At 39.8% G+C, this 115,343-nt stretch carries 107 protein-coding genes and 9 pseudogenes (1 of these 116 running past the window's edge); 49 read left to right on the forward strand and 67 right to left on the reverse strand.

The features are described from left to right. The first annotated feature begins 351 nt into the window (after positions 1–351). The 5 genes from M5121_RS01420 to msrA all read left to right on the forward strand — a co-directional run bounded on the left by M5121_RS01420 (position 352) and on the right by msrA (position 3,486). Positions 352–591 carry a helix-turn-helix domain-containing protein gene (locus M5121_RS01420; protein WP_023188500.1) on the forward strand — a complete coding sequence of 80 codons (240 nt, stop codon included), beginning with the start codon at positions 352–354 and terminating at the stop codon, positions 589–591. Positions 592–704: 113 nt separating this feature from the next. Continuing rightward, positions 705–1,016 (forward strand): thymidylate synthase, encoded by a 312-nt coding sequence (gene thyA, locus M5121_RS01425; RefSeq protein ID WP_349628950.1) that lies wholly within the window; start codon positions 705–707, stop codon positions 1,014–1,016. A gap of 21 nt (positions 1,017–1,037) precedes the next feature. Continuing rightward, a complete protein-coding gene (locus M5121_RS01430) occupies positions 1,038–1,547 on the forward strand; it encodes a dihydrofolate reductase (RefSeq protein WP_249570075.1) in 510 nt (169 codons plus the stop codon). 20 nt (positions 1,548–1,567) lie between these two features. Continuing rightward, positions 1,568–2,623 carry an Lnb N-terminal periplasmic domain-containing protein gene (locus tag M5121_RS01435; RefSeq protein ID WP_241283362.1) on the forward strand — a complete coding sequence of 352 codons (1,056 nt, stop codon included), beginning with the start codon at positions 1,568–1,570 and terminating at the stop codon, positions 2,621–2,623. 338 nt (positions 2,624–2,961) lie between these two features. Further along, on the forward strand, positions 2,962–3,486 hold the full coding sequence (gene msrA / locus M5121_RS01440; protein ID WP_087537288.1) for a peptide-methionine (S)-S-oxide reductase MsrA: 525 nt from the start codon (positions 2,962–2,964) through the stop codon (positions 3,484–3,486). 47 nt (positions 3,487–3,533) lie between these two features. Here the strand turns inward: msrA and M5121_RS01445 are convergent, their stop codons facing one another. From M5121_RS01445 to M5121_RS01465, 5 genes are all read right to left on the reverse strand, one after another. After that, a complete protein-coding gene (locus tag M5121_RS01445) occupies positions 3,534–3,938 on the reverse strand; it encodes an ExbD/TolR family protein (RefSeq protein WP_005162434.1) in 405 nt (134 codons plus the stop codon). A 1-nt stretch (position 3,939) separates the two neighbouring features. Continuing rightward, the gene (locus M5121_RS01450; protein ID WP_005162437.1) at positions 3,940–4,560 is read right to left on the reverse strand and encodes a MotA/TolQ/ExbB proton channel family protein; all 621 of its coding nucleotides are present in this window, start codon (positions 4,558–4,560) and stop codon (positions 3,940–3,942) included. 42 nt (positions 4,561–4,602) lie between these two features. Beyond that, positions 4,603–5,367, reverse strand: a complete 765-nt coding sequence (locus M5121_RS01455; protein WP_249570076.1) for an energy transducer TonB — start codon at positions 5,365–5,367, stop codon at positions 4,603–4,605. Positions 5,368–5,612: 245 nt separating this feature from the next. Next, the gene (gene purU, locus M5121_RS01460) at positions 5,613–6,476 is read right to left on the reverse strand and encodes a formyltetrahydrofolate deformylase (protein WP_005218264.1); all 864 of its coding nucleotides are present in this window, start codon (positions 6,474–6,476) and stop codon (positions 5,613–5,615) included. Positions 6,477–6,559: 83 nt separating this feature from the next. Further along, positions 6,560–7,261, reverse strand: a complete 702-nt coding sequence (locus tag M5121_RS01465) for a TetR/AcrR family transcriptional regulator (protein WP_249570077.1) — start codon at positions 7,259–7,261, stop codon at positions 6,560–6,562. A 121-nt stretch (positions 7,262–7,382) separates the two neighbouring features. On the opposite strand from M5121_RS01465, the gene M5121_RS01470 reads away from it, so the two are divergent. The 4 genes from M5121_RS01470 (at position 7,383) to M5121_RS01485 (ending at position 11,348) form a co-directional block, all read left to right on the forward strand. Continuing rightward, on the forward strand, positions 7,383–8,837 hold the full coding sequence (locus M5121_RS01470; protein WP_249570078.1) for a coniferyl aldehyde dehydrogenase: 1,455 nt from the start codon (positions 7,383–7,385) through the stop codon (positions 8,835–8,837). A gap of 168 nt (positions 8,838–9,005) precedes the next feature. Continuing rightward, the gene (gene rpmB, locus M5121_RS01475) at positions 9,006–9,242 is read left to right on the forward strand and encodes a 50S ribosomal protein L28 (RefSeq protein ID WP_004649871.1); all 237 of its coding nucleotides are present in this window, start codon (positions 9,006–9,008) and stop codon (positions 9,240–9,242) included. Between the two features lie 12 nt (positions 9,243–9,254). Continuing rightward, entirely contained in the window at positions 9,255–9,410 is a 156-nt protein-coding gene (gene rpmG, locus M5121_RS01480) for a 50S ribosomal protein L33 (protein WP_003654787.1), read from the forward strand. Positions 9,411–9,632: 222 nt separating this feature from the next. Next, positions 9,633–11,348, forward strand: a complete 1,716-nt coding sequence (locus tag M5121_RS01485; RefSeq protein ID WP_249570079.1) for a cation:proton antiporter — start codon at positions 9,633–9,635, stop codon at positions 11,346–11,348. Between the two features lie 114 nt (positions 11,349–11,462). Here the strand turns inward: M5121_RS01485 and M5121_RS01490 are convergent, their stop codons facing one another. Together M5121_RS01490 and M5121_RS01495 are read right to left on the reverse strand one after the other, a co-directional pair. Beyond that, complete coding sequence (locus M5121_RS01490) at positions 11,463–11,642, reverse strand: zf-HC2 domain-containing protein (RefSeq protein WP_087548233.1); 180 nt, start codon at positions 11,640–11,642, stop codon at positions 11,463–11,465. After that, positions 11,636–11,736: pseudogene (locus M5121_RS01495) on the reverse strand (RNA polymerase subunit sigma); the annotation flags it as partial. The pseudogene M5121_RS01495 and the gene M5121_RS01490, both read right to left, overlap by 7 nt. Before the next feature lie 469 nt (positions 11,737–12,205). Between M5121_RS01495 and dusA the strand changes: the two are divergent. Then, positions 12,206–13,210 carry a tRNA dihydrouridine(20/20a) synthase DusA gene (dusA, locus tag M5121_RS01500; protein WP_249570080.1) on the forward strand — a complete coding sequence of 335 codons (1,005 nt, stop codon included), beginning with the start codon at positions 12,206–12,208 and terminating at the stop codon, positions 13,208–13,210. Between the two features lie 9 nt (positions 13,211–13,219). Here the strand turns inward: dusA and M5121_RS01505 are convergent. Further along, positions 13,220–13,605 (reverse strand): annotated as a pseudogene (locus tag M5121_RS01505) (GNAT family N-acetyltransferase). 383 nt (positions 13,606–13,988) lie between these two features. On the opposite strand from M5121_RS01505, the gene M5121_RS01510 reads away from it, so the two are divergent. After that, on the forward strand, positions 13,989–14,471 hold the full coding sequence (locus tag M5121_RS01510; protein WP_249570081.1) for a CHAP domain-containing protein: 483 nt from the start codon (positions 13,989–13,991) through the stop codon (positions 14,469–14,471). A 30-nt stretch (positions 14,472–14,501) separates the two neighbouring features. Here M5121_RS01510 and M5121_RS01515 read toward each other — a convergent pair whose 3' ends face one another. The 8 genes from M5121_RS01515 to M5121_RS01550 form a co-directional block, all read right to left on the reverse strand. Next, positions 14,502–15,272 carry a tRNA threonylcarbamoyladenosine dehydratase gene (locus M5121_RS01515; protein WP_249570082.1) on the reverse strand — a complete coding sequence of 257 codons (771 nt, stop codon included), beginning with the start codon at positions 15,270–15,272 and terminating at the stop codon, positions 14,502–14,504. Positions 15,273–15,333: 61 nt separating this feature from the next. After that, positions 15,334–16,521: an MFS transporter gene (locus M5121_RS01520; protein WP_249570083.1), complete on the reverse strand. Its 1,188-nt coding sequence runs from the start codon at positions 16,519–16,521 to the stop codon at positions 15,334–15,336. Between the two features lie 110 nt (positions 16,522–16,631). Then, a complete protein-coding gene (gene acnA, locus M5121_RS01525) occupies positions 16,632–19,388 on the reverse strand; it encodes an aconitate hydratase AcnA (RefSeq protein ID WP_249570084.1) in 2,757 nt (918 codons plus the stop codon). Positions 19,389–19,515: 127 nt separating this feature from the next. Next, positions 19,516–20,331: a TatD family hydrolase gene (locus tag M5121_RS01530; RefSeq protein WP_249570085.1), complete on the reverse strand. Its 816-nt coding sequence runs from the start codon at positions 20,329–20,331 to the stop codon at positions 19,516–19,518. Next, positions 20,331–21,245: an RsiV family protein gene (locus M5121_RS01535; RefSeq protein ID WP_249570086.1), complete on the reverse strand. Its 915-nt coding sequence runs from the start codon at positions 21,243–21,245 to the stop codon at positions 20,331–20,333. Before M5121_RS01535 ends, M5121_RS01530 begins: the two co-directional genes overlap by 1 nt. A 108-nt stretch (positions 21,246–21,353) precedes the next feature. Then, complete coding sequence (locus M5121_RS01540; RefSeq protein ID WP_249570087.1) at positions 21,354–22,181, reverse strand: hypothetical protein; 828 nt, start codon at positions 22,179–22,181, stop codon at positions 21,354–21,356. Between the two features lie 68 nt (positions 22,182–22,249). Then, positions 22,250–23,839 carry a peptide chain release factor 3 gene (locus M5121_RS01545; protein WP_087542862.1) on the reverse strand — a complete coding sequence of 530 codons (1,590 nt, stop codon included), beginning with the start codon at positions 23,837–23,839 and terminating at the stop codon, positions 22,250–22,252. 159 nt (positions 23,840–23,998) lie between these two features. Next, positions 23,999–25,003, reverse strand: a complete 1,005-nt coding sequence (locus M5121_RS01550) for a Fic family protein (RefSeq protein WP_249570088.1) — start codon at positions 25,001–25,003, stop codon at positions 23,999–24,001. A 375-nt stretch (positions 25,004–25,378) separates the two neighbouring features. On the opposite strand from M5121_RS01550, the gene M5121_RS01555 reads away from it, so the two are divergent. Beyond that, positions 25,379–26,299, forward strand: coding sequence for a chromate resistance protein ChrB domain-containing protein (locus tag M5121_RS01555; RefSeq protein WP_249570089.1), 921 nt, complete (start codon positions 25,379–25,381; stop codon positions 26,297–26,299). Positions 26,300–26,301: 2 nt separating this feature from the next. Next, positions 26,302–27,654, forward strand: a complete 1,353-nt coding sequence (gene chrA / locus M5121_RS01560) for a chromate efflux transporter (RefSeq protein ID WP_249570090.1) — start codon at positions 26,302–26,304, stop codon at positions 27,652–27,654. A gap of 49 nt (positions 27,655–27,703) precedes the next feature. Here the strand turns inward: chrA and M5121_RS01565 are convergent, their stop codons facing one another. The 13 genes from M5121_RS01565 to M5121_RS01625 form a co-directional block, all read right to left on the reverse strand. Continuing rightward, the gene (locus M5121_RS01565; protein ID WP_000733641.1) at positions 27,704–27,829 is read right to left on the reverse strand and encodes a YHYH domain-containing protein; all 126 of its coding nucleotides are present in this window, start codon (positions 27,827–27,829) and stop codon (positions 27,704–27,706) included. An 89-nt stretch (positions 27,830–27,918) separates the two neighbouring features. Beyond that, positions 27,919–29,226, reverse strand: coding sequence for an MFS transporter (locus tag M5121_RS01570; protein ID WP_249570091.1), 1,308 nt, complete (start codon positions 29,224–29,226; stop codon positions 27,919–27,921). A gap of 81 nt (positions 29,227–29,307) precedes the next feature. Then, positions 29,308–29,946, reverse strand: coding sequence for a transmembrane anchor protein (locus M5121_RS01575; RefSeq protein WP_249570092.1), 639 nt, complete (start codon positions 29,944–29,946; stop codon positions 29,308–29,310). Positions 29,947–29,957: 11 nt separating this feature from the next. After that, the gene (locus M5121_RS01580) at positions 29,958–30,671 is read right to left on the reverse strand and encodes a HupE/UreJ family protein (protein ID WP_249570093.1); all 714 of its coding nucleotides are present in this window, start codon (positions 30,669–30,671) and stop codon (positions 29,958–29,960) included. A 5-nt stretch (positions 30,672–30,676) separates the two neighbouring features. Beyond that, on the reverse strand, positions 30,677–31,048 hold the full coding sequence (locus M5121_RS01585; RefSeq protein ID WP_125299839.1) for a hypothetical protein: 372 nt from the start codon (positions 31,046–31,048) through the stop codon (positions 30,677–30,679). 11 nt (positions 31,049–31,059) lie between these two features. Further along, positions 31,060–34,188 (reverse strand): efflux RND transporter permease subunit, encoded by a 3,129-nt coding sequence (locus M5121_RS01590; RefSeq protein ID WP_249570094.1) that lies wholly within the window; start codon positions 34,186–34,188, stop codon positions 31,060–31,062. 11 nt (positions 34,189–34,199) lie between these two features. After that, a complete protein-coding gene (locus M5121_RS01595; protein WP_249570095.1) occupies positions 34,200–35,675 on the reverse strand; it encodes an efflux RND transporter periplasmic adaptor subunit in 1,476 nt (491 codons plus the stop codon). Between the two features lie 10 nt (positions 35,676–35,685). Then, positions 35,686–36,885, reverse strand: coding sequence for a TolC family protein (locus M5121_RS01600; protein WP_249570096.1), 1,200 nt, complete (start codon positions 36,883–36,885; stop codon positions 35,686–35,688). Positions 36,886–36,933: 48 nt separating this feature from the next. Continuing rightward, positions 36,934–37,386 carry a hypothetical protein gene (locus M5121_RS01605; RefSeq protein WP_249570213.1) on the reverse strand — a complete coding sequence of 151 codons (453 nt, stop codon included), beginning with the start codon at positions 37,384–37,386 and terminating at the stop codon, positions 36,934–36,936. 156 nt (positions 37,387–37,542) lie between these two features. Further along, positions 37,543–38,445, reverse strand: coding sequence for a recombination directionality factor (locus M5121_RS01610; RefSeq protein ID WP_249570097.1), 903 nt, complete (start codon positions 38,443–38,445; stop codon positions 37,543–37,545). Between the two features lie 233 nt (positions 38,446–38,678). Beyond that, on the reverse strand, positions 38,679–39,830 hold the full coding sequence (locus M5121_RS01615; RefSeq protein WP_249570098.1) for a YqaJ viral recombinase family nuclease: 1,152 nt from the start codon (positions 39,828–39,830) through the stop codon (positions 38,679–38,681). Positions 39,831–39,991: 161 nt separating this feature from the next. After that, positions 39,992–41,041 carry a DUF932 domain-containing protein gene (locus M5121_RS01620; RefSeq protein WP_249570099.1) on the reverse strand — a complete coding sequence of 350 codons (1,050 nt, stop codon included), beginning with the start codon at positions 41,039–41,041 and terminating at the stop codon, positions 39,992–39,994. A gap of 38 nt (positions 41,042–41,079) precedes the next feature. Further along, the gene (locus M5121_RS01625) at positions 41,080–41,313 is read right to left on the reverse strand and encodes a hypothetical protein (RefSeq protein ID WP_249570100.1); all 234 of its coding nucleotides are present in this window, start codon (positions 41,311–41,313) and stop codon (positions 41,080–41,082) included. 569 nt (positions 41,314–41,882) lie between these two features. On the opposite strand from M5121_RS01625, the gene M5121_RS15850 reads away from it, so the two are divergent. From M5121_RS15850 to M5121_RS01655, 7 genes are all read left to right on the forward strand, one after another. Then, positions 41,883–42,014 carry a hypothetical protein gene (locus M5121_RS15850; RefSeq protein ID WP_283772243.1) on the forward strand — a complete coding sequence of 44 codons (132 nt, stop codon included), beginning with the start codon at positions 41,883–41,885 and terminating at the stop codon, positions 42,012–42,014. A gap of 45 nt (positions 42,015–42,059) precedes the next feature. Beyond that, complete coding sequence (locus M5121_RS01630; protein ID WP_249570101.1) at positions 42,060–42,332, forward strand: hypothetical protein; 273 nt, start codon at positions 42,060–42,062, stop codon at positions 42,330–42,332. Positions 42,333–42,351: 19 nt separating this feature from the next. Beyond that, the gene (locus M5121_RS01635; RefSeq protein WP_171295134.1) at positions 42,352–42,501 is read left to right on the forward strand and encodes a hypothetical protein; all 150 of its coding nucleotides are present in this window, start codon (positions 42,352–42,354) and stop codon (positions 42,499–42,501) included. Between the two features lie 73 nt (positions 42,502–42,574). Then, positions 42,575–42,997 (forward strand): hypothetical protein, encoded by a 423-nt coding sequence (locus tag M5121_RS01640; protein ID WP_249570102.1) that lies wholly within the window; start codon positions 42,575–42,577, stop codon positions 42,995–42,997. Between the two features lie 19 nt (positions 42,998–43,016). Then, positions 43,017–43,436 (forward strand): hypothetical protein, encoded by a 420-nt coding sequence (locus M5121_RS01645; RefSeq protein ID WP_249570103.1) that lies wholly within the window; start codon positions 43,017–43,019, stop codon positions 43,434–43,436. A gap of 51 nt (positions 43,437–43,487) precedes the next feature. Continuing rightward, complete coding sequence (locus M5121_RS01650; RefSeq protein WP_249570104.1) at positions 43,488–44,093, forward strand: hypothetical protein; 606 nt, start codon at positions 43,488–43,490, stop codon at positions 44,091–44,093. 38 nt (positions 44,094–44,131) lie between these two features. Then, positions 44,132–44,764: a hypothetical protein gene (locus M5121_RS01655; protein WP_087547641.1), complete on the forward strand. Its 633-nt coding sequence runs from the start codon at positions 44,132–44,134 to the stop codon at positions 44,762–44,764. A 21-nt stretch (positions 44,765–44,785) separates the two neighbouring features. Here the strand turns inward: M5121_RS01655 and M5121_RS01660 are convergent, their stop codons facing one another. Then, the gene (locus tag M5121_RS01660; protein WP_249570105.1) at positions 44,786–45,724 is read right to left on the reverse strand and encodes a YagK/YfjJ domain-containing protein; all 939 of its coding nucleotides are present in this window, start codon (positions 45,722–45,724) and stop codon (positions 44,786–44,788) included. A 353-nt stretch (positions 45,725–46,077) separates the two neighbouring features. Beyond that, positions 46,078–48,420: a hypothetical protein gene (locus M5121_RS01665; RefSeq protein ID WP_249570106.1), complete on the reverse strand. Its 2,343-nt coding sequence runs from the start codon at positions 48,418–48,420 to the stop codon at positions 46,078–46,080. A 568-nt stretch (positions 48,421–48,988) separates the two neighbouring features. Between M5121_RS01665 and M5121_RS01670 the strand changes: the two genes are divergently transcribed. Continuing rightward, complete coding sequence (locus tag M5121_RS01670; protein WP_249570107.1) at positions 48,989–49,201, forward strand: helix-turn-helix transcriptional regulator; 213 nt, start codon at positions 48,989–48,991, stop codon at positions 49,199–49,201. Here M5121_RS01670 and M5121_RS01675 read toward each other — a convergent pair whose 3' ends face one another. Continuing rightward, positions 49,202–50,404: a tyrosine-type recombinase/integrase gene (locus tag M5121_RS01675; protein ID WP_249570108.1), complete on the reverse strand. Its 1,203-nt coding sequence runs from the start codon at positions 50,402–50,404 to the stop codon at positions 49,202–49,204. 216 nt (positions 50,405–50,620) lie between these two features. Next, positions 50,621–50,692: pseudogene (locus M5121_RS15945) on the reverse strand (hypothetical protein); the annotation flags it as partial. Positions 50,693–50,884: 192 nt separating this feature from the next. On the opposite strand from M5121_RS15945, the pseudogene M5121_RS01680 reads away from it, so the two are divergent. Together M5121_RS01680 and M5121_RS01685 are read left to right on the forward strand one after the other, a co-directional pair. Continuing rightward, positions 50,885–51,229 (forward strand): annotated as a pseudogene (locus M5121_RS01680) (transposase); the annotation flags it as partial. A gap of 143 nt (positions 51,230–51,372) precedes the next feature. After that, positions 51,373–53,712 (forward strand): TonB-dependent receptor, encoded by a 2,340-nt coding sequence (locus M5121_RS01685; RefSeq protein ID WP_249570109.1) that lies wholly within the window; start codon positions 51,373–51,375, stop codon positions 53,710–53,712. Positions 53,713–53,806: 94 nt separating this feature from the next. Here the strand turns inward: M5121_RS01685 and arsH are convergent, their stop codons facing one another. From arsH to arsC, 5 genes are read right to left on the reverse strand one after another with little or no spacing between them, the layout of a single operon-like run. Further along, the gene (arsH, locus tag M5121_RS01690) at positions 53,807–54,511 is read right to left on the reverse strand and encodes an arsenical resistance protein ArsH (RefSeq protein WP_249570110.1); all 705 of its coding nucleotides are present in this window, start codon (positions 54,509–54,511) and stop codon (positions 53,807–53,809) included. Between the two features lie 5 nt (positions 54,512–54,516). Next, entirely contained in the window at positions 54,517–55,557 is a 1,041-nt protein-coding gene (gene arsB, locus M5121_RS01695) for an ACR3 family arsenite efflux transporter (protein ID WP_249570111.1), read from the reverse strand. A gap of 7 nt (positions 55,558–55,564) precedes the next feature. After that, entirely contained in the window at positions 55,565–56,038 is a 474-nt protein-coding gene (locus tag M5121_RS01700) for an arsenate reductase ArsC (RefSeq protein WP_005162582.1), read from the reverse strand. Between the two features lie 6 nt (positions 56,039–56,044). Continuing rightward, on the reverse strand, positions 56,045–56,365 hold the full coding sequence (locus M5121_RS01705; protein ID WP_249570112.1) for a metalloregulator ArsR/SmtB family transcription factor: 321 nt from the start codon (positions 56,363–56,365) through the stop codon (positions 56,045–56,047). A 58-nt stretch (positions 56,366–56,423) separates the two neighbouring features. Continuing rightward, entirely contained in the window at positions 56,424–56,858 is a 435-nt protein-coding gene (gene arsC / locus M5121_RS01710) for an arsenate reductase (glutaredoxin) (protein WP_249570113.1), read from the reverse strand. A 266-nt stretch (positions 56,859–57,124) separates the two neighbouring features. Here arsC and M5121_RS01715 point away from each other — a divergent pair. The 3 pseudogenes from M5121_RS01715 to M5121_RS01725 all read left to right on the forward strand — a co-directional run. Next, positions 57,125–57,523 (forward strand): annotated as a pseudogene (locus M5121_RS01715) (alpha/beta fold hydrolase); the annotation flags it as partial. 71 nt (positions 57,524–57,594) lie between these two features. Then, positions 57,595–58,685 (forward strand): annotated as a pseudogene (locus M5121_RS01720) (IS4 family transposase). A gap of 18 nt (positions 58,686–58,703) precedes the next feature. After that, positions 58,704–59,462: pseudogene (locus M5121_RS01725) on the forward strand (alpha/beta fold hydrolase); the annotation flags it as partial. 109 nt (positions 59,463–59,571) lie between these two features. Here M5121_RS01725 and M5121_RS01730 read toward each other — a convergent pair. The 4 genes from M5121_RS01730 to M5121_RS01745 all read right to left on the reverse strand — a co-directional run bounded on the left by M5121_RS01730 (position 59,572) and on the right by M5121_RS01745 (position 65,550). Beyond that, positions 59,572–61,632 (reverse strand): putative bifunctional diguanylate cyclase/phosphodiesterase, encoded by a 2,061-nt coding sequence (locus tag M5121_RS01730; protein ID WP_249570114.1) that lies wholly within the window; start codon positions 61,630–61,632, stop codon positions 59,572–59,574. A 581-nt stretch (positions 61,633–62,213) separates the two neighbouring features. After that, positions 62,214–63,230, reverse strand: coding sequence for a ketol-acid reductoisomerase (gene ilvC, locus M5121_RS01735; RefSeq protein WP_004659026.1), 1,017 nt, complete (start codon positions 63,228–63,230; stop codon positions 62,214–62,216). 104 nt (positions 63,231–63,334) lie between these two features. Beyond that, entirely contained in the window at positions 63,335–63,826 is a 492-nt protein-coding gene (ilvN, locus tag M5121_RS01740) for an acetolactate synthase small subunit (RefSeq protein ID WP_005162601.1), read from the reverse strand. After that, positions 63,823–65,550, reverse strand: a complete 1,728-nt coding sequence (locus M5121_RS01745) for an acetolactate synthase 3 large subunit (protein ID WP_249570115.1) — start codon at positions 65,548–65,550, stop codon at positions 63,823–63,825. Before M5121_RS01745 ends, ilvN begins: the two co-directional genes overlap by 4 nt. A 506-nt stretch (positions 65,551–66,056) precedes the next feature. On the opposite strand from M5121_RS01745, the gene M5121_RS01750 reads away from it, so the two are divergent. The 10 genes from M5121_RS01750 to M5121_RS01795 all read left to right on the forward strand — a co-directional run bounded on the left by M5121_RS01750 (position 66,057) and on the right by M5121_RS01795 (position 78,208). Further along, on the forward strand, positions 66,057–66,428 hold the full coding sequence (locus M5121_RS01750; RefSeq protein ID WP_249570116.1) for a DUF4124 domain-containing protein: 372 nt from the start codon (positions 66,057–66,059) through the stop codon (positions 66,426–66,428). 76 nt (positions 66,429–66,504) lie between these two features. Continuing rightward, on the forward strand, positions 66,505–66,969 hold the full coding sequence (locus tag M5121_RS01755) for a DUF4124 domain-containing protein (RefSeq protein WP_249570117.1): 465 nt from the start codon (positions 66,505–66,507) through the stop codon (positions 66,967–66,969). Positions 66,970–67,105: 136 nt separating this feature from the next. Then, positions 67,106–69,730, forward strand: a complete 2,625-nt coding sequence (gene leuS, locus M5121_RS01760; protein WP_249570118.1) for a leucine--tRNA ligase — start codon at positions 67,106–67,108, stop codon at positions 69,728–69,730. Positions 69,731–69,818: 88 nt separating this feature from the next. After that, complete coding sequence (locus M5121_RS01765) at positions 69,819–70,328, forward strand: LPS-assembly lipoprotein LptE (RefSeq protein ID WP_005218406.1); 510 nt, start codon at positions 69,819–69,821, stop codon at positions 70,326–70,328. A gap of 9 nt (positions 70,329–70,337) precedes the next feature. After that, a complete protein-coding gene (holA, locus tag M5121_RS01770; protein WP_249570119.1) occupies positions 70,338–71,333 on the forward strand; it encodes a DNA polymerase III subunit delta in 996 nt (331 codons plus the stop codon). A gap of 24 nt (positions 71,334–71,357) precedes the next feature. After that, entirely contained in the window at positions 71,358–72,188 is an 831-nt protein-coding gene (locus tag M5121_RS01775; protein WP_249570120.1) for an SIR2 family NAD-dependent protein deacylase, read from the forward strand. Between the two features lie 108 nt (positions 72,189–72,296). After that, positions 72,297–73,631: a MacA family efflux pump subunit gene (locus tag M5121_RS01780; protein WP_249570121.1), complete on the forward strand. Its 1,335-nt coding sequence runs from the start codon at positions 72,297–72,299 to the stop codon at positions 73,629–73,631. Between the two features lies 1 nt (position 73,632). Continuing rightward, on the forward strand, positions 73,633–75,624 hold the full coding sequence (locus M5121_RS01785; protein ID WP_249570122.1) for a MacB family efflux pump subunit: 1,992 nt from the start codon (positions 73,633–73,635) through the stop codon (positions 75,622–75,624). Between the two features lie 11 nt (positions 75,625–75,635). Further along, complete coding sequence (locus M5121_RS01790) at positions 75,636–77,036, forward strand: efflux transporter outer membrane subunit (RefSeq protein ID WP_249570123.1); 1,401 nt, start codon at positions 75,636–75,638, stop codon at positions 77,034–77,036. 209 nt (positions 77,037–77,245) lie between these two features. Further along, positions 77,246–78,208 carry a HEPN domain-containing protein gene (locus tag M5121_RS01795; protein ID WP_249570124.1) on the forward strand — a complete coding sequence of 321 codons (963 nt, stop codon included), beginning with the start codon at positions 77,246–77,248 and terminating at the stop codon, positions 78,206–78,208. 85 nt (positions 78,209–78,293) lie between these two features. Here the strand turns inward: M5121_RS01795 and M5121_RS01800 are convergent, their stop codons facing one another. From M5121_RS01800 to M5121_RS01855, 12 genes and pseudogenes are all read right to left on the reverse strand, one after another. After that, on the reverse strand, positions 78,294–79,097 hold the full coding sequence (locus tag M5121_RS01800) for an enoyl-ACP reductase FabI (protein ID WP_249570125.1): 804 nt from the start codon (positions 79,095–79,097) through the stop codon (positions 78,294–78,296). A gap of 141 nt (positions 79,098–79,238) precedes the next feature. Beyond that, on the reverse strand, positions 79,239–79,973 hold the full coding sequence (locus tag M5121_RS01805) for a Bax inhibitor-1/YccA family protein (protein WP_249570126.1): 735 nt from the start codon (positions 79,971–79,973) through the stop codon (positions 79,239–79,241). 362 nt (positions 79,974–80,335) lie between these two features. After that, positions 80,336–80,614: a hypothetical protein gene (locus M5121_RS01810; RefSeq protein WP_249570127.1), complete on the reverse strand. Its 279-nt coding sequence runs from the start codon at positions 80,612–80,614 to the stop codon at positions 80,336–80,338. A 112-nt stretch (positions 80,615–80,726) separates the two neighbouring features. After that, the gene (locus M5121_RS01815; protein WP_004659066.1) at positions 80,727–81,230 is read right to left on the reverse strand and encodes a DUF6586 family protein; all 504 of its coding nucleotides are present in this window, start codon (positions 81,228–81,230) and stop codon (positions 80,727–80,729) included. 72 nt (positions 81,231–81,302) lie between these two features. Beyond that, positions 81,303–81,662 (reverse strand): annotated as a pseudogene (locus M5121_RS01820) (ASCH domain-containing protein). 6 nt (positions 81,663–81,668) lie between these two features. Further along, positions 81,669–81,914, reverse strand: coding sequence for an RNA recognition motif domain-containing protein (locus tag M5121_RS01825; RefSeq protein WP_004802550.1), 246 nt, complete (start codon positions 81,912–81,914; stop codon positions 81,669–81,671). Between the two features lie 56 nt (positions 81,915–81,970). Further along, entirely contained in the window at positions 81,971–83,950 is a 1,980-nt protein-coding gene (locus M5121_RS01830) for an ATP-dependent helicase (protein WP_249570128.1), read from the reverse strand. Positions 83,951–84,069: 119 nt separating this feature from the next. Continuing rightward, positions 84,070–84,642, reverse strand: a complete 573-nt coding sequence (locus M5121_RS01835; protein ID WP_249570129.1) for an HdeD family acid-resistance protein — start codon at positions 84,640–84,642, stop codon at positions 84,070–84,072. Positions 84,643–84,820: 178 nt separating this feature from the next. Continuing rightward, positions 84,821–85,579 (reverse strand): hypothetical protein, encoded by a 759-nt coding sequence (locus tag M5121_RS01840; protein ID WP_249570130.1) that lies wholly within the window; start codon positions 85,577–85,579, stop codon positions 84,821–84,823. Positions 85,580–85,667: 88 nt separating this feature from the next. Then, positions 85,668–88,307, reverse strand: coding sequence for a type I DNA topoisomerase (gene topA, locus M5121_RS01845; RefSeq protein ID WP_249570131.1), 2,640 nt, complete (start codon positions 88,305–88,307; stop codon positions 85,668–85,670). Positions 88,308–88,340: 33 nt separating this feature from the next. Beyond that, positions 88,341–88,790: a hypothetical protein gene (locus M5121_RS01850; RefSeq protein WP_004958841.1), complete on the reverse strand. Its 450-nt coding sequence runs from the start codon at positions 88,788–88,790 to the stop codon at positions 88,341–88,343. A 204-nt stretch (positions 88,791–88,994) separates the two neighbouring features. Next, positions 88,995–89,240, reverse strand: coding sequence for a SlyX family protein (locus M5121_RS01855; protein ID WP_087536336.1), 246 nt, complete (start codon positions 89,238–89,240; stop codon positions 88,995–88,997). 32 nt (positions 89,241–89,272) lie between these two features. Here M5121_RS01855 and abc-f point away from each other — a divergent pair, with 32 nt between their 5' ends. Beyond that, positions 89,273–91,180: a ribosomal protection-like ABC-F family protein gene (abc-f, locus tag M5121_RS01860; protein WP_249570132.1), complete on the forward strand. Its 1,908-nt coding sequence runs from the start codon at positions 89,273–89,275 to the stop codon at positions 91,178–91,180. A 59-nt stretch (positions 91,181–91,239) separates the two neighbouring features. Here abc-f and M5121_RS01865 read toward each other — a convergent pair whose 3' ends face one another. After that, the gene (locus tag M5121_RS01865) at positions 91,240–91,770 is read right to left on the reverse strand and encodes an O-acetyl-ADP-ribose deacetylase (RefSeq protein WP_249570133.1); all 531 of its coding nucleotides are present in this window, start codon (positions 91,768–91,770) and stop codon (positions 91,240–91,242) included. Positions 91,771–91,899: 129 nt separating this feature from the next. Between M5121_RS01865 and M5121_RS01870 the strand changes: the two genes are divergently transcribed. Beyond that, positions 91,900–92,835 carry an LpxL/LpxP family acyltransferase gene (locus M5121_RS01870; protein WP_249570134.1) on the forward strand — a complete coding sequence of 312 codons (936 nt, stop codon included), beginning with the start codon at positions 91,900–91,902 and terminating at the stop codon, positions 92,833–92,835. Positions 92,836–93,128: 293 nt separating this feature from the next. On the opposite strand, the gene M5121_RS01875 is transcribed toward M5121_RS01870, so the two are convergent. Next, positions 93,129–94,238, reverse strand: a complete 1,110-nt coding sequence (locus tag M5121_RS01875) for an endonuclease/exonuclease/phosphatase family protein (RefSeq protein ID WP_249570214.1) — start codon at positions 94,236–94,238, stop codon at positions 93,129–93,131. Positions 94,239–94,428: 190 nt separating this feature from the next. Here M5121_RS01875 and asd point away from each other — a divergent pair, with 190 nt between their 5' ends. From asd to truA, 5 genes are all read left to right on the forward strand, one after another. Beyond that, positions 94,429–95,547 carry an aspartate-semialdehyde dehydrogenase gene (gene asd / locus M5121_RS01880; RefSeq protein WP_004659097.1) on the forward strand — a complete coding sequence of 373 codons (1,119 nt, stop codon included), beginning with the start codon at positions 94,429–94,431 and terminating at the stop codon, positions 95,545–95,547. 141 nt (positions 95,548–95,688) lie between these two features. Next, entirely contained in the window at positions 95,689–97,191 is a 1,503-nt protein-coding gene (locus M5121_RS01885) for a type IV pilus assembly protein FimV (protein ID WP_249570135.1), read from the forward strand. A 61-nt stretch (positions 97,192–97,252) separates the two neighbouring features. Further along, positions 97,253–98,443, forward strand: coding sequence for a T4P machinery localization factor FimV (fimV, locus tag M5121_RS01890; RefSeq protein WP_249570136.1), 1,191 nt, complete (start codon positions 97,253–97,255; stop codon positions 98,441–98,443). A 44-nt stretch (positions 98,444–98,487) separates the two neighbouring features. Continuing rightward, a complete protein-coding gene (locus tag M5121_RS01895) occupies positions 98,488–99,456 on the forward strand; it encodes an asparaginase domain-containing protein (protein WP_249570137.1) in 969 nt (322 codons plus the stop codon). Between the two features lie 16 nt (positions 99,457–99,472). Continuing rightward, positions 99,473–100,270, forward strand: coding sequence for a tRNA pseudouridine(38-40) synthase TruA (truA, locus tag M5121_RS01900; protein ID WP_087542941.1), 798 nt, complete (start codon positions 99,473–99,475; stop codon positions 100,268–100,270). Between the two features lie 41 nt (positions 100,271–100,311). On the opposite strand, the gene M5121_RS01905 is transcribed toward truA, so the two are convergent. Further along, entirely contained in the window at positions 100,312–101,319 is a 1,008-nt protein-coding gene (locus M5121_RS01905) for an AraC family transcriptional regulator (RefSeq protein WP_249570138.1), read from the reverse strand. A gap of 229 nt (positions 101,320–101,548) precedes the next feature. On the opposite strand from M5121_RS01905, the gene infA reads away from it, so the two are divergent. After that, positions 101,549–101,770: a translation initiation factor IF-1 gene (gene infA / locus M5121_RS01910; RefSeq protein ID WP_001284370.1), complete on the forward strand. Its 222-nt coding sequence runs from the start codon at positions 101,549–101,551 to the stop codon at positions 101,768–101,770. Between the two features lie 61 nt (positions 101,771–101,831). Here infA and M5121_RS01915 read toward each other — a convergent pair whose 3' ends face one another. Next, complete coding sequence (locus M5121_RS01915) at positions 101,832–102,203, reverse strand: lysozyme inhibitor LprI family protein (protein ID WP_004659107.1); 372 nt, start codon at positions 102,201–102,203, stop codon at positions 101,832–101,834. Between the two features lie 189 nt (positions 102,204–102,392). Here M5121_RS01915 and M5121_RS15950 point away from each other — a divergent pair. After that, positions 102,393–102,772: pseudogene (locus M5121_RS15950) on the forward strand (hypothetical protein). A gap of 66 nt (positions 102,773–102,838) precedes the next feature. Here M5121_RS15950 and leuB read toward each other — a convergent pair. The 4 genes from leuB to leuC all read right to left on the reverse strand — a co-directional run bounded on the left by leuB (position 102,839) and on the right by leuC (position 106,759). Beyond that, positions 102,839–103,918 (reverse strand): 3-isopropylmalate dehydrogenase, encoded by a 1,080-nt coding sequence (gene leuB / locus M5121_RS01920; RefSeq protein ID WP_005162683.1) that lies wholly within the window; start codon positions 103,916–103,918, stop codon positions 102,839–102,841. 45 nt (positions 103,919–103,963) lie between these two features. Then, entirely contained in the window at positions 103,964–104,539 is a 576-nt protein-coding gene (locus tag M5121_RS01925) for a hypothetical protein (protein ID WP_249570139.1), read from the reverse strand. 138 nt (positions 104,540–104,677) lie between these two features. Further along, entirely contained in the window at positions 104,678–105,328 is a 651-nt protein-coding gene (leuD, locus tag M5121_RS01930) for a 3-isopropylmalate dehydratase small subunit (protein ID WP_178883313.1), read from the reverse strand. 12 nt (positions 105,329–105,340) lie between these two features. Beyond that, positions 105,341–106,759 (reverse strand): 3-isopropylmalate dehydratase large subunit, encoded by a 1,419-nt coding sequence (leuC, locus tag M5121_RS01935; RefSeq protein WP_249570140.1) that lies wholly within the window; start codon positions 106,757–106,759, stop codon positions 105,341–105,343. A 271-nt stretch (positions 106,760–107,030) separates the two neighbouring features. Here leuC and M5121_RS01940 point away from each other — a divergent pair, with 271 nt between their 5' ends. Further along, positions 107,031–107,237 carry a DUF2061 domain-containing protein gene (locus tag M5121_RS01940; protein ID WP_004674543.1) on the forward strand — a complete coding sequence of 69 codons (207 nt, stop codon included), beginning with the start codon at positions 107,031–107,033 and terminating at the stop codon, positions 107,235–107,237. Positions 107,238–107,290: 53 nt separating this feature from the next. Further along, positions 107,291–108,148 carry a LysR family transcriptional regulator gene (locus tag M5121_RS01945; RefSeq protein ID WP_249570141.1) on the forward strand — a complete coding sequence of 286 codons (858 nt, stop codon included), beginning with the start codon at positions 107,291–107,293 and terminating at the stop codon, positions 108,146–108,148. A gap of 11 nt (positions 108,149–108,159) precedes the next feature. Here M5121_RS01945 and M5121_RS01950 read toward each other — a convergent pair whose 3' ends face one another. The 5 genes from M5121_RS01950 to M5121_RS01970 form a co-directional block, all read right to left on the reverse strand. Beyond that, the gene (locus M5121_RS01950; RefSeq protein WP_249570142.1) at positions 108,160–108,915 is read right to left on the reverse strand and encodes a UCP032817 domain-containing protein; all 756 of its coding nucleotides are present in this window, start codon (positions 108,913–108,915) and stop codon (positions 108,160–108,162) included. Positions 108,916–108,996: 81 nt separating this feature from the next. After that, entirely contained in the window at positions 108,997–109,743 is a 747-nt protein-coding gene (locus tag M5121_RS01955) for a sporulation protein (RefSeq protein ID WP_249570143.1), read from the reverse strand. 55 nt (positions 109,744–109,798) lie between these two features. Continuing rightward, on the reverse strand, positions 109,799–111,235 hold the full coding sequence (locus M5121_RS01960) for a DUF2252 domain-containing protein (RefSeq protein ID WP_249570215.1): 1,437 nt from the start codon (positions 111,233–111,235) through the stop codon (positions 109,799–109,801). A 59-nt stretch (positions 111,236–111,294) separates the two neighbouring features. After that, on the reverse strand, positions 111,295–111,561 hold the full coding sequence (locus tag M5121_RS01965; RefSeq protein WP_249570144.1) for a hypothetical protein: 267 nt from the start codon (positions 111,559–111,561) through the stop codon (positions 111,295–111,297). A gap of 86 nt (positions 111,562–111,647) precedes the next feature. Further along, entirely contained in the window at positions 111,648–112,298 is a 651-nt protein-coding gene (locus M5121_RS01970; protein ID WP_249570145.1) for an HAD family hydrolase, read from the reverse strand. A gap of 183 nt (positions 112,299–112,481) precedes the next feature. Between M5121_RS01970 and M5121_RS01975 the strand changes: the two genes are divergently transcribed. Further along, positions 112,482–112,952 carry an RNA pyrophosphohydrolase gene (locus M5121_RS01975; protein ID WP_005162709.1) on the forward strand — a complete coding sequence of 157 codons (471 nt, stop codon included), beginning with the start codon at positions 112,482–112,484 and terminating at the stop codon, positions 112,950–112,952. Positions 112,953–113,050: 98 nt separating this feature from the next. Beyond that, a protein-coding gene (gene ptsP / locus M5121_RS01980; protein WP_249570146.1) for a phosphoenolpyruvate--protein phosphotransferase crosses the window boundary here: on the forward strand, positions 113,051–115,343 show its 5' portion. It continues 2 nt past the right edge of the window; the window shows 2,293 of its 2,295 coding nt (coding positions 1–2,293); its start codon is at positions 113,051–113,053; only part of the stop codon is in view: it crosses the right edge, with 1 base visible at position 115,343.

Raw genomic sequence — 115,343 nt, forward strand, 5'->3', positions numbered from 1 at the left:
ACATCAAGCTAACAAAGGAAAGCCACCTCTAATGGCTGCTTAACCTCTACTTTTAACTTCGGTTATTTATGGGAGGATTACCAACTATCTAATTCAATATATCCACTTTTTTGTAGACGTCTAAATATCTGATACGTTTTATGATAAAAACAGTTCGATCTAAATTCTGGATAGGCATTAACAAACATCTTCCTAACATCTTTGAATTCTTCTGATCTAAAGCTTGTATTTGTCAAGAATTCAACGAAACATTCATTAAGAGATTGAGTTAAACACATAAAAAGTATACCACTATAATATAAAAATATCCCATTTTGGGATATTAAACATAATAGTACAACATCTTGAGCTATGAGCTCAATACACGATCCTAGATACAGAAAGTTGATACATGACCTTATTGCTATACGTGAGTCAAAAAAAATAACTCAGGTAGAACTAGCTTCGTCTTTAAAGAAACCTCAATCTTACATAGCAAAAGTAGAAAATTTTGACAGAAGATTAGATGTACTAGAGCTGAATGATTGGCTAAATGCGTTAGGTTTATCTATAATTAGTTTTTTAGAAGATAGTTTATTAAGTGACACCTAGAACTAAGGTTAAAATTTAATTTACATTTTCTAGTTGATGGTTAAGGTTCCTAACTGTGCAAAATACAAAATGCACAGTCAAGTTTTTATACTAACCACCAACAAAGGAAGCATATTGTGCATAAGATTGGGGGTATAAATTTCTTAGGTGTGCCATTTAATATTGCCAGCTATGCCCTGCTTACACACATGATTGCACAGGTATGCGGTTTAGACGTTGGTGACTTTGTCTGGACAGGTGGCGACACACATCTATATGCCAATCATTTTGAGCAAGCACAATTGCAGCTTACGCGTGAGCCGCTACCGTTGTGTCAATTAAAACTCAATCCTGAGATCACTGATATTTTTGACTTCAAATTTGAGGATATTGAAATTATTGGCTATGAGTCACACCCTGCTATTAAAGCACCCGTCGCAGTTTAAATCGATCAGAGAGAATATAAAATGGCATGGCAAGGTATAGAAGTTGTCCACGTAGTCGCAATGGATAAAAACAACTGTATTGGCAAGGGCAATGCTTTACCCTGGCATATCTCAGCTGATCTTAAACACTTTAAAGCGATTACCCAAGGCGGTGTTGTCCTGATGGGGCGTAAAACCTTAGAGTCAATGGGACGCGCACTTCCAAATCGTGTGAATTGGGTCATCACGCGTGATGTTGAATGGCAATTTGAGGGCGTTAAAGTAGCACATAGCATTGAAGATGCTTTGACACATGCACTTACAGACCTACAACACGCTGAAAAAGCATCTTTATTTATTATTGGGGGTGGAGAGATTTTTACTCAAACCCTCGCAATTGCTGATCGTCTTGAATTAACCCATGTTGATTTAGATGTACAAGGTGATGCACATTACCCAAAAATCTCTGAGGATTTTCGCAAAGTAAACTCAGAACAACACATTGATGAAAAATCAAATATTGCTTTCGAGTTTGCGACCTACCAAAAATAAAAAATGGATCGCGCGTCATCATGCATAATATTGGATCACGTGAGTTTTTACTGGCGCTAGGCATTGGGCTATTACACAGTTTTTTTGCCTTATTTGTGATCCTCTCAAGTATTTGGTTATGTCTGGCATTCTGGATTCAACATCCTTTTGGAACTATCTTTAGCCGAATCATTATCATTCTTTGGGCACTGTTTGCACTTAGCCTACTTGGTGTTTATGTCAGTGGGCATATTTTTAGTCGCCGTACTGATATTTTAATTTACTGTGTTGCCTTCGCCTGTTCACTGGTCTGGTATTTTTCATTAGAGGCTCGACAAGATCGTGACTGGAATCCTGAAGTCGCTGAGCAGCTTACTTACCAAAAGCAAGGCAATCTAGTACAGCTGCATAATGTGCGTAATTTTAATTGGCATAAAGACGGCACTTATGACATTCGCTGGGAAAATCGTACAATTGACCTAGATAAAATTACAGGCGTCAATGTCATCACATCCTACTGGATGGGACCTCAAATCGCGCATACGTTAGTGAGTTTCGATTTCTCAGATCAAAAACCTTTGGTTTTTTCTATCGAGATTCGCAAAGAAAAAGGAGAAGAATTTTCCGCGATTGGTGGCTTCTTCCGTAAATATGAACTCAGTTTAGTGGCTTCTGATGAAAAAGATTTGATTTATACGCGAAGTAATATTCGTCATGAACAAGTTTATTTATTTCCAATAAGAATGCCTCAGACTGAACGTAAAGCGCTATTTATCGAATATCTACATAAAGCAGATGAGTTACGTGCTGAAGCAAAATGGTACAACACGCTCACAAGCAACTGTACAACACTCGTTTTTGACATGATCCAAGCGATCAACCCACAAACTTTACCTAAAGATTATCGTTTACTGGCTTCAGGCTATTTGCCCAATTATCTTTTTGATCTACAAGCACTTAATCAAAATTATAGTATGAAAGAATGGTATCAATTGGCATGGATCAATACACGTGCTGAAAAATATGAACAACAACCAGATCAATCCAGTGAATATTTTTCGAAAATCATTCGACATGGATTACCAAAAGCAAATTAGTCCATTTCGCTTTTTAACAAAACAATACTGAATCTCCTTCTATAGTCCATTTTGATTGATTTAAATCAATCAAGATGTATGCATTCACTTGATGATCGCGAATCCACAATCATCCTCGCAAATTATTGCAAGATCGTGGATAGAAATGCCACATCATGAATACATAGGAAAATATGCTCAGGCTTAGGTGAATTTTTATGAAATTTATAAGGGATACTGAATCAGTGATTTGATTTTGTGACATAAAAAGCTAAATCTCTGATTGATGATGGGCTTTTACTTTTCAGTGACTTCGTATACTTTATTAGTATTCTTAGAATTAAAAATTGGGAAAATTTATGCAACAAGCATTATTCGGTGGAGGTTGCTTTTGGTGTGTAGAAGCTGTTTTTCTACAACTAAAAGGCGTCGAAAAAGTTGTGAGTGGGTATGCAGGTGGTATCGTTCACAATCCAAGTTATGATCAAGTTTGCCAAGGTAATACTCAACATGCAGAAGTTGTATTGATTGACTTTGATGAACAGCAAATCAATTATACTCAACTCCTAAATGTTTTCTTTACCACCCATGATCCAACTACTTTAAATCGTCAAGGTAATGATGTTGGCACCCAATACCGTTCTGTTGTCTATTATTTTAATGATGAACAAAAGCAGCAAGCGGAGAAAATTATTCAAGATTTAGAAAATGATGGTCTCAATATCGTAACTGAACTTAGCCCAGCACCAACATTTTACCCTGCTGAAGAATACCATCAAAATTTTTATGCCCGTAATCCATCACAAGGTTACTGCAATTTTAGCATCCCACCAAAACTGTCAAAATTGCGTTCAAAATATCTCGAACTACTCAAAACAGAGTAAGCATAAAAAAAGCAACTCACTGAGTTGCTTTTTTTATGAAACAAATTTTAGTTTTCACTCACAAATGCAATATCACTCAGCCCTGCTTCACTCGCCCGCGACATGACTTGCGCTACTGTATCGTATTTTGATTCTTTATCAGCACGTAACTGTACTGTCGGTTTTGTTTCTGCTTTTGCTGCTTCTTGGAAACGCGTCTGTAACTCATCCAAACTAATAATTTGAGCATCCCATGCCACTTCACCTTTTTCATTAATACTGATGGTGATTGCTTTTGGTGGTGGGTCTACAATGTCAGCGGTCGTTTTTGGTAAAGCTAATGGAATTGATGGGTTAGCAACCGTTGCTGTGACTAAAAAGATAATCATCAATACCAACATAATGTCGATCAGAGGAATGAGATTCATCTCATTCATGCCACTGTCGTGGTCTTCACCCAATTGAAAGCCCATCTTAAGCTTGACCTCCAACTAAACTTTGTTGAGTCGCTTTAGTTTCTGTCTTTGCAGGTGTTTCTTGCTGCAACATCGTATCGATTAACAAGCTATGTGCTTGATCTTGTAAATCATGTGCTAAACCACGATTGAAACGTACACAAATGTTGTAAGCCAATACCGCAGGAATCGCCACAGATAAACCCAAGCCAGTCATGATCAATGCTTCACCAACAGGAGTTGCAACTTGGGCTAAACCCGCCTGACCGCTCGTACCTACAGCGACAAGTGCATGGAAAATACCCCAAACAGTCCCAAACAAACCCACAAATGGCGCAAGCGAAGCAATTGTTCCAAGAACAGAAACACCTTTTTCTGCCTGTGACTTTTCAGCAGAAATCTGGCGAAGCAATGCCTGTTCCGCAACCGCCTTACGCTGTTCAAAGGTCAAAGGTTGTAACTTAGATTTAAGCTGAGCCAAAGCTTGAACAAGTTGACTGTAAGCCTGTTGTTTTAATTGGCGTGTTCCTAATAGACGTAGAATGAAAATAGTCCATGTCGCAATCGACATTGCTAAAAGGATGAAATACAGGGTTTTACTCACTGCATCTGCATGTTGCCAATAAACTGAAAAGTTCATATACGAACTCCTGATTTAATCTGTCACTAGGACGCAAATTTATTAAGGATTAAATTCAAACGGTTGCTCTGTTTTGATTGGATAAGCAATACCATTTTCCATATACGGTTTAAACTTTGAACTTCTAACAGCGCGTAAAGCCTTTTCATCAAGACTCGGTAAACCACTACTACGAGTAATTCGAGCATTGGTTACTTTACCTTTTTCATCTGCCTCGATATAGATCGTAATTAAGCGTGTCTGATTTTCTAAATCTTTCGGAGTAAATGATACTCTTGGAGATCTACTCCATTGAATACCTGTCCCCCCTATAGAAACTCGTTTTGGTGAAGAATCAGCAGCTGGCTGTGCTTTAGGCGCCTCTGGTTGTACAACAGGCTGTGGTTTTTCCACTGGCTTTTCTGTCACAGTTGTACTAACAACCTTCGTTTCAACTTTGGATTCGACTTTAGGTTCAGTCTTTTGCACTATTTTTTTTGGTGTTTCTGCTTTGACCTGTTGTACTTTTTCAACTTTTTTCGGTGGTGGAGGTAAAGGCTTATCAATCACTTTTACTTCTTTCACTTCCTTTTTAGGTTCAGGTTTTGGCTTTTCTTTCGGCTTAGGTGGTTCTGGTTTAGGTGGTTCCGTAATTTTAACAAACTTAACCTTGAGTGGCTTTTTCTCAATTGGTTTTAACTCAATTGGCTTCATGTGGCTAACTGCCCACAGAACTCCTGCATGTCCAATCAGAACCGCTACAAGTGCAGTGATGATCTTCTTTTTCATCGAGTGTGGCATATTCAATATCGCAGGAGATTGACTCATAAGAATCTAAGTACCTAATAGATGGTGAAATCTTTACAAAGTGAAAAACGATTTCAGTCATCGGATAGAACAATTAAAGTGGCGCAATAATAAATGAGAAGTGTTTTCATTTGCAACTATTTTTTTGTGAACATCTTTTAATTGATTGATCAATTTACATTTATTAAAATAAAATGTTATAACATAGCATTGTTGGTTTTAAAAAAGCATGCTTTAAAGCATGCTTTTTTAAAAATCTATTTGGTTTAGAAAACAACCGTTTTATTACCATCTACAATAATACGATCTTCCAAATGCCATTTTACAGCGCGAGCCAATACATTACGCTCAACGTCTTCGCCTAACTCACGTAACTGTTCTACATTGTAATCGTGGCTAACACGTTCAACATCTTGTTCAATAATTGGACCTTGATCGAGATCAGCAGTCACGTAATGTGCTGTTGCACCAATCAACTTCACCCCTTTCTCATACGCTTGCTTATAAGGATTTGCACCTACGAAAGCAGGTAAGAATGAATGGTGAATATTGATAATCTTCATTTCCCACTTGGCAACAAAGTCTTCACTCAAAATCTGCATATAACGCGCCAAGATCAATAGATCATTGCCCTGCATCATTTCATCAATTTGCGCATAAGCTTCAGCTTTATTGTCTTTATTGACTGGTACAACATGGAATGGGATACCAAAGTTTTCAACCGATTCACGCAAATCTGGATGGTTTGAGATGACTTGGGTAATTTCACATGGCAATGAGCCACGTGCATGGCGCCATAACAATTCCAATAAAGCGTGGTCCACTTTAGAAACCAGAATACCCACTTTCTTTAACTCACCCACAAAAGTGAGTTTCCATTGCATTTCATAACGTTCAGCAACGTTGGCAGCAAAGGTTTGCATCAATGCTTCTTTACGAGAATGCAAATGATCAAGTTCAAACTCAACACGCATGAAATAACGTCCGCCTTGAGCTTCTGTAGCATACTGATCAAGTGCGGTAATATTTGCTCCCTGATGATACAAAAAGCTCGATACGGCTTGCACGATTCCCGGCTTGTCTTCGCAAGTAATCAATAATCGTGCAGTGTGGGCGGTCGTCGTGTTCATGTGGTTAATATCACTTATTGGAATCAAAATTAAAAATCAAGCCGAGCATTCTAGCTCTTTTTTGCCTATGACTAAATACCTACTTATTCATCATCATCATTTTTAAGATTAGATAAACTAGCAAATAAGTCCGATGGCCCCAAAGATTTCAATAATTGTTCATAAGTTTGACGACTTTCGCCCATTAAATAAGGACCTTCCAAAAATACCATTTGTCGTAAAGCTTGCCATACCCATTTTTCTTCTAAACGATTGTTATCACTAATATGACCCGACATGTACAGGAAATTAGTCCAGTTGGTCAACACGATCCACAAGTTGATAATCAAAGCTTCAATTTCTGAATCAGTCATCTTCATCAAACCGGCATCGACAAAGGCACGATAAATTTTTTGCCCTTGCTGCATCACCTGCCCTGCAAAACGAGGATATATTTTTCTGAAGTCTTCATTATTTTCAACAAGATGATAGACATCACGGTGAATAAAGCGATAAGCCCACAACTGATTACTCAAAACTTGGAAATAACTAATTTTATCATTGGCATTTAAAGGTCGATCCGTTGGCAAGGCCAACATCTCCAAGGTTTCAGCCTGATATTGCTGTGCTAATTCTTTAATAATTTCCTGTTTATTACGGAAGTGATAGTACAGATTGCCTGGGCTAATTCCGAGTTCAGCAGCAATATGATTGGTTGTGACCGAACGTTCTCCACGCTCATTAAACAACTGCAAACTGATATGCAGAATTCTATCTTTTGTTTTATTCGGTTTAGCGTGAGACATTGAGTTTAACCATCTATAACATTATCAATAGGTTATAAAACAAACCTATAAAGCGACTTGACACTTTAGAGTATTTACTCTAAAAATTAAAAAATAATAAGCTTTCTTTTGGTCCACTCCTATGAACAGTCAAACAAAAACAACCGCTATGACACCTTATGTTGATGTGAAACGGCTACATGATTTGCTTGAACAGCAAAAAGCAGCTTACCAACGCCATCCTGTGCCAAGCGCCAAAGAACGTATTGAACGCTTAGCTCGACTTAAAAATATCTTGGTAAAATATCAAGATCAATTTGCTAACGCAATTAGTCAAGATTATGGCAATCGTGCCATTATGGAAACCAAAATTGGCGAAGTTCTAACATGTTTAGAACATATCAAATACTATAGCAAGAACTTAACTGAGTGGATGAAGCCCTCTAAGCGCCATATCAGTATGTTACACCAACCTGCAAAAGGCTGGGTACAATATCAACCATTAGGTGTGATTGGTATTATTGCACCATGGAACTATCCATTATTACTTTCAGTTGGCCCATTGATCTGCGCAATCGCTGCAGGCAATCATGCCATGATCAAGATTTCGAGTGCATCTTCTCAGTTTGGTGCTGTATTAGAAAATGCACTTGCAGAAGTATTTCCTCAGGAACTTGTGAGTGTTATCAATGGTGGCGGTGCGATTTCAGATGCCTTTAGTCATTTAGCATTTGATAAATTAATTTTCACAGGTTCAACGTCTGTCGGTAAAACCGTGATGGCAGCAGCATCACAGAACTTAGTCCCTGTGATTTTAGAGCTAGGTGGAAAATCGCCTGCTCTTGTACATTCGGCAATGAATATTCGTGATGTGGCACAACGTATTGCGGTAGGTAAACTTTGGAATGCAGGTCAAACTTGCGTTGCACCTGATTACATGTTCCTACCTAAAGGCAAAACGGCAGAATTCACCAAGCACTATAACGACTTTGTGAATACGATGTACCCAACGCTACGTGACAATAAAGATTACACGTCAATTGTAAATGACAAACAATACAATCGTCTTCAAGGCTATTTAGAAGATGCACGTGATCAAGGTGCGACGATCATCGAGTTAAACAGCAAGAAAGAATCTTTAACTGAAGTTCGTAAAATTGCACCAACGTTACTCACAGGTGTAACCACAGAAATGGAAATTATGAAGAATGAGATCTTTGGTCCAATTCTTCCTATTCTAGAATATGAACATATTGAAGATGCACTTCAATTTATCAATAGTCGACCACGTCCACTCGCATTCTACTATTTTGATATTGATATGGCTCGTGCTGATTATGTTGCAGGACGTACCCATTCTGGACATTTTGGTATTAACCAAACCCTCACTCATGTAGCGCAAGATGATCTACCATTTGGTGGTATAGGTGCATCGGGTATGGGCAAATATCATGGTAAAGAAGGCTTCTTCAGCTTCTCTAACGAACGTTCAGTGATGTCTAACCCTGTTAACCCTAAACTTTATAGTTTAAAATTCATTCTGCCGCCGTACAACAAACCAACGCATAAACTGCTTTTGAAAACACTATTCCGTTAAGCTGATCAAGGCATGATCTATCACACTAGATCATGCCCTGTTTTTACCAAATTCGCTTGTCTTTTAATCGTATTTTTGGTATAAAACGCCCCTTGAATGATTTCATCCGTTTACTTGAATGGCTAGTTGCACGAAACGGTGCTATATAAACTAGCAATGGAGTTCACCATGTCTAAGGTTTGCCAAGTTACCGGCAAGCGTCCTATCGTTGGTAACAACGTATCGCACGCAAACAACAAAACCAAACGCCGGTTCGAGCCGAACCTGCACCACCACCGTTTTTGGTTAGAAAGCGAAAAGCGTTTTGTACGTCTTCGTTTAACCACTAAAGGTATGCGTATTATTGATAAATTGGGTATTGAGAAAGTTGTTGCTGATCTCCGTGCTCAAGGTCAAAAGATCTAAGGAGTCTGAACAATGCGTGATAAAATCCGCCTCGTTTCTACAGCTGGTACAGGTTATTTCTATACCACTACTAAGAACAAACGTACTATGCCGGAAAAAATGGAAATCAAAAAATTTGATCCAAAAATCCGTCAACACGTAATCTTCAAAGAAGCTAAAATTAAATAATTTTAGTTTTCTTAAAAAAACGACTTCAACTGAAGTCGTTTTTTTTGCAAAAAAAATGTTTTAGCTAAAATAAAATGAATCACTATTTCATAATTTTTTTTGATAAATAAAAAAATTGTCATCAACAAATCCGATTTTACTTGTTACAATTTATTCGCTGTTTTCTTGGCATGTTTTATGCTGAATTATTTGTACCTTAACCGCAATGATTAAGGAGTTTCAATGCCTCATGATGTTGATTTAATTATATTACTTGCCGTCGGTTTCGGTATAGCACTTATTTTTGGCTATATTGCCGCACGTTTACGTCTACCACCACTAATTGGTTATTTGGTAGCAGGTATTATTATAAGCCCTAACACCCCAGGTATCGTGGCAGATATACATCTCGCCAATCAACTTGCCGAACTCGGGGTAATGTTCTTAATGTTTGGCGTAGGGATGCATTTTTCCCTCAATGATTTATTACTTGTTCGTCGTATCGCCCTGCCCGGTGCGATTTTACAAATCGCTGTAGCAACACTCTTAGGTGCCGCTGTATCTATGTTTTGGGGCTGGAGTTTTGGTTCTGCACTGATTTTTGGTTTAAGTTTATCGTGTGCAAGTACCGTAGTATTACTCAAAGCACTGAGTGATCGTAGTTTACTCGATTCTGTCAATGGCAAAATTGCAGTGGGTTGGCTTTTGGTTGAAGATCTTGTTATGGTCTTGGTCTTAGTTTTATTACCTGCAACAGCTGTTCTACTTGGTGGACACCCATTAGCTGGAACGGATACCTCTCAAAATATTTGGATCACCATCGGCCTAACATTACTGAAAGTAACAGGTTTTATCGCCTTCATGCTGATTATTGGGAAGCGCTTAATCCCTAAAATTATGCAATTGGTTGCTCGTTTAGGTTCTCGTGAATTATTTACACTTACCGTCGTTGCTGCTGCCGTTTCGATTGCTTATGGTTCTTATGCGATCTTTGGTGTCTCAATGGCATTAGGTGCTTTCTTTGCGGGCATGGTCGTAAAAGAGTCTGATTTCAGCCATAGAGCAGAAGAAGAGACGCTTTCATTGCGTGAAATCTTTGCGATCTTATTTTTTGTTTCAGTGGGAATGTTATTCGACCCAAAAATTTTAATTGAACAACCTTTACATATTTTAGTTGTCGTTGCCATTATCATGATTGGTAAGACTTTAGCAGCAATGGCTTTAGTTTTATTCTTCCGCTACCCAATTAATACAGCTCTCACTGTAGGCGCTAGTTTGGCACAAATTGGGGAGTTTTCATTCATTTTAGCAACATTGGGCTTGTCACTTGGTCTACTCACCCCAGATGCACAAAACTTGATTCTTGCTGGTGCGTTATTTTCAATAACTTTAAATTCATTTGTATTTTCAGCGATTGAACCCGCTCAACGCTGGATACGAGAACGCTCACATTTAGCTCGCTTATTAGAACGCAGTGGCGACCCGCTTGCCATGCTTCCAGATGAAGTTGATCAAGCTTATTTACGCGATCAGGTGGTGATCATTGGCTATGGTGGCGTAGGACGCCGCATTAGTGAAAACCTGATGCAACAGAATATCAAGGTCGTGATTGCTGAGGAAAATCGTGAGATTGTTGAAAAACTGCGTGCCCAAGGAATGGCTGCCGTAAGCGGTGAAGCGACTGAACCTTATGTACTCATACAAGCCCATATTCAGCATGCTCGCTTATTGGTTATTTCCCCTATGGATATTTTAGACATTCATCGTATTGTCGATATTGCAAAGCAATTGAATCCTGAGATTCAGGTCTTGATCTGTGCTGAAAGCAAGGAAGAGGCTGCTGTTATTCGCGATGAAAATATTGGTGAAGTTTTCTATGCGAAAGAAGAAATGGCGAAGAATATGAGCCATCATATCCTGAACCAAATTGAGCTTGCTCATCAAAGTACGTTACATTAACAATCTATTTTCAAATTAAAGCATCTAATACCAATTATTCAGATAGTTGGTATTTTTTATCTTTTAAATTTCAGTCTTATGATTTAAAGCTAAAATCCAAATACTTAATAACATTTAACCCTCGTATTTGCTCAATGCTTTTGAAAGCTGACGAAGTGTTTTGATTTGTTTGCCATAACGGCGACAAGAACGACAAGCAAATAAATGTAATTTTAGATTGCTCTGCTCTATAAACTGAAGTGGTCTATCCTGTTTCTCGGAAATTAATTGTGTTGCTTGTCGGCAAGTTAGCATGCGCAATCCCCCTTAAGTAACCATTTATTTTCTAGACATTCACGTAATCTAGTTCGGCTTCTATACACACCAAGACATTAAAATTTGAGACAGTAATCTCAAAACACGAACTTAAACCCAATTAACTCTTATTAAATAGATGAAAATAGAGAATACGCCCACTGTAGACACAATGAACAGAATTAAAGTCATTCCAATGAGTTAACACCTGAACGATGCTAAATAGCATTTAAAGAAAACCCCAACGAGTGTGCAGCATCAATACCGTCCGAAATGTATAGATTAAATATTTGTGGTAGTATTGCGCGCAATTGGAAATCTCTTAATCAAGCTAGAAGAGTTTCGTTGTTTGATGCTCACGCTCAATGTATCCAAATATTTAGTCATAGCGTCTGTTCGATCAGATCAATGGGTTGAGCTTTGCCTAAAAATGTTTGGACATACATCAGTGATGAATTCTTACTTTAAGTTTATTTCCCACTATTTATCATAAATAGTCTATTTTCTAATCCGCTCAATCATTTTATTAGGTTGTTTAACACTGAATAAAGGCATGATTTTTTATGAATATTGAAAAAACTCAGACACCACGAATCAGTGTTGCACCCATGATGGATTGGACCACAAAAGACTATCGTTTCTTTGCTCGCTTATTTAATCCCAATGTCGTGCTGTATACCGAGATGGTCACTACAGGCGCGATTATTTACGGTGGTGCTAATCGGCATCTCGATTTCAATCAGCAAGAGCATCCGATTGTGCTACAACTCGGCGGCTCAAATCCACAAGAACTTGCTACCTGCACCAAAATGGCCGAAGACTGGGGTTATAACGAAGTTAATCTCAATGTCGGCTGTCCAAGTGATCGCGTGCAAAACAATAAAATTGGGGCTTGCTTAATGGCTGAACCCAATTTAGTTGCAGAATGTATTCATAGTATGCAAAAAGCAGTATCGATTCCTGTAACTGTAAAGCATCGTATCGGGATTGATGACATGCAATCTTACGAAGAAATGCTGCATTTTGTTGATACGGTGGCATCAACAGGCTGCACACATTTTATTGTACATGCACGTATTGCGATCTTGCAGGGCTTATCGCCGAAAGAGAATCGCGAAGTTCCACCATTACGCTATGAAGATGTCTATCGTTTAAAGCAAGAACGCCCACATCTAACCATTGAGATTAATGGCGGTATCAAGACCTTTGAAGAAACACAACAACATTTACAGCATGTTGATGGCGTCATGATTGGTCGTGAGGCATATCATAATCCGTACTTATTGGCGGAGATAGGTAAACTTTGGAATTTGGAAGCACCTAATCGTTTTGAGATCATGCAGCACATGATGCCTTATATTCATCAACGCGTTGCTGAAGGTGCTCCACTTTCGATTATCACTCGCCATATTCTAGGTTTATTTCAAAATCTACCAGGCGCACGTAAATGGCGTCAGGCTCTCAGTGGTGGAAATGCCAAAACCATTGCTGATATTGAAAATGCAATCATCAATATCCAAACAGCGATGCAACGTACTGAAGATTACGTTCGAGAACATCAAAGTTAATTTGATGTTCTACGCATAACGTTTACACATCGGAATATAGCGTAATCCGCCATTTTCAATCACTGTTGAAGTGACTGTAAATCCGAAATTTTCATAAACGGGCTGCGCATAACAACTAGAATTCACAGTAATTTTTGAATGTTGCTGAGAAAGTTTATCTTCTAAAAACATCCAAAGCTGACGACCGATTCCTTGCTGTTGTGAATTCTGATTAACAAAAAAAAATGAATCAAATGAGAAGGTTGTTTATAAGCAATCACACCAATAATGGACAACTCCTCCTCGAAAACAAAATATTCAACGCTTTGCATTTCAAGTAATTTCTTAATCATATCCTGACTGAATTTTGCTTCACCCTCTACATTCAGTGCAAAATCTTTTATATATGGCTGAATTAACTATACTATTTGCTTGATATCTGTTGCTTTTGCTGGACGTATCACTTGTTATTCTTTCCATTTTTCACTTTAATAAACAATAGTTTATTATTTTGCAAATCACAAAGCTTTGTTTCTTTGAATCAGTGCTTGCGTATATTTTCCAATCAAAAAAGAAATATAATCTTACAAATCATTTTATTCAAACTAATTAACAACTAAACTCATGATAATAAAAAGATTATTTATGTGATTTTTACGCCAAGTTCCTCACAACACCCTTAAAAAGTTACGTTATTACATTGCAAATAAATTTTTTTAAGATTTATCGCTTAATATCTGCGAGCCACGGAATTTGGCGACCGTTTCAAAGTTGTTTTAGGATTGGTTGAGATTGAACTATGATTTATGATGCACCCTCATTAGATTCGATGATGCATGCACAGACTCAAAATGCAGTCATTATGCTCAGAGAAACTCCCGCAGATACTACACCACCATACGCATTATCCAAGAATTCGCAGCAAATTAACTTACAGAAGTTTTCAGATAAACTTTCTCGTGTTTCCTCATTTCACAGTTCAGCAAAGTGCGCCAAATCAATTCGTATCGCATTACAAACAGCGGGCGCAAAAATTGCACAACATCCTATAGCTGCCTCAGATTGGGGTGGAACGCTACAAAAGATTGGCTATAAGCAAATTGACCCTGCTTTTGATAACCCAATGCCAGGTGATATTTATATTATTCATCGCACCAAAAAACATGTGTATGGTCATATTGCTGGTTTTACAGGCTCACAATGGGTTTCTGATTTTAAGCAGACTAGCTATGACGTTTATAAAGACAAAAACGTCACTTATACTTATTACCGTCTTGGTTAATAAAAGACTGAATGAAAGCCTAAACGAACATTATGTTTTAGGCTTTTTAGCATCTAGTTTTTTCAGCACTTCAGCCACCGCCACCATGGCAAAGCTTGAAGTCACCACCACCGCAGAACCATAGCCGCCACAACGTAAACCTGCACTTGGACAAACATCTGCACTGGAAAATGGATTATCAATCGAATACACGCAAGTGATTCCGAATTTCTCTTTTGGTTTTTTACAAATCCCTTTTGAACGCAGTTGCGTGCGTAACTTTGCCAACATAGGGTCTTGTTCGGTCTTGGACAAATCTGCGACACGAATCTTCAGTGGATCAAGTTTACCACCCGCTCCTCCCGAAACAATCAACGGGATTTTGTTAAAACGACAATGTAACATCAAAGCAAGTTTAGCTTTGACGTCATCAATACAATCTAAAACGATGGTTGGGACAGGGTTCAGGATTTCCTTGACATTCTCAGGTGTGAGATAGTCATCAATCACATTGACCTTCATTCGTGGATTGATCTGGCGACAACGTTCCGTCATCACCTCAATTTTTTCTTGTCCGAGTGTTGAGCTCATCGCTGGCAATTGACGGTTAATATTTGATGCTGCTACCACATCCATATCGACCAAAGTCAATTCACCAATCCCTGTACGTGCCAGTGCCTCAACCGCCCAACTGCCAACACCACCAATCCCAATCACCATGACATGACTGTGTTCATAATGCGAAAATGCATTTTCTCCATAAATTTTGGCGACACCAGCAAAACGGCGCTCATATTCATCATTTACAGGAACATCGGTCATAACAGTCGTGATCTATATTTTCAGTCAAAGTAGTATTTTACCGTGTTTAACTGGTTTTAGGTTAGTCCAGTGAAACTTTACTTGATGGTTGATCTCGACGAATTAAAATAACCAACAGGATAAAAACGATTAGGCTCATGCATAAAGCCAAAAGGTTTGCATTGATCCATCCGAGGCTACTCAAAATCGGTGCAGGTAAAAATGCTCCCAAAGTCGCAAACAAAGCAATTCCTGTTTCATTAATGCCTTGGACACGATGTTTTTGCTGTTCGTTAAGACCTGCTAACAAGGTTGATGCGCCTGAATAAGCAAAATTCCAACCCACGCCCAACACGATCAAGGCAGCATTAATATAGATACCGACCTGTCCAAACATTGGAATTAAGGAAGATAGCATCAGCAAAGTAAAACCAACATAAATCGTAGTATGCGTTCCCCATCGTTGAATCAGTTTAGAGACAAAGAAGGACGGGATAAACATCGCCAATACATGTAGCTGAATCGAGATCGAAGCATAATGAAATGAATGATGCTCCTTGAGATGTAAGGAGGACATAATCATCATCACATTCATAATATAGTAAGCAAAAGCACCGCTGATGACAGCAGCGATAATCAAAGTGCTTGGCAGTTTGCGACGTTGAGTTGGTTCAATCAGCACCTGCTGTATCTGTTGGCGTTGGAATTTTTTGTTCCATAGATACAAGATCGGAGAGAGCAACAAGGCTAAGACACTGAAAATGAAATAGATCGCAGTGAAATCGGGTAAGCCTGCTACCTGTTGAAACTGAATTGCCAACATCGGTGCAATAATTGCTGCAATCACCCCACCCGAAATCACCATCGCAGTAGCTTTTGGAATTAAATCTGTCACCAAACGATCAGAGGCAGCAAAGCGATAAAAATTCGCAGTGGAGATAAATAACCCCAGTGAAAAATGACTGAGGCACAATAAATAGAATTGTTGCTGCTGTAGGGCCAAATAACCGAGAACACCTGCCAAGAACAAGCAGACGCAACCAAACTGGAAAACCAAATGCCGCCCAAGCTTTTTCATTAGAAAAGAAAAAATAAAGGTGGTCAGTAACATCGCTAAAAACTGCAAACCATACGGAACCGTAGCCAAAGCCTGTGTCGGCGCTAATTTCAACCCCACAATTGCCGCTACAGTAACAGACAGAACAGCAGCAATTAAATTAAATGCCTGCGCAGCCAAGAGATAATAAACATAGCGTGGTAACTGATTCAAAGCCTTTATCCAATTTAATCTGGCCTGATTACCTTAACGCTGAATGCTTGAAATTCAAACAAAAAAAGATGAAAGACTAGCTTTCATCTTTGATTTAAGTGTGTGTTTCGTTATGCAGCGATCAAATTGCGTAATACATAATGCAGAATCCCACCTGCTTTAAAGTATTCCACCTCATTCAAGGTATCAATACGGCATAACACTTTGAATTGGTCTTGACTGCCGTCTTCTCGTACCACCTGAATATCTAGCGTTTGATGTGGTTGGATATCATCAGATAATCCATGAATCGACAGTACTTCACGGCCAGTGAGGTTCAAGGATTGACGGGTCTGTCCACCTATAAACTGCAATGGCAATACGCCCATGCCGACCAAATTAGAGCGGTGAATCCGTTCAAAACTTTCAGCAATGACCGCTTTAATGCCTAAGAGATTGGTCCCTTTTGCAGCCCAGTCTCGTGACGAACCCGTTCCATACTCCTTACCTGCAATAATCACCAACGGTGTTTTCTGTTGCTGGTACAGCATGGATGCATCATAGATCGCCAGCTTTTCACCCGTTGGAATAAAAATGGTATTGCCCCCTTCTTCACCACCCAGCATTTCATTCTTGATTCGGATATTGGCAAAGGTCCCGCGCATCATCACTTCATGATTACCGCGTCGAGAACCGTAGGAGTTGAAGTCTTTCGGCTCAATCCCCTGCTGCTGTAAATAGCGTCCTGCTGGGCTGTCTTTCTTGATATTTCCTGCGGGAGAAATATGATCGGTGGTGACTGAATCGCCCAATACCGCCAAGATGCGTGCCTGTTCAATATTGCAAATGGCTTTCGGAGGCTGATTAATTTCCTCAAAAAATGGCGGATGGCGAATATAAGTCGAGTTATCTTGCCACGCATAAGTTTGGCTTTGTGGAATCTGAATCGCCTGCCAAGTTGCATCACCATCAAATACTGCTGCATATTCCTTATGGAACATGTCGGTATTCACTTTTTGCAGTACTTGATCAATTTCAAACTGACTTGGCCAAATGTCTTTCAAATAGACATCTTGACCATTTTGATCTTGTCCAATCGGCTGAGTGGTTAAATCAGTCCGAATATTCCCCGCCAAACCATAGGCTACAACAAGTGGTGGTGACGCCAGCCAATTGGTTTTCACTAAAGGATGAACACGCCCTTCAAAGTTACGGTTACCTGAAAGTACCGAAGCCACATTCAGATCATGGCACTGAATTGCTTCTTCAATCGGTTCAGGCAAAGGCCCTGAGTTACCAATACAGGTAGTACAACCATAACCCACCAAGTTATAGCCCAACTCATCCAAGTACGGCGTTAAGCCTGCCGCAGCCAAATAATCGGTCACCACTTTAGAACCCGGTGCCAATGAACTTTTCACCCACGGTTTACGTTGTAAACCTTTTTCAATGGCTTTTTTCGCCAGCAAACCTGCTGCCAACATCACACTTGGATTGGAGGTATTGGTACATGAGGTAATCGCGGAAATCACCACATCACCATCCTTCAATGGATACGATTTTCCATCAATAGTACAAGCAGGTTCTTCATGCGCTAAATTCGCTTTCTTGGCTTCAACAGCCGTACCGCCGCCGCCTTCATTCTCTAAACGTTCTTTGGCCTCTTTCGCAGGTTTTAAATTCAGCTCCATCAAGGCGTTAAACGTTTTAGGAACATCGCCCAACAAAACCCGATCTTGTGGACGTTTTGGCCCAGCCAGACTGGCTTGTACGGTACTCATATCCAGACTCAAGGTATCGGTAAATACAGGTTCATCGCCTGCATTACGCCATAATCCTTGTTGTTTACTATAGGCTTCGACTAAATCGATACGTTCTTGTTTACGGCCAGTTAGGGCTAAATACCCCAATGTCACATCATCAATCGGGAAGAAACCACAAGTTGCTCCATATTCAGGTGCCATATTGGCAATAGTCGCGCGGTCAGCCAATGGTAAATCAGCCAAACCATCACCATAAAACTCAACAAATTTACCCACTACGCCTTTTTGGCGCAGCATCTGGGTAATCGTGAGCACCAAATCGGTCGCAGTAATCCCTTCATTCAACTTGCCTGTGAGTTTGAAACCAATCACTTCTGGAATCAACATCGATACAGGCTGCCCGAGCATGGCTGCTTCGGCTTCAATACCACCAACACCCCAGCCCAACACACCCAATCCATTGATCATGGTGGTATGTGAGTCAGTTCCGACCAGCGTATCTGGAAAGGCAAAAACCTGACCCTCATCTTCTCCCAACCAGACCGCTTGCGCTAAGTATTCTAAATTGACTTGGTGGCAAATCCCGGTGCCGGGTGGCACCACACTAAAGTTATTAAATGCAGATTGTCCCCAACGCAGGAATTGATAACGCTCACCATTGCGCTGCATTTCAATTTCAACGTTCACAGCAAAGGCATTATTATCGGCAAAATGATCGACCATCACTGAATGGTCAATGACCAGATCAACGGGTGACAAAGGATTGATCAGGTTAGGATCACCGCCTGCTTGAGACATTGCGGCACGCATCGCAGCCAGATCGACCACTGCTGGAACACCTGTGAAATCCTGCATCAATACACGTGCAGGTCGATATTGGATTTCCTGATCTGAGCTTCTATTTTTTTGCCAATCGACTAAGGCCTGAATATGCTCTACTTTTACACTTTTTTGATCTTCAAAACGGAGTAAATTTTCTAGCAAAACCTTAAGTGACTTCGGTAATTGATCAATATTACCCAATGTTTGAGCAGCTTGTGGGAGATTAAAGATTTGATAGGATTTTGTACCTACCCTGAGCGTTTGTAAGGCATTAAAACTATTGATTGTGCTATATCTGGCCATTCGGTTGCCCTCCCAGTATTGGCGAATTTATTTATTATGATGTTCTTCCTTTAATGTAAGCCTGTTTAGAAAAGAATGTGTTCCCTTTTGGTTATCTTATTTTTATCGAGATTATTGTCTTATTCTTCTAAAATTTTAAATGCAAAGCAACCAATGAGTTTTGCCATAATTGTGCAGCCAGCTGCAACTCAGGCTGGTCAAGGGTCTGAGCCAAACTGTCTAGAATATAAGGTAGGTTCACTGGGGTATTACGGGTGCGATGCTCGGTCGAAGTTTGGCAACACAACGGCGTCATATCTGGACAATCTGTTTCGATCACCAAGTTTTCACTGCCTATCGCCTGTACCACTTGATGCAGTTTCTTGGCATTCGGATTGGTGATTTGTCCTGTCACCCCGATTTTAAAGCCCAGTTTAACCAAGGCTTTGGCTTCTTCGACTCCACCACTAAACGCGTGAGCAATACCACCTAACTTAAATTTTTGTGTTTTTAAAATGGCAAGCGTTTCTGCATGTGCTTTACGGATATGTAATAACACAGGCTTTTGATACTGTGTTGCCAATGCAAGTTGCTCAATAAAATAATATTGTTGCTTGGCAAATAGTTCGGGCTGTTTATGCTGTTTTAAAAAGGTATCCAAACCAATTTCACCCACTGCCATACAATCATACTGCTGTAACACGTGCTCAAGTCGCTGTAAATGTTCTGGCTGATGTTGTTCGATATAAAATGGATGCAAGCCAGGCGCCAGATAAGAGCATGGCACATTTTCCCAAGCGTGTAATTGTTGATGGGTATGGATCAGTTCATCGAATCGGGATTCAACAAAACCAATCAACACTAAAGCATCGACCCCAACCTGTTTTGCTTGTTCAGCCAGATGTTGCCGATCAATATCAAAATCGGCAACATCAAAATGGGTATGGGTATCGAACAGTTGCATTAACTTTGACTTGGCGTACTTGCAGCAGGCGTAGATGCTGCGGGCGTTTCAATTTTTGGTAAATATTCAGGTTTTAAAACACCCTGCAATTCACTAAATGGAATCACTAACCGCGGTAAACCGACGACATAAGGACCAATTTCATATTCGCCATATTGTAGAATTAATCCCTGCTCACCCAATAAAAAATTATCTGTTACTTGGAATGGCCAAGCCTGTTCATATTCTTTCGGATCAGTTGCAAGTTTTGAATCGACAATCCACACTTTAAAGGCTTCATGCGCCAGTTTGTCTAGAGTTGCTTTTTGCTTCGGTAATAATAGGTCATGCAATTGAATCTGTTTTTGGTTCGCTAAATCAAAGTTATAGTAACGTTGTGAGGTTGAACCATGCGCTCCACCCAAATAACTGCTGCTATTTAACACTACAGTTGCCAGCTTGCCTTTCGGTTGCAAAATTTTAGGCTTAATCATCAGACTGATTTGATGACTACTACTGAGCGCTTTCAACTCTTCATCAATTTTTACAAAAGCATTAGCATAGGTTTGTGCTTGAGTATCTAAACCTGTTTTTTGTTCAGCCGTTTTGGGTACGGATGCTGCTGCGGTATCAGCATCAACGACATCGAGCATTTTACTCAGTTGATTGAGAATCTGTTGATCCAGTAACTGATCAATAAATGGGAAATTACTTTGTAATCGTTCAACTGTGAAATCTGGACAGGTATTGCCCTTACATTCAGGTAAATTTACCTGCAATTTCACGGTTTCACCACGCAGAATTGGCTCAGCAGTTTGCTGTACCACAGGTGGATCTGTCGGTTTATCCTGTGATTCTTTCGGCTCTGATTTCGGCTGGCAAGCAGCAAGCAAAATCGCACCTGCAAGAATGCTATATTTATAAAATGCTTTCATTTAAAACCTATTAGTATTGTTATTACACAAGATTTCTAAATGCTATCGAAATTAAAGCAAAACCGCTATAAGCGCATGCAATTTCTATACGAAACTCAAGCAAGTAGATTAAAACATTTGCTGATAAATTTCAGGTTGTAGCATCTGTTTGCTTTGTTCAGTGCTTAAATAAATATCCAACTGCGGTGCATCTTTACTTATTTCATTGGCACGATAATGCAAGCCAATTCCTTCCCCATCGAAGAACCAATCTGCCTGCCCCCAATACAGTTTTTTAGGAACTTGTTTCTTCACTTCTGTACTTTGTTTTTCAATCCATTGTTGATAATGTGCTTGAATAATATTATTTAATTCATTTTGCTGATTTTTCTGTATCACATCGAGTACGGTTAGATTTTTTTGTAACTTACGATCAGCAACGAAAAAGTAAAATCTATCTTTAACCGCAATATCTTCTTGCTGTGTATCAACGCCAATTTGCAACAACACATACTGATTACGCTGTGAAGCAATACGTGTCGTTAAGCGCAGCTCATACGCTTTATTTTTAGAATACTTATCTTGCCATTCATCTGACTTTTTCACATAAGCATTCACGGCTTGCTGTAAGGTTAAATTCTTGTTTTGCTCAATTTGTTGTTGAATCACATTGGCCTGATTTTTTGCAATCCATGCATTCAGCCATTGATCCTGAGTTTTAATGGTTTGAATATCGACATCAATACAGTTCTTCTTTTCACAGAACGGTAAGGCATAATCCGCTTTGGCTTCTTGCATATTGAGGTATGGTAGGACTTCAGCTTTTTCAGTATGCGTTGATATTTGATTTTTGTTTTGAGCTGTATCCGTCTCATTTTTTTTAGGATGATCGCATGCCGTTAAAGCCATCATTCCAATCATTATACTGACAGCAAAAAGTGGTTTTAAAGTATTCATCTCATCCTCCTTTTTTAGATCGTTCAATTAAAAACAGCCTCTAATTTAGAAGCTGTTTTTGTATATTTTTAGTGTTCTCGCGTGTTACGGAACTGAATATCTGGCCAGCGTTCTTGCATTAACTGCAAGTTTACACGGCTTGGTGCAAGATAAGTCAGATGACCGCCGCCATCTACCGATAACTGATCATGCGCTTTTTTCTTGAACTCATTCAGAATTTTTTCATCATCACAATGAACCCAACGTACCGTATGCACACTGACAGGCTCATAAATACAGTCAACTTTATATTCTTCTTTCAAACGATAAGCGACCACATCAAACTGTAACACACCGACTGCACCGACAATCAAATCATTACTAATTTGAGGCATAAATACCTGTGTTGCACCTTCTTCAGATAACTCTTTCAAACCTTTTTGCAATTGCTTAGATTTAAGAGGATCACGTAAACGAACTCGGCGGAACATTTCAGGTGCAAAGTGTGGAATACCCGTGAAATGAAGTTTTTCACCGCTGGTAAATGTATCACCGATCTGGATGGTACCGTGGTTATGCAAACCAATAATGTCTCCAGGCCAAGCTTCTTCCAAATGTTCGCGTTCGCCCGCAAGGAAGGTTAATGCATCGCTAATACGTACATCTTTACCGATACGCACATGATTCATTTTCAAACCTTTTTCATATTTGCCTGAGCAAATACGCATAAAGGCAATACGGTCACGATGTTTCGGATCCATATTGGCTTGAATTTTAAAAACAAAACCAGTGAAACCCTCTTCATTGGCATCTACTGTACGTTCTTGTGTTGGATGTGCTTTCGGTTCTGGTGCCCAGTTGATAAAGGCATCCAGTACATGGTCAACCGCAAAGTTACCCAACGCTGTACCAAACAATACAGGGGTTTGCTTGCCTTGCAGAAACAGCTCACGGTCTAATGGCTCATTTGCCATTTGTACCAACTCAAGCGACTCCTCAAAAGAAGCCCAAGCTAACTCACCCACTTTTTCACGAATATCAGCATGATCATAACCATCACGCACCTCAATGTCCGTAATCGTCGAGCCAAAACCTGCTTTATAAACATATAACTTGTTTTCAAGTAGGTTATAAACCCCAGCAAAGTCACGCCCCATACCTAAAGGCCATGTAATTGGGACACAGCGAATATTTAAAACATTTTCAATTTCGTCAAGCAATTCTAGAGGCTCGCGAATTTCACGGTCCATTTTGTTGACGAAGGAAATGATCGGTGTGTCACGCATACGACACACTTCCATCAATTTAATCGTACGTTCTTCAACACCTTTTGCACCATCAATCACCATTAATGCAGAGTCAACAGCAGTCAAAGTACGATAGGTATCTTCCGAGAAGTCTTCATGTCCCGGGGTATCAAGTAAGTTAATGGTATGGTTTTTATAAGGGAACTGCATCACAGACGTGGTAATCGAGATTCCACGCTCTTTTTCCATTTCCATCCAGTCAGATGTCGCAGCACGATCCGACTTACGACTTTTAACCATTCCAGCAACCTGAATAGCTTTACCCCATAACAGAAGTTTTTCGGTCATCGTGGTTTTACCCGCATCGGGGTGGGAAATGATAGCAAAAGTCCTACGAGCCTTTACCTGTCTAGTTAATTCGTCTTTAAACATGAGAAAAATCTACATTATGTACACAATTATGTACACAATTCCAAATGTGTACATAACCGAAAAAGTGGGAATTCAAAATTGGCGCAATTGTAGCAGATTTAGCGTTGTATAGGCATAGTGGGTCATCCAGTCGCTCATATGGGTTTGAGCCATCTAGTTTTATACACTCAATCTATATCTTTGCTTTGGACTTTTTAGCTTGTCTGGAATGGTACGTTCAATCAACCCTGCCTCTATCGCTGGATTCAGATAATTCTGCTGAAAGGTTTGACGATGGGACAAACCTAGTAAAGACATCAGTTCTGTCAAACTATATTCTTTTTTCCCCATGGCCGAAACAAGACGTTGAACATGATCGCCATCTTGTACGATAGCTTGATCGGTATCATGTACGGTGACTTGATCGGTGGTTGATGAGCTTTGAATAGCATCAAAAATCATCTGTAAAATAAATTCTATAAAGGGTGCAGAATCAGTCTGATGTGTACTTGCCTGTAAAGCATCGTAATAAGCTTTTTGATTTTGATAAATCAGACTTTCAACGGGAATATTGGCAAAAATTGCATTCCACTTGGTGAGGATTAAAGTTTGCCAAAGTCGTCCCATCCGACCATTACCATCAGCAAAGGGATGGATAAATTCAAATTCATAATGAAATACGGAACTGGTTATTAGCGGATGTTCATCACTTTGTTCTAACCATTGCAATAAATCATTCATTAAGCGTACAACTTGGCTTGCTGGCGGAGCCAAATGGACAACTTGATCACCAGACATCACGCCAACACCACCTTGACGGTACTGTCCAACCTCATCAATCAATCCAGCCATTAAAACTTGGTGAGCCTTTAATAGATCCTGTTCACGAGCTGGCTGCCATTGCTGGAACTGTTCATAGGCTTTAATGGCGTTACGTACTTCTTGAATTTCTTTAGGTGGGGCAATAACAGGTTTACCATTTAAAATTGCTGTGATCTGTTCTTCACTGAGGGTATTTCCCTCAATCGCAAGTGAACCTTGAATCGTTCTGATTCGATTGGCTTTTCTAAGTTTCAGTTCATCTTGAATCTGTACAAGTACCGTCAAACGTCCTAAAGCTTCACTAATCTGCGAGATTAAATGAATAATTTTAGAACTAATCTTATACGGTGGTTGGTATTTCATTTTAGCTGTTACTCGTATCCTGCATTAACAGGTCTAAAAACCTAAAATATATCTATCGCTAAAAACAATTCTTTCAACACTGCTTAGAATTTGGTAGTAAAGAATAGAGTAGAAATCCTCAATTAGGACAATTATAACAAATTTAGCAAGTATATTTATTGATTGTTGATATGTCTCAAGTTATCCACAAATAATCCGTTATCCGTTCAACACTAAAACTAGATCAAAATTTTAAGCGTTAAAAATTGTGTAGATATATATTTCTCTTTATCACCTTCATCTTAGTATTGTTTTTGATATAAGAAATCACTTCTTTGTATTTGTACTTTTAATTTTTAAATGTAATATATTAAACAAATAAGTTGAGTATATTACATGAAAATATCCTTACTCATATCCTCATTGCCTACGCAGAACACAACCACTCGGATGAGAGTCTGGCGATCTCTCAAAGCAAGTGGCGCAGCAATTTTAAGAGATGGGGTCTACTTACTCCCTATTTCCCATAGCGAAAAGTTTGAACCTATTGCTAATGATGTTATCTCAGAACAAGGAACTGCTTATGTATTTCACGCAGACCAGCCTATAAACCTTGAATTAGCTCCTTTCTTCAATCGAAAAGAAGAATACGACACTCTCTATAAACAACTCTCTGAGTTAAGAGATCGTCAGACTAAAGATGAAAAGAAAGAGTTGCTCAAGCAAGTTCGTAAACTGAGAAAAAGTATCGATGCACTCGTAGAAATTGACTATTACCCTGATGAGACTCAAGCACAGGTTTTAAATGAGCTTTCCTCTTTAGAACTTTCAATTGCACGTCTTGGTGAAGTGAATGAACCTCAAGCAATACAAGCCCATATTCAACCTCTAGATAAAACGAATTATCAAAACAGAATTTGGGCAACTCGCAAAAGACCTTGGATTGATCGTCTAGCTTCTGCGTGGTTAATCAAGACATTTATTGATACTTCACCAACATTCATTTGGTTAGAAACACCGAGTGACTGCCCACAAGAAGCATTAGGATTCGATTTTGATGGTGCAACTTTCAGCCACATCAATCATTGGGTGACTTTCGAGGTTCTTTTACATAGTTTTAATTTAGAAACACCTGCATTAAAGAAAATCGCTGAAATTGTCCATTACCTTGATATCGGGGGGATTGAACCTCCTGAAGCATTAGGTATTGAAAAAGTTATCCAAGGTATTCGCAGTCAAATTAGTAATGATGACCAGCTATTTGAATTATCCAATCATATTTTTGATGGCTTATATGCCAACCTCTCAAGAGAATAATCATGGAACAAGAACTTGTTATCAAGTCAGAGCAAGAAATACAGCCTATTTCATTTTGGCAAGCATTTCTGTTTTGGCTTAAATTGGGGTTTATTAGTTTTGGTGGACCAGCGGGGCAAATCGCTGTTATGCACCAAGAACTCGTTGAACAAAAACGCTGGATTTCTGAAAAACGTTTTTTACATGCTCTCAACTACTGCATGTTACTGCCTGGGCCTGAAGCACAACAATTAGCAACCTATATCGGCTGGTTGATGCATAGAACCGTTGGTGGATTAGTTGCAGGAATTCTATTTGTATTACCCTCTCTATTTATCCTGATTGGTCTGTCATGGGTTTATGTAAAATTTGGTGATGTTCCTATTATTGCAGGGCTTTTTTATGGAATTAAACCTGCTGTTGTTGCTATCGTTTTTCATGCGACATATCGGATTGGTAGCCGATCATTAAAGAATAAGTTTTTATGGGCAATCGCTGCACTTGCATTCATCGCTATATTCTTCTTTAACCTACCATTCCCCTTAATCGTTCTAACGGCTGCGATCATTGGATATTTGGCAAGTAAAAAATATCCAAGCGTTTTTACAGGTGGTGGCTCACACCAACAAGGTAAAAAAGATTATGGTCCTGCATTAATTGATGATGATACACCAACCCCTGAACATGCCATATTTAGTTGGAAGCACTTAGGGAAAATATTATTTATCGGTGCAATTCTATGGTTTATCCCAATTATCAGTTTGGCTCTAACGCTTGGTTGGGATCATGCCTATACACAAATGGCTTGGTTCTTTACCAAAGCAGCGCTGCTCACATTCGGTGGAGCTTATGCAGTATTACCTTATGTTTATCAAGGTGCCGTTAATTTTTATAGTTGGTTGAGTCCAACACAAATGATTGATGGTTTAGCCCTTGGAGAAAGCACCCCAGGTCCCCTGATCATGGTTGTTGCATTTGTAGGATTCTTAGGTGGCTTTAATCATGCTCTGTTAGGCAATGATCATCTGTTCTTGGCAGGTGCATTGGGTGCTGTGATTGTGACTTGGTTTACTTTCCTGTTTTCTTTCATTTTTATTCTAGCTGGTGCTCCAGTGATTGAATCAACTCACAATGAATTAAAATTTACTGCACCTTTGACGGCAATCACTGCCGCTGTTGTTGGTGTAATTTTAAATCTTGCACTTTTCTTCAGTTACCACGTTTTATGGCCAAATGGATTCGACCATCCATTCAACTATGAAGCAATGGTTATTGCGATTGCAGCATTCATCGCCTTGTTCCATTTTGAAGTCAAAGTCATGTATGTCATTTTTGCTTCGGCATTCTGTGGCTTGATTTTGTATATAGGTGCATAAATTTATAATTTTTAATAAAAAAGGAAGCTTAGCTTCCTTTTTTATACCATTAATGGCAGTGACGATCCCCTGTCTTGCTATTCGTATGGCAGCCTGAAGAATCAGTACCACCTGAATGAGCAAAAGCATTTGTTACCGCAAGCCCCATTAAACATACCAAGATTAGTTTTTTCATATTGTTTCCCTTTTTTATTGAATGATAAAACAAGTTTGAAATTGTACAACAAATAAACGGGTTACTTCTAAGCCATTAGTCGAAAAGAATTATTTAGGCCATTTTTGATGGTAGTCATCAATCATATATTCATGCACATGCACACCATTGATTTGATGCTGAATCACATGTTCATGGTCTGCGGGTAAATCATCATGGCTATGTACCAAAACACCATCATCTTTAGTTGTCCATAAGCGTAATGCGAGAATGAGAGCAACAACGGCAATAACTGCCATAGGAATAAAAGTCTGTAAAGTTCCGATGTTGGTGCTTAGCCATCCAACCAATGGATAAGTGATCAGCCAACAAGCATGAGAGAAAGCAAATTGGGCAGCAAACAATGATGTTCTATTCTCACTTGATGCAGACTTGCGAATCAAGCGACCTGTAGGTGTTTGTGAAACCGAATATCCAATACCAAGGACAAACCAAAGTGTTAACAAACCATTATAAGATGTAATCAAAGAACCACTGAATAGTCCAATGACAAGAATTGTTGTTCCCGTCAACATAACAGAGCGATCAGGAAATTTATCCAATATCTTTGGTAAAACAAAAGCAGATAACATTGACCCAAGTCCAAAAAGACCAAATGCCCATGTCGTTGCATTTTCGGTAAGTTTAAATGTCGATTGCACCAATACAACAGTATTTACAATCACAACAGCACTCGCCGAAGCAATAGCTAGATTTAAAGCAAGCAACGCCTTAAGTCTCGGCGTATTAAAATAAATTTTAGCTCCCTGATTTATACGGCTATAAACACCTCTAAACTCAGGCACTTTGGCGACTGGTAATTTTGCACTTACCACAAACAAAGCAGAACCGATAAAACCTAATACTGTTCCTAAGAACAGATTGTGATAACTCATCAGAGTAAGTAGAAAGCCTGCCAACATTGGGCTGATAATGTTTTCTAAATCATAGGCTAATCGAGACAATGACAAAGCATTGGTATAGTCTTCTTCTTCAGGCAGAACATCTGGAATCATTGCCTGAAATGTTGGCGTAAATGCAGCAGATGCAGATTGCAGAATAAAAATGAGAATATAGATTTGCCAGATTTGTGTCACAAATGGTAGGCACAAAGCTGTTAATGCTCGGATAATATCTAATCCAGCCAATACCTGTTTTCTTGGTAAGCGCTCTGCAAATGCTGATGCTATAGGTGCTACACCGATATAAGCAATCATCTTAATTGCCAAAGCAATACCAAGAACTTGAGCAGCTTCTCCCTTGGCAATATCGTATGCCTGTAAAGCTAGGGCGATCGTGACTAACCCTGTTCCAATGAGTGCAATCGCTTGGGCCAAGAACAAATGCCGATATGTGGTATTTTTTAGTACTTCTAGCATTTTATGGATTCCTTTTTAGAATCTGACATCTATAACGATTAAATCTCCTTGGAAGACTATTCCAAGGAGATTGATTAAAGCTTAAAAGACTTTCTTCATTTCACTAAACTGTCCTTCTACAAGTAGAGTTACAGTCACTGGATTTTCTGTACGGTTACGCCAGAACCAACCATGTTTACCATCAAAAGCTGCTTTTAAGACACCTTGTTGAGTTGTCTCATTCTTGCCTTTTCCATAGCCATGATAGAACCCTTTAGGGGCATTTACGGGATCACCATGAGTATCATAGTTAAGACCACCTCCTACAGCTTTCCAATCAAAGTTGACACTTGCACTTTGTGGCATCGTTAGTTTTACCTCTGTTGCCTGCCCAGGTTTTAACTCAATACTAATGCTCTCTTTATTAATCGCAGGCATGGTCATTTCAACAGTATCAATTGCCGTTTGAGTTGGAGTTTCTACTGATATTTGTTCAGCACTATTCACTGTCTGCTCAGCATTGAGACCATTCACTGATTCTTGAGCGAGTGATTGTTTGATTTCACCCATTTTCGTTAAGCCAAGCACTTTACCTATACCCGTCGGGTCAATCGCATACTCCGCAGGCATGACACAGGTAACCAACACGACCACAGCACTAACGGCAGCTATCGCTGTTGATTTAATTAACTTTCTTGATGAAGGTAATTCGATATCTTTTGGAATTTCAGCGTTATACATAATTTAGATCCTTATTGAGTAATGAAGCCAGTAAGTTGATAGCCAACAAGTAAAAAACCGAGGAACATGAGGAAGACATTGCTTTGATAGGCAGTTTTAAAGAAATACGGTGTCTTTCTCCAAAACGTCATCAATAACAAGATGATGCACAGCGCCATAAACTGACCTAGTTCAACCCCAATATTGAATGAGATTAAATTTGCCAACAGCCCATCACTCGGAACTTCATATTCCTGAATTTTTACTGCGAGTCCAAAACCATGAATCAGACCAAAAATTAAAGTCGCTATTTTCGTGTTTGGTTGAAAACCAAACCAACGCTGATAAGCCCCTAAGTTATCAAGAGCCTTATAAACGATTGAAAAACCTATGATTGCATCAATGATGTAGGCGTTTATCGAGATATTGTAATAAACACCCACCAGCATCGTAATCGAATGCCCAAGTGCAAATAGGCTGACGTACAAGCCGATATCTTTCATTCGGTATAAGAAGAAGATAATGCCAACAAGAAATAGTAAATGGTCATATCCAGTGACCATATGCTTCGCACCCAAATAGATGAATGGAATGACATGAACACCATAAATTTCTTGAATATAGCCCTTATCACCTTCTGCTACTCCATGAGCAAAAAGTGTAGGACTTGCCAATGTAATGAATAAAGCAAGTAATAGCTTTATGTAAGCACTTAATTTCACAATGTGTGAAGCAATAATTTGCATGTATATCAAACTCCAAAATTTAAAATGAATTGAAAATCCATTAACTTTTTGGGCGGTTTAAAAATACGACTCACCATCAGATAAACATATTCTTTTGACCAATCTAGAATCGAAATCCCTTTTAAGAGATGAGCTAAAGCAATCGATTTAAGTTCGTCATAGCCAACAAAATGTTCATAGTAGTTATCCTGATGACCATGTGAATGTTGTTGACTGACCTCATGATGGTGCGAATGAATTGCATCAATTGAAACGTGTCTCTGAAATTCCTTTTCAGTTACATGCTCATTAAAGTGCAAACATAAAGCGAGACTGATCATGCAGACTAGCCACATCATCACAAATTTACTTTGTTTATCTCGCAATATATTTGTCATTAACGATGCCTCTAAACAACCTGTTCAGCGGCATCGTTTGATTTTCTTGACCGACCTTGGTTAAACCACACATATAAGGTCGGCAAAATAATCAAAGTCAGTAAGGTTGATGAAATAATCCCACCAATAACGACAGTTGCAATTGGACGTTGAACTTCAGAACCAATACCTACGTTTAAAGCCATTGGAATAAAGCCTAAAGAAGCCACTAAAGCTGTAATCAAAACAGGGCGCAGTCGTTCCATTGCACCATGTCTCACCGCATCAACGACACTTTCCCCTTGCATTCGAAGCCTTTGAATGGCAGAAACAAGAACTAAGCCATTCAGCACAGCCACACCTGACAATGCGATAAAGCCGACGGCAGCAGAAATTGAGAATGGAATATCCCGTAAAGCTAAAGCAATCACACCGCCTGTTAGTGCAAATGGTACGCCTGTGAATACCAAGACACTGTTTCTAACATTACCTAAAGCCATGTAGATCATGGCAAAGATCAGAATTAAAGCGATTGGAACAACAACCATGAGTCGATTCGATGCAGACTCCATCTGTTCAAAGGTACCGCCCCAAGTCAGCCAGTAACCCTCTGGTAATTTAAAATCTGCATTCAGCTTAGATTGTGCTTCTGCAATGTAACTACCAATATCTGTACCACGGACATTTGCTGTGATGACGATACGACGCTTACCATTCTCACGAGAAATTTGGTTTGGTCCTTGAACATTTTTTAACTCGATCAATTCTGATAAAAGTACACTTGAACCATCAGGCAGATTCACAGGAACTTGATAGAGTTTTTCTAAGTCTGTGACAGAGTTTTGATCCATTCGAACAACAATATCGAACTTTCGATCACCTTCAAATACCTTACCTGCTGTCTCACCAGTGATGAGGCTAGAAACCTGTTGCTGTACATCCTCAGCATCAAGCCCATAGTTGGCAATCATGTCTTTTTTCAGCTCGACAGATACCATGGGTAAACCCGTCATCTGTTCAACTTTCAAGTCAGCAGTACCATTCACTCCCTCTAAAATTTTAGCGGCAGCGTTTGCTGATTCAAGTAGTTGACCTAGATCATCACCATATATTTTCACAGCAACATCGGTACGGACACCTGAAATAAGTTCGTTAAAGCGCATTTGAATCGGCTGAGTGAACTCGTAATTATTTCCATAAACACCTTTAGCTACTCGTTCAATATCTGCAACGACTTCCGCTTTTGGTTTCTTTGGATTTGGCCACTCGCTACGTGGCTTCAACATGACAAAGTTATCAGCCACATTGGGTGGAACTGGGTCAGTGGCGATTTCTGCTGTTCCAACTTTGGCAAACATGGTCTGAACTTCAGGAATTTTCACAATTTCTTTTTCAAGCGTGTATTGCATTTCAACGGCTTGAGTTAATGAAGTACCTGGGATACGCAAAGCATGTAATGCCACATCCCCCTCATCTAAAGAAGGTATAAATTCTGAACCTAAACGAGTTGAAAGGCTTGCACTGAATATAAAAAATATTGAGACAAAGGCGATCAGTAGATATCTGTGATTTAAAGACCAATCTAAAATTGGGCTATAAAACTTCTTAACAAAATGAACAATTTTTGACTCTTCTTCTTTAATTTCACCTGTAGTAACTAATGCCACCATTGCAGGGACAAAGGTAATTGAAAGAATCATTGCGCCAACTAAAGCCATAACAACCGTTGCAGCCATTGGTGTAAACATCTTGCCTTCAACACCAGTCAAAGTCATCACTGGTAGATAAACCAAAATAATGATCAATTGACCATAAAGAATCGCTTTTCGAGATTCCTTTGTTGCTTCAAATACAGTCGTAAAGCGTTCTTTTTGAGTCAGAATACGTCCTAACTCTTTTTGCTTCATGGCTAATTTAGCGAGAGATGCCTCGACAATAACCACAGCACCATCAACAATAATTCCGAAATCGAGTGCACCTAAACTCATTAAATTGGCACTGATCTTTTGGTTGACCATGCCTGTGATTGTCATCAACATGGATAACGGAATCACCATCGCAGTAATCAGAGCTGCACGGAAATGACCTAAGAATATGAAAAGCACCACAATGACCAGAATTGCACCTTCAAGTAAATTCTTCTTCACTGTTTGAATCGTTGCATCAACTAAAGTTGTTCGGTTGTAAACTGCTTTAGCTTCAACACCTTCAGGTAGCGACTTTTGAACCTGTTGTAGCTTTTGATCTACAGCATGAGCAACATTTCGAGAGTTTTCGCCAATAAGCATGAATGCCGTACCCAGTACAATTTCTTGCCCATCTTTGGTCGCAGCACCTGTCCGTAATTCATGACCAATCGATATTTTGGCAACATCTTTCAATCTGAGGATATAACCATTACTCGTCGTGATCGGAATATTTTGGATTTGTTCAATCGAGTTAATTTGAGAATCAGAACGGATTAAATACTGCTCACCATTTTTCTCAATGTACCCTGAACCTTTGTTCATGCTGTTCTTAGAGATCGCCTCTAAAATAGCTTTCTGATCCAACCCTATGCTACGCAAATAAGCATAATCAGGTTGAACAACAAATTGTTTAAGATAACCACCAATGGTATTGATTTCATTCACACCCTCAACATTTCGAAGCTGAGGTTTAATGACCCAATCTTGCAAGGTTCTTAATTCAGTGGGTGAAAGTGGGTTTAGACTATTCTTGGCATTCTCAACGGTATACATGAAGATTTCGCCAAGCCCTGTGGAAACAGGACCCATTGAAGTCGATATGCCGCTTGGCAATGTTGGTGTCACGCCTTGCAATTTTTCATTGACAATTTGACGGGCAAAATAGATGTCCGTCCCCTCCTTAAATATCGCCGTGACCTGAGATAAACCGTATCTCGACACAGAACGTGTATATTCAAGATTAGGGATACCTGCCAAAGCTGTTTCAATCGGGTAAGTGACTTGTGACTCCATCTCCATAGGAGACAAGCCTTGTGCTTCACTGTTGATTTGGACTTGTACATTTGTGATATCAGGAACAGCATCAATAGGTAGTTTAAAATAGTTATAAACACCCAATGCACCTACGAATAGGAAGACGATCAGTACAAGCCAACGATTCTTAATCGAAAGCTTAACAATTTGGTCAAACATGGTGCTACCCCTTAATGATCATGAGTAGCGCCAGATTTACCTAGCTCTGCTTTTAATAAATAAGAATTGCCTGCCGCATAAACCTGACCTGCTTTTAAGCCTGACTTAACTTCAACAAACCCGTTATATTTTTCACCCAACTCTAATGGACGTGCTTCAAAATCATTGCCTACACGAATGAACACCACATCCCAATCACGGAAGTTTTGTAAAGCATCTTCACGAACCACCATCGGCTTCAAACTTTGATTTTCAAAAATATGTGCGGTGATCAATTGACCTGAACGCCATTTAAATTGGTTGGCAACTTCAACAAAGACTTGAGCAGTACGTGTTTTTGGATCAATGATATCACTGATGTATTTGATCGTCCCCAATGCTTCTTCTGTGCCTGATTGAATTTGAGGTTTTACAGTCACCTTAGCATTCGGGTTAATTGTATTCAGCTTATCCGCAGGAACATTGACTACTGCAAGTAACTGAGATGTATTGGCAATTTTAAATATTGGCGAAGCTGGTGTGACATTTGATCCAACTGCCCCTAGCACTTGTAAGACTGTGCCAGACATCGCAGCCCGAACTTCAATTGTACCGTTGCCTGAACCACCATAAGAGCTGATTAAATTGTTCAGTTCATTGGCACGAATCTGAGCATCATCAAATTCACGCTTTGCATTAATGTAGTCAATTTCAGGCGATACTCGTTTTTGAAATAACGTTCGCTCTTGCTCCATCTTTTTACGTGCAAATTGCAAATTATCTACTGCAATAGAACGCTCAGCATTTAAGCGGATCAAGTCTTGGCTTTGTACTGTAGCTAATAAATCACCTTGACTTACTTTATCGCCAATCGTGCGATATGTTTTGATGAGTGTTCCACTTGCTTTCGGTGTGATAAAACTTTCAAAATTATCAGGGAACTTCAATTCTCCCTTTAACTCTAAAGCATTTTCAAACATCATGGATTCAACTTTTAAAAGCTCTAAACCACTGCTCTTAATACTACTGTCTAACATGGTGACACGACCTTCTTTCGTATCCCACTTCCAAGTATGTTTTTTTCCTTGATAATCGACATTTACAACCATTAGAAACGAATGTGGCTCATAGACAATTTCATTTCCAATCAAGTAATCACTCTCTGGTTTAAATTGAATATTCTGCTCAGCATCTAAACGCTTAATGTAAATATTCGCTTTTAAGTCTTCAGGTTTAAGTGGCTTATCTTTCAAATACCCATAAACACGGAGGTGTGGTTCCACTCCTTCTTCAAATATCTTAACCTCAGCAGAGAAATCTCCATCTCGATACAAACGACCACCGTGTGGTCCTTTCTCATCTCCAGCTACAGCTACTTTTTCTTCGGCGACCTCACCATGTCCACTCGCTTGTGTCTTATTACCAGTTTTGTACCAAGCAATAGCACATAAGACAATAAGTAAGGCAACGACACCAGTTGCAATCAATGTATTGGTTTGTTTATTCATATACTTGCCCTTATTCTTGATCTAAATGAGTAATGTAGTTGCGCTCGACTTCTGCAATTTCTATCTGCAAAGCCAACCACAAATCGAATCGAGCAAGATGTTTGTCTAGCCAAATTTGCTTGATGTTATTGAACTCAAGTAAAGAGTTTTTCCCTGCTTGGTAACCCATCTCTGCAATTCGCAGGCTTTCATTTGTTGCGGGCAAAACGGTTTGATCATATTGCTTAATCGCATCAATTAAATTGGAAACCTCAATAGATTTGTTTTCCAATTCAATTTTAGAGTTACGACTCACAAACACAGACTGTGTTTCTGCTTTCGTATGCTCTGCTTGAGCAATCGCAATATTGCCCTTATTTCGATTAAAGATATTGAGAGGTATTGACGTTGAAACTTGGAAAACCTTGTCATTGGTTTCTTGATAGTTTTTGACCCCAACACCCAAAGTGATATCAGGTATTGCTTCTTTATGGGCGAGTTCAAATTGTGTCTTTTTCAATTTGGAGTTCAGAAGTGCTTCTTGCTCAGCCAAACTGATTTTGTCTGTGAAATTAAAACTTAGAGGAACTTCCAAGGCATTACTTGGTAGATTTGATGTGAACTTAGAGCACAGATTTTTCTGAAACTGCCCCTTTTTCACTTCATTTTGATAACGTAATTTTGATTCAGATGAAAGTGCTGCACTGAGTTGAGCATCCGAAGGAATGACTCGCCCAAACTTGAGCCTTTCCGAAAGAACATTGGCTTGTCTTGCATTCAACTTGCTTTCTGTTGAATAAACCTCAGCACGTTGAGTTGACACATACCAGTTCGCCATACAGATTCTTAAATCTGCTTTGAGTTCAGCCTGTCGCTTTGCTATTTCGAACTGATTACGATCACCTTGAAAAATCGCAATCTGTTTTCTCAAGGAAAGTTTATTACTAAGAGGGATCTCTTGTGACAATCCTAACAAGATTGTTGAACCATCCAAATCCTTCAATTTGGAATTACCAAGATTATCCAACTCCACATTGAAAGTCGGATTATTTAATCTGCCAGCAAACTTTTGGTTGAGTTCATAAGCTTGCTCGGACTGCTGTAGGCTATTGAGTACAGCATCACTTGCGATAACCTGCTTTTGTAGTTCAGCATAATTCGTTTCCGCAAATGCGTTTGCTGCCGTTACTACAAAACCACAGCTAAGAAATAGCTGATAAATTTTAGACATGACTTTACCTATACAAAAAAATGAAGAATTATTTTTTGTATAGAAAAATCAATTTCTTAGAACAATAAGAGCTTTTGTAAAGGTATAAGAATTACGTAAAATAAATATTCTTTTTCTAAAGTCAAATACCCGAATCTGATGTTCAGATAACTTTAGGAACAGAAAAATAAGAGCAGTGATAAAACTTAGAATAAACACAGGGTCTATGCTTAGATCACTATCAGAAGAAATAGGCTTCACCGAGTGATGGTAGATTGGCTCATCAAAATTCTTCCAACTATGTACTTCTGCCTCATGATCAGCAGTACTTCTGGGAGAATCATTTGAGTGCTGCAAAGACCAATGACTAGATGCATCATCTTCCACAACAATACTTAATTCATGTTGGTGTTCAATATTTTCAAGTAAAACAGGTGCCCACGCATGAACTCCCGTAATTGTTATTGTAAACAAAAACAGGATAAATGCGAGTATAAGCTTAGACAACCTACTTGAACGCATAACGATGGACATACTTCTGATTTGCTAACAAAATACTAAAAAGCGTTATTAAAGTAAATCCATCTCTTAGATATTCTAGAAGTGAATATCTTCTTATCTATAGACCAAAATCTGCAAAAAAAAGAGTACGAGTACTCTTTTCTAATTAAATTCATTTCAATTCAAAGCCTGCACCGACTGCTGCAAGCCTTTCTGAATATCCTGCACATGGCTCAGGTCATGTGTTTGTTGAGACTGTTCTGGTCTTGATTCATCTGTATAAAACTCCTCAACAATATCCAAACCCTCTTCACCGCCCACCTCAAAACTGGCGTTGCAATAACCTTGTCGTGCCACATGATCTAATGCTTCCTGATAAAACCCTGCTGCCTTGCTTTGTTCATCCATCTGTTTGGCTGAGCTAATCGCATCTTTTAGGTTTGTGCCATCCCTTAAGGTTAAATCCACGTAATAGATCGGAGTACGATAACTTTGCGTGGTGCTTTTGCCTCTCAGAGTAAGTTGCAATGGCAAACATGAAAGTAAGTCACCTGATGCAGCATGGTAGTAACTTAATCGTGCTGCCAAGGTACGGATGCTATTAAAGCCTGTGGTTCTAAAGATGAATGTGCCAAACTCATCTGATTCATCTAGGTTGACATAGAGTCGTCCATAGGGTTTACATAATCCACCTTGTGCCAATGGACATAAATCAGGTGATGGGCATGAATGTTGTTCAACGCCGTTTTGTCCAAGTCGCTGACAGGTTTCCCCATTGCCCGAGCAGATTAGCCGTCCTGTTTGTCGGTCAAATAGGCTGTACTCTGCCCGTAGGTTCAACTCAGGATCATTAAAAATCATGCGGACTGGTATGGTTCTGAGCTTTTGGTTTTGGTTCGGTGCTTTGGCACGGAGTTGTTCATCCAGTGGATGTTTGACCCAACCATCCTTGTTCTGGATTTGACTGGTAATCGTAAATTGATCGTCCTTTTCAGGCAGACGTTTTCCATTCTTTTCCACGATCTTACCGATGCTGATACGACCGAGTACAGGTGGTGTGATTGCTAAACCTTTAATCATATTAAATTCCTCTTTGGTAATTTTTGACTGATTCCCCTTTGATATGAGTAAGAAGCAGTCATTTTTTGAAATGCATATAAATCTCGCAAGGCAGTCCATTTGCTCTCTATAGGTACGTTTCCTCAACGTGCTTATGGGGAGCGGGGGCTGTTTTGCGCTTTTTTGATGAATTGGGGATTTGATGGGTTGTATGGATTTTTGTGGGAATGTTTGGAGATTCGGCTTAGGCTAATTTATTTAGACTGATCATCATCTGCATAAATCTGAAAACGCCGTGTGCCCTGCTTGTTCTGTGGGAACTGTTGCAGGAACTCAGGATGCTGTTGTAATAAAGCTTTACTATCTAAACTGGTTGAGTCCTTGGATTTCTTCCAAGTGACAGACCCTGTTTTAAAAGTCGCTCGTTCACTGTCCTGCATCTTGGCTTGGATTTGATGCTTGAGCTGGTCAAAGCTAGCTTGATGCTGTTCAATCAAATGACGTTGTTTTAACAATTGCTCAAAGTCTTGATTGGCTGCCACATCTTCAGATAAATCCGTCGTACTGAGTGGGACATGCGCTGGATATAAAAGCTGTAAAGCTTTGGCTGCGGATTCAGAAGCATCCACATCAGGCGGGATATCGTTTTCCACACATTCCCAGAAATAGCGTTCCGCATTGATAAGATATTTGATCACTGTTTCATTACGTGTGACCTTAAATATCTTGGTTTCATGCCCACAGATCAAGGCACAAATATGTGCTGCCTGCTTTCCTGTTACTGCCAATTGATGCTGCACCTGACACAGCACATATAAAGGCACGCCATCTCGCCATAGTTTTGAGCCATATTCCCCCACCGTTTTACATTCCAGAATCTGCACTTCATCATTGCCCACCACGGCATAATCCAGATTTGCCAACATAAAGTGTTTGTCTTCATCGGGGTGTTGTAACACTGCATTGACTCGACGCACCTTATTATTGGTGTGCATGCTGTAGTATTCAGCCACCAACGGTTCTAGCTGCTTGCCCCAGTACAACGGTGCATAGCCTGCGCTTTCATCCTCGATATTTTGTTGCATCCGCCCTGTCTTGATCATCCACAGTTCCAGCATCGACATATACGGATTCAGTCCACACGCTGTGGCGGCATCACTACTGCCAATGCCCTGTTTTCTGACTTCCAGCCATTGTTGGTAATTCATGTGTTTGGTGTTGGCAAGTCGTTTTGCTACAGGTGTTTTGGTTTTTCGTGGCTGCGTATTCGGTCGGTCTCGTTTGGTTCGAGTTCCGACTTCAACCTGTTGAGTCGATGAGTTTTGAGTGGTTGGATTCAGGTTGGGTGAATACGGCTGTAACGGTGGATTGTTTAAGGTGTTTTGAATTTGAGTATGACTATTCATTAGAAATATTCCTGTATCGATAAAAGTGTAAAAGCTGAATTTCGGGCATAAAAAAAGCCACGTCGGGGGAGACGTGGCGAAAGGGTTCTGCGGTTCAGGTTTTACCTGATGGTTAAAATAAGATAGTTTTCTTAAATAAAACTGAATAATGAAAGGGTTTATTAAGACACCATTCTTAATGCCTGTTCCACACCTCGTTGTTTAATGGCTGCACCTGCACCAAACCAAGCTGAATCTAGTCGATGGTCGATACTCATGGCTCGACGTTCATGGTCACAAAACTCGGTGATGCTGCATAGCAAACCATACGCCGTATCTTTAGCGGAACTCAGTTCTGCCCCACGTCCATGTCCGTTAAACATGGTCATGACTTTTGACATTGCTCGTCCATTCGGTTCAGTTTTATTGTCGGCTTTGGATGGGTTTATTTGATTCGGCATCGCTGCATTGCGGTAGTACTGAATAATACTTTCATCCTGTTCCGCCATACTGAGATTGGTATTGTTAAACACTGCATCGAAGTAGGCTGCTGCTTCTTGCTGAGTGACTTTACGCTGACTCAGTTGCTTCATTTCATACATGTGTTCATCCCATGCACGGACTGAAATCCTCAGTTGCCGTTTGACCCGTTCCGCATCGAATCGGGTGCTATGTGGCACTTTGACCACACCACTATTGCCTTGCTGTCCACGTAAAGCGATTGCCAAAGTGTTGTTACACACCACCCGAATACTGGTAAATTGTGCCGTGGTGGCTAATGTGCCATCGCAAGCAGTAGCTAAAAGAATATAGCCATTGCTGACATCTTTTCCTTTTAAGGCTGCGCTTTGCCCTGTCCGTGCCAGTGCCCAGAATTTCTTACCGCCTTTAAGTACCCCTGCTGTTTCCAGTTCAAAGCCTGATTGTTCAGTCAGGTCACGGTAGAAATGTAATATTTCCCTCGGCTGGACTTCCTGAAATCGCTGGCTGACCACTGATAACGGTGCGTGAGTATCTGAGCGGTAAAGTACCCGCTGTTCTTCAAAGGGCATAATGATGTTCTGCCCCCGATGATTCTGTGCCATATAACTGACATCGGAAGATTCAATCCGCCAGTCCATACCTGCCTGCTCTGCCCAGACCTCCAACGGCTGATTTGGAGTGAGTTGGTTGCCGAGACCATGCCACGGGGTTTGTCCAACGAATGCCATTGTTTCAACTAAATGTGCCATAAGATGTGTCCTTTATTCTGATTTGAATGATGTCTTGTTCAGTATTTATGTGTGCTGATGCTAGATCGGGTTTGATCTGCCAATACCAGAATCACCCCACCCAAAGCTGCGCCTGCCACACCACCGAGCATCGGTGAAAAGCCCATCGACTTGGCGAGGTTCATACCCAGCATTGCCAAGGTGGTGGGTGCGCTGGCAAGGCTGAGTTGCAGGGGCTGTGACTCACGAAAGCGAGGGTTATACGGTTCTTCTTCTGTATCCAGATACGACATGGAATTTCTCCGATAGTTAAGAAATGAATGTTTAAAACGCTATGGCAGAGACGCTAAGTTCAGTGCCTGACGTTGCTTCATTTCAGTAATATGTATCTGAAATAACTTGGAATCGTATACCTGTTCATTTTTTACTGAGTTGTACAAAACAGCAGGACAAATCGAATTGACCTATGAAATCGTTATGATTATGATGAGCTTGCTGACCTACATCGTCAGTCGGTTTTGACAGACCGTTTACCCAAAGCACACTAAAAAGTCTATCTTTTTGGTGGGCGACCCTGCGTCTCCCCCTCTGCGGCGGAACGGGAGGGGGACACCTTCGGGTGTGCTGATCTTTTTGGGTATCAGTCTGTCAACCCCTTTTCGTTTCGCCACCATTATTTGACAGTGATGTGGTGAAACTTCTTTATACCCAAAGGAGTCAATCATGACTGTTTTCTTTATTTCAAATCACGCCCCACCCTTATCTCTTTGTTATCACAGCTTGCCTGATCACATCGGTGCTTTTCCACGCACAGATTAATCCCGCTTTGCCACAACCTTGTGGTTAATCAGGAGTTGCAAGCATGAAACTGATTGCTCAATTGATTTTGATCATTGGCTTTATTGTCATGGTCGGACCCAGTTTTGTTCTGATGTTGCTCGCCATTATGTTTCTGATGGCTTTAGCAGGTTGGAACAAGTCGGACGATCAATAACATCAAATCATTCTAAAAGTAATAACAATATTAAGGTGACAACGAATGTTCACGCTCAATCATACACATCTCATGGGTGGGGTTTTATTGTGTCTGCTGGCACTGGCAGGCTGTGACAGCAAAACAAAAAAAGAGTTTAAAAAAGGCTGTGAAATGGGAGGTGCGGACAGCTCCACCTGTTCCTGTGTCTACGACCAACTGGAAAAGCGTTATTCAGAAGAGCAAATGCAGCGCATCGGCAAGATGACCCCAATGGATATGGATTTACCACCTGATTTTGACCGTGCCATCGTCTCCGCCATGCAGCAATGCCAGTAACTGAACAGGGATATTTTCCATGCAAGCCAAACATTACCTCATCGGCATCTATGTCGTGATTGCCCTGCTGTTCTCGGTTTACCTCAAGGGTTGCAGCGACACCTCAGATCGTCCTTATACCTACAACTTGGGTAAGGCCATCGTCTGGCCGATCTCAATGTTTAACTAATGACAACCCCATCAGGGTTGATGATGCCCATCTCAACCCTACGGTCAATAACAATAATCAGGATCACATTTTTATGAACAATCGAATCAAGTTATTTCTACAATGCGGTGCTATTGCTGCCTGCATCTCATTCACCAGCCTCAGCCATGCTGATATCAAAAGCATGACCCAGTTTTATAACAATCCAGCCAGTGCGCCTAAAGTGACCCGTTGTAAAGGTAACGTCAACTGCAACGCTTTTTATGCCCTGTCCAAGGAATGGCAGGTCATTCCCAAGAACTACAAACTGGATGGTTATAACCTCAGAAGCTTTATTGAGGACAATGATGGCGATGGTTTAAACCGTGACTTTGCTCCGCCACAGCAAGATCGTGCCTACCAAATCCTCGAAGCGGGTGCATTTACCTTTAAGGAAAAAGCCCGTAATGATGCTGACCTGCTGATCTTTGTGAAAGGTCTGGCGGTTCTGCACTACATTGACCGTGGTCAGAAATAATAAAAATCAGGAATAAAAAATGAATAACTTTATTAAGACATTGCTTCAATGCACTGCGGTGGCAGGCTGCATGTCATTTGCCAGTTTAAGTCATGCCGACATGAATCAAGTCATGGCACTGATCAATGCCCCATCTTCTGCACCCCAAGTCAGACGTTGTCAGGAAAATGTGAACTGCAATGCTTTTGTAGCAATCAGCAAACAGTGGCAAGTGATTCCCAAGGATGATCCCCTGCGCTACTACATTTACAGTGCTGACCTGAATGCAATTCTCAGGGAGGGTGACAAAGGTTTAAATGAGCAAAAGTTAAAGGATATAGACGAATATGCCTATCATCTGTTTGACTACAATGCGGAGAACTTTAATGACAGGTGGATGTACGTCAAGGGTTTGACCGTTCTGAAATATGTACAGCGTACCCAGTTTGATCCTCAGTGACAGGGACATTGCCCCACACATCCATCATCGATTTAAAAGGGAATTCCCATCATGAAGAGACTCATACTCACGGCTGTGATTTTATCCAGCCTCACCGCCTGCAATAAAAAGCCTGCTGAAGAATCCACAGAACCCGCAACCGATGTTGCCAATATGGATTTGGCTGACCTCAAACCACAAGGCGATACCCCAGAAAAAGCTGACTGGCCTTTGGATGCAGCCACGGAACAAAAGGCTGAGGCTGCTGCAATTGCCCATGACCAATATGATCCAGACAGTATTTATACGGGATCAGACAATATTGCCATTCCATCGCCCCAACTGAAAAGACGGCTGTTGCCTGGGGAAACGGTAGAGGTTCAGTTCAAACCCGAGGGATTTGTTCCAATATATAAGATCATTGCCAGTACAGGACCAGTTGGAACTCATCTACGCATTGTTGCAGAAACAAATAATGATGTGATTGATGCTGTCAAAATTAATCAGGGCGACTGCAAGATCGCTGGTGTAGAACCGTACACTGTCAAGTTTCCACAACGGGTGCATTACGGCATGGTATTCGACCTTGCCCTCGAAAACTGTACCGCCACTCAGATCAATAATGTCACCTTATCTACAGTACAGGGTCAGTTATCACACAGGCCAATGGAAGAATAATTCAGGCCAGTGATGGCCACCCATACAGGAAAAAAACCATGAAAACCCAATTACTGATCCTGGCTTGCAGTTCATTCATATTATTCGGCTGTAACAAGAACACTGCATCGCAAAACGCCAAGAACTCCACCGAAACTCAGGCAGCCAGTGAAACCAAGGCCATCGACCCAGACCGCCAGCAACTGATGGATGAACTGGCAGAATACAAGGACAATCCAGATATTCCACCTGTACAGGAGAAACTGGCCCGTGCCTATTATGACATGCTGAAAACAGGTGGTGGTGACTTAGAAGAGATTCGTGGATTTATTAGCGAGCTACAGGACACCGAACAGGCTGCGGTGGAACAGGCCGCACAGCAGGAAACGCCCTCTGCCAATGAACAGTTTGAGATTCGTATACGAACCATAACAGGCTCAGATGCAACACAGCATTTCGGCCCAACCGTAATCCATAAGCTTGAAATCATTTCCCTCAATGACGCCAGTACGACAATTACTGGCATTAAAATCAACCGTGGCAACTGCCCTACAGGAACTGCCGATCATTACCAGAACATGGGTTATGGCACGGTGGCTGGGGTATTTATCCGTTGTGATCCACAGAATATTCGTGAAGTCACCTTAACCACAGCCAATGGTGAATATACCTTTAATATGAATGGACAATGAACATTAAAAGAGAAGTGATGACTACACCACTTCTCTATCACACTTTGATAGTCGTCGATTAGATCGTTCAAATTGTGCAATACCAAAAGTTCGCATTCTCCATATCTTGGATCGTAGGTACTGAAACCCCTTTTCAGGATTGACCAAGTACATGGCTGCATTAATCGCATTAACAACCTGCTGGGGATTGTCACGATGAATCATACCAATACCTAGCGTACCCTCTCGTTCAAACTTCTTGATGTAATCCGCATCATGGCAATTAAAGTACATACCACTACGCCCAGTGATTTCCAGCCAAGCCTCACCAACCAACTTGGCTAAGCCATAACCCTGCTGGTGTTTATGCCCATCATAAATCAGTAGAACATGTGCATGTAGACCCTTAGTAGTCCCCTCTTCCAGTGCCCATGCATAACCCTGTAAATCACTAAAACAACCATCCTGATTGGCTAAACGCTGTCTAAAGGTATCCATGTGCTGTTGAAAGACGCCAACATCCACTTGATACTGTTCTTCTTTTAAATAGCCCAAATCAACACGAACAAACAACAACTTGGAATAATGCTCAGTTAAATCAGTTAAGTACTGCTCTAAACGTTTCCGATTTCTTTCCTCTTGATTCTGATGCTGACTAATGTATTCCTGCATACCATGCAGACTCTCACGAAATATGATGCTGAGGTATGACATATCCTCATCACTGAAATGAATCATCTGGTCATAGGGTTGGAATGAAATCATTTCATCTATTGCAGCAATCACATTCTTAAAGCCTTGAATACTTGGTACATAGTGTAAGTCATTCCGATAGAACACTTTAAATGCGGGTACTAGATCAACCAAGGCATACTTTAATTGTTCATTGCTGATCTGGTCGTTATAGACCTGATGCATTACGTGATCAATTACTGTTAAGACATAAGATGAATTAATCGGTACTGTATTGAAATCTAACATGAAAACTCTCTAGGATGATTGAATCATACTAAACAGACTCATGTGATAATTTACTTATTGTGAGATGGATATGAATAAGTATCATAGCAGTGATATGATCTTACTCTATTGATTAATATCAATAATCTTAGATATATCAAGATATGTATATAGAAATATAGATGAATATAAGATTAGTTATATATTCATAATATTAATAACCTGCTCACCTGAGCACACAGACCCACGATGAAGTGGCGGTAGCCCCATCACCGAATCCACCACTGTAACGACAAAACAGTAAATTGTCCTGTAAGCTAAAGTTACGTATCTTGAGGTTCATCTGTACCTGATGAATCTTTTTTACTTACTTTCTACTTTTTTCTAGGCTTATTTCCCTTAATTAACACCTTAGGTATGTTGTTATTAGGCTTTTCCTGAAATGTACAATCGACAATAAACTCAGGGACACTTTCTGTCAGTAACTTTTTCTGCCGTTCTTTATTTACAGATTCGATAAGTGCAGACCAATTTGGTGCAATTTGTATTGAGGCTGACCATGATCGCCATCTCTCTGAAAATACATGAGTAATCTCTAATTTCGTCCTACTGATCTTTTCAGGAACCAACATCAACATTGTGGGTTTACAATGCTTATCTAAACAGCTTTCCCATTCTGCCTTAAGCCATTTAAGTATTTGATCATCCCTCACATTAAAAGCGTTGTTATCCAAGAAAAAAATAATTTCGGCATAAGGTGTGGCATCCTGATTTTCTCGCCAAAAGCCCCAATATCCACTCATCCAATATAAAGGTCGAGCTCTTTTGGCTTGATGTAGAAATTTAGTAAATAATTCCGAGAACTCACTTTGTTGCGTTTTTTTATACTTGAAAACAAGTTGGAACTTTACATAAAAGGCTTTAACATCGTTCTTTAGTAACGGTTTGAGATATTGATTCGTTGTATCAATACGGTCTTGATAAAGCTTATATTGATTTAGGCGATGTGTCGCAATTGACTGTCCCGCTAATTGCGTAAGAGGCAGATTTAGAAAGTCTCTTAATTTTGCAATATGATTATCTATATCTACCAAATGTTTTAATTTGATGCTTTTAGCAGCAACTGATTGTTTAAAATTAAGAATCAGTTGAAAATTTATTTTTTCACTGAACAACTGATGATATAGAAGACTATCTTTAATATGTACGTAGTGTTCTGAAAGGGAAATAAATTGACGACCTATTCGTGTCAACGCTTTTTCTAGTACTGGAACTGTAAGCTTAGAAATATCAGATTGATCCTGTCTAAGGTCAAAAGCATAAAAAGATGAATCTAAAAGTGTCTCAATAAATATTTCAAGATAATTTAGACTTTTAGAACTAGCCTCATCCAAAGCTCGGTAATAGCGTTTCGATAAATTACTTCTATCTTTTGCATTTTTAGACAAATGTCGGGTAGACCAAGTACTCTTTTCATCAACCGCAAGTATTGGTATTTCATTTTTTTTAATATGTTTTTGCAGTTTTTCACGGGCAAGTTTTTCTGCTTTAGCATCGACCGTAATTTGCCTAAAATGATCTTGGACTGCGATCTCATACTGGACTTGAAATGAATTCCAGAGATAGTCATTAATTTTTAAATAGTAATTGAGCACCCACTGCTCGACAGCTTCTACTTGCTCAATATTATTGTGTTTGATATGACCTACAGCCTTTGAGGAGTAATGCTTTCTGATCACATTGTTCCAATTTCGGATTTCAATATTCTGTAAGCCAGGGAATTTAATAAGAAGTTTTTCTTCCAGCTCTTTGACTATTTTTCGTTCATTGAATTTTGGATTGTGCTTAAAGTAAAGAATACAATGTAAGTTTAAGCCTGAACGTAAATCACTTTCAACCTGACTATAACCATATACACTCCCCGACAGTGTCTTCAATAAAACTCGAGCCCAATGAATAAATGGTGTGCACTCATTCCAAAAGATTTGTTGCATACCAACAGTAGGTTTATGCAAGTAATTAACGAATCGAATATCAACAACCAGAACATACAAATTTGTGTGTTCTTCCAGAAGAGCATTTAACTGCATCGTTTCATAAGAAATTTTTCGCTTAGTGGAGTTGGTTTTTTCCAAAGTTTCATTCAGCCAATCTTGGCTTTGGTTACGAATAATTGAAATAAGCCTAATCACTCGTTCCAGTGGAAAATTTTCGATTCCCCATGATGGACTCTGATTAGATACATGTGAGTATACAAATGCCTGTTTATTGAACTCGATTTCCAATTTTTGTTTATGGACAGAATTTAGTAGTTCATTCGGTGGAATCCCCAAACGAATATTGTGCTCCAGCTCAATTCTTAACTCTAAATCTAACTCCCTGTAGATTTTTAACAGACTTTTAAAATTGATGTTTCGTTCAAGTATCAGGTTGTTTATTAAACCAGCCTGAAAACGAAAGCCATTCAAAGTTGTGCAAATCTGTGCAATTTTTTTCCAATCGACGGGTTCTACGAATAGCTCCCTTAACTGGTTTTCATCCCACAATCCCTCCCTAATTTCCTGAATAAATTGTTCAGTTTTTTGCAAAAAATCAACTTGCTCCTTAAATAATAAATACCCTTTTTTATGTCCAGAAGAGGCTGCGAATGATCCAGTAACTCTATGTGTGAATATTTTGAAGAATGCATCATTCATATTAATACTATTTTTATTCATTAAATTATGCCAAAACCCTTATGATTGCAATGATACAAACCAATATCCTATTTAAAAAATAATGCTATTAAGAACAGTCAATATAATACAAAAACACAGTAATAATACATAGGTTAATACAAAAAACAAAACCACAAAAAGGATAAAGATGAGCAAACATCAACCCAGTTAAAACTGGGCTGATAAGCTGTCAATTCGGTCAATTAGATATGTTTATTTGATCCATTGAAGACATCATTTTTATTGGAATTAGTGCTGATACCAGACGGTATGCAGGTCAACTTTTTTATTTTTTACGACAATTTGCTCAACAATTTCTGTATGCCTTTATCAATAATTCTTACACTTTTCGAAAAACTTAGCCGTACTAGCACTTCCCGATTAAGGCTTAAAAAATATTCCGAAAAACTATTTCAGGCTGTAAATAAATACTTCATCAAATCAAAATAACATCCATAAACATTTAATATTTATATAAAAAAATAAAAAACGTAGCCGTTTTGGGCTTTTTTGAAAAATCGATTACACTATATCCTATGCACTAACCTAACATAACTTGGAGCAGAAAATGTCATCGGGCTATCTAACAACTAAAGATATTCAACATCGTTTAAATGGATGTTCAACATCCACCCTATGGCGCTATCAGCAAGAAAATCAAACAATATTCGACAAATCAATGCCCAGACCTGTCAAAAGAGGTGCAGGCTCACAGAGCTTATGGGATGAAAAGATGTTCAATGAATGGGAAATGAACTTTTTCAGAAATTCAGACGCCTAACTATTTAATTAGGCTTTCAATTTTTAACCACCATTTTCTGTATGCTTTCGCTTGAGGTTTTAAGTAATCATATAAGTCATAAGTGCCTTGCTCACCTGGCATCACATGGCCAACCATCAACTCAGCAACATCACGTGAGGTAAATTCACTAAAATTTGTTCGAGCTGTTCGTCTTAAATCATGCATTGACCAATGCGGCATGTTTATATCATAATGCCTTCTTGCAAACTGCATAATATTATATGGTAATTTACCTGGTGCTTTGTCAGACATCATCTCTTCAGTCCCATCATTCACAAACATAAACTCGGAATCATTTAATGCCATCGCCTGTTCAATCAATGGAACAATTTCTTTAATAATTGGGCGTATTAAAGGCATTCCTGACCCCTTTCCAGTCTTATGTAATTCAGGGGGTAACTTCCATATCATTTTATCTAGATCAAAAAAGGATTTTTTTGAGACTCTTAACTCCCCGTTACGACAACCATAAAAAAGGCAAAGCTTCGTAAAAATTGCATTTTTCATAGTCATTCTAGATTCATCACAGATTTTCCACGTTAATGCAATTTCCTCGTCAGTTAAAAAACGTGTTCCCTTTCTTTTCTTAATTCCAAGATCGTTCTTACCAGAGATATGGCGTATAGGATTATTTTCAATTAATTCTCGCTTGATTCCCCATTCCAGACATTGTTTTGCATTAACAAGCATTCTTTCAGCAATAGATTCTGATTTTAAAACATGTGCTTCAAATAATTCTAACCACGAATGGAGCGTAATCACATTCGCTGGTAGTTCTCCTAATACAGGAAAAACATATAATTCAAAAGTTCTCAGAATGTCTTCAGCTTGGGCTTTTTCACGTAAACAATATTTTTCATGCCACTGCATATACAAAGATTTAAAGGTTAAAGCTCCAACTATTTTTTGCTTTTCAACTTTTTTCTGTACACGTGGGTCAAAGCCTTGTTCTAAAGCCAGCTTAACTTTTGATAGTTCAGTTCGAGCCTCTTTTAGGCTCATTAATGGATAAGACCCCAAATCCATACGAGCTTGTTTTCCGTTATAACGAAAACGGAATTGAAATGTAATCTTACCTTTCTGGGAAATACGTGCGCCCAGCCCCTCCTGATCAGCCTCTGTATGTACTGCACTTCTTTCTTTCCCTAAGTTTTTTCTAAGCCATGTATCTGTAAGAGCCATAATCCACCTGTGTACATATTTTTAGACCATTTCATACCTTGAAGAATTATGTACACAGATATGTACACATTTTTATTGATAATACATGAAAACTGATGAAATGGGTTGAAATAACTATTTCTTAACATAGTAAGTAAAATACAGTAGAAGTCTATATCTAAAGAGATTTTTTATATTTCTTGAATGAGGATGAAAGGGGTTGAATTAGACTCAAGTATTTGGGTGGGAAATGATCGCAAAGGTACGTCGTTGGGCAACCTGTGCCGCTAATTCGTCTTTAAAACTCATGAGAAAAATCTTCAATATGTACACAGTTACGTACACATGACTCGATATGTACCATAACTGAAAAGTGAGAATTCGAAATTGGCGCAATTGTAGCAGATTTAGTGAACTTGTTTATTGATTGTTGATAAGTACCAAGTTATCCACACAAAGCTTTATTTGTTAACAACCGAATTGAAATTGAGCTATAAACAGGCTTATGACACCAAGCAATGCCGTCAGGTCATTGCAGATCGGCAAGCACATGCGGTGATTCCACCTAGAAAAAATGCGAAACCATGGAAAGATACAAAGACTAGCTCGTTAGAGCGAAACGAATTACTTCGAACAGTTAAACATTTAGGCAGGACACTATGGAAAAAATGGTCAAACTATCATCGCCGAAGTTTGCTAGAAACCAAGATGCACTGCATCAAACTATTGGGTGATAGGCTTAGTGCAAGGCATTTTCATAACCAAGTCAATGAGATTCATGCACGTGTGGCAGTATTAAATAAATTTACGGAGTTGGGGCGACCTCACACCCAAGTAGTCACTTAAATTTGGATAACTTGGGACAAGTTTAGTCTTTGAATGTTTGTGCAACAAAGCCCCTATCCGACAAATAGTTCAGTTATAAATTGAAATTATGATTAAGAATCATTATTATTCTCAAAATTTTTCTCATATCTGTGTGAACGATTATGTCTTTTATCAAATCACGTAAGAAATTAGTATCTTCCGCAATCGCATCTTCACTCTCCGTGATTGCAGTACCAGCCATCGCTCAAGATCAGCCAGTACAACTCCCAACAATTCATACCCAAGCAGAACAAGAACAAGGTCTTAAAGTAGACCAATCCTCAAATAGCAAATTTGTCGTTCCTCTTTTAGATACGCCAAAATCTGTTTCTGTTATTTCAAAGCAGCTTATTGCAGATACTCAAGTTACAAGTCTTTCTGATGCTTTACGTACGATTCCTGGTATTACTTTAGGTGCTGGTGAAGGTGGTAATCCAAACGGCGACCGCCCTTTCATTCGTGGCTATAACTCAGAAAGCTCAATGTATGTAGATGGCATTCGTAACTCAACATCACAAAACCGTGAGATGTTTGCAGTTGAACAAGTTGAAGTTACAAAGGGTTCTGCCTCTGCTTTAGGTGGTGCAGGTACTTCTGGCGGTAGCATTAACATGATTTCTAAAGTTGCTAAAAAAGGCGATGCTTTAGAAGGCTCGATCTCAGGGGGTACAGATAATTATGCACGTATCACTTTAGACGGAAACAAAGATTTTAATAATGGTGTCGCAGCTCGTGTGGTGGTCATGGGTCATCAAAACGAAAAAGCGGGTCAACATGATGGTGCTGAATATAAACGTGCAGGTATTGCACCAAGTATTACCTTTGGTTTAGATACAGCAACTCGCGGCACCTTGAGTTATTACTACCTTAAAACCGATGATATTCCAGATTCTGGTATTCCATATAACAATCCATTTTCTTCAAATGCTGATCCTAAAAAAGATTTTACTCATTTGAATGGCAATGGCAAACCGATTGATGTTCAACAAGGCAGTTACTATGGTTGGAAAGATCGTGATTTCCAAAAACAAGAAAATCAGTTTGGTACATTCAAATTAGAGCATGATTTAACCGATAACCTAACGCTGAGTAATACAGCTGTTTACACAAAATCTAAGAATGATTATCTGTGGACTAATCCAGATGATTCTAAGGGTAATTTCTATAACAAGACTACGGGTGCTTTAGATGGCTCAGTTTGGAGACGTACGAACTCTCGTGTTGCAGATACGGACGGCTTTACAGATCAACTTGCTTTAACAGGTAAGTTTGATACAGGTGCATTTAAACACCGTTTTAATACAGGCGTTGAGTATAGCGATCAAAAAACTGATCGTACTCAATATATTTTAAACGGCTTAGATTCAACAGGAAGCGCAAATAATACGTGTAACGCTACTGCAATTGCTTCTGGTTGGTGCACGTCAGTGCAGAATCCAAGTAATGTTCCGTGGACAGGTCGTATAAGTACTGATGGTGCTGATCGTTACAATATTCGTAGCAAAAACCAATCTGTTTATTTCCTAGATAATATCGAGTTAAGCCCACAATGGCTTTTGGACTTAGGTGTTCGTTGGGATAAATTTGAAACTAAACAAACCATGACTTATGGTGCACGCAATAATGCCGTGACAGGTCTAAATAATACAAAAATCACAGCTAAAGCTGGTGATCAAGTTACGGTTGAGAACAATAAAGATTTCTTTAACTACCAAGCTGGCTTAACCTTTAAACCAGTGGAAAACGGTTCTATCTATGTCAGCTATGCAACTTCAGCAAACCCTGTGGGTGTCGATGGTGGTGATGGTTCAGAAGGGATTACTGCTGCGATTCAAAATCTAAAACCTGAAGAAGTTAAAACATATGAATTAGGAACTAAGTGGGATGTTCTTAATGATAAATTAAACCTTACAGCAGCAATTTTCCGTACTGAAAAAACCAATACTCGTGCTACAGCTGAAGATGGCACCACTAAAAATATCGGCGAAACACGCGTTGATGGTATTGAGCTTGGCGTAAACGGAAATATTACTGAAAAATGGGCTGTTTCTGCGGGTTACACCTATTTAGACAGCGAACTTGTCGATGGTGGTTACACCAATGTAGGTAGTACGACAGCCCCTGTTTACCAAGCAAATCCAAGTAATGGTAATCAAGTACAAAACGTTGCAAAAAATAGCGCTACGCTTTGGACGACATACCAAGTCTTACCGGATTTAACATTCGGTGCTGGTGCTGTCGCAATGGATAAAGTCTATGGTAATGCCACGAATACCAAGTGGGTTCCAGGTTATGTTCGCTATGATGCAATGGCACGTTATAACGTGAATAAAAATGTTGATTTACAGCTTAATGTAAACAACTTATCTGATAAGCGTTATTTCACTAAAGCATATTCATCACACTATGCAACTGAAGCGGAAGGTCGCAGTGCGGTATTGTCTGTGAACTTCAAATACTAAAACCTGAAAGTCCATTGTTAAACGATGGATTTTAATAAAAAACAGCCTCGTCACGAGGCTGTTTTTTATTGTCTTAAGGAAAAAGCGATAAACACTATAGATTACGTTGATTGACGCGCTTTGACAGTTCTTCAGCGGACTCTTTCCGTTCAGAATAACGGTCTGTTAAATACTTGCTCTGCCCTCGCGTCAACAGTGTGAATTTATATAATTCTTCCATCACATCTACGATACGATCATAGTAAGACGATGCTTTCATACGACCATCTTCTTCGAACTCTAAAAATGCTTTTGGAATTGAAGACTGATTTGGGATGGTAATCATGCGCATCCAACGTCCTAAAATACGCATTTGATTGACACTATTAAAAGACTGAGAGCCACCACTGACTTGCATCAATGCCAACGTTTTACCCTGAGTTGCGCGAATTGCACCACCTGCCAGTGGAATCCAATCAATTTGCGATTTAAAGATGGAACTCATCGAACCATGACGTTCAGGCGAACACCACACCATGCCCTCTGACCACGCCAACAATTCATGTAGCTCTTTGACTTTTGGGTGTTCCATATCCGCATCTTCAGGTAAGGGCAAACCTTTAGGATGAAAGATTTTTACTTCAGCACCAAACTGCTCCAAGATACGCCCTGCTTCCATCACGGCTAAACGACTATAGGAACGTTCACGATTCGAACCGTACAACAATAAAATACGTGGTGCATGATCCAAGGCTTGCGCCTGCACTTTTTCTAAAGTGGGTTGATCAAGTAAATTCATATCTATATTTGGAAGAGTCATCACAATTACACCGATTTAAAATACTTTTTTCTGAGCCATAAAGACACACTGACCAAAGCAATCAGCACAGGCACTTCCACCAATGGACCAATCACTGTGGTAAATGCCACAGGCGAAGCTAAACCAAAGGTTGCAATAGCGACCGCTAATGCCAATTCAAAGTTATTCCCAGCAGCAGTAAAGGAAATTGCGGTGGTTTTCGGATAGTTATTGCCCATCCACTTGCTCATAAAAAAGCTCATGAAGAACATCACAACAAAGTAAATCGTCAGTGGAATCGCTATACGAATCACATCGAAAGGCAAGCTCACGACATCAGCACCTTTAAGGCTAAACATCGCCACAATGGTGAACAGCAACGCCAACAAACTTAAAGGACTGATCTTCGGCAAAAAGACATTTTGATACCACGCGAGACCTTTGGCTTTCACTAAAATCAATCGTGTCATGAAACCAAGAAAAAATGGAAGACCCAAGTAAACTAACACCGCATGGGTAATCGTCCAAAAATCTACATGAATGACTTGTCCTGCAATACCAAAATAAGGTGGCAAGAAAGTCAGGAATAACCAAGCATAAGTACTGAAGAATAGAATTTGAAAGATACTGTTAAATGCCACCAATGCTGCAACATATTGATTATCACCACAAGCTAAACCATTCCAGACCAAAACCATCGCAATACAACGTGCTAAGCCAATCAAAATTAAGCCCGTCATATATTCTGGATAGCTGTGTAGAAAAATAATCGCTAATCCGAACATCAGAACAGGCGCAATAATCCAGTTCTGAACCAAAGATAAAGTTAAGGTTTTTTTATCTTTAAATACCTGTGGCAAAGCGGCATAGTCGACTTTTGCCAAAGGTGGGTACATCATCAAAATCAGACCAATCGCAATTGGGATATTGACGGAATCCACACTCATTTTGTCTAAAGCGACAGAAGCCTGAGGTAAGAAAACACCGATCGCAATTCCCAACCCCATGGCAATAAAAATCCATAGGGTTAAGTTACGATCTAGAAATGACAATCTTTGCTGAGCCATGATGTTCTCATTCAATATCTGAGATGTGATTGATTGCAGCAATCAATTCAGGACGAGACATATTTGCGCTATCTAATGCAAATAGAGCATCTAAACGGCGGTTGATATGATCTACAGTCACTTGGAATGCTTGTAATTTTTCTGATTTAGGCAAATCTAAATGTGAAGGATCAGCCAAGCCCCAATGTGCTTTAATTGCACCGCCTAAATACAGTGGGCAAGCTTCCTGAGCTGCAGAATCACAGACCGTAATCACCACATCCGCTTGATATTGTTCGCAGTCATCAATGGTTTTACTCCATAAACCATCAGTTGAAAGGCCTAAGTTTTCAAGCGTTTCAATCGTCAGTGGATGAACCTGTCCAGAAGGCTTACTGCCTGCGCTATATGCTTTCCAATTTTCAGGTGCACGACTGTTAAAAAGTACTTCGGACAAAATGCTGCGACAACTATTTCCAGTACATAGGAAAATAAATTTCATGCGGTATTACTCACAATAACTTTTAATTTGGAGAGACTGAGATTGGTTACTTGCGGAAGTTTGTTCACGTACCAAGAGATTGAGTAATTCATGACACCAAGCAGGCAACTCTGGATGAATGCTGTAATACACCCACTGACTTTGTCTTCGATCTTGTAGTAAGCCAGATGACCTTAATAAGGCTAAATGTCTCGAAATTTTTGGTTGGCTCAAGTTTAATTTTTCAGTCAAATCACAAACACATAATTCTTTATGTTCAGCAACTAAAGTGACGATATTGAGCCGTGTTTCGTCTGCTAAGCATTTAAAAAAATTCACTTGATCCATCTTCACATCCTATTTGCTTATATGAATATGTAAATTTCCATATATAAAAGCCAAATTTTTAATTTACGCGTTGTCCATTTTCATCAATCACCTGCTCACCATCTTCTTTAGTAAAAGCGCCCTTTTGTGGTAGTGTCAAAATATCTAACACAAGTTCAGATGGACGACACAAACGTGTCCCTCGTTCAGTCACCACAAATGGTCGATTGATCAAAATAGGGTACTCCAGCATAAAACTGATCAATTGCTCATCAGTCCAATCTTCACGATCTAATGCTAGATCACGATAAGGATCGACATTCTTACGAATCGCTGCTCTAACCGTCAACTTTGCATCTTGAATAAGCTGAATTAACTCGCTACGAGTCGGAGGTGTATTCAAATATTCAATAATAGTCGGCTCAAGTCCTGTATTACGAATCAAAGCTAATGTGTTACGTGACGTTCCACATGCTGGATTGTGATATATCGTCACATCTAATAAAGTTGTCATCGAATTAAAACCTGATTAATTTTTAAATTCTTTATATATGAATTTCCATATATATGCAATTCCATATATAAATAAACTGAAAGAAATGAGATGAGCCGATAAACTCATTTTCCTCAGCTCTTCAACAGGGTTTAACCCCCGATATCAGGTGTTATTGTCTTAAGTTGATCATTTTGGAATACAAGTTAAGCACATGAGTCACTGAGCTTAGGGACTTTTTCTTCTAATATGCGGCTACACAGTTGTAACCATAGAGTTCTTGCACGATGACTCAATTGCCTAAATTTAAAAATACCTTTGTTAACGCTAAAACAGCCCAATCAATCTTAAAAACGCGTGCGGGTAAGCAAGCTGCACAAGTATTTTCAAATGCGGCAGATCGTTTCTTGAGGGGACATCAACTGGCATTGTCAGGAAAGACACCTTTTGAAGTCGTTTATGAACGTGAAATTATTAGCTTACGGTTTTACAAGTCAGACGTAGAATCGGGTGAAAATAAACACCGTGTGCCACTGGTTATTATTCCCCCATTAGCAGCGAACACCTTAGTGTTCGATTTGTTTCCTGATCGTAGTCTCATTCGTTACTTTCAAAGCCAAGGTTTTGATGTATATATGATTGACTGGGGCACACCAAGCCTTAAACAAGCTAAATATAATTTCGGTCTTTGTACACGACAAAAGAAGATAACTCATTGAAATAATGGCATAATACTTGTTTTCTGACGACGAATATGATGACACATTTCAATGAGTTACATCTCATCTTAAACAAATATCTAAAGTGGAACAAGTCACATGTAAAATGTTTTACACTGATTATGATTGCATTAATTGTAAAACAGACATGTAATCTTTCTTCTGCATCTAAAGCCTTACCCATCAAGTGCTTACCACAATCATTTTATCGACGTATACAACGCTTCTTTGCAGATCAGTATTTCGATTATCGTCAAATTTCTCAGTTAATTTTCAATATATTTTCATTCGATAAAGTCCAATTAACTTTGGATAGAACCAACTGGAAATGGGGAAAACGAGATATCAATATCTTGATGTTAGCCATCGTCTATCGTGGAATAGCGATACCTATTGTTTGGACATTGCTCAATAAACGTGGAAATTCAGATACAAAAGAGCGTATTGCTTTGATTCAACGCTTTATCTCCATTTTTGGTAAAAACCGTATTGTGAATGTGTTCGCAGACAGAGAATTTATCGGTGAGAAATGGTTTACATGGTGAATTGAAAATGACATTAACTTCTGTATACGTGTTAAAAAAACTTCATTGTGACCAATCACTTAGCCAAGAATCATAAAATTAGTGATTTATTTCGTCATCTTCAAGTTGGTCAAACTGAATGTCGTAAACGACGTATTTGGGTTGGTCGAGTGAAACTGTATATTAGTGGGCTACGATTAGAAGATGGAGAACTTTTACTTGTTGTTTCTCCTATATTTAATGCTTCTGCTATTCGTGATTATGCATTACGCTGGGAAATCGAAACCTTATTTAGTTGTCTCAAAGGACGTGGATTCAATCTTGAAAATACTCGTTTAACAGACCCTAGACGAGTCAAGAAATTGATAGCAGTGCTAGCTATCGGTTTCTGTTGGTGCTATTTAACAGGTGAATGGCAACATGATCGAAAAAAAGCGATAAAAATAAAGAAGCATGGACGACTTTCAGTAAGTTTATTTCGCTACGGTTTGGACTATGTTCAAATGGCTATTCTACGTTTGATTGGTTTTGGAAAAAAAGAAGAATTTAAGAAAGTGCTCGCAATTTTAAGGAAGAAAAAGCCTGATAGGACAAGGGCCCTATGAAATTTGTCGTGTACAGAGAATTTCGGTACATATATCAAAATCTTTATGCCCGACTTTATCAGCAAAATTCGTGAACATAGCGGACAACAACAACTATCACTGTATGGTTGGAGTCTCGGTGGAGCGATCTCCCTTTGCTATACCTCATTATTTAAAGATAAAAATATTAAGAATCTAATGATTTTGGCATCACCAATTAACACTCATCAATCAGGTTATATTGGCAAGCTTTATCAAAAGTTAAACACGCCAGCACAATGGGTACGGACCAATACTAATTTCCGAATCCGTCAAATTCCGAGCCGCTATTTCCATATTCATGGTTGGCAAAATACGCTCGGATTTAAGCTCACAGACCCAGTGGGTAATTTTAAGAATTATTGGCAATTACTGAAAAATTTGAACGATCGGCAGTTTGTCATTAATCACGCAACATCAAGTTCGTTTGTTGACAATATGCTCGCCTATCCTGGGGGGGTAATGCGCGATATCATTTTGCGCTTTTGGATAGATAACGAACTTTCGACTGGTGTGGTTCAATTTGGCGATCAAACCGCTTATTTTAAAGATATCGATTGTTCTGTTTTAGCGATTGGCGGTGATACTGATATTATCGTCACAGCTGAAGCGGTCAAACCATTAATGGATTTAACCAGCAGTCAAGATAAGCAATTCGAGATTGTTTCAGGAGGACATATGGGGTTGGTTTCAGGAAGCCAAGCACCACAAGCAGTTTGGCCTGTCGTTAGCGCATGGTTGCAACAGCGCTCAAATTAAGTGCTTATAATTGCTAAAATAGTCAAGGCTGTGAATCTCTTTTACTTGAAAAGATATGAGCAGCCTTTTTCGTGAATAGATGATATAGAAATCGTTAGGTCCAAATAAACTAAGCAAAGTTGTGATGATTCAATACTAAATTTTCAACATTTACAGGCATACCCAATAAATAACCTTGTAATTGATTACATCCTAAATTAGTTAAAATATCAGCTTGTTGCTGTGTTTCTACACCTTCAGCTGTGACGATTAAGCCTAACCTAGCGGCAAGGTGAATGATACTTTCTAGAATTGCCTCTTCTTTCGAGTTTGGTTGTAAATCTATGAGAAAACCGCGATCAATTTTAAGTTCATCAACAGGCAGATCTTTTAAATATAAAAAGCTTGAATAGCCAGTTCCAAAATCATCAATCGCAATCCGAATACCCAACTTACGCAAGCGTTCTAAAGTGCGAATACTTGAATCAATATGATGCATTGCTGTTGATTCAGTGATTTCTAAAATAAGATTGTGGGGCTGAATTTGATATTGTTCTAAGAGCTGTTCTAATACGTTAAAAAGTTTTTTATTTTCAAATTGTAATGCAGATAAGTTGACGGCAATTGGATAAAAAGGAGTATTACTTCGTTCCCATTTTTGAATCTGCTGACAAGCTTGCTCCAATGCCCAATATCCCATCGGAATAATCAAACCTGTTTTTTCTGCTCCCTCAATAAACATTTGAGGAGTCAACAAACCTAAGCTTGGATGCTTCCAACGAATGAGCGCTTCAATACCACAAACTTGATAATTCGCAGTAAATTTAGGCTGATAAAATAAAACAAATTGCTGCTCATCTACAGCTTTATACAAATCATTAATTAATTTGGATTGGCTACGAACATCTTGCTGATCCGTTGTAGAGTGGAAAACAGTAAACGTATTTCTACCCTGCTCTTTAGATGCCAACATTGCTACATCTGCATTAATTAATAAATCCTGAACATTCGTACCGTGCTCAGGATACATCGCAATTCCCAAACTTGCAGAAATATTAATTTCTTTTGTTGCGATTAGATATGCCTCTTGAATAAAATGCAGAACTTCTTCTGCCAGCAACATCGCTTGATTAACATCAGTATTTTCAGAGATCAATACAAACTCGTCACCACCAATACGAAATAGCTTATGGCTTGAACTTAATTTTTCATGTAACCGATTGGCCATTTGAATTAAAAGTTGATCACCAATATGGTGTCCAAAAGCATCATTTACCGATTTAAAGCGATCTAAATCTACATATAAAAATGCTGCTTTTTCTTCTCGTAAGCGATGATGGCTGAAGATTACTTCCGCATAATCTGTCAAATATAATCGATTCGGCAACTTTGTTAATGAATCATGTAGTGACTGAGTTGCTAATTCTTTATTTATTCTAACTAATTGTTGATTACGTTCCTCTAGTCGGGTTTCTAAAACTGCGACGGCGAAACCAGCAACAAAGACTAAACTCGTAATAAAAATAATCGTAAATAACAGCACACTTTGGTCAGTTTGAGCAGCACTTAAGATCATCGCTACCCGTTCATCAAATAATGTCGCAGCCATTCCAGTATAATGCATACCTACAATACTAAAAGCCATCAATATTGCAACGACAGCCTTTAGTGCAGTTTTATATTTAACCGCGGTTTTATATTTAAAAACGAATAAACAGCTCAAACCAGAACCACATACAGCAATGAGTACTGAACAAATCACGAGTAATGGATCATATCTCAATTGATGGTGTTCAACTGAAAGCGCCAACATCCCCGTGTAATGCATTCCAGATATCCCTAGCCCTAAGAATAATGCACCTAAGATCAGACGTAGCATAGGTAAAGTAGGTCTAGTGGTTAGCCAAACAGCAAATACCGAAGCAGTTGCGCCTATCAAATATGAAAGCACAGTCAAACTAATATCAAAATGATAGCCTTCAGGCAAATGGCTCGCGAGCATTCCAATAAAATGCATTGCCGATATTGCCAAGCCTAAAGTCAACCCACTCGTTACTAAAATGCTTTTCTCCAACTTTTTATATGGAGCTTTAAAAACGAGCTCTTCCATTGAAACTGCAGCATAACAAGTCGCTACTGCAAACAAAATGGAAGCGATGACCCATGTGCTATCGTAATCAACGTTAACCATAAAGGACTTCCATGATTATTCAGTACTTTTTTTTATTTATTGAGCGAATTGCTCAAAATCAGAACGATCATTAACACTCAAAAAAGATACAAATTGTGTATTCATAAACTTTCCTTAACAATAACATCATCTAGTATAAGGTCAAGTCTTTTTCATTTTATAAATCAATAGAATAAAAACACATATTCATTTCAAACCAATGAAAATTCTTGTTTTTTTACTGCAATTTTAAAAGCAATCAACAATTATAAAAGATGCACTACCTTTAATAAATGCTCTAAACATGTATATAGTATGCCTTTTTATCATGCTGTTTGCTATAACTCTGTTATTAAAAAAGACTAAGAATATGAAGTTTTTTATATTGAAAGCAAATAAGTGACTACACTCCTTATCAGGTAATTTATTTTTTATACTCTCAATAACATCTTAAAAATTCTGCTTACATCCATACGAGCCGCGAGAATTAACTTAACAACCTAAACGGCAAGATTAGACTATCATCACGAGATACAGCACTTTAAGTGATGCAATAAAAAAGCCCTTGTATAAACAAGGGCTTTTAAAGATTAAACTAAAACTTAGTTCTTCTCTTTGTCTACGATTTTGTTCGCTTGAATCCAAGGCATCATCGCACGTAACTTGTTACCTGTTACTTCGATACCATGCGCAGCATTTTGACGACGACGAGCAGTCATAGATGGGTAGTTTAATGCACCTTCTTGAATGAACATTTTCGCATATTCACCAGATTGGATACGTTTCAATGCATTACGCATTGCTTCACGAGACTGTTCATTGATTACTTCAGTACCAGTCACATACTCACCGTACTCAGCATTGTTAGAAACTGAGTAGTTCATGTCAGCGATACCGCCTTCGAACATTAAGTCAACGATTAACTTAAGTTCATGTAAGCATTCGAAGTAAGCCATTTCTGGTGCATAACCCGCTTCAACCAAAGTTTCGAAGCCCATTTTAACCAATTCAACAGCACCACCACAAAGAACTGCTTGCTCACCAAATAAGTCAGTTTCAGTTTCTTCACGGAAAGAAGTTTCGATGATACCTGTACGACCACCACCTACACCTGAAGCGTAAGAAAGCGCTACGTTACGTGCATTACCAGAAGCATCTTGGTGAATTGCGATTAAGTCAGGAACACCTGAACCACGTTGATATTCAGAACGTACAGTATGACCTGGTGCTTTTGGAGCAACCATGATTACGTCTAAATCTTTACGTGGAACAACTTGGTTATAAAGAATAGAGAAACCATGAGCAAATGCTAAAGTTGCGCCTTCTTTGATATTTGGCTCAATTACATCACGATAAAGTTGAGATTGGAACTCATCTGGAGTCAAAATCATCACTAAGTCAGCTTGAGCAACAGCCGCTGGAACTTCAGATACTTTAAGACCTGAATTTTCAGCTTTTTTCCAAGATGCTGAACCAGCACGTAAACCAACAGTGACGTCAACGCCAGAATCTTTCAAGTTAAGTGCATGAGCATGACCTTGTGAACCATAACCAATGATTGCAACTTTTTTGCCTTGGATGATTGATAAGTCACAGTCTTTATCGTAAAAAATTTGCATCTGTTTTCTCCGCTAAAATTTTTGTCATTTCCCTTGTCATACAAGGATAGATTCTTTGAAACTTCCCAATTCTTGCATTTCTATATGAAGAATTGGGGAAGCGATTAAATACTTAAAACTTTTTCACCACGTGCGATACCAGACACACCAGAACGTACAACTTCTAGAATGGTATTTTCAGCAAGTGCATCAATAAAACCATCAATCTTTTCAGTTGTACCTGCGATCTGAATCGTATAAGTGGTTGGTGTTACATCAACGATTTGGGCACGGAAAATATCAGCTGTACGCTTAATTTCCGCACGAGCAGCACCTAAAGCTTTCACTTTAATCAACATAAGCTCGCGCTCAATATGTGCACCTTCTGACAAATCAACCACCTTAACCACTTCAACTAATTTATTCAGTTGCTTTGTGATCTGCTCGATTTTGTGATCATCACCATAAGTTGTCAGCGTCAAACGAGATAAAGTTTCATCTTCAGTTGGCGCAACGTTTAAAGTCTCAATGTTGTAACCACGTTGAGAGAATAAACCGACCAAACGAGAAAGCGCGCCTGCTTCATTTTCTACAAGTACAGAGATAATGTGTCTCATGCCGTGCGCTCCCCTTTACCTAACCACATATCTTTCATCGACTGACCTGCAATCAACATTGGATAAACATGCTCTGTACGATCAACCATGACATTAATGAATACACATTTATCATTAATTGCCATTGCTTCAGCCAGTTTAGATTCCAATTCATCTGCATGATTGATTTGAATACCTACGTGACCATAAGCTTCCATCAATTTTGCAAAATCAGGTAAAGAATCTACATAAGAGCTTGAATGACGCCCTTCGTAGTTCATATCTTGCCACTGCTTCACCATGCCTAAAGCTTGGTTATTCAAGCAAAGAATTTTCACATTTAAGCCATATTGCTTACATGTTGATAATTCTTGGATACACATCTGAATTGATGCTTCACCTGTAATACACACGACTTGTTGATCTGGGAATGCAAGTTTCGCTGCCATTGCATACGGTAAACCAACACCCATCGTACCTAGACCACCAGAGTTAATCCATTGGCGTGGACGTTTGTATTTGTAGTAGTTTGCACCAAACATTTGGTGCTGACCTACGTCAGACGTAATGATCGCTTCACCATTGGTCACACGATCAAGCGCTTCCACCACTTGTTGTGGTTTCATTTCACCATTTTGAGCCGCTTCATAGCGTAAGCCATGAACTTTACGCCACTCATTAATCTGAGACCACCATTCAGCAATTGCTTCCGGATTTGGCTTAGACACATTCATCTGTTTAAGCTGAGCTAACATTTCTTGAAGAACTGGCTCAACCGCACCAACGATCGGAATGTGCGCCATGATCGTTTTAGAAATGGTCGCTGGGTCAATGTCAATATGAATGACTTTGGCATTTTGACAGAACTTGGCTGGATTGTTGGTCACACGGTCATCAAAACGTGCGCCAATCGCCAAAATCACGTCTGCATTGTGCATCGTCATATTGGCTTCATAAGTACCATGCATCCCTAACATACCCACAAATTGTGGATCATTACCTGGGAAAGCACCTAAGCCCATCAAGGTATTGGTCACTGGATAACCCAATAGATGTGCAAGTTCAGTCAATAGTGCAGAAGCATTACCTTGAACAACACCACCACCTGTATAGATAATTGGGCGTTTAGCAGTGATCAGCTCATCAATTGCTTTGCGAATTTGACCTGAATGTCCACGTGAAGGCGGTTGATATGAACGCATCTTCACTTTTTCAGGATATTCGTAGGCAAATTTTTCTGCTGGATTGGTGGCATCCTTAGGAATATCAACAACCACTGGGCCTGGACGACCAGAAGAGGCAATATAAAATGCTTTCTTAATAATGGCAGGAATTTCGCTGGCGTGACGCACTTGGAAACTGTGCTTTACGATTGGACGAGAAATACCAACCATATCTGTTTCTTGGAATGCATCTTCACCAATTAGGTGACTTGCAACTTGTCCTGACAAAATCACCATTGGGATTGAGTCCATATAGGCAGTTGCAATAGGAGTAACAGTATTTGTTGCGCCTGGACCAGAAGTCACAAGAACAACACCTGTTTTACCAGTTACGCGCGAGTATGCATCTGCCATATGACCAGCAGCTTGCTCATGACGTACAAGGTAATGATTAATTTTGTCTTGTTGAAAAAGCGCATCATAAATATGTAAAACTGCGCCGCCTGGATAACCAAAAACATGCTCTACGCCTTCGTCCGCAAGCGCACGAACGAGCATTTCACCACCAGATAAAAGTTCCAACGTGATTCACCCTAGTGTTAGTACAATTTATGGGAGACATAAATTGTATTTTCATTCATTAACTTATGCACTTTTCTAAGTGTGCGTATTCTACTCGTTTTTGCTGCAATAGGAAAAATTTTCTGACTCATCAGCCGTATAAGCTGTTATTACATCTCGAATCAAAACATGTTGGGATAAACATATTTCAAAAAATCATTCTCTCGGCTAGAAAGAATGTCCATTGCAAACAATGACATTTATTCGAAGGGTGATCAAATAAGCGCATATAAAACTAAGCAAGCATTTTTGTTGCTTTCATACACAAAGTCAAGAATAAAGAAAAGGTTTTTTTAGAATAATTTTTAGCTGTTGTTTTTTTAATCTCTCAGCTCAAGGTAATTTATCGATTCAAATGCCCATTTATCAAAAAACTATTTTCTTTTTATACAAAAATAGGCATTGTGATTGGCTAATTCAAACATTTTGATCGAATATAGACGGAATTCTTTTGGGGAGATCAAATTATGAAACCATCATATTTTAAAACAAGCCTATACGCTGTCGCAACTACGACTCTGCTTCTTTGTTCTAGCCAAAATTATGCTCAGCAGTACTACAAATGGATGGATGCTAATGGTTCAACCCATTACACCACGACTCCTCCACCAAAAGGAGCAAAACGATTAGATAGAATTTCCACTTATGGGACTAGCACTCAAAATCCAAACCCGCCGAAAGCACAGCAACCTCAAAATGAAAGTCAACCGTCTTCTGAAACACAATCACCTCAAAGCTTTGGTCAACCTTCAACGAATGTAGCTTCTCAAACTCCAGCTACTACTGCACCTGTTCAAACTCAAACTACAGCACCAGTTAGAGTAAAACCAAATCTTTAGATTCTTTTAATATAATTGAATAAAATGGTGACTCTAATATCACCACTTTATTCAATTTTTTAAAATACGAATATTTATGACAAAAACTCTTTTCCAACAACATTCTGTAATCACATTAATATTATCTATTTATCCAGCTACAACCTATCTTCAAGATTTTTATAAATGGGTCGATGCGAATGGCTCAACTCATTACTCAGTCACACCGCCGCCCTCCAATGCGAAAAAACTAGGCTCAGTATCCACCTATCAAAACAAAACAGAACAGTCCTCAAAAACGTTAAATTCACCGCAACCTATAAAAAACCCATACCAGTATTCATTTCCAGTAACTCCAAAAGATAAATTCACAACAAAAGAACGGGCTAAAATTGAAGCAAAAGTACGAAAAGGAATGCAAGATTACTCTAAGGAGAAACGCACCAATCCTTATATAGACATGTTCGGCTCACTGACGGAACAAGATCTTAGATCCTCTTTAGAATCAGAATATCTCCAGAAAAAAGAGAAGTTAGCAAATTCAAGAGTATCAAATCGATAAAAGTATCTAATTTATAACTACACTGATACTCAAAACCAGAAGATAAAATCTTGCTCTAAAAACTGACATTGACCCCTATTTTGCGCTATGCTGTGCGGCAATCTTAACTTTAATTTTTGTTGTATCGCATATCCCTATGACGACTTCTCACATTGACTCCGAATATCAAGCAAGTGCCATTGAGCCTCAAGTTCAACAAGACTGGGACAATCGCAAAGTTTTTAAAGTTGCAGACACTGTAGAGGGCAAACATCGCTATATCCTGTCGATGTTCCCTTACCCAAGTGGCAAACTGCATATGGGGCATGTGCGTAACTACACCATTGGTGACGTGATCAGCCGTTTTTATCGTTTAAAAGGTGAAACGGTATTACAACCAATGGGTTGGGATGCATTTGGTTTGCCTGCTGAAAATGCAGCGATTGCGCACCAAGTTGCACCAGCAAAATGGACGTTTGAAAACATCGCGTATATGCGTGACCAATTAAAGAAATTGGGCTTATCCGTCGATTGGGATCGTGAGTTTGCGACCTGTACACCAGAGTACTACCACTGGGAACAATGGTTATTTGTTCAACTTTATAAGAAAGGCTTGATCTATCGTAAGCTTTCAACCGTGAACTGGGACCCAGTAGACCAAACAGTGTTAGCCAACGAGCAAGTTGAAAATGGTCGTGGCTGGCGCTCTGGTGCATTGGTTGAAAAACGTGATATTCCAATGTACTACTTCCGCATCACCGACTATGCACAAGAATTATTAGACGATTTAGACACCTTAAAAGATGGTTGGCCACAACAGGTTCTGACCATGCAACGTAACTGGATCGGCCGTTCGACAGGGATGGAAATCATCTTCCCTTCTGCAAATACTGAAGTCTATGCAGATGGCCTAACCGTTTATACAACGCGTGCGGATACCTTAATGGGTGTGACTTATGTTGCGGTTGCAGCAGAACACCCTCTTGCGCTTAAAGCAGCGGAAAACAATCCTGAGTTAGCTGCATTTATTGAAGAATGCCGTATGGGTTCAGTCGCAGAAGCGGACTTAGCCACGGCTGAAAAGAAAGGTATGGCAACAGGCTTATCTGTTAAGCACCCAGTCACAGGTGAAGAACTCCCTGTTTGGATTGCCAACTATGTATTGATGTCATACGGTTCAGGTGCTGTAATGGCAGTTCCTGCACATGACGAACGCGACTTTGAATTTGCCAATAAATTTAACTTACCAATCAAGCAAGTCATCGATGCTAAAGGCACTGATGATGCTGAATACTCAGTTGCTGAATGGCAAGAATGGTACGGTTCTAAAGATGGCATATTGGTGAATTCTGGCGAGTTTGATGGTTTAGCATTCCAAGCCGCTTTTGATGCCTTCCTTGCAAAATTAGAACCACAAGCTTTGGCAAATTCTAAGGTTCAATTCCGTTTACGTGACTGGGGTGTTTCTCGTCAACGTTACTGGGGTTGTCCAATTCCAATGATCAACTGTAATAGCTGTGGTCAAGTCACCGTTCCAGAAGATCAATTGCCTGTGGTATTACCGACCGATGTAGTTCCAGATGGTTCGGGTAATCCATTGAACAAGATGCCTGAATTCTATGAAACCAAATGCCCAAGTTGTGGTGGCGATGCACGTCGTGAAACAGACACCTTGGACACCTTTGTAGAATCCTCTTGGTATTATGCACGTTATGCATCTCCAGACTTTACTGGCGGTATGGTAAAACCTGAAGCGGCTCAAAGCTGGCTTCCTGTGAACCAGTATATCGGTGGTGTAGAGCACGCAATTCTGCACTTACTTTATGCACGTTTCTTCCATAAATTGATGCGTGATGAAGGTGTGGTACAAGGTAACGAACCATTTACTAACTTGCTCACCCAAGGCATGGTGTTGGCAGACACCTTCTACCGTGAAGCAGAGAGTGGCAAGAAAACTTGGTTTAACCCTGCTGACATCGAATTAGAGCGTGATGAGAAAGGTCGCATTCTATCTGCGAAATATTCGGGTGATGGTCAGGAAGTTGTGATCGGCGGACAAGAAAAAATGTCTAAGTCGAAAAACAACGGTATTGATCCACAAGCCATTATTGACCAGTACGGCGCAGATACCGCACGTGTCTTTATGATGTTCGCTGCACCACCTGATCAATCTTTAGAATGGTCAGATGCAGGTGTTGAAGGGGCTAACCGCTTCTTGAAACGTGTATGGCGTTTGGCTGCTGGTTTCTTGGAAAAAGACAATCAAGCGACTGCAATTGATACAGCAAACCTCTCGAAAGACGCGCAAGATTTACGTCGCAAAACCCATGAAACCATCCAGAAAGTGGGTGATGACATTGAACGCCGTCATGCGTTCAATACTTCTATTGCGGCATTAATGGAGTTATTGAATGCGACCAATAAGTTTGAAGCCAAAGATGACAATGATGTAGCTGTTGCACGTGAAGCAATTACAACTTTATTGACTTTACTTGCCCCATTTGCACCACATTTAAGTCAAACACTTTTAGCACAGTTTAGTATTGATATTAATACGACACTGTTCCCACAAGTGGATGAATCAGCGTTAACCCGTAATACGCAAACGATTGTTGTACAAGTGAATGGTAAACTGCGTGGTAAGTTAGACGTCGCAGTCGATATCTCTAAAGATGAGTTATTGGCTTTGGCAAAAGCACTGCCAGAAGTTCAACAATTCTTAACTGGTCCAACCAAGAAAGAAATTGTAGTGCCAAATAAACTTGTTAATTTAGTTGTTTAATAATTCTTTCTAACCTCTCTTAAATATAAGAGAGGTTTTAATCCTCTACCAAAGAGGAATTAGAATAGATTTGATTAGAGGAATAAATATGCACTTAGCACAACGTTTAGCTGCTATCGTTTTAACTTTAGGTCTAAGTGCAGGCTTAGTTGGCTGTGGCTTTCATTTAAAGGGGAGCTATCCAACGGCAACACCATTGGTTTATAACAAACTAACTTTGGTTTTACCTGACAATACCGATGAACTCGAGAATCGTCTCAGCATCTATCTCAGTGCTACGGGCGTACAACTCAGTAATGCCAATGATGCCTATGTACTTCGTATCTTAGATTATACCCCTCGTCGCCAGTTATTGAATGGTAAATTGACTGAAGTACTATTGCGTTTAACCGTGACTTTCCAAATTGAAGATCGTCAAGGCAATAAAATCACAGAACCACGTACACTCACTGCATCTCGCACGTACCAATATGATGTGGCAACTGTAAATACAGATAACCAACAAGAAGCGTATCTGAACCGTATCATTATTGATGATATTGCCCAGCAAATTACGCGTCAAATTGCAGCGAATCGTTTACCCAAAGCTCAACCATAATTACTTTTTATGAAGTTAGATTATGTTCAAGCATTAAAACGCATTACAGAAGCCCGTGGTGCATGGATCATCCATGGGCAAGAACCTTTACTTGAGCAAAACTTACTTGATGGATTTCGTAAAAGTTGGCAACAGCATGAAGTTGAACGTCAGCGTTATGACATCAGTAGCGTCAATGATTGGAAAAATGTTTTTAATGCGCTGAATAGCTTATCGCTGTTTTCTCAGCAACTCGCCATTGAAGTACATGGCAATATCAAGCCTGATGCCAACGGCCTAAAACTGCTGAAAAACTATATTCAACAGAATGAACATAACTTATTGCTCATCGTTTTACCTAAACAAGACAGCAGCAGTTTAAAGTCTGCCTTTTTCCAAGTCGTGGAGGCCAATGGTGTTGTGGTTTCTTTGACCGCAACTTATCCACAAGACCGACAAAAAATCTTAAATTTAGAAGCAGAAAAACTAGGCATTCAACTAGATCATGATGCTTGGCAATGGCTGATGCAGCACCATGAACATAATCTATTGGCTGCGAAAAACAGCCTAATGCGTGTGGCAGATACCTTTCCTGATATACAAAAAATTCAGATTGAGCAGTTATATGCTTGTTTGCAAGATCAATCACGTTATACCACTTATGATCTTAGCGATGCGCTACTTGCTGGTAACTTCACGCAATCCATTAAGATTTATCAATATTTGATTGCAGCTGGTGAACCTGACAGTCTAATTTTATGGACATTGAATAAAGAAATGCGTCTTCTGATGCAACTCTTTGAGCAGCCCCATAATGCGATACAAATTGGTATTTGGAAAACTAAAGTATCCCAATATCAACAAGCTTTACGTCGTCTAAATCCAAGACAGTTCTTGCTTTGGCCTGAACTATTGTTGCGAATTGATGCTGCAATCAAAGGGATGTCTAAAGAAAACTCAGAACATCTGATGCTTCAAGCAATCAGTGAACTGTGTGGTACAACTTTATTTCCAAGCTTTTCTTAAAGATAAATAAAAAAGGATGACTTTATGTCATTGGATTTAATCACAATCCAGAAAGAACAAATCAAAGATATACTTTCGCGTGCTGATGCTCTTATTATCAGCGCAGGTGCAGGTATGGGCGTTGATTCAGGTCTGCCCGACTTTCGAGGCAATCAAGGCATGTGGCGAGCTTATCCAGAACTCGGTAAACAACGTATCGACTTTACTGAAATAGCCAATCCAGCAGCATTTAAATTTCAGCCAAATTTAGCGTGGGGTTTTTATGGGCATCGTTTGGCACTATATCGTCAAACCTTGCCGCATCAAGGTTTTCATTTACTCAAACAACTCGCTGAAAAATTAGAACTCCCCTACTTTGTATTTACTTCGAATGTTGATGGGCAATTTCAAAAGGCAGGCTTTAGTCCAAAGCAGATTTATGAATGTCATGGTTCAATTCATCATTTACAATGCTTAGCTAGTTGTACTTCAGAAATTTGGTCAGCAGATGACATCTCGCCTGAAATCGACCATCTAAATTGCCAATGGTTAGATGACCTCCCTCACTGTAAACATTGTGGCGGTTTGGCACGTCCTAATATCTTAATGTTTGATGACTACGAGTGGATTGCTCAGCGACAAACACAGCAACGAAATCGTTTAGAATCCTTTATAAATCAATACAAACAACCACTTGTTATAGAGATTGGTGCAGGCACTGCTATTCCAACGGTGCGCTATTTCAGTGAACGATTTGCGCCTTCTCTGATTCGTATTAATCCTCGTGATTATGCTTTACCCAAAACAGGTGGAATCGCTCTTGCCATGAATGCTGCACATGGTATTCAAATAATATATGACATTTCCACGACATAGCATCACAGCCAAATAGTAAATAATTCTCATTATAATTTAAAAACATCCACGTTTTATCCTTATTTCGCTTTTATACTGGTTTGAGTTTCCAAATCTCGATCTGTTGCCATGCCAAAAACAAGTTCTAAAAAAATACCATTCAGTAAAATAATAATGATCGCTATCGGTGTCGCGATTATTGCAGCCGTTGCATGGTTTTTCTTTAAACCTAAAGATCAAGCACCACAATATATTAGTGCTGAAGTTTCCAATGGTGATATTGAGGATTCAGTACTCGCAACGGGTGTACTGGAAGCAACCAAGATGGTCAGTGTGGGTGCTCAGGTTTCAGGTCAAGTGAAAAAAATGTATGTTCAGTTAGGCGATCAAGTCAAACAAGGTCAACTGATTGCACAAATTGATTCGATTCGCCAAGAAAACGAGTTAAAAACTGCCAAAGCGAATATTCAAAATCAACAGGCTCAATTGGCAGTACAACAAGCCAATTTAGCAAAAGTGGAAGCTGAATATAAACGCCAACAGGCTATGTTTAGCCAAGATGCAACTTCACGCGCAGAACTTGAAACAGCATTAGCAAACTTTAAAACAGCACAAGCTCAAATTGCAGCAATCAATGCGCAAATTGAACAATCTCGTTTAACACTCGCAACTGCACAAGAGAATTTAGGTTATACCAGTATTATCGCACCAATGGATGGGACAGTGGTTGCCATTGTGACCGAAGAAGGTCAAACGGTGAATGCCAATCAAACCGCGCCAACGATTGTGAAATTGGCGAAATTAGATACGATGACAATTAAGGCTCAAATTTCTGAAGCCGATGTTATGAAAGTTGAAAAAGGTCAAACCGTTTACTTCACGACATTAGGTAATAGTGACAAAAAACATTACGCACAGCTACGTCAAGTTGAGCCAGCACCAAACTCTATCAATACCGAAACAACCAATACCAGTTCATCATCATCAAGCACAGCCGTGTATTACAACGCTTTGTTTGATGTTCCAAATGAAGACGGTAAGTTACGTATTGATATGACTGCACAAGTCTATATTGTTTTGGCTGAAGCGAAAAATGTACTAACAATCCCTGCCGCTGCCATCCAAACTAAACGTTCAAACAAAAAAGAAAATGGCAATAATTCGGTTGCAACAGATAAATCAAAAAATGCAGATACTCAGAAAGCGCAGCATCCTAAACGCCTAGATTTGACTGAAGCTGAAAAAGCCTTAATTGCTCAAGGTAAAGCATCCACAGGCATGGTTCGTGTGTTACAAGCGGATGGAACTGCTCAACCTCAACCTGTATTAATCGGCCTTAACAATCGTGTTACTGCACAAGTGCTGAGAGGTTTAAAACAAGGTGATCAAGTGGTGATTGCCGATGCAACTGATAGCTCAAATGAAGCGGCGAAACGTAGCAACCAACGTCCAATGAGAATGTAATATGACCCAAGATCAAACGCATTCTTCACAGCCATTACTTGAGGTTAGTGACCTCACCCGTGAGTTCCCTGCGGGTGAAGGTACAGTACAAATTCTCAAAGGCATTGATTTAAAAATTTATGCAGGTGAGTTGGTTGCCATTGTTGGACAATCAGGCTCAGGTAAATCGACCCTGATGAACATCTTGGGTTGTCTGGATAAACCGACCGCAGGTAGCTATCGGGTCAATGGTCGAGAAACACGCCAACTAGAACCTGATGAACTGGCACAATTACGCCGTGAATATTTTGGTTTTATTTTCCAGCGTTATCACTTACTGGGTGATCTGAGTGCTTCTGGTAATGTTGAAGTCCCTGCCATTTACGCAGGCGTAGACAGCCAACTTCGCCAACAGCGTTCGGCTGAGCTACTCTCAGAACTCGGACTTGAAGAACGCTTACATCATCGACCAAGCCAGTTATCTGGTGGTCAGCAACAACGTGTTTCGATTGCCCGTGCATTGATGAATGGCGGTGATGTGATTCTTGCCGATGAGCCAACAGGTGCATTGGATAAGAATAGTGGTGTTGAAGTGATGCGTATTTTGCGTGAGCTGAATGCCAAAGGTCATACCATTATTCTGGTCACACATGATCTTAATGTTGCCAAGAATGCGACCCGTATTATCGAGATCAGTGACGGTAATATTATTTCAGACCATGCCAACGTGCCTGAAAATGCCGATTCAGATTTAGAACATCAAACCCTGCAACGTACACCACAAAAGAAAACCTCAAGCTGGCGTTCTTTTTTTGACCGTCTCGGTGAAGCATTCCGCATGGCACTGCTTGCCATGAATGCCCACCGTATGCGGACTTTCTTGACTATGCTTGGGATTATTATCGGGATCGCATCCGTGGTCTCGGTGGTTGCACTTGGGAATGGCTCACAGAAGCAAATTCTAGAAAATATCAGTAGCCTCGGCACCAATACCATTACCGTGTATCAGGGGCGTGGTTTTGGTGATAACTCGCGTGCTTCACAAGTCAAAACACTGGTGCCTGCTGATGCAGAAGCTTTGGCAGAACAGCCTTACGTTGATGGGGTCAGCCCATCTGCCAATACCAGTGTGACGCTACGTTACAAAGATACCGAAGCATCGGCAACTGTAAATGGTGTCAGTGCAGATTTCTTCTATGTCCGTGGCATGAACTTTAAATCAGGACAGCCTTTTGACAAAAACAGTGTTACTCAGCGTGCCCAAGATGTGGTGATTGATACCAATACTGAGAAAACCTTCTTTACAGATGGCACCAATCCTGTCGGTCAAGTACTGCTATTAGGCAGTGTACCCAGTCGCATTATTGGCGTGATTGATGCTCAACAAGGTTTTATGGGCAACTCTGACAGTTTGAATGTTTACTTGCCTTATTCGACAGTCATGAGCCGTATGTTAGGTCAGTCTAATGTGCGTAGCATTATTGTTCGTATTAAAGATGAATATCCAAGTAGTGCCGCTGAAAATGCCATTTTGACTCTACTCGAACAACGTCACGGCGCGCAGGACGTGTTTACCCAAAACTCGGACAGTATTCGTGAAACCATTCAGCAAACCACTGCAACCATGACCCTGTTAATTTCTGCAATCGCGGTGATCTCTTTGGTCGTTGGTGGTATTGGGGTGATGAACATTATGTTGGTTTCTGTGACTGAACGAACTCAAGAAATTGGCGTACGTATGGCGGTTGGTGCTCGACAAAGTGACATTTTGCAGCAATTCCTGATTGAAGCAATTCTGGTCTGTTTATTGGGCGGTATACTCGGTGTACTACTCTCTTTAGGGATTGGACAAATCATCGGACACTTTGCCAAAGGCATCATTGAAATGAGTTATTCGACCACCTCGATTGTCGCGGCCTTTGTCTGCTCAAGCATGATTGGTATTGTATTTGGCTTCTTGCCAGCACGAAATGCAGCACAGCTCGATCCAGTTGCTGCTTTAGCGAGAGAATAAGGAATTTGAGTATGTCTTTTCAATTCACAAAATTAGGACTCGCACTGGTACTCACTGGCTCCTTGGCTGGCTGTTCTGCTGTGGTGAAAACCCCCTATAACGCCCCAACAGTCCAAGTGCCACAACAGTTCCAGTACGATGCACAAAAAAGTAGAAGCATCAATTTAACTGATCAATGGTGGACGTTATTTAATGATGCTCAACTGAATCAGTTGGTCGATCAGGTTCTCGCTAAAAATAGTGATTTAACTGTTGCCGGAATCACCCTTAAACAGGCTCGTTTACAGGCAGGTTTGGCGGAAAATAAACAAGGGATTCGAACCAGCTCGAGTGTTTCAGCAGCTCATAACTATGACCTCCGTTCAGGCGATGGTTCTGACCGTGGGTTATCGACCAGTGTCGGTGTTAGCTATGAACTCGATTTATTTGGAAAGCTCGCCAATCAAACCGAAGCAAGCCGTTGGGAAGCTCTAGCCACTGAACAAGATTTGCAAGCCACAGCACAAAGTCTGGTTGGAACCACAGCAAAACTATATTGGCAACTTGGCTACCTGAATGAACGCTATCAAACCATTCAGCAAAATTTAGCCTCAACTCAAAAAACCTATTCTTTGGTACAGTCGCAATATAAAGCGGGTGCGGTTTCAGGGCTGGACTTGACTCAGGCAGAGCAATCGGTACAAAGCCAGAAAGCCAGTCTCAGCCAAATCGAGCAGCAACGCGTGGAAACGCGCACTGCCCTTGCCGTTTTACTGCATGAGCCAGTGCAACAGTTGAATATTCAAGAGCCTACACAACTACCTCGCAATGCTCTTCCGAATATCGCGATCGGACTCCCTGCGGATATTTTATCGCGTCGTCCAGACTTACAAGCTTCTGAATTACGCCTACGCAAAACCTTAGCCAATAAAGATGCAACCAAAGCCAGCTATTATCCATCGATTAATTTGACGGGAAATCTAGGTTCTTCTAGCACCTCTTTAACACAACTGTTAAAGAACCCTGCTCTAACTTTAGGTGCAAGCCTGAGCCTACCTTTTCTTCAATATAATGATATGAAGAAAGATATTGCGATTAGTGATCTGGAATATGAAAAAGCAATTACCCAATATCGCCAAACGCTATACCAAGCATTCGCTGATGTAGAAAATGCATTATCAAATCGCACTCAACTGAATCAGCAAGTACAACTGCAACAACGCAATGTCGAACTTGCGAATAAGACCGAGCGACTTACCGAAGTTCGTTATCGTAATGGTGCGATTGCATTAAAAAACTTGCTGGATGCAAAGGAAACCACACGTAATGCACGACTTAGCTTGGTCGAAACCAAGCAAAGTCAATACAATGCCTATGTAACTTTAATGCAAGCGCTTGGTGGAAGTCCTGTGAAAGAACTGCCTGAGCAATAACACACGAGTTGATATTGTTTACTCACTTAGAGTTTTTGGCTCATTTTTAATGAGCTGAGAACTTTTGATTTTACTCATCAAATTTATGCATTGACGTAAATCTTGCTGTTTTATATGCTGATCAAAATATAGTTAAATCAAATAGAAATTAAATTGGTCATACGGCAAATTTGCCGTGTAACTGTAGTTAAGCCTATTGGGAATCATTAATGAGCAAGTATGAGTTGAAAGATGCTATTGATGAACATATGTCGTTTATTGATGAGATTCTCCAAGAATCAAAAGTACCTATATTTGATCGGTTTATTCGTGCCGCTTCAATTTTTGTTGATGTTGCAATAACAGACTCTAGTTTTGGAAGTAAAGAAGAACTCTTGAAAAGCAAAGCATTTTTTGAGGGGATAATTCCATTGGTTAACGACTGGTATTGGGAAAAATATGGCGAACTCTCAAAAAAACCAAAGGATAAAGTTTATTCGGCAATTATTAGCCCCTATGGACAACCTGTATTAGTAAAAATCCCATCTACGACTAGTAGAATTGAAGTGCCAAATGAAACAGCATGGCTTACTTTTCCAGATTGCCGGCAAGAAAACGAGTCATTAACTGATATGATTCAAACACCATCAATACTGGATAAGATACCCTCAAATGAAAAAGAGGTTCTACTTTCAGAGTTCGATGAAGTTGTATCTATGACTAGATCAATCAATCTAAATATTATGTCTGCTAGTAACTTTGATCCAGAAACTACTAATATGGCTCAGGGAATATGGAGTCATTTTGAAAAAGCTATTGTGGATATCTTGTCTTTTCAGAATCAGCAAGCGTCTATTGGATGTTGGGAGTTACATCTAGCAATAGAAAAAACGCTAAAAGTGTATCTAAAGCAAGCCAATGGAAAGAAATACTATGGGCACAATTTGAACACACTCGGGGATGAAGCAAGGACCTATATTCCAGAAATTGACTTATCAATGATAAAGTCGCTGCCAAGTGACAAAGATGCTATCCAGCTTCGATACTCCGAGTTAATTAAGAATGTAGATGAGGTTGTAGGTTACTATAAAAAAGCATTGGCATTGGTTTCCTTCATCACAAGCAAATTATCCCGAAAGTATCAGCTCAATAACGCGTCTTTTTTAATAAGAAAAGCAGCTTGGGCAAAGTAAGGATTAACAAGACATTAAAGCCGCCCTCCTTAAAAAACAAAGCCGCTATAAAAGCGGCTTTATTCAATAATCTAGAGCAATCTAATTATTCATCATTCATCATTGACTGGCTCATACCGACAGTATTGAAACCACCATCAACATAAAGGATTTCACCCGTAATACCTGAAGCCCACGGCGAACAAAGGAACAATGCAGCATTACCCACTTCTTCAATCGTCACATTACGTTGTAATGGAGCAATTTTTTCATTGGCATCTAACATTTTACGGAATGATTTAATACCAGAAGCTGCCAATGTGCGGATTGGACCCGCAGAGATCGCATTCACCCGAATCCCCTCTTTACCCAAGCTTAGCGCTAAATAACGAACACCCGCTTCTAAAGACGCTTTAGCCATACCCATCACGTTATAGTTTGGCATCACACGCTCAGAACCTTGATAAGTCAAGGTTAGTAAACAACCTTTACGTGCTTGTAATAATGGTTTAGCAGCACGAGCCATCGCAACAAAGCTATACGCACTAATGTCATGTGCAATTTTAAAACCCTCACGATCCGTCACGTCGGTAAAGTCACCATCTAGCGTATGTGCAGGTGCAAAACCAATCGAATGCACAACACCATCTAAACCATCCCAATGTTTTGCTAACTCAGCAAATGCACCATCAATTTCTGCATCAACAGCTACATCACAAGGGAAAACTAAGCTTGAACCAAACTGTGCTGCAAAATCATCAACACGTTTTTTCAACTTTTCATTTGGATAAGTAAACGCAAGCTCCGCACCTTCACGATGTAATGCAGCAGCGATACCGTATGCAATTGATAATTTGCTTGCAATACCAGCGATTAAAAAACGTTTACCAGCTAAAAGTCCTTGTGACATCTTATTCTCACTCGAAAAATTTTCACCACATCATGCCAACATTCCTTATTTTTCGGAATTGCATAATCCATCTTTTTTACAAACTTGCATAAAAAAATCGCCCTCAGATGAAGGCGATTTTCTTTTTAAGATAATAATTCGTTAGTCATCACCTTGGATCAGACTCAACAAACGCATAAATGAGTAATACATCCATACCAAAGTTGCTAATAGTGCAATTGCACACAACCATTCAAATGCTTTCGGAGCACGTTGTGCTGCTGCATTTTCAATAAGATCAAAATCCAAAATTAAGTTCAGTGAAGCAATTACAGCAACAAATGCAGCAAAACCAATACCTAACCAATTGCTTTCAAAAATATAAGGAATACTTGAACCAAAGATCAAACGTAAAACGATCTGCACAACAAAAACTAAAGCAATCGCAATAGAAGCTGAAATTACAATTGCCTTAAATTTTTCAGTCGCACGAATAATTTGGAATTTATATAACGCAAATAAAACCAAGGTTGTAACAAAGGTCGCAAGCAAAGCTTGTAAAGGAACACCTGGAAACTTCAGTTGAAAAATAAAAGAAATACCGCCTAAAAATGCACCTTCAAATAACGCATAAGGAATTGCTAAAGCTGGTGCAGTATTTGATTTGAAAGTGGTAATCAAAGCTAAAATTAAGCTCCCAATAATTCCAACAATTGTTGCAGCATAGGCAATTGAAAGATTAGCAGTGATTGCACAATAGAAAAATAGCGCCATTCCCAATACAGCTGCAATCACTGTCAATAATACTGACTTCTGAATAGCACCTTGAATGGTCATTGGCTCGGTTATATCAGTATAGGTTTGCACCCGAGTTAAAATTGGATTATTACTTTGCATGTAAGCTCTCTTTTTATAGTAAGCAAATAAAAATTGAGTTTATGATATTTTTTATTCAATCCCAATATTTTTTACATTTAATAAAGCTTTAATTTTTTGCAATTTATTGATAGCTAATCCATTAAAAATATATGAAACAAAGTACTTGATTGCAAAATTAAAGCACATTTTATGGCTATAACTTTCATTTCGTAGCGAGAACCATAAGCTTTTATTTACAGTCGAGATATCTTTATATCAATTGAATCAATTGTAATAAGATCTGTATTCATCTAAGTAACATAAGCAATAAAAAAAGGAGTCGCATTTTAGGACTCCTTTTTAAATCATTTCTTAGATTAGAGTGAAATATTACAGCTCTTTTAGCTAAAGTGCTGCGGTTGCTCATCAATAAATTCTGCTTGTAACTGATTCATCTGTTTTTCCAACAAACCAAATAAAGCGGCTTGGATCATATGCTGTGCAACGGTTGGCGTCTGATCACCCAAAATCTTTTTAACATCTTCACTAAATTGAATTTTAACCAAAGGCTCTGCTTCCGAACCAGCATTACGCAAGGCAAGCTCTCCACCTTCAAGTTGAACTAACTCGAGAACGGCTTCTTGGCTACCAAATAACTCTTTTAACTGTTGCATTGACATACAATTACTCCATGTTGCTACATGGTGGCAAAGCGCCACTGCACTTTGCAATCTCACGTCTTATTTATATAAGTGCTATTCACTCATATTTCAAGTCTATGTTGTACTCGAATTAAAACTCAACCATTTCATTACGAAAACCGTCAATCAAATGGCTTAACTCTCTATGCCATTCTCGTAATATTTTCGCATCGGGTAACCATGCTTGAGGACTTTGAGTCACTTTAATAATCAAATTCGATGAGGTCTCATTTTCAGGCTCTGGTGCTGTTGGCTCGGGTGCGTACTGACATAAACGATACGCACGTTTGAGTTCTGCAATAAAACCATCTTTAGCAAGTTGCTGTAATACTGAAACTTCTGGTGAGACTTGTCCTTTAACTGCCATCTGTTCTTCAATCGACTTAAACGTCGGTTGCAAATCATTTAAACGATAATAGCGCACCAATTCTTGTAAAAACGCTAAAATTGCCCCGTGTAAATGAAATACTGCTGCCTCACGATATGCCTGCGCTTGTTGAATATGTTCAGTTTGCTCAGCTTGTTGACATGCAAGTCGGGCAAAATACAATTTTTGATTGGTACGATCAGCATGGTAGCGAGCAACACGAGACATAATAAATCCCTTTTTCAGTTCATTTAAATCAAGACTGATTGTAAAGCGAATTGATGCTGAAACAAATAGCACTCACAACATCAATTCAATACGATAAAGTTTACGTTTTGCTATTGTATGTAGAGGTTGAGCGAAAGGGCGAATATTACTGATGAGCCAAGCAAAATAGCCTTCAGCCCAATACGTTGCACAAGCTGCATCAACTTCATCAGATTGCCATGGATGCACTGATTCAATATCCACCAATGCAACGGCAAAACCAACGTCTTCATCCCCATCATTCAAAAGAAAGTGTTGATTCTCTACAATCATCAAATCTTTCAGTGGCAACATTTCAGGTTGCTATGAGCGAAGCTCAAGCGTTTTAATTTTCTTGGCTATTCGTTCAGCATTTGGTGCAACCATTGATAAAGCCGTATATGGCTTTAACATTGATAATTAAGCTTTATCATCCGCAGCTTTGACACGAATGCCTTGGCTTTTTACTTTCAAGGTGTTTAAACCTTTAATTGCTTTAATCGCTTCACGTGGATTTGGCATTTCAACAAAACCGAAACCTTTCGATTTACCCGTTGCTTCGTCTTTGACCACGACACACGACTCAACTTTTCCATATGCTTTAAATAAGTCGAGAATCTCCGCATCAGTCACATTACGGTCTAAATTACGAACTAAAATTTTCATGCTAAAACCTAAAAGATGATTCATTGTAGAATCAAAAGAATTTGAATCTGCCTAGTTTAATCGAAATCAATCCCAAAACCTAAATTGATTGCAGCCGTACGAGAATGATTGCTTTGGCCGTAGGCACGTGGAATATCCCGATGAATCTGAACATCGACTAAATGTTGAGGTAAATCATTGAGGAAGTAACTTTCTATTTTTCTTCCTAACTCATCATATTGATCTTGCGACCATAAATTTAAGTTTTGTTTGGTTAAAATCAATTCATCTTCTGCACGTGTTAACGCAACATATAGCACACGACGCTCCTCCTCCACATCATCAAAATCACCCTGCGCCCGTGCATGTGGATATTGATTGGGAGATACATGTGGAACATAACAGACTTTTTGTTCAGCACCCTTAGCTGAATGGATGGTAATCAACGTTACTAAATCCTGGTCAGGTGTTTTATCAATTTCTGAAACAGAAATTGGATCAAGCACATATTCTTCTAAAAATTCGCCTAAAGAACTGTGTTTACGGGCCAGTTGTTTAACCAAATCAAAATCTTTGACTCGGCGTTTCCAGTCTTTGCTTTTATAGTTATTTTCCAGTTGTTGATTTAGCGCATCCAGTGCAAGGCCTATACAAGCTTCAACATGCTGCTGCAATACATCGAGCTGCATCAAAATTAAAATCGCCTGTTGCGGTACTTTGCCATGTCGCTCTAAACGTTGGCAACGGGCTTCGATATCAGGTAATTGAATCAGCTCTTGCGCCAACTTACTGGCACCGACATCGCCCACGCCATCCCAAAGCGTCAGGAAACGCATCCAGGCTAAATCATCTTGTGGGTTAACGCTGACCCGAAGTAAGCTCAATACATCTTTAACATGTGCAGACTCAAGCAGTTTTACCCCGCCAATAAAACGATAAGGGATATTGGCTGCAATTAAAGCACCTTCCAAATAACGCCCACTAAAACCTGAGCGCAGCAACACCATATGTTCTGCCCAAGCAGCACCCTGTGAATGCCGTTGATTTAGATCTTGAACAATCCAATTGGCTTCTTCAAACTCATTACTCAAGATATGCAGTTGTGGCTTTAAACCTTTACCTCGATAGGCCTGTAGATGCTTGTCATAATCAATCTGGCTTTGTGCCAATAACCAGTTGGATAAATCCAGAATACCCTGGGTCGAACGATAATTCATTTCCAAAGTCAACACTTCGGCATCGGGTACACGTTCTTTAAAATGATGAATATTTTCAAAATCTGCACCACGAAAGCCATAAATGGATTGGGCATCATCCCCGACACAAAACAGTTTTACTTTGCCAACTAAAGGCTGAAGCAAAGCCCATTGCAGTGGATTAGTATCCTGCATTTCATCGACCAATAAGGCGGAACAAAAACCAGTGACCCATTGCACTAGCTCTGGTGAACTTTGCAGATGTACGGCAACAATAGATAGGATGTCATCATAATCCAGAAAATTACGTTCTTGCTTGCGTTGCTCATAGGCTTTCATCAATTCAGCAATTTGGGCTTTATACTCAAGCGCTTGGGGTAGCTGCTCAACTAAAGCATCCGATAGTTTGGTTTTGGTATTACGAGCATAGGAATAAAGATCACACAATTCGGCCGCTTTCGGCAATACATTGCCCTTGTCTTTACCCCGTAACAGACGGAACATCAGCAATTGATCATCCCGATCAATAATACTGAACTGGGTTAGACCAAACGCACGTGGATTACGACGTAGTAAATACATACAAAAAGTATGAAAGGTTGATGCGCGTAAACCTTTGGCCTGTGCGCCCATATGCTGCTCAACCCGCGTCACAATTTCACTTGCCGCACGACGGGTAAAAGTTAGAATCTGAATTTGTTGTGCAGCTAAACCTTGATCAATTAAGTATGCTGCTCTTGCCACAATGGTTTTGGTTTTACCACAACCTGCTCCAGCCAAGACCAGACAATTTTGTGCTGTCGTTGTGGCTGCTTGTTTTTGTTGTGGATTCAGTTCATCAATTAGCTTGGCAAGCGTCATACAATCGGTCAATTAAAAGCGAAATGCTATTTTAGCAGACTCAAGCCATTGAAATGTTTCTCGCTACAAAAACAAAAAGAGCATGTAAAGACATGCTCTCTCACTCTCAGCCTGACCCGTTAGACGGTAGTTGAACTATGGGGTAACTGCTTAATTGCACTCGCAAAGGTTAGATAGTTAATTCCCTGAAATAAAATATCAATTGCAAGGAACATTCCCAATACCCAGAACGGTGAATCAGGTGATGACAAGATCAGGACACCTGTTAACAGGGTGAGTATGCCCGAGAAGAGTACCCAGCCCCAGCCTGAAATCGGTCTCAGGATAAATGCGTTTACGATACGGATAATCCCCGCAATAATTAAGGCAACTGCCAAAAAGCTGGTCAACACAACAGCGGTAATTACAGGTGTGGTAAACGCAAAGTAACCTGCTACCAAATACAGCACACCAAACAACGCCCACAACCAGCGTGTACCGCCCTTAAACACCGTAAATGCCGCAACAAAATGCAGAATACCCCCCAACATCATTAATACACCGAACAGCAGTACGGCGGACAATGTTGCGAGTGGTAGAGCAGCCAATAGCACCAAACCGAAAATAACCAATAAAAGACCCAATAACAGATACCATTTACGATCAGCATTTAGCTGATTGCGAACCAGATCATTACCCACCGTTTTCATCATGATTTACGCCTTTATCATCAATGTGCTATGTATATATTGAGCGTGTTTTAGACCTAACTCTGTATAAGGCATATTGACAATTTATGACAAAATGTTGAAAAACCATTGTTTTATTCCATAATTTTTTATTGAGCTTGTTGTTTTACAAGATATGGATAAGTCAAAACTTATCCACAATTTACTTGATCCAGCCGATTTCTTGGGCAGTCAGTACACTTATGACCGTCTGTTCTAAATCATTTGGCATTTTACTTTTGTATTCTGAAAGTGGAATACGCCCTCCCATGATTTCCGCTTCGGTTTGTGGATATAAAGGCTGTTTATCTGCCTGTGCGTAGCCCATCGGGAAAATAGGTTCACCATTGTTCAAATTATATTTATCGGTCGCGCCAAAACCGTGCAATAACTCATGCACTAACACTACATTATTTTGCTGTGTCTGTTTAGCTGAGGCAAATAGATTGACTGAACCAATCCGACCACGTTCCAGTGCTGTTGAGTGTTTTAACTCTCTGGTTTGTTTAGGATCATAATAATTTAAATAAAGGGTTAAGCTTGGCGAGCCATCCACAGACTGATGCTGTTTCCATGCATAAAAACGAAACTTTAAGCTCCATAAAATATTATTGAATATGCTTGGCTGTTCAGGTGTTTTCGGCGGAGCTATTTTTAGTTCCCGACCAATCTGAACCATAAAATAGCTGCTTTTTCCTCGATATTGCTGGCTATTTTCTTCCAGATAATGTTTGACTTCATAGAAATCATCCAACTGCAATTGCTGGATATATTTTTGGGTAGAGGGTAAACCATCCGCGTTGATCGGATGCAAAAGAATATTTATCGGCTGATTCCAATCCTGATTTTGATCACGATAAGCATTGACTGCAACAATCAACAACACCAGTAGTAAGCAAGCGACTCGAATATTTTTCCACATGCATTTCACCCCAATCAAAATTAATTTTTCTTTTTATTTGTTCAATAAAAAATGCCAGCAATCGCTAGCATTTTTTAAACTTTAATGTTTAAGCTTCTACCCATTTCCCATCTTGGAAAACCAAACTCCACTTGGTTTGCTTGCCCTCAGCGGTTTCAGAACCCACATATTGTGCTTGGTTCTTACGGCTGAATTTCACCACCGTTGGATTACCTTCAGGATCAACATCTGGTGCTTCTAACAAGAACTGATACTTCGGATCAAGTTGATCTGCAACACTACGTAGCTCGGCCACTTTCGGTGCACGCGTTTCACGAATTTTCGGAAATTTGCTGGCTGCTAAGAACAGACCTGCCGCACCATCACGTAACACGAAGAAATCATCGTGTTTGGCTGAACGTAGATGTTCCATTTTGATTGGATCAACACGCGGTGGCGCGGGTTGACCGCTCTTTAATACTTTACGGGTATTGTCACAGCTTGAACAGGCAAAGTAAGGACCAAAACGACCTGTCTTTAACTGCATTTCACCATCACATTTATCACATGGAATGGTTGGACCATCATAGCCCTTAATCTTGAATTCGCCTTCCTCGACTTCGTAACCATCACAATCTGGGTTATTACCACAGACATGCAATTTACGACCACCATCGACCACATAACTGTCCATTGCTGTACCGCATTTAGGACAACGGTGTTTCGACATCAGGTCTGCTGTTTCAGCACCATCATCATCCGACAATGCCGCCAAAGACTCGACTGGTGTTAAGTTGAGTGTGCCTTTACAACGCTCTTTCGGTGGCAGGTTATAACCTGAACATCCTAAGAATACACCTGTAGTTCCTGTACGAATCTGCATTGGACGTGAACATTCAGGACAAGCCACATCTGCAACTTCCACAGGCTGATTACGGCGCATGCCGCTTTCACCCTGCGCATTGGTCAAACGTTTCTTGAAATCACCGTAGAAGGTATCCAGTAACTCTTTCCAGTTACGCTCACCCATTGCGACACGGTCTAATTGGCCTTCCAAATCTGCGGTAAAGGCATAGTTCATCAAATTATTAAAACTTTCATCGAGACGATCTGTCACGATTTCGCCCATTTTCTCGGCAAAGAGACGGCGATTTTCAAGTTTCACATAACCACGTTCTTGAATGGTTGAAATGATCGCTGCATAAGTAGAAGGTCGACCAATACCTTTCTTCTCTAATTCTTTAACTAAAGATGCTTCAGTAAAACGTGCAGGTGGCTTAGTAAAGTGTTGACTTGGATCAAGTTTTTCTAATTTGAGTACTTCACCAACTTTTACAGCCGGTAACAATACATCATCATCAGATTTATTCGCACCGCGAACTTTGGTAAAACCATCAAAAACAAGGGTACGACCTTTAGCTTTTAATTCAACATTTGCAGCTTCAACAGTTAAGGTTGAAGACAAATATTCAGCAGGTGTCATTTGGCAAGCCACAAATTGACGCCAAATCAAATCATACAAACGTTGTGCATCACGCTCTACACCTGCAAGTTTATCGCCAGTGAGTGCCACATCAGATGGACGAATTGCTTCATGGGCTTCTTGTGCCCCTGCTTTATTACCATAACGATTTGGTTGAGCAGGCAAATACTTGTCACCAAAGTTTTGCTGGATATGGTTACGAACCATATTCACTGCATCGTCGCTCAAGAAAGTGGAGTCAGTACGCATATACGTAATAAAACCACCTTCATACAATCGTTGCGCTAACATCATGGTTTTCTTAACAGAGAAACCTAAACGCGTACTTGCTGCTTGCTGTAAAGTTGAAGTGATATAAGGTGCACTTGGATTTACCTTTGTCGGTTTATCTTCACGCAACGCAACTTTATATTCAGCATCTTTCAAAACACTTAATAGTGCATCTGTTTCAGCTTTAGTCTTGAGCTTAAGTGTCTTGCCAGCTTGTTTAACAGCTTCTAGACGAATGTCTTCTTTTTTAGACATCGTGTCAGCAAACACTTGCCAATATTCTTCTGGAACAAAGGCACGAATTTCACGTTCACGTTCAACCACAAGTTTTACAGCAACAGACTGAACACGACCTGCAGATAAGCCACGGGCAATCTTTTCCCAAAGCAAAGGCGATACCATAAAACCAACTACACGGTCGAGGAAACGACGTGCTTGCTGAGCATTCACTCGATTTAAATCAAGACGAGTAGGCTGTTTAAAAGCTTCTTGGATCGCATTTTTAGTGATTTCGTTAAATACCACACGGTGATAGCGACTATCGTCACCACCTATCACTTCTCTTAAATGCCAAGCAATCGCTTCTCCTTCTCTATCCAAGTCCGTTGCGAGATAGATTGCATCAGCATCTTTGGCAAGTTTTTTTAGTTCAGCAACAACATGCTCTTTGCCAGGCAACACTTCGTAGTGTGCGACCCAATCATGCTCGGGATCAACGCCCATACGATTAATAAGTGCAGACTGAGCTTTTTCAGCTTTTTGTTCTTCAGTTAATTTAGTACGGGTTGCAGGCTTCTTTTCAGTTGTTTTTGCTCCCCCGCCTGTTGGTAAATCACGTACGTGACCAACAGATGACTTCACTATAAATTGTGAACCTAAATATTTGTTAATGGTTTTCGCTTTTGCAGGCGACTCCACAATCACTAAGGCACGTTTAGTTGCAGCAGAGTTAGAAGCTGCTGTGCTTTTGGAAGCAGAGCGTGGAGTATTCGCCATAATGAATCGTTTTTCCTATGATCAATCAATAAATTAGCGTTGTGCTAGTTCGTGTAAATAAACTTTTATATCTTCAAGCTGAGTGGCTCTGAGATCAGTTTCTTCATCCCAATACAGTCCCACACAGTTTGCCTGCATATCAATAGCATAAACTCCTTTTAATGCAATGGGTAAGTCATTAAATTTCTGATCGCCCTGCACAACCTGAAGCTTGCCATCAACAACTCTTGCACGCATAAGTGCTAAGCGAGCATCTGGAATAAGCACACTATAATAAGCAACCATACTGGCGCGTTTTTCAGATGCCATTGGAATTTTCGTCCACTCAGGCGCAACGATGAGTCGTGGGTGTAATCCCATTTTTCGAGCTTGATCGCGCATTAAACCGAGTGCTTTTTCTCTTGGACTCACACGTAAACCAAAAATAGAGCCAAGTACAAATAGTACAATTGCAACAGTTATCCAAATTCCAACATTACTCATTAAAGGTGCCCAAAACTTCCTTTTATTAGCGTTACATAAGTTTGAGTTAAAAGGCAAGTTTTCCTTACAATTGTATTCGGAATAAGAGTTAAACTCGGAAATATAATTATAATTTAAGCTTATTAATTTAAAGTTTTAAAATATTATTCATTCAATGAATGACGAACTTTAAAACTACACCTTTATTATTCAATATTATCACCATCAATAATGCGGTGGTTTGTTACTCATTGGATCAAACGGTGCAATTCCTTCTGACAAGTCTGAAGACTCAACACGTTGGTATAAAAGCTGCATTTGTTTCTTCAAAACTGCAATTTCTTGTGTCTGAATTGCGAGCTGTTGATTTAATTGTTCAACTAAATCGTCTAAAAATGCAATTCGGACTTGCAAATCTTCAATGGGTGCGGACAATGACGCGTGATCATCAAATTTTTGTGGTTTAGTCATTTCAGACCTCATCTGAACTCTTAGGAAACATTATGGCCTACATTACTTTAAGGGATGTCCATCTCGCATTTGGCGGACCTGCCCTACTCGACGGCGCGAACTTTAACCTAGAACGTGGCGAACGAGTCTGTTTAATTGGTCGTAATGGCGAAGGCAAGTCTACTTTATTAAAACTGATTGAGGGAAGTTTATTACCTGATACAGGTGAAGTTTCGATTCAAAATGGTTTAACTGTTTCAATGTTAGCCCAAGACGTGCCGATGGATTCAGGCAAAGTGGCCGATATTGTTGCTGATGGCGCAGGAGAAGCTGCAACCGTACTCAAAGCCTATCATGAAGCCAGTGATGCCTGTGTATTAGGCGATATGGAAGCCTGCGACCATATGGGCATGTTACAACACAAGCTCGATCAGCTCGATGGTTGGGCACTTGAAAACAAAGTAAATACCATTTTAGGTAAAATGGGGCTAGATCCAAATGCAGATTTAGCAGACCTATCAGGTGGACGTAAACGTCGTGTGCTCTTGGCACGTGCCCTACTTACCCAACCTGATGTGTTATTACTGGACGAACCGACAAACCATCTGGATGTTGAAAGTATTGAATGGTTAGAAAAGTTCTTACTTGATCAAAATAATCTAACTCTTTTATTTATTTCACATGACCGTTCTTTCGTAGATAGCATTGCAACACGTATTGTTGAACTCGATCGTGGTGTTTTACGTGGTTATGAAGGCAATTATTCACGCTATTTAGAGCTCAAAGCTCAGCAAATGGAAGCTGAAGAAAAACAAAATGCTTTATTCGATAAAAAATTAGCAGAAGAAGAAGCGTGGATTCGTCAAGGGATTAAAGCACGCCGTACCCGTAACGAAGGCCGTGTCCGTGCCTTAAAAGACTTACGTGAACAATCTAAAGCGCGTCGTTCACAGCAAGGCAAGGTCAGCATGGCGACACAAGAAGCTCATCGTTCTGGTAAGCTGGTGTTTGAGATTGAGAACCTAAGCGTTAGTTATGGTGAGCAGCCGTTAATTAAAGACTTCTCAGCAATCGTATTACGTGGTGATCGCATTGGTTTAGTCGGTGACAATGGTGTGGGTAAAACCACATTAATCAAGGCCATTTTAGGTGAACTCGAACACGGCGGTTCAGTCAAGACTGGAACACAACTCGAAATTGCCTATTTTGATCAGTTACGCAATGCGCTCGACCTTGAAAAAACCGTGATGGCCAACGTGTCTGAAGGTTCTGATTTTGTCGATGTGAATGGTAACCGCCGTCATATCTATAGCTATTTACAAGATTTTTTATTTTCACCAGAGCGCGCTCGTACGCCAGTCAAAGCACTGTCTGGCGGTGAGAGAAACCGTATCCTATTAGCAAAACTATTACTCAAACCATCGAACTTGATCGTGATGGATGAGCCAACCAATGACTTGGATATGGTGACACTTGAGTTGCTTGAAGAAATGCTGTCTGACTACAAAGGTACTTTGTTACTGATCTCGCATGACCGAGCCTTCATGGACAATGTTGTGACTTCGACTTGGGTATTCGATGGTAAGGGCAATATTGATGAGTACATTGGTGGCTATCAAGATTACTTGGAACAGCGTCCTGACCAAAAAGTGGTTGACCAGAAAAGTGATGTGAAAAAAGCACAAGCCAAAGCTGAAGCAGCGGCTGCCGCAGCATCAGCACCAAAGAAGGTCAAGCTGAGTTACAAAGATCAGCGTGAGTTAGAACAACTCCCTGCTGAGATGGAAAAGCTAGAAAAAGAACAAGCCGAACTTTCAGCAAAACTTGCAGATGGTTCTTGGTTTGTCTCTGACGCTAATGCTGCAACTTTAGCGAGTCAACGTTTAGCAGAAATTGAAGAATCTTTGCTTGAGAAATTGGAACGTTGGGACATCTTAGAAAATATGTCGAAAGGCAATTAATCAGATGATGAGCATCTATCGTTATATGGATAGATGCTCTATTAAAATCCAATGAATGCTTAGATTTCAAAATCATCTTTTAATGACTGATAAATATTAAAATTTTCATCATCAAAACAAACAAAAATTACTTCTTGGACTGACTGACTTTGTTTTAACTCGTCATTAATCACTTTAAACGCGATTTGAGCAGCAAGTTGTTTAGGAAACCGATAAATTCCTGTTGAAATATTTGGAAAGGCAATTGTTTTTAAACCCAGATGATCAGCGAGTTTAAAACTATTACGATAAGCATTTTCTAATAAAATTGGTTCGTTTTTCTCACCATTGAACCATGTTGGTCCAACAGTATGAATCACATATTTTGCTGGTAGATTTCCTGCGGTGGTTATCACCGCTTCACCTACTGCACAACCACCCTGTTTGGCACGGATTTTTTGACACTCTGCCAAAATCGCGGCACCTCCACGACGATGAATTGCACCATCCACCCCACCTCCACCTAAAAGTGAGGTATTTGCTGCATTGATGATAGCATCCACTGCGCTTTGGGTAATATCTCCCTTAAGTATGCTTATCTGTTTCAACATGGTCTCCTGATCAAAATATTTATTTATCTATACACAAAAAGGCTGTGCTTTATCTTTTAGATTTAAAGTCGTAAAACTGACTTCATGTTACACTGCTTCAAAATTCAATATCATTCATATTTCTAGTTTATGAGCCAACAATCGTCTTATATTCCTGGTGAGTTTCAATGGGAATTTTTACTCCCTAAGTATTGGAAAATCTGGATCGCCATCACTTTTCTCATGCTCTTAGCAATCTTACCTTGGGCAATTCAATGGCGCTTGGCACATGGTTTAGCCTCATTATGCTGGCACTTGCTCAAATCACGTCGAAAAACCACAATCAGAAATCTGGAAGTTTGCTTCCCTGAATGGTCTCCTGTTGAGGTTGAAGCACAAGCAAAACAAGTGTTTGTCGACATGATGTTGGGTGTATTTGAAACATTGAATGCTTGGTATTGTCCAAATTGGTTTAAAGGACGCCATAGTATTGAAGGGCTAGAGCACATCAACTCAGCCAAAGCTCAAGGCAAAGGTATCTTATTGCTTGGCACACATAGTACCCTGCTGGATGCAGGCGGTTATATCTGTGCTCAATACTTTGAGCCCGATGTGGTTTATCGTCCACAAAACAATCCCATGCTGGATATGCTGATTTATCGTTGCCGCGCCACCATTTACCAGCACCAGATTGACCATGATGATATGCGTGGCCTGATTCGCAGGCTCAAGGATGGCGGTGCAATCTGGTATAGTCCCGATCAGGATTTTGGTTTAAAGCAAGGGGTGATGGCGCCTTTCTTTGGTGTGCCAGCCGCAACGGTGACTGCACATCGTCGTCTGCTAAAAATTTCCAAATCTGTCGCTATACCACTTTATTTCTACCGTTATGGTGATATCCGCAATCCTCGGTATAAGGTGCTGATTGAGCCAATGGTTGAAAATATGCCAAGTGAGGATGAGGTGGCTGATGCGGTTCGCGTGAACAAGATTATTGAAGCACAGCTTAGAATCGCCCCAACTCAATGGATGTGGTTTCACCGTAGATTCAAAACCCGAGCAGAAGGTTACGAAAAAATTTATTAATAATTTATTAATATTTAGAGAAAATTAAAACCCGAGTTTCGCATCCTGCAAAACTCGGGCAAATGAGGTTGTGCTCTCAGATCTTTGTTATTATCTTGCTTCCATAGCATGCATCATATCCATAATGCATTTTCCATCTCAGCGTCGCTATCCTTAAACGGAAATCCATTCCTGCGTCCATGTGCTGATGTATTTAGAATAAATCTTTTGATCAAACTCGACTATTCGCCGTAGACTTAAATCAATGTACGATATTGCTTACATCACGATATTTGCCATTTCATTCTATTGAATCACTTATAAGGCTGAGCCAATTCATCAACAACTTGCTTGTGCTCTTGTTCTGCTTTTTCTATACCATCCCGAATCGCTTCTTGAGCCTCTCGTTCATCTTCAGCGCTTTGTTCTAGTTCTTCCTGCTGTTGCTCAAAAATACGACCCGTCTGTAAAACGACATAAATTGGAAAATGATCAGAACCTATATGAGATAAACGTTTCATTTCCACTAAGCCAAAGTCAGTACTATGAAAGATATGGTCTAAAGACCAACGTAAAAGTCGATAATCTGCGTGAAAAGTATTCATGAAATAGCGACCTACCCGTGGATCTAGCAAACCACTGATTCGTTGAAATAATCGCGTGGTGCGTGACCATGCCACATCATTAAGATCCCCCATGACAATACAACTTTCATCCAAATCTTTTATTCGATCGCCAATAATTAAAAGCTCGGCATCTCTTAAAGTTGAATCTTTAGCTTCAGTTGGGCTTGGTGGTTTAGGGTGTAAACAATATAACTGTACTTGGATACCTGAACGTAATGTTACCGAAGCGTGTATAGATGGAATTTCATCACTTAAGATAAATTTCACTTCTGTATCGTGCAATGGCAAGCGGCTATATAGATGCATACCATATAAGTTATCTAAAGGTACGGGCACGCGATAAGGATAATCTTGTTCAATGTGAACTAACGCATTTTGCCAACTTGAATCTGACTCTAATGTCAGCACAACATCAGGTTTTAGTGTGTCTATATGCTCAAGCAATAGATGATATTTATCATTTGGCGTCAACACATTGGCAACCAGCAATGAGATTTGCTGGTTTTCATTGATTTGCTCAGGCTTAACTTTTTGAACTTGTTTTTTCCAAATCGGGGTATATGGAAGAACCATTTTCAACTGATAAGCGATTGCTGCGACCAGTCCAACAAACAGCAACTCGGTAGTCAAGGTCCATTTGGGAATGGCAAATAACATTGCAAAAAAGGCGAAGAGACCGAGTGCCAGAATCTGTAAGCGCGGAAAGTCTGCACCTCTAAACCACCACTCATCTCTGGGGATTAATGACCAAAACGAAAGCCATATAACCAATACTGCACAAATCTGAATCCATATCATGTTCATTTTTCTCGAGGGGGATGTCTTAGATTCTCAATAAAGTTATGGCTTTATCAATTTTCTATCTAATACAAACAAGTTATTTCACTCAATTAAATTATCGTTTTATTTACGTAAAGCTTGCAGTTGTGGTCGCTTTTGATACACTCAAACCCCTTAAAAGTTTTTTGAAATACCGAGGCACAATGACATGAAAGTAGGTCTGGTCGGTTGGCGTGGGATGGTGGGTTCTGTCCTTATGCAACGTATGGTTGAAGAGAATGATTTTGCTCATATTGAGCCATTCTATTTTTCTACCAGTAATGCAGGTGGCGAAGCGCCTTCATTTGGTGGTAAGACTGCACCAGCACTTATGGATGCGTCAGACATTAACAGTCTGAAGCAAATGGATGTCATTTTAACCTGTCAAGGTGGTGATTATACATCTGAAATTTTCCCTAAGCTAAAAGCTGAAGGTTGGGATGGTTACTGGATTGATGCAGCATCTACACTACGTATGGCAGATGATGCGATCATCGTACTTGATCCAGTCAATTTAAACGTGATTAAAGATGGTTTAGTCAACGGCACTAAAACTTTCGTTGGCGGTAACTGTACAGTTTCTTTAATGTTGATGGGTTTAGGCTCTCTGTTCCAAAATAATTTAGTGGAATGGGCAACTTCGATGACTTATCAAGCAGCTTCTGGTGCGGGCGCGCAAAACATGCGTGAATTGATCACTGGAATGGGCTATTTATATAACAATACTAAAACGTTATTGGATGATCCAAAATCTGCAATTCTTGATATTGACCGTCAAATTGCCGAGTTGCAACGTGGCGAAGGTTTTCCAAAATCTAACTTTGGTGTGCCATTAGCAGGTTCATTGATCCCATATATCGATAAACAGCTTGAAAGTGGTCAATCAAAAGAGGAATGGAAAGGTCAAGTTGAAACCAACAAGATCTTAGGCAATCAACAGATTGTTCCTATTGATGGTCATTGTGTTCGTATTGGTGCAATGCGTTGTCACTCTCAAGCCATTACTTTGAAGTTGAAAAAAGATGTTGCGCTTGATGAAATCGAAGATATGATTCGTCAATCAAGCCAATGGGCGAAAGTGGTTCCAAATACCCGTGAAGCCTCTATGACTGACCTTACTCCTGTTGCTGTGACGGGTACTTTAACAGTTCCAGTTGGTCGTTTACGTAAGCTCAATATGGGTAAAGAATATTTAGGTGCATTTACAGTAGGCGATCAGCTACTTTGGGGTGCTGCTGAACCTTTACGTCGTATGCTTCGTATTTTGGTTGAATACAAGAACGCTTAAGCAAAAACATTTAAAAAACAAAAGCCGATCACATTTGATCGGCTTTTGTTTTTTATCAAACATGAATATTTTACAATTCATTTACATCACGGTAATGTATACTTTTGAATTGACTAAAACATCACTTTTTCATGGATCGAGATGACTGTTTATAACAAATTAAAAGTTGCCATTTTAGCCATCATTTCTTCGCAACACCTTTATGCGATTACACTCGATCCATTGCAAATCCAATCTGCACCTGGTGAATTACTCTATGCAGAAATGAGTTTTCATCAAGCTGATCCTACCGCAAAATTAGATGTAGGCTTAGCAACACCTGAAGATCTTTTAATGATGGGTGCTGCTCATCAGCCTCCGAGTGGCCTAAATTTTTATACACGTCGCAATTCACAAGGTGAAGGGGTGATTGTGATCACTTCTACACGTCCAATGATAGACAGTGAACTTAATATTATTCTTAAAATACAAGAAAGTGGTGCATCACATTTAAAGCATATTAAGCAACCTATAGGACAAAGTTCGAGAGCGATATCCGCTAAAGCAGCTGCGAATGAAAAAATACTTTCACCTAAATATATTGTCAGTGAAAAAGATATTGCGCTCAATTTACCCGAAAGCACTCGCTTCAGTTCACCGATTGCAACAAATGTAAAAGAGCTTAATTTAAAGCAAGAAAATTTATTAAATGTCTCCTCAGCTTTACCACCAGTATTAAATAGCTCACAATCAAAGCAAAGCTCTCCAGTAGCAATATCTGTTGTTACAACGCCGATACCAAGCCAAAATCAGGACACTGCAACTGCAAAAATTAGCCCTAAAATCGAAACAAATAATATAAATACGACTGCACCAGTAAAAGTTGAATCAAATCCAACGCCTACCATGACTAAACAGCCTATTGTTCAAGTCGCAGCTCAGCCAGTTCAAACTGCGAGTCAACCACCAACACCAATCAAAAAAGAATCAAAACCACTCGATACAAAGCCAGCCGAACCACAAGAGAAATTTAAAAAACAACAACCTACACAAACTGCACAACAAGCTAAAAAGAAAGCACCTGCCACAAATAGCAATTCCATGACTGCATCTAATAACTCAGCTCAACAGCATGTCGTGCAGCGTAATGAATCTTTGTGGAGTATTGCGCAACAAATCGCATCACAAACACAACAGCCTGTTGCTAAAGTTATGAATCAGATCAAAGCACAAAATGAGCATGCTTTTATTGGTGGCAATGCAAATCGTTTAAGACAAGGGTCTCGTTTAAATTTCAATCTAAACATAACACCATCTCGTCAGAATACAGCAATAAATCAAATAGCAGCACAGACAACACATCCTCGATCAGGTCAAGCCAAATATCGCCTGCAGCAAGCTGAAATGTCACTGGTCGCTGAAAGTAACCAAGATTCAAGCAATGGAAGTGCGAAAAAAGACACATTACAGCAAAAAACCAGTGCAGATTTATCATTAAAAGTTATGACAGCACGAGAAAAAACCGTTACATTACAAAGAAACGTAACACAGCTAGAATTGGCATTACGCAACAAGGAACAACGTATTCAGCTATTAAATGCTCGGCTTGCAGAGTTACAAGATCAGTTGAAAGTGCAGCAGGAAACTAAAAAGCCAACACGCTAGGTTACGAGAAGATTCTCATAAATTTGCAACAAAGCGGCTCTATCTTTAAGGGGTATAGATCATGTCAACTATAATAATTGTACTGCTAATCGTCGTATTAGTTGTTGCAATCGTTTTAAAAAAACGCAGTGACAACCAAACTACTGCCACATCTAAAAAAGGTGCTACAGCAAAATCAGCGAAGAAAGCAGCTACAACTAAAACTTCACGTACGACATTAGCACGTGAAGAACAGGAATCTGTTCCAGCCGCCGCAACCGCGATTCCAGAGTCTTTACGCCAGAAAATTGAACAGCAAATTCAAAGTGGCAATTATCAAAGCGCAGAAGCACAAATCAATCAGATTTTAAAACAAGATAACTCCCAACATGAGTTATATTTATTTCTCCTTGATATTCACTTAGCTCAAAAAGATGATTTTGCAATTGATCAATTGATCAAACATATTCATGCTTTGAAACTTGATGATATTGCTGAAGCTGCTGAAGCAAAGCAACGTGAATATGAAAAAAATAAACAACCTGATGCAATTGAGTTCAATTCAGGCTCAAGCCATTTCCAGCAAACCAGTACATCAGATAGTTTAGCAAAGGAGCAAAACAACGCAGATTTTGACGCTTTAGCGGCATCAAAAACGTCACAATCATTTGATGACTTACAATCTGGATATGCTGCACCAGCAGAAGAAGCTAAGCCAGTTGAACCAGTCCCAGAAGTTCAGCCATTAGATTTTAATTTTTCCTTTGAGAAAAAGGAAACAACTGAAGCTGCGCCAACAATCGAGCAACAAGAGAATAAAGAGCCTGCTCCTTTAGAATTCTCATTCAATTTAGACGCTGCACCTGCAACTTCTCCTGTAGTTGAAGAAGCAAAGCCTGAATTAGATTTCAATTTTTCAAACTTAGAAGTTACAGAACAAAAAACTGAAGCAGCGCCAACGTTAGATTTTAGTTTTGAACCGACAGAAAACAAGCAAGTTGAAGTTACAGAAACAGTTACAGAATCAGTTGTTGAACTTGAACCTGTTCAAACCTCGCTTCAAACTACATCTGTTGCAATCAATGACCCTCTTGTACAATCATTTCCTGATTTACAACAGCTTGATGAAGCACAGCTCAATTTAGAACTTGCTGAGCAATATATTGAATTGGGCGCTTATGATTCTGCACGTGAATTATTAAAAAATAGCCCGTCATTTAATGCAGAGCAACAACAACATTCACAAAGTTTACTGAATAAAATAGCTTCCTGAATTTGATCGGTCTAATATAAGCAGTCTCTCAGACTGCTTTTTTTATGATGAAAAAAATCGCTTTAATTTATATGGGTGGGACGTTTGGTTGCGTTGGCGAACCATTGATGCCGATGCCAGAACAGGATTTTCTACCTTTACTAGCTAAGATCATTCCACCTCATTTACAGGTCGAATGCTTCGCTGCGCCTAGTATCAAAGACAGTAGTGCCTGCACCGCAACGGATTGGCTAAAGTTGGTACAACAAATCCAGCAATTGCAACTCAATGGTTTTCAACATTTTGTCATTATTCATGGGACAGATACTTTAAGTTACGCTGCAGCAACACTTGCTCGTTTCTTGGGACATTCTTGTCATGCCATCATTACAGGTAGCCAATACCCATTATTGAATGTTGAAGGCAATGATACCCGTGAATTTACAGATGCCACAGGCAACCTATATTTAGCATTAGAGCAAGTCCTCTCTTTGCCAACGGGTGTTTATCTGGCGTTCCATGAACAAGTTTTTCACGCACAAACGACCTTAAAAGCACATACTACTGAGTTGGATGCTTTTGTTGGTGTTAAAGCTGATCAAAGTTGTCAAACCACAGCAGATTCTCTTGTTGTTCAAAATGAATATATTCAGCAAGCAGCTGAACTCAGCATTTTAAATTTGATGTTGCAACCGATTGCAAAAGAACAACTCATTCTACAGTTAAAAAATATTCTACTTAACCCACCAAATTTCTTGATTCTACAAGGATTTGGCACAGGCAATATTGCAGTAAATGACGAAATTCTGATGCTGTTTGAGCAACTGTATCAAAAAAAATGTCTGCCTATTATCAGCACCCAAGTGACCTTTGGGCAACTAGATCAACGCTATGCCGTCAGTTCATGGATTCAATCTGCCAAAGTTTTAATCAATGATTGCCATAGCCATGCTGATTTATATGCAAAAGTCTTGCAAATCTATTTAAAATATCCGAGCCACGAACAATGGTTCGCGAATTGGCATCAGCATTAATATTTGAGGTTAAAACATGCAACGTTATGCAATCGGTATTGAATTTTGTGGCACGCAATACCGTGGTTGGCAAACCCAGCAGCCTGGCGTTGTAACTGTTCAAGAGACCATCGAGAAAGTACTAAGCCGTATTGCCAATGAGCCCATTATTTTGCATGGTGCTGGACGAACTGATGCAGGTGTACATGCAACCAATATGGTGGCTCATTTCGACACCGAAGCTATTCGCCCAGAACAAGGTTGGATTCGTGGCACCAACAGTCAACTTCCAAAAGATATTTCAATTCAATGGATTAAATGCATGGATGAGAACTTCCATGCACGGTTCAAAGCCACTGCACGACGTTATCGTTATGTCGTCTATAACGCACCCACCCGTCCTGCACTATTGTATAAACAAGTCACTCATCTTTATCAAAAATTAGATGTACCGAAGATGATTGTCGCTGCAGCAAAATTTGAGGGAACGCATAACTTCGAGACCTTCCGAGCTGCTGCCTGTCAATCCAATCAACCCATACGTCATGTAAAACACTGCCGTCTATTTGAACATGGACGCTATTTAGTATTAGATATTCAAGCCGATGGATTTTTACATCATATGGTACGCAATATCATGGGATGCTTACTAGAAATCGGACAAGGTATGTATGAGATTGATCATATCGATACCATGTTTGCCGCAGAAGACCGTACGGCTGCAGGCATCACCGCCCCACCTGATGGTTTATATTTTATTCAGTCCTATTATCCTGATGAGTTTGATTTACCACAGCTGCCTTTAGGTCCCCAATGGTTAAATCTGCCTGAATAAAAAAAGCCTTATCGAGAGATAAGGCTTTTTTCTTAGAAAAATTAACGCTGTTTACGCTTACGATATTCAACAGGGGTTTCATTCGTCCAACGCTTAAATGCACGATAGAACGTACTTGGTTCAGAAAAACCTGTTAAATACACAATTCTTTCTACACTTTCATTGGTATTCGCCAATAATTTCTTCGCTAGGCGGCAACGATAATCTGAAAGGATTTGCTGGAAGCTTGTATTCGCCTCGCTAAGCTGTGTTCTTAAGCGTCGTGGCGTGATGCTTAATTGAGCTGCAACTGTTTCTAACGTAGTTTCACCACTTTCTAAAGTTGAACCAATGGCACGGCGTACCTCGCCCACCAAATCATATCGGGCGAGTTCCTGCAACTTCTCAATCGCAAGTTGCTCATGCAGTTGCAGCAATTCAGGTTCAGCTTGCCATAATGGATAATCAAGCACGGCATCATCAAAATAAAGGCGGGTTTCTTTTTGACCCAAACTGACAGGACAGCCATACACCCGAAAATATTCATCATCATCCGCACCTTCATTGAAGTTAAAGTCAATGTAGATTGGCTGAAACTGACCTTCAGTAATAAATTTAAAGAAACGTAAGATGCCCGACATAGCACATTCAGAAAAATGGCGATTGACCAGATTGTCAGACCAGTACTGTTCGCCATTGCTTAAATAACAGCGTCCATCCTGAATCACCAGTTTGGCATCAAAGGCATCACTGATCAAACGCTGATAGGCTAGGGCACGTTTCAGACCCTCCCCAAAGGTTTCACTACTGATAAATAGATGTTCAATCACCTGCCCACGATAAAGTGGCAGATGCTCACCCAAGTGTAAACCAATATCAGGATCATTGCTGACTTCCTGTGCAGCTATCCAGAATGCATTTTGCGCACTTAATGGCGTTCTGGCATTGGTATCAATTTGATTTAGCGCTACCCCTGCTTTTGTTAGAATCTCTTCAGTTGGCAATCCCGCTTTACGAATTGCCTGATAACCAAAGCGCAATACAACTGATGCATCTGTTAACTGACCCACTCAGTGCCCTTCCCTGTAGATACGTTCTTGTAACAATAACAACAATTTTAGATTAACGTTGATTGACCAAACTGACAACAATATTCTGCTTCTTTTGTTAAAAAAGATTGTCAATTGTCCGACAGTTTTTATGAATAAAGATCTAAAAGGTTTACCTACGCTTCACCTTGTAAAATTTAAATAAATTGACTATAATTTGCGCCTTTCCAATTTGATCATCAGGTAGGCTATGGCCAATAAAGAGGAACTCATTGAGTTCGAAGGCGTTGTCACCGAAACGCTTCCTAATACGATGTTCCGTGTACGTTTAGAAAACGGTCACGAAGTTATTGCTCACATTTCTGGTAAAATGCGCAAACACTATATCCGTATTTTGACGGGTGACAGTGTAAAAGTAGAAATGACACCTTATGACTTAACAAAGGGTCGTATCACTTATCGCGCGCGCTAAGAGATTCGTGAATGCAAAAAAGCCACATTTTGTTTGTGGCTTTTTTTATGCTTGATTCTTATTACTCACTCAAACGTGTTGTTTTACACCCTACCGTTTGACACTCACGTAATCTTTCCTCTAACCAATGATTACGCTCTTGTGTCGTCGTAAGTCTACATTGCACGCTTACGCTATTTTTTTGATCATCAGTACATTCTGCATCTCGATGATGAATCCATGCGAGCTGGGACTTTTTAAGAATCTTTTGTTGTGTCTCATTGAGTTGGTGACGCAATTGCTGGTAATTTTTATTTAAATCAGCATCAGCACTCGCATAAATTTTATTCGTGCAATAAATATCATCATACGTATTGCGTGCCTTATCACAATTATCTGCATGACTGAATGTTGCTAAAGCGCCACACATCAGTCCAAATATAAATTTGTGCATCAAGTTTTCTCAATCGCTTAATATCCTATCTATGTAAGCACATTTGAACTCAATTGAATATTGCCTAAAAATAGACTAGTTTGTATATTTTTATCAATTCACACAAATCAACTCGACACCAACATCATTTAAGGATTGAATAAACATAGATGAGAGGATAAGGATTAATCAAAATAAAAATTTAAGTATTTGTTATTTCTAATCATATTATCTTTACAAGCATATACCACTGCATACCAAAATCCAACCAGCCTACCTGATTATTTACAACTTTTTATCGGGCAATCTGCAACCATAATCCAACAGCCATTCGATTTAAACCTCTAGGTTTTCAGACTATCGCCCAACCAATCAAACAAAGCAATCAGCTGATTTACACTGTCATTCGCCCAATTCGTATTCCTATTCCTATCGCTCAATCGGCTGAACTTGGTGCTCAAAATATACCAATTCAAAGTGCTGGCAATACAGATAGTACTTATGATCTCAATTTAAAATGTCACATCATTTTTGAGCTAGACCAACAGCAAATTGCTCGCTCTATTCGCCATGAAGGCAAGGCTTGTTAGTTCGCCCATATACATTAAGTTATAAAAAAACGCAGCCCAAGCTGCGTTTTTTATTGGCTATAATTCTTAGTTTAGTGCTGAAACTACAGCTTCACCCATAGCATCTGTACCAACTTTTGTCATGCCTTCAGACATAATATCTGCTGTACGCAAACCTTGATCTAATACTTGACCCACTGCATCTTCAATTGCTTTTGCTGCAGCTTCTTCACGGAAGGTATAACGTAACATCATCGCAACTGAAAGAATAGTTGCCAATGGATTAGCAACATTTTGACCAGCAATATCTGGTGCAGAACCATGACATGGCTCATACATGCCTTTGCCATTTTCATCTAAAGATGCAGAAGGCAACATGCCGATCGAACCTGTCAACATTGCTGCTTCGTCAGATAAGATATCACCAAATAAATTACCTGTAACGATCACATCAAACTGCTTTGGTGCACGCACTAACTGCATCGCAGCATTGTCAACATACATATGTGAGAGTTGAATATTTGAATATTGTGCTTGCTGTAAATCAGTAACCGTTTGCTTCCACAATTCAGTCACTTCCAATACATTGGCTTTATCAACCGAGCATACTTTGCCACCGCGCAAGCCTGCTAGCTCGAATGCAACTTTGGCGATACGCTTGATTTCACTTTCTGAATAAACATCAGTGTTATAGCCTTGTTTTTCGCCATTTTCTAATTCGCGAATACCACGTGGTTGACCAAAGTAGATCCCCCCCGTTAATTCACGAACAATGAGGATATCCAAACCTGCAACGATTTCTGGCTTCAAACTTGAAGCATCAGCCAATTGTGGATAAAGAATCGCAGGACGCAGGTTGGCAAACAGGTTCAATTCGCTGCGGATTTTTAACAGGCCACGCTCTGGTCGGATTGAACGCTCAATTGTATCCCATTTAGGTCCACCAACCGCACCCAACAAGATTGCATCGGCTTTTTTCGCCTGTTCACTAGTGACAGCTGGGTAAGGTTCACCATGTGCATCAATCGCAGAACCACCCAACAAACCATGTTCCCATGTCAAACCTAAATTAAATTTTTGATTCACCTTAGTTAGTACTTGCTCAGCTGCACCAACAATCTCAGGACCGATACCATCGCCTGCTAAAATTAAAATATGTTTAGACATTTATTCTTCCAGTTTCATATATGCAGCGTTCATACTGCAAGCCGATTAAATCTTTTTCTCAACAAATTCACCCAAACCTGTGCTCACATCATATGGGCGACAGAATCGACGAATCGTATGCTGTTCTTGTTGCAAATCCACACATAAGGGTTCAGGTATAGAAACATTTAATAAACTACCCGAACGATATGCACGGTCTCGGTACATTTTAAAGGTATAGCTTTGATGCGGCTTGAACGCATGAATCACATGGAAGGTTTCAGCTCGGTCTGGTGAAATAGGATAAAAGCGAATGACTACTTCATATTGTTTGGCTGGTACATTTAAGTAGACTTGTTGTTTTCTACTAAAAACCGAACCATGCAATCGTACAATCCCTCGCTCCATCGCCTGTTGGCTAATACGGTGCGATTTGGCATCGATCACGGCAATATCATTGATTCGTTCAAACTCACAATTTTCGACGCCTGAACAATACAAAGTTGCATTTTCTGCTTTATTGCCTACTGTATTTTGGGCAATACGAACCTGATCAACAACAGTCGGCGCGTTTTGGCATGCCGTTAACGTTGTCGCAAGACCTAAACACAGCAAAATACTGTAAGCGAGTCTTCTTTTCATTATTCGAGCCCAGTCCTCATAACATGCACACATGCAAGCAAATATTATTCGCTAGCATGTTAGCAAGAGTTCAATGTCTGCGCTATGACTATCTTTAAAATGTCCCCAGACATTAAAGTATCTCCACTCAACAAAAGCCTAGGCCTTTATTTCCTGAAATACCCAGGGACGCGCCTGTTTGGCTTTTTCTTCATAGGCACGGATATCATCTGCCACTTGCAAAGTTAAGCCAATATCATCCAAACCATTTAATAAGCAGTGCTTACGGAATGGATCAATTTCAAATTTAAATGCTTCACCTGTTGGCGTGCGCACTTCCTGAGCTTCTAAATCGATGGTCAATTGATAACCTTCTGTTTCAGCACATTCCTTGAATAACTGATCAACAATCTCTTCAGATAAAATCACAGGCAACATGCCATTTTTAAAGCAGTTATTAAAGAAAATATCGGCAAAGCTTGGCGCGATCACGGTACGGAAACCATACTCATTCAAAGCCCAAGGTGCATGCTCACGACTAGAGCCACAGCCAAAGTTCGTGCGTGCCAATAAAATCGTTGAACCTTGATAACGCGGTTTATTCAACACAAATTCAGGGTTAATTGGACGTTTGCTAATATCTTGCCCTAAATAACCTTCATCTAAATAACGCAATTCATCAAATAAGTTATCGCCAAAACCTGTGCGTTTAATTGACTTCAAAAACTGTTTTGGAATGATTAAATCAGTATCAACATTTGCACGATCTAAAGGTGCAACAATACCTTGTTCTACAGTGTATTTTTTCATGATTTTGCTCCTTTAGAATGAACGTACATCAACAAAATGACCTGCAATTGCAGCTGCTGCAGCCATTGCTGGGCTCACTAAATGTGTACGACCACCGTTACCCTGACGACCTTCAAAATTACGATTCGAAGTAGATGCACAATGTTCGCCTGGTTGTAATTTATCAGCATTCATTGCTAAGCACATCGAACAACCCGGCTCACGCCATTCAAAACCAGCGTCTAAGAAAATTTGATCCAAGCCTTCTTGTTCTGCTTGTTGCTTCACCAAACCTGAACCCGGAACGATCATCGCCTGTTTAATACTAGATGCAACTTTACGCCCTTTCACGACATCTGCCGCAGCACGAATATCTTCAATACGAGAATTGGTACATGAACCAATAAATACACGATCCAATTGAATATCAGACAACGCTTGACCAGCAGTTAAACCCATATATTGATAAGCACGAGTCCAGTCATTACGCTGAACATCATCTTTTGCTTCTTCTAAAGTCGGTACTGCTTGCGAAACAGGGATCACCATTTCTGGAGATGTTCCCCAAGAAACTTGTGGCTCAATCTCAGCACCATTCAATACGACGACTGCATCAAATACAGCATCTTCGTCTGAATGTAAGGTATTCCAGTATTCTACGGCTTGATCCCACTGCTCGCCTTTAGGTGCATAGTTACGATCTTTGACATAAGCAATGGTTTTGTCATCGACAGCAACCATACCTACGCGCGCACCCGCTTCGATTGCCATGTTACATACGGTCATACGCCCTTCGATCGACATATCACGGAACACTTGACCACCAAATTCAATGGCATAGCCTGTACCACCAGCCGTTCCAATTTTGCCGATAATCGCTAAAACAACATCTTTCGACGTCACGCCTTTGCCTAATACACCATCAACACGAACAAGCATGTTTTTCGATTTTTTCTGTACTAAACATTGAGTTGCTAACACATGCTCAACTTCTGACGTACCAATACCGTGTGCCAAACAGCCAAAAGCACCATGTGTAGCTGTGTGTGAGTCACCACAGACCACCGTCATACCCGGCAAAGTTAAACCTTGCTCTGGTCCTACCACGTGGGCGATACCTTGACGAATATCATTAATACCAAATTCAACGATATTAAACGTCTTACAGTTATCATCTAAAGTTTGGACTTGGATACGAGACGTATCATCTTCGATTCCAGCAATGCCTTGCTCACGCTCTTTTTTAGAAGTTGGAACGTTATGGTCAGGTGTTGCGACATTGGCACTTAAACGCCATGGCTGACGATCAGCAAGTTGTAAGCCTTCAAATGCTTGAGGGCTAGTCACTTCATGTAATAAATGACGATCAATATAAATCAAGCTTGAACCATCATCACGTTGCTTAACTAAATGGTCATCCCATAATTTGTCATATAATGTCTTGCCTGCCATGTCGTCGCTCTCCAACGTGCTTGTCATAGGACTGGGTAACTAAATCTTAAATTTATTATAGCAATGCTTTCACATAAATCTAATTTATCATTTTTATTAGTTATTAAACTTTTTGGAATAAATAATTCATTTGCGCATCAATTTTTTTCACTAAAAGAGATAAATCCTTATCTATCTAAAATTTCGATCATCGAGAGTAGAAATTTCTTTTTTACTTTTTAAATGATAATCATTATTATTTAATTAAATAGGATTTCAAAGGGCGAGCGACATGGCAAACATTCAGCAATTCGTGATTAACAATCAACGGACTTTAAAAAAAACCTTGAGTTACTACATCATGCATATTAGTGTTGCGATGATAGTTGCCTATATGATTACGGGGAATTTAATCATGGCTGCAACCTTAAGTTTAATTGAACCAACCGTACAAGCTTTTGCCTTTTTCTTCCATGAAAAAGTTTGGAATTATTTCTAATTTTCCGCTTCAATATCTGAGCACCTATTTTAAAGTTATTTGAGTAAGCCTGTATGAATCTTGCTGCATTTGAAGCATTTTTAAAAGTAATGGAAACGGGTTCAATTTCTATCGCGGCGGAACAATTATTTATTACTCAACCTGCGGTGACCAAACGAATTCATACGCTTGAAGAATATTTTGGAGTAAAACTGTTTGAATCCGCAGGACGCGGTATTCAACCCACCCATGCTGCACATTCTTTATTACCGAAAGTGAGAACTTGGCTCAATGAATTAGGTGAAATTCATCATACGCTGAGTCATGAGCAGAATCAGGTACAAGGTCGTTTAAAAATTGGGACGAGTCATCATATCGGATTGCATCATCTCGCAGACCCACTGAAGGCTTTTGTGCAATCTTTTCCACAAGTCACTTTAGATGTACATTTTGTAGACTCAGAACAGGCGCATGAACAAGTTTTAGCAGGTGAACTCGAACTGGCCTTTTTAACCCTCCCTCCAATTGGAGATGACCGCCTAAGTTACTTGACCATTTGGAATGATCCTTTGGTTTTTGTCACCTCACCTTTTCATCCTTTAGCGCAACAATCACAACTTAAATTAGAAGATTTGATTGCTTATCCAAGCCTTTTACCCGCAGCACATACTTATACCAGTCAAATCACATTAGCAGAGTTTGAAAAAAAGGGTTTAAAACCTAAAATTAGTATGAGTAACAATCCTTTAGAGTCGATTAGAATGTTAGTTTCTATTGGCTTAGGTTGGTCAGTATTACCCAAAACTTTGGTGAATCGAGATTTAAAACAACTCGATCTCAATCTTGATATGCAACGCCAATTGGGTATGGTGTGGCATCCCGCTCGAATCCAATCAAAAGCAGCGGAAGAATTAATTCATATGATGCAGTGAAGCTGAGTCAGTTAATCGCCACCGCAACTGCTACAACTACTACCGCAACTGGATGAAGATGATGATTGATCTTGCATGTATTTTGCAAAATCTTTAGTCATTTGTTCAAGTTCAAATAATTGTCCATTTTTCCAACCCAAAGCCTGATCAATGGCAAACAATCGTGGCAATTGTATTGTATTCCTTGGATTATATCCATGTAACATACAACTATACTTCCAAGCTTCAAATAATTGCCGTGCCTGTTCTTCTGGTTTAATGCCTGCATCATAAGGGCTATGATGCAAAGTTCGGCCAATGGTTTGCTTACATAAATATTGATATTGGATTGGATATTGCAACATCACATGCCATAAAGCATCTACAGCATGTGAAGGCATGGTATAGGCTTGTTTTTGCATCACGTGTAATGCCAAATAATCCTTAAAGCCCAGTTCAATCAGTCGACGTTGTTTTAAGCTCAGTTCGGGATACTGTTGTTTTAATTTATTCCAAAATATTGGATCAATGTTGAGTTGCTCAATCTTCTCTAATTTATTCCTTCGAGTCTTGGCGATCAAAACATGGTTTAAAACAATAATTGTCCATATTAATGGGAGTAAAACCCAAGCGGTAAATATCTGCTGTTGCCAACTATACATGAGCAATAAAACTAAGATAGGTAACATAATCCAGCGTGTTTTTATCATCGGTTGCTGGCGTTCTAATTTGAGTAATGCATTAAGCATGCTGGAAGTATGTTCTTCCTGATTTGTTTTTATTTTCATACTGTCATCTTATAAAGAAAAGATGACAGTTATATGACATTAAAACCTCCCAATAATTATGGGAGGCATCGATGATATAGATTATCCTATTTTTAACAAACGGCGAATTTGTTGCGTCACTTGACCCACATCTAATTGCTGATTTGGAAGTGTCATCGTCAATAGCTGATCTGAACGCAAAGTTCGATCCACTTCTAACATCACATGCGTTTGATGTGCTTCTGCAACAAATGACACTTCTACCTCATTAAAACCGCTGAACAGATGTGAAGAAACAAACTCTAATTCTTGGTAGCAACCAATGGTTGATCTAAAATTACGTGCCGTGAGTTGTCCTTTTTCTACATCGACACTCGATAAGACAAAACCACATTGTTGCATTGCTTGTAAAAACACTTGCATGGTTGGTGTGGGTAACACACTTAAATAATCACGATCGGTCGCATCCAGCCCCCAGTCAACATCCATGTGCGTTTCAATCCATACCCGAGTGCCATTACGGCGGCAGGCAACTTCAGTGATCGGGGTTTCATGAGGAATTTCCATGGTAAATGGAATATGCTGTGACTCATTTGCAGCCAGCAGGAATTTCGAGCTAATCAACCACTGATCCAATACCAAAGCGTGATTAAATTCATGATCTCCAGACTCAACCTCTGCAATGGTCATTAATTTTAGATATAAGCCATTAATTTCCTTATTTATTGAACCCCCTGTAAAATTAATTTCACCGCGCAGCGTCTCACCAGCCTGTAAGGTAGGATTATATAAGCGTGTTTCTACGCTCACCCCTTGCATATTCAAACCAGACATCATTTTTTTAAACATTTTTTTCACAGTCCCTTTAACTTATTTCAATTCACCTGTAACGACATACGGATGGCTAAAGCACATCATCTCCAGCAACCTGAATCTTGCCATCTGCTATTTCGTTCATAAAATGCTGATAGTCATTTAAGTTGCGCGCCACATACTGTGTGGCGTATTCCTGTAAAACCTCCACCATGGTATTCCCCTCACCCAGATAACCCATCAACACATCGGCATTCCCTGCCTTGGCATGGGCATGGGCTAGAGCCAGACCACAGCTTTCCGCATATTCATGAAAATACTCATCGTCCATATCGGTTAAATCGACTGAAATCTTCATATCACGCAGTTGGCGCACATGGAAATGCTGTCCCAATGTGGAATAGCCCAGAAAAATATCGCTTGCAGCTTGCATCAACTGTTGGCCATGCACCACACGCTCGCCTTCATGCTTCACTTTTTCAGGGAATAATGGACTTAGAATAGAGGGGCTGGCTTCTTTCATCTGTAAAATTAACGGTTCACGATCGGCATCCTGAAACAGTGCAATCGCTGAACGTGTACCTACACTCCCCACCCCAACCACTTTTAATGCCACATCGGTACGTTGATAACGGTCAAATAAAACCTGCCGATCATATTTCAATGAATCACGATACTGTCTAAAAAACTCATCAACATTTTTGTTGAATGGTTCATTTAACTTTGGATGCCAAAGCAAAGGTTCATCATCAATAAAATGTCTGAAACCCGTCTCTTTGTCCTGTTGGGTCAGTTTAGGCAAAACCGAGTGGGCATTTCTCTTTTGTGCTGAATCAAGAAGTTTCTCTCTTTTCTTTCTGAGTTTTCGACATTCCGTATTTTCCAGCAATGTACTGGCATCAACTTTCTCATACCATACCTGTAATGGTGATAACTCCATATTTTCAAGTAAATGTTGGCGGTAACTATTCAACATGGTTTTAATGGCTTTTAAGCCTACACGGTTGCCCAACCCAACATCTTGTGCGGCAATCACAAAGCTGGTTGCCAAACGTTTCAAATCCCATTCAAATGGCGCAACCAATGTTTCATCAAAATCATTGATTCCGAAAAGAAGATTACGCTCGGGGCTAGCAAAACCACCAAAATTGCTTAAATGACAATCCCCACAAATTTGCTGGAATAAACCTGAGTTAAACTGCTCCCATGCTTGATCAAACAACATTAAAGAAGGCATACCACGATAATAGGTAAATGGAGAAACACTCATACGCTTGGCACGAATGGGCTTAAGCTGCTCTAAACGCCCTTGATTGCTCCAATCATAAATCATTAAAGCCGTTGTATCTTTTGGTCGTTCTGACAATTGTGATAATTGCTCACGCGGAATCTTTTTACGTTGCGCTTTTCCTAATTTAAAACCTTCGGTTTTTGTCAGTAACTTACCTTGATAACTGTGTCTGGTTAAATCAATGCTTTGCTCTTTCCACAACTTCTCTGGCAATTCAATTTGTTGTTTTTTCATTATTTTCCCCTATCAAAAACATTTTTATATCAAAAAAACCCTTTCCTAAAAACAAAATATTTTCACTTCTTATTCTGCTGAGCTTTTTGATAGTTTAGCCTTTGCTTTTTCACATATTTTTTCGCTATAAAATAAACTAACATCGCAAAAGGTAAAATCAAAAATAGTGCACCTACGCCAAAAGCAACATAGGCAAAATAAACATTCCCAATTAAAAAACAGATTCCTAATAATGTAAGTTGTACGATCAATTCGCCACAACCTTCGGCGACATAATCTAGCCAGGTTGGTTTTTTAGTTTGTTCAGTTTCATCAGGATGATCTTTCATTTTTTATATCCAATTCAATGTTCTTATTTATTATATTAAACATATCGAACAGCTCAATATGTTTAACATTTTTCTATATTTGTTGATTAAATCGACCAGTCTTGAATATCCCAATCTTGATCTTGCGCCAATTTTTCTAAACGATCATCAGGATTCACTGCAATTGCATGGGTTGCATATTCAAGCAAAAAACGATCATTAATCGAATCTGAATACGCCCAAGACTCATCAACTGCTCTTCCCTCTAACCATTGATCTAAACGAGCAAGCTTACCTTTCTGATAACAAGGTAAACCTGTCACCTTACCCGTATACTTCCCATCAAGAACTTCGGCATTGGTGGCAATAATTTCAGTAATACCAAATTCACGAAAAATCGGAGCCGTAATAAAATCACTGGTTGCAGTAATCCCAACAATCGCATGACCTAAATCTTGATGCTTTTTAATTGCATCAAAACCTTTCGGACGCATTTGGGGACGAATCACTTTTTGCATAAACAACTGGTGTAGTTCAGTTAAATAAGTATTGTCATGCTTGGTCAAAAATTCAAAGACAAATTCGTTATAGGCAATCGGATCAAGTTGTCCTGCCTTATAGTCCTCGTAGAATTTATCATTCATTTGACGATGATGAACTGGATCAACCAAACCTTCATTCACTAAAAACTCACCCCATGAGTGGTCAGAATCGGTATTTAACAGGGTGTGATCTAAATCAAACAAAGCCAATTTCATATAAATGCTCATTTAAATGCAAATTAAAGAAAAAAAACGTAAATCTATTTCCGTAAGTGACTAAAAATTCGTTAAGATCATAGCAATTTTAAACATTTTACTTTGACCTTTTTCGAGTTGGACGTGAAGAGTGACTGTCCCCGAGATCAAAGTCAACGATATAGAGAAAATTTAGGTAGCCAAATGATCGATTCAGAAGGTTTCCGACCCAACGTCGGGATCATTTTGGCAAACGATGACGGACAAGTTTTATGGGCAAAACGCATTGGTCACAATGCTTGGCAATTTCCACAAGGAGGGATCCAGTTTGGAGAAACCCCTGAACAGGCACTTTATCGTGAACTGAGAGAAGAAGTCGGTTTATTGCCCGAACACGTCCAAATAGTAGCGCAGACTAAAAGTTGGCTGCGTTATCGTTTGCCACATCGGTACATTCGGTCAGATTCTGATCCGGTATGTATTGGACAAAAGCAAAAGTGGTTTTTACTGAAATTAACGGCATCGCCGCATCATATTCAGTTAAATCTATCAGACCCACCCGAGTTCGATCAATGGCAATGGGTGAGTTACTGGTATCCATTAGGTCAAGTAGTGAACTTCAAAAGAGATGTTTACCGCAGGGCCATGATGGAGTTGTGTTTACAATTACCGTAGCATTAATCGTCAACAAATCATCACTTTAAGCAATGATTTTTGATCATAGAGCTGTTATAACTAGACCGATAACGATTTATAAATTGGAGTAAACATCCATGTCAAACATGCAACTCGACACGCTTAGACGCATTGTGCAAGAAATTAATGCGTCCGTCAGTTTGCATGATTCTTTGGACATTATGGTCAATCATGTGGCTGAAGCGATGCATGTCGATGTATGCTCCATTTATTTATTGGATGAACGAAATAAACGCTATGTGCTCATGGCTTCAAAAGGTTTAAAACCTGAAGCTGTTGGACATGTTTCTTTGAGTGTTGGTGAAGGTCTCGTCGGTTTAGTCGGTAACCGTGAAGAAATTGTAAACTTAGATAACGCACCTAAGCATGAACGCTTTGCTTATTTGCCTGAAACAGGTGAGGAGCTATTTAACTCATTTCTTGGCGTACCCGTGATGTATCGCCGTAAAGTGATGGGCGTTTTAGTTGTTCAAAATAAAGAACCTCAAGACTTTAGTGAAGCGGCTGAATCATTTCTCGTTACTTTATGTGCGCAACTCTCAGGGGTAATTGCCCATGCACATGCGGTCGGAAATATTGATGTTTTCCGCAAACCAACCAGTGGTTCATCTTACAAAACCTTCCAAGGGGTTTCAGGTGCTGGAGGGATTGCATTAGGTCGCGCCATCGTGCTCTATCCCCCAGCCGATCTTGCTGCAATTCCCGATCGTGAAGCTGAAGATATCAGTGATGAACTCGACCTATTAGATCAAGCGATTGCTGCGGTACGTTTAGAGATCCAATCTTTAGATGAGAAAATGCAAGATTCATTGATGTCAGAAGAACGTGCGTTATTTAGCGTGTTCTTGCGGATGTTAGATGAAAATGCCTTACCAAGTGAGATTAAAGATCACATTCGTGCAGGCAGTTGGGCACAAGGTGCGGTGCGTAAAGTCATCGACAAGCATGTGGCGCTGTTTGCACAAATGGAAGATGACTACCTGCGTGAACGGGTTTCTGACCTTAAGGACTTGGGACGGCGCATTTTGGCCTGCCTACAGGAGGCGGATTCCAGCCATCGTGAACTTAGCCCAGACAGTATTTTAATTGGTGAAGAAATTAGTACGGCGGCTTTAGTTGAACTTCCTGTTGATAAAATCGCTGCGATTGTGACTTCTGAAGGCGCTGCCAATTCACACATGGTAATCGTGGCACGCGCTCTGGGGATTCCAACCGTTGTGGGTGTCACCGAATTGCCAATCAACACCCTTGATGACATTGAGATGATTGTCGATGCCTATCAGGGACGTGTTTTTGTTAACCCACCACGTCGATTACGTCAACGATATAAAGAAGTCCAGAAAGAAGAAGAGCAAATCGCTAAAGATTTGAAGCAATATGAGACCAAAGATGCGATTACACCTGATGGTATCTCTATTCCTTTATTCGTAAATACAGGTTTGATGATTGACGTTGTTCGTGGCGTGCAACGTGGTGCGAAAGGTGTTGGTTTATATCGCAGCGAAATTCCGTTCATGCTACGCGAACGATTCCCAGGTGAAGAAGAACAACGTGCCATCTATCGTCAGCAGTTGAGCCATTTTGCCAATAAGCCCGTGATTATGCGAACTCTCGATATCGGTGCGGATAAAGATTTGCCTTATTTTAGTATTGAAGAAGAAAACTCGGCATTAGGTTGGCGTGGTCTACGCTTTACTCTGGATCACCCTGAAATTTTCTCAGCGCAAATCCGTGCCATGCTAAAAGCTAGTATTGGTTTGAATAATTTGCATATTTTGTTACCGATGGTGACAAGTGTCAGTGAAGTTGAAGAAGTCTTGTATTTATTGGAACGAGACTGGTTAGCTGTACAAGAAGAAGAACAAGTCAAAATCACTAAGCCTAAAATTGGGATCATGGTTGAAGTACCGAGTGTACTTTTACAAATTGGTGAGTTTGCTGAGCTGGTCGACTTCTTTTCAGTTGGTTCCAATGACTTAACCCAATATTTATTGGCTGTTGATCGTAACAATCCTCATGTAGCTAACGTATATTCGCACTTTCATCCGTCTGTCTTACGCGCTTTAAACCGTTTAGTAGAAGATTGTCATATCTATCAAAAACCAGTCAGTGTCTGTGGTGAAATGGCAGGAGATCCATTATCTGCCATTCTACTGATGGCGATGGGTTTCAATACACTTTCCATGAGTTCTAGCAATATATTAAGAGTTCGTAAGGCGATTTGTCATGTCCCAATGGCAGATGCAAAACAACTCTTAGACGATGTTTTACACATGAATAACCCTCTGGTCATTAAAAGTTGGCTTGAACACTACTTTAAAACCCACGGCTTGGCCGATATGGTAAAATCCAATCGTTTGGTCAGTGCCT

Source organism: Acinetobacter sp. ANC5681 (assembly GCF_023488045.1).
GTDB lineage: Bacteria > Pseudomonadota > Gammaproteobacteria > Pseudomonadales > Moraxellaceae > Acinetobacter.

Excerpts from the sequence above, each read along its gene's own strand:
- M5121_RS01730 (WP_249570114.1), bottom strand. The coding sequence starts at position 61,632 with ATGGTTAACGTTGATTACGATAGCACATGGGTCATCGCTTCCATTTTG.
- M5121_RS01655 (WP_087547641.1), top strand. The coding sequence starts at position 44,132 with ATGAAAACCCAATTACTGATCCTGGCTTGCAGTTCATTCATATTATTC.
- M5121_RS01895 (WP_249570137.1), top strand. The coding sequence starts at position 98,488 with ATGATGAAAAAAATCGCTTTAATTTATATGGGTGGGACGTTTGGTTGC.
- M5121_RS01810 (WP_249570127.1), bottom strand. The coding sequence starts at position 80,614 with ATGTCAATGCAACAGTTAAAAGAGTTATTTGGTAGCCAAGAAGCCGTT.
- M5121_RS01515 (WP_249570082.1), bottom strand. The coding sequence starts at position 15,272 with ATGACCGATGTTCCTGTAAATGATGAATATGAGCGCCGTTTTGCTGGT.
- M5121_RS01875 (WP_249570214.1), bottom strand. The coding sequence starts at position 94,238 with ATGATATGGATTCAGATTTGTGCAGTATTGGTTATATGGCTTTCGTTT.
- M5121_RS01600 (WP_249570096.1), bottom strand. The coding sequence starts at position 36,885 with ATGTCTAAAATTTATCAGCTATTTCTTAGCTGTGGTTTTGTAGTAACG.
- rpmB (WP_004649871.1), top strand. The coding sequence starts at position 9,006 with ATGTCTAAGGTTTGCCAAGTTACCGGCAAGCGTCCTATCGTTGGTAAC.
- M5121_RS01485 (WP_249570079.1), top strand. The coding sequence starts at position 9,633 with ATGCCTCATGATGTTGATTTAATTATATTACTTGCCGTCGGTTTCGGT.
- leuC (WP_249570140.1), bottom strand. The coding sequence starts at position 106,759 with ATGGCAGGCAAGACATTATATGACAAATTATGGGATGACCATTTAGTT.
- M5121_RS01965 (WP_249570144.1), bottom strand. The coding sequence starts at position 111,561 with ATGAAAGATCATCCTGATGAAACTGAACAAACTAAAAAACCAACCTGG.
- M5121_RS01650 (WP_249570104.1), top strand. The coding sequence starts at position 43,488 with ATGAAGAGACTCATACTCACGGCTGTGATTTTATCCAGCCTCACCGCC.
- M5121_RS01455 (WP_249570076.1), bottom strand. The coding sequence starts at position 5,367 with ATGAGTCAATCTCCTGCGATATTGAATATGCCACACTCGATGAAAAAG.
- leuD (WP_178883313.1), bottom strand. The coding sequence starts at position 105,328 with ATGAAAAAATACACTGTAGAACAAGGTATTGTTGCACCTTTAGATCGT.
- purU (WP_005218264.1), bottom strand. The coding sequence starts at position 6,476 with ATGAACACGACGACCGCCCACACTGCACGATTATTGATTACTTGCGAA.
- M5121_RS01420 (WP_023188500.1), top strand. The coding sequence starts at position 352 with ATGAGCTCAATACACGATCCTAGATACAGAAAGTTGATACATGACCTT.
- M5121_RS01545 (WP_087542862.1), bottom strand. The coding sequence starts at position 23,839 with ATGTTTAAAGACGAATTAACTAGACAGGTAAAGGCTCGTAGGACTTTT.
- M5121_RS15850 (WP_283772243.1), top strand. The coding sequence starts at position 41,883 with ATGAAACTGATTGCTCAATTGATTTTGATCATTGGCTTTATTGTCATG.
- M5121_RS01755 (WP_249570117.1), top strand. The coding sequence starts at position 66,505 with ATGACAAAAACTCTTTTCCAACAACATTCTGTAATCACATTAATATTA.
- M5121_RS01595 (WP_249570095.1), bottom strand. The coding sequence starts at position 35,675 with ATGAATAAACAAACCAATACATTGATTGCAACTGGTGTCGTTGCCTTA.
- M5121_RS01825 (WP_004802550.1), bottom strand. The coding sequence starts at position 81,914 with ATGAAAATTTTAGTTCGTAATTTAGACCGTAATGTGACTGATGCGGAG.
- M5121_RS01540 (WP_249570087.1), bottom strand. The coding sequence starts at position 22,181 with ATGAATACTTTAAAACCACTTTTTGCTGTCAGTATAATGATTGGAATG.
- M5121_RS01970 (WP_249570145.1), bottom strand. The coding sequence starts at position 112,298 with ATGAAATTGGCTTTGTTTGATTTAGATCACACCCTGTTAAATACCGAT.
- M5121_RS01915 (WP_004659107.1), bottom strand. The coding sequence starts at position 102,203 with ATGCACAAATTTATATTTGGACTGATGTGTGGCGCTTTAGCAACATTC.
- M5121_RS01950 (WP_249570142.1), bottom strand. The coding sequence starts at position 108,915 with ATGAAAATAAAAACAAATCAGGAAGAACATACTTCCAGCATGCTTAAT.
- M5121_RS01555 (WP_249570089.1), top strand. The coding sequence starts at position 25,379 with ATGAAAATATCCTTACTCATATCCTCATTGCCTACGCAGAACACAACC.
- M5121_RS01700 (WP_005162582.1), bottom strand. The coding sequence starts at position 56,038 with ATGAAATTTATTTTCCTATGTACTGGAAATAGTTGTCGCAGCATTTTG.
- M5121_RS01675 (WP_249570108.1), bottom strand. The coding sequence starts at position 50,404 with ATGGCTCTTACAGATACATGGCTTAGAAAAAACTTAGGGAAAGAAAGA.
- acnA (WP_249570084.1), bottom strand. The coding sequence starts at position 19,388 with ATGGCCAGATATAGCACAATCAATAGTTTTAATGCCTTACAAACGCTC.
- ilvC (WP_004659026.1), bottom strand. The coding sequence starts at position 63,230 with ATGCAAATTTTTTACGATAAAGACTGTGACTTATCAATCATCCAAGGC.
- M5121_RS01885 (WP_249570135.1), top strand. The coding sequence starts at position 95,689 with ATGACTGTTTATAACAAATTAAAAGTTGCCATTTTAGCCATCATTTCT.
- M5121_RS01815 (WP_004659066.1), bottom strand. The coding sequence starts at position 81,230 with ATGTCTCGTGTTGCTCGCTACCATGCTGATCGTACCAATCAAAAATTG.
- M5121_RS01435 (WP_241283362.1), top strand. The coding sequence starts at position 1,568 with ATGCATAATATTGGATCACGTGAGTTTTTACTGGCGCTAGGCATTGGG.
- M5121_RS01630 (WP_249570101.1), top strand. The coding sequence starts at position 42,060 with ATGTTCACGCTCAATCATACACATCTCATGGGTGGGGTTTTATTGTGT.
- M5121_RS01925 (WP_249570139.1), bottom strand. The coding sequence starts at position 104,539 with ATGAAAAGAAGACTCGCTTACAGTATTTTGCTGTGTTTAGGTCTTGCG.
- truA (WP_087542941.1), top strand. The coding sequence starts at position 99,473 with ATGCAACGTTATGCAATCGGTATTGAATTTTGTGGCACGCAATACCGT.
- M5121_RS01530 (WP_249570085.1), bottom strand. The coding sequence starts at position 20,331 with ATGCAACTGTTCGATACCCATACCCATTTTGATGTTGCCGATTTTGAT.
- abc-f (WP_249570132.1), top strand. The coding sequence starts at position 89,273 with ATGGCCTACATTACTTTAAGGGATGTCCATCTCGCATTTGGCGGACCT.
- rpmG (WP_003654787.1), top strand. The coding sequence starts at position 9,255 with ATGCGTGATAAAATCCGCCTCGTTTCTACAGCTGGTACAGGTTATTTC.
- M5121_RS01795 (WP_249570124.1), top strand. The coding sequence starts at position 77,246 with ATGAGCAAGTATGAGTTGAAAGATGCTATTGATGAACATATGTCGTTT.
- M5121_RS01430 (WP_249570075.1), top strand. The coding sequence starts at position 1,038 with ATGGCATGGCAAGGTATAGAAGTTGTCCACGTAGTCGCAATGGATAAA.
- M5121_RS01855 (WP_087536336.1), bottom strand. The coding sequence starts at position 89,240 with ATGACTAAACCACAAAAATTTGATGATCACGCGTCATTGTCCGCACCC.
- M5121_RS01645 (WP_249570103.1), top strand. The coding sequence starts at position 43,017 with ATGAATAACTTTATTAAGACATTGCTTCAATGCACTGCGGTGGCAGGC.
- M5121_RS01665 (WP_249570106.1), bottom strand. The coding sequence starts at position 48,420 with ATGAATAAAAATAGTATTAATATGAATGATGCATTCTTCAAAATATTC.
- M5121_RS01565 (WP_000733641.1), bottom strand. The coding sequence starts at position 27,829 with ATGAAAAAACTAATCTTGGTATGTTTAATGGGGCTTGCGGTAACAAAT.
- M5121_RS01660 (WP_249570105.1), bottom strand. The coding sequence starts at position 45,724 with ATGTTAGATTTCAATACAGTACCGATTAATTCATCTTATGTCTTAACA.
- leuB (WP_005162683.1), bottom strand. The coding sequence starts at position 103,918 with ATGTCTAAACATATTTTAATTTTAGCAGGCGATGGTATCGGTCCTGAG.
- M5121_RS01785 (WP_249570122.1), top strand. The coding sequence starts at position 73,633 with ATGACCCAAGATCAAACGCATTCTTCACAGCCATTACTTGAGGTTAGT.
- M5121_RS01590 (WP_249570094.1), bottom strand. The coding sequence starts at position 34,188 with ATGTTTGACCAAATTGTTAAGCTTTCGATTAAGAATCGTTGGCTTGTA.
- M5121_RS01835 (WP_249570129.1), bottom strand. The coding sequence starts at position 84,642 with ATGATGAAAACGGTGGGTAATGATCTGGTTCGCAATCAGCTAAATGCT.
- M5121_RS01790 (WP_249570123.1), top strand. The coding sequence starts at position 75,636 with ATGTCTTTTCAATTCACAAAATTAGGACTCGCACTGGTACTCACTGGC.
- M5121_RS01955 (WP_249570143.1), bottom strand. The coding sequence starts at position 109,743 with ATGTTTAAAAAAATGATGTCTGGTTTGAATATGCAAGGGGTGAGCGTA.
- M5121_RS01575 (WP_249570092.1), bottom strand. The coding sequence starts at position 29,946 with ATGTATAACGCTGAAATTCCAAAAGATATCGAATTACCTTCATCAAGA.
- M5121_RS01975 (WP_005162709.1), top strand. The coding sequence starts at position 112,482 with ATGATCGATTCAGAAGGTTTCCGACCCAACGTCGGGATCATTTTGGCA.
- M5121_RS01870 (WP_249570134.1), top strand. The coding sequence starts at position 91,900 with ATGAGCCAACAATCGTCTTATATTCCTGGTGAGTTTCAATGGGAATTT.
- M5121_RS01510 (WP_249570081.1), top strand. The coding sequence starts at position 13,989 with ATGATTTATGATGCACCCTCATTAGATTCGATGATGCATGCACAGACT.
- M5121_RS01570 (WP_249570091.1), bottom strand. The coding sequence starts at position 29,226 with ATGCTAGAAGTACTAAAAAATACCACATATCGGCATTTGTTCTTGGCC.
- msrA (WP_087537288.1), top strand. The coding sequence starts at position 2,962 with ATGCAACAAGCATTATTCGGTGGAGGTTGCTTTTGGTGTGTAGAAGCT.
- M5121_RS01765 (WP_005218406.1), top strand. The coding sequence starts at position 69,819 with ATGCACTTAGCACAACGTTTAGCTGCTATCGTTTTAACTTTAGGTCTA.
- leuS (WP_249570118.1), top strand. The coding sequence starts at position 67,106 with ATGACGACTTCTCACATTGACTCCGAATATCAAGCAAGTGCCATTGAG.
- M5121_RS01775 (WP_249570120.1), top strand. The coding sequence starts at position 71,358 with ATGTCATTGGATTTAATCACAATCCAGAAAGAACAAATCAAAGATATA.
- M5121_RS01445 (WP_005162434.1), bottom strand. The coding sequence starts at position 3,938 with ATGGGCTTTCAATTGGGTGAAGACCACGACAGTGGCATGAATGAGATG.
- M5121_RS01800 (WP_249570125.1), bottom strand. The coding sequence starts at position 79,097 with ATGTCACAAGGACTTTTAGCTGGTAAACGTTTTTTAATCGCTGGTATT.
- M5121_RS01940 (WP_004674543.1), top strand. The coding sequence starts at position 107,031 with ATGGCAAACATTCAGCAATTCGTGATTAACAATCAACGGACTTTAAAA.
- M5121_RS01585 (WP_125299839.1), bottom strand. The coding sequence starts at position 31,048 with ATGACAAATATATTGCGAGATAAACAAAGTAAATTTGTGATGATGTGG.
- topA (WP_249570131.1), bottom strand. The coding sequence starts at position 88,307 with ATGGCGAATACTCCACGCTCTGCTTCCAAAAGCACAGCAGCTTCTAAC.
- M5121_RS01610 (WP_249570097.1), bottom strand. The coding sequence starts at position 38,445 with ATGATTAAAGGTTTAGCAATCACACCACCTGTACTCGGTCGTATCAGC.
- M5121_RS01605 (WP_249570213.1), bottom strand. The coding sequence starts at position 37,386 with ATGCGTTCAAGTAGGTTGTCTAAGCTTATACTCGCATTTATCCTGTTT.
- M5121_RS01490 (WP_087548233.1), bottom strand. The coding sequence starts at position 11,642 with ATGCTAACTTGCCGACAAGCAACACAATTAATTTCCGAGAAACAGGAT.
- M5121_RS01850 (WP_004958841.1), bottom strand. The coding sequence starts at position 88,790 with ATGAGTAATGTTGGAATTTGGATAACTGTTGCAATTGTACTATTTGTA.
- M5121_RS01635 (WP_171295134.1), top strand. The coding sequence starts at position 42,352 with ATGCAAGCCAAACATTACCTCATCGGCATCTATGTCGTGATTGCCCTG.
- arsB (WP_249570111.1), bottom strand. The coding sequence starts at position 55,557 with ATGGCTCAGCAAAGATTGTCATTTCTAGATCGTAACTTAACCCTATGG.
- M5121_RS01615 (WP_249570098.1), bottom strand. The coding sequence starts at position 39,830 with ATGAATAGTCATACTCAAATTCAAAACACCTTAAACAATCCACCGTTA.
- M5121_RS01580 (WP_249570093.1), bottom strand. The coding sequence starts at position 30,671 with ATGCAAATTATTGCTTCACACATTGTGAAATTAAGTGCTTACATAAAG.
- M5121_RS01830 (WP_249570128.1), bottom strand. The coding sequence starts at position 83,950 with ATGACGCTTGCCAAGCTAATTGATGAACTGAATCCACAACAAAAACAA.
- M5121_RS01640 (WP_249570102.1), top strand. The coding sequence starts at position 42,575 with ATGAACAATCGAATCAAGTTATTTCTACAATGCGGTGCTATTGCTGCC.
- M5121_RS01865 (WP_249570133.1), bottom strand. The coding sequence starts at position 91,770 with ATGTTGAAACAGATAAGCATACTTAAGGGAGATATTACCCAAAGCGCA.
- holA (WP_249570119.1), top strand. The coding sequence starts at position 70,338 with ATGAAGTTAGATTATGTTCAAGCATTAAAACGCATTACAGAAGCCCGT.
- fimV (WP_249570136.1), top strand. The coding sequence starts at position 97,253 with ATGTCAACTATAATAATTGTACTGCTAATCGTCGTATTAGTTGTTGCA.
- arsC (WP_249570113.1), bottom strand. The coding sequence starts at position 56,858 with ATGACAACTTTATTAGATGTGACGATATATCACAATCCAGCATGTGGA.
- M5121_RS01450 (WP_005162437.1), bottom strand. The coding sequence starts at position 4,560 with ATGAACTTTTCAGTTTATTGGCAACATGCAGATGCAGTGAGTAAAACC.
- M5121_RS01550 (WP_249570088.1), bottom strand. The coding sequence starts at position 25,003 with ATGAAATACCAACCACCGTATAAGATTAGTTCTAAAATTATTCATTTA.
- M5121_RS01805 (WP_249570126.1), bottom strand. The coding sequence starts at position 79,973 with ATGCAAAGTAATAATCCAATTTTAACTCGGGTGCAAACCTATACTGAT.
- M5121_RS01705 (WP_249570112.1), bottom strand. The coding sequence starts at position 56,365 with ATGGATCAAGTGAATTTTTTTAAATGCTTAGCAGACGAAACACGGCTC.
- infA (WP_001284370.1), top strand. The coding sequence starts at position 101,549 with ATGGCCAATAAAGAGGAACTCATTGAGTTCGAAGGCGTTGTCACCGAA.
- M5121_RS01840 (WP_249570130.1), bottom strand. The coding sequence starts at position 85,579 with ATGTGGAAAAATATTCGAGTCGCTTGCTTACTACTGGTGTTGTTGATT.
- chrA (WP_249570090.1), top strand. The coding sequence starts at position 26,302 with ATGGAACAAGAACTTGTTATCAAGTCAGAGCAAGAAATACAGCCTATT.
- dusA (WP_249570080.1), top strand. The coding sequence starts at position 12,206 with ATGAATATTGAAAAAACTCAGACACCACGAATCAGTGTTGCACCCATG.
- M5121_RS01625 (WP_249570100.1), bottom strand. The coding sequence starts at position 41,313 with ATGTCGTATCTGGATACAGAAGAAGAACCGTATAACCCTCGCTTTCGT.
- M5121_RS01780 (WP_249570121.1), top strand. The coding sequence starts at position 72,297 with ATGCCAAAAACAAGTTCTAAAAAAATACCATTCAGTAAAATAATAATG.
- M5121_RS01470 (WP_249570078.1), top strand. The coding sequence starts at position 7,383 with ATGAACAGTCAAACAAAAACAACCGCTATGACACCTTATGTTGATGTG.
- M5121_RS01945 (WP_249570141.1), top strand. The coding sequence starts at position 107,291 with ATGAATCTTGCTGCATTTGAAGCATTTTTAAAAGTAATGGAAACGGGT.
- M5121_RS01620 (WP_249570099.1), bottom strand. The coding sequence starts at position 41,041 with ATGGCACATTTAGTTGAAACAATGGCATTCGTTGGACAAACCCCGTGG.
- M5121_RS01750 (WP_249570116.1), top strand. The coding sequence starts at position 66,057 with ATGAAACCATCATATTTTAAAACAAGCCTATACGCTGTCGCAACTACG.
- M5121_RS01685 (WP_249570109.1), top strand. The coding sequence starts at position 51,373 with ATGTCTTTTATCAAATCACGTAAGAAATTAGTATCTTCCGCAATCGCA.
- M5121_RS01465 (WP_249570077.1), bottom strand. The coding sequence starts at position 7,261 with ATGTCTCACGCTAAACCGAATAAAACAAAAGATAGAATTCTGCATATC.
- M5121_RS01670 (WP_249570107.1), top strand. The coding sequence starts at position 48,989 with ATGTCATCGGGCTATCTAACAACTAAAGATATTCAACATCGTTTAAAT.
- asd (WP_004659097.1), top strand. The coding sequence starts at position 94,429 with ATGAAAGTAGGTCTGGTCGGTTGGCGTGGGATGGTGGGTTCTGTCCTT.
- M5121_RS01535 (WP_249570086.1), bottom strand. The coding sequence starts at position 21,245 with ATGAAAGCATTTTATAAATATAGCATTCTTGCAGGTGCGATTTTGCTT.
- arsH (WP_249570110.1), bottom strand. The coding sequence starts at position 54,511 with ATGACTCTTCCAAATATAGATATGAATTTACTTGATCAACCCACTTTA.
- ilvN (WP_005162601.1), bottom strand. The coding sequence starts at position 63,826 with ATGAGACACATTATCTCTGTACTTGTAGAAAATGAAGCAGGCGCGCTT.